68 protein-coding genes and 5 pseudogenes (1 of these 73 running past the window's edge) are annotated in these 115,343 nt (G+C 68.1%); 27 read left to right on the top strand and 46 right to left on the bottom strand.

Annotated elements, in window-relative coordinates; translation table 11 throughout:
- Positions 1 to 297: 297 nt before the first annotated feature.
- From AB0M48_RS12500 to AB0M48_RS12480, 5 genes are all read right to left on the bottom strand, one after another.
- Positions 298 to 1,320 (bottom strand): glycosyltransferase family 4 protein, encoded by a 1,023-nt coding sequence (locus AB0M48_RS12500; RefSeq protein WP_363839730.1) that lies wholly within the window; start codon positions 1,318 to 1,320, stop codon positions 298 to 300.
- Positions 1,321 to 1,917: 597 nt separating this feature from the next.
- Positions 1,918 to 2,550, bottom strand: a complete 633-nt coding sequence (locus AB0M48_RS12495) for a GAF and ANTAR domain-containing protein (protein ID WP_363839727.1) — start codon at positions 2,548 to 2,550, stop codon at positions 1,918 to 1,920.
- A gap of 421 nt (positions 2,551 to 2,971) precedes the next feature.
- The gene (locus AB0M48_RS12490) at positions 2,972 to 3,748 is read right to left on the bottom strand and encodes a GAF and ANTAR domain-containing protein (RefSeq protein ID WP_363839724.1); all 777 of its coding nucleotides are present in this window, start codon (positions 3,746 to 3,748) and stop codon (positions 2,972 to 2,974) included.
- 1,251 nt (positions 3,749 to 4,999) lie between these two features.
- Complete coding sequence (locus AB0M48_RS12485; RefSeq protein ID WP_363839721.1) at positions 5,000 to 5,563, bottom strand: ImmA/IrrE family metallo-endopeptidase; 564 nt, start codon at positions 5,561 to 5,563, stop codon at positions 5,000 to 5,002.
- A 3-nt stretch (positions 5,564 to 5,566) separates the two neighbouring features.
- Positions 5,567 to 5,953: a helix-turn-helix domain-containing protein gene (locus AB0M48_RS12480; protein ID WP_363839718.1), complete on the bottom strand. Its 387-nt coding sequence runs from the start codon at positions 5,951 to 5,953 to the stop codon at positions 5,567 to 5,569.
- Between the two features lie 163 nt (positions 5,954 to 6,116).
- Here AB0M48_RS12480 and AB0M48_RS12475 point away from each other — a divergent pair, with 163 nt between their 5' ends.
- The 4 genes and pseudogenes from AB0M48_RS12475 to AB0M48_RS12460 form a co-directional block, all read left to right on the top strand.
- Positions 6,117 to 6,392 carry a multiubiquitin domain-containing protein gene (locus AB0M48_RS12475; protein ID WP_363839715.1) on the top strand — a complete coding sequence of 92 codons (276 nt, stop codon included), beginning with the start codon at positions 6,117 to 6,119 and terminating at the stop codon, positions 6,390 to 6,392.
- Positions 6,389 to 6,772: a hypothetical protein gene (locus AB0M48_RS12470; protein WP_363839712.1), complete on the top strand. Its 384-nt coding sequence runs from the start codon at positions 6,389 to 6,391 to the stop codon at positions 6,770 to 6,772. Before AB0M48_RS12475 ends, AB0M48_RS12470 begins: the two co-directional genes overlap by 4 nt.
- A 239-nt stretch (positions 6,773 to 7,011) precedes the next feature.
- A complete protein-coding gene (locus AB0M48_RS12465) occupies positions 7,012 to 8,112 on the top strand; it encodes a ThiF family adenylyltransferase (RefSeq protein WP_363839709.1) in 1,101 nt (366 codons plus the stop codon).
- 30 nt (positions 8,113 to 8,142) lie between these two features.
- Positions 8,143 to 8,295: pseudogene (locus AB0M48_RS12460) on the top strand (catechol 1,2-dioxygenase); the annotation flags it as partial.
- A gap of 854 nt (positions 8,296 to 9,149) precedes the next feature.
- On the opposite strand, the pseudogene AB0M48_RS12455 reads toward AB0M48_RS12460, so the two are convergent.
- The 3 genes and pseudogenes from AB0M48_RS12455 to AB0M48_RS12445 all read right to left on the bottom strand — a co-directional run.
- Positions 9,150 to 9,404 (bottom strand): annotated as a pseudogene (locus AB0M48_RS12455) (cupin); the annotation flags it as partial.
- 154 nt (positions 9,405 to 9,558) lie between these two features.
- Positions 9,559 to 9,864, bottom strand: a complete 306-nt coding sequence (locus AB0M48_RS12450; RefSeq protein WP_363839707.1) for a hypothetical protein — start codon at positions 9,862 to 9,864, stop codon at positions 9,559 to 9,561.
- A 157-nt stretch (positions 9,865 to 10,021) separates the two neighbouring features.
- Positions 10,022 to 10,204: a hypothetical protein gene (locus AB0M48_RS12445; protein ID WP_363839704.1), complete on the bottom strand. Its 183-nt coding sequence runs from the start codon at positions 10,202 to 10,204 to the stop codon at positions 10,022 to 10,024.
- On the opposite strand from AB0M48_RS12445, the gene AB0M48_RS12440 reads away from it, so the two are divergent.
- The gene (locus AB0M48_RS12440) at positions 10,197 to 10,364 is read left to right on the top strand and encodes a hypothetical protein (RefSeq protein ID WP_363839701.1); all 168 of its coding nucleotides are present in this window, start codon (positions 10,197 to 10,199) and stop codon (positions 10,362 to 10,364) included. The two genes, AB0M48_RS12445 and AB0M48_RS12440, sit on opposite strands and share 8 nt — an antisense overlap.
- Here AB0M48_RS12440 and AB0M48_RS12435 read toward each other — a convergent pair.
- The 10 genes from AB0M48_RS12435 to AB0M48_RS12390 all read right to left on the bottom strand — a co-directional run bounded on the left by AB0M48_RS12435 (position 10,313) and on the right by AB0M48_RS12390 (position 22,097).
- Positions 10,313 to 11,545, bottom strand: a complete 1,233-nt coding sequence (locus AB0M48_RS12435; protein ID WP_363839698.1) for an MFS transporter — start codon at positions 11,543 to 11,545, stop codon at positions 10,313 to 10,315. The two genes, AB0M48_RS12440 and AB0M48_RS12435, sit on opposite strands and share 52 nt — an antisense overlap.
- Before the next feature lie 883 nt (positions 11,546 to 12,428).
- On the bottom strand, positions 12,429 to 13,397 hold the full coding sequence (locus AB0M48_RS12430) for a TauD/TfdA family dioxygenase (protein ID WP_363839695.1): 969 nt from the start codon (positions 13,395 to 13,397) through the stop codon (positions 12,429 to 12,431).
- Positions 13,398 to 13,688: 291 nt separating this feature from the next.
- A complete protein-coding gene (locus AB0M48_RS12425; RefSeq protein WP_363839692.1) occupies positions 13,689 to 14,885 on the bottom strand; it encodes a hypothetical protein in 1,197 nt (398 codons plus the stop codon).
- A gap of 263 nt (positions 14,886 to 15,148) precedes the next feature.
- A complete protein-coding gene (locus AB0M48_RS12420; protein ID WP_363839689.1) occupies positions 15,149 to 16,321 on the bottom strand; it encodes a pyridoxal phosphate-dependent aminotransferase in 1,173 nt (390 codons plus the stop codon).
- 31 nt (positions 16,322 to 16,352) lie between these two features.
- Positions 16,353 to 17,699 carry a 3-deoxy-7-phosphoheptulonate synthase class II gene (locus AB0M48_RS12415; protein WP_363839948.1) on the bottom strand — a complete coding sequence of 449 codons (1,347 nt, stop codon included), beginning with the start codon at positions 17,697 to 17,699 and terminating at the stop codon, positions 16,353 to 16,355.
- A gap of 386 nt (positions 17,700 to 18,085) precedes the next feature.
- Positions 18,086 to 18,934 (bottom strand): prephenate dehydratase domain-containing protein, encoded by an 849-nt coding sequence (locus AB0M48_RS12410; protein WP_363839686.1) that lies wholly within the window; start codon positions 18,932 to 18,934, stop codon positions 18,086 to 18,088.
- Positions 18,931 to 20,112 carry a hypothetical protein gene (locus AB0M48_RS12405; RefSeq protein WP_363839683.1) on the bottom strand — a complete coding sequence of 394 codons (1,182 nt, stop codon included), beginning with the start codon at positions 20,110 to 20,112 and terminating at the stop codon, positions 18,931 to 18,933. The genes AB0M48_RS12410 and AB0M48_RS12405 overlap by 4 nt, the downstream gene beginning before the upstream one ends.
- Before the next feature lie 44 nt (positions 20,113 to 20,156).
- A complete protein-coding gene (locus tag AB0M48_RS12400; RefSeq protein ID WP_363839680.1) occupies positions 20,157 to 21,161 on the bottom strand; it encodes a TauD/TfdA family dioxygenase in 1,005 nt (334 codons plus the stop codon).
- A 214-nt stretch (positions 21,162 to 21,375) separates the two neighbouring features.
- Positions 21,376 to 21,690: a hypothetical protein gene (locus tag AB0M48_RS12395; protein ID WP_363839677.1), complete on the bottom strand. Its 315-nt coding sequence runs from the start codon at positions 21,688 to 21,690 to the stop codon at positions 21,376 to 21,378.
- Positions 21,691 to 21,809: 119 nt separating this feature from the next.
- Positions 21,810 to 22,097, bottom strand: a complete 288-nt coding sequence (locus AB0M48_RS12390; protein ID WP_363839674.1) for a hypothetical protein — start codon at positions 22,095 to 22,097, stop codon at positions 21,810 to 21,812.
- 254 nt (positions 22,098 to 22,351) lie between these two features.
- Between AB0M48_RS12390 and leuC the strand changes: the two genes are divergently transcribed.
- From leuC to AB0M48_RS12370, 4 genes and pseudogenes are all read left to right on the top strand, one after another.
- Positions 22,352 to 23,761 carry a 3-isopropylmalate dehydratase large subunit gene (gene leuC / locus AB0M48_RS12385; protein WP_363839671.1) on the top strand — a complete coding sequence of 470 codons (1,410 nt, stop codon included), beginning with the start codon at positions 22,352 to 22,354 and terminating at the stop codon, positions 23,759 to 23,761.
- Positions 23,762 to 23,775: 14 nt separating this feature from the next.
- On the top strand, positions 23,776 to 24,384 hold the full coding sequence (gene leuD / locus AB0M48_RS12380) for a 3-isopropylmalate dehydratase small subunit (protein ID WP_363839668.1): 609 nt from the start codon (positions 23,776 to 23,778) through the stop codon (positions 24,382 to 24,384).
- Positions 24,381 to 24,575, top strand: coding sequence for a hypothetical protein (locus tag AB0M48_RS12375; RefSeq protein ID WP_363839665.1), 195 nt, complete (start codon positions 24,381 to 24,383; stop codon positions 24,573 to 24,575). The genes leuD and AB0M48_RS12375 overlap by 4 nt, the downstream gene beginning before the upstream one ends.
- A 31-nt stretch (positions 24,576 to 24,606) precedes the next feature.
- Positions 24,607 to 25,040 (top strand): annotated as a pseudogene (locus AB0M48_RS12370) (type I glyceraldehyde-3-phosphate dehydrogenase); the annotation flags it as partial.
- 73 nt (positions 25,041 to 25,113) lie between these two features.
- On the opposite strand, the gene AB0M48_RS12365 reads toward AB0M48_RS12370, so the two are convergent.
- The 7 genes and pseudogenes from AB0M48_RS12365 to AB0M48_RS12335 form a co-directional block, all read right to left on the bottom strand.
- The gene (locus tag AB0M48_RS12365; protein ID WP_363839662.1) at positions 25,114 to 25,770 is read right to left on the bottom strand and encodes a response regulator transcription factor; all 657 of its coding nucleotides are present in this window, start codon (positions 25,768 to 25,770) and stop codon (positions 25,114 to 25,116) included.
- Between the two features lie 501 nt (positions 25,771 to 26,271).
- Positions 26,272 to 26,706: pseudogene (locus AB0M48_RS12360) on the bottom strand (transposase family protein); the annotation flags it as partial.
- Between the two features lie 152 nt (positions 26,707 to 26,858).
- Positions 26,859 to 27,608: a TRIC cation channel family protein gene (locus AB0M48_RS12355; protein WP_363839945.1), complete on the bottom strand. Its 750-nt coding sequence runs from the start codon at positions 27,606 to 27,608 to the stop codon at positions 26,859 to 26,861.
- Between the two features lie 2 nt (positions 27,609 to 27,610).
- The gene (locus AB0M48_RS12350; RefSeq protein ID WP_363839942.1) at positions 27,611 to 27,823 is read right to left on the bottom strand and encodes a TRIC cation channel family protein; all 213 of its coding nucleotides are present in this window, start codon (positions 27,821 to 27,823) and stop codon (positions 27,611 to 27,613) included.
- Positions 27,824 to 27,970: 147 nt separating this feature from the next.
- On the bottom strand, positions 27,971 to 28,672 hold the full coding sequence (locus AB0M48_RS12345) for an alpha/beta hydrolase (RefSeq protein WP_363839659.1): 702 nt from the start codon (positions 28,670 to 28,672) through the stop codon (positions 27,971 to 27,973).
- A 1,077-nt stretch (positions 28,673 to 29,749) separates the two neighbouring features.
- Positions 29,750 to 31,450, bottom strand: a complete 1,701-nt coding sequence (locus tag AB0M48_RS12340) for a peptidase dimerization domain-containing protein (protein ID WP_363839656.1) — start codon at positions 31,448 to 31,450, stop codon at positions 29,750 to 29,752.
- 180 nt (positions 31,451 to 31,630) lie between these two features.
- Positions 31,631 to 31,768: a hypothetical protein gene (locus AB0M48_RS12335; RefSeq protein ID WP_363839653.1), complete on the bottom strand. Its 138-nt coding sequence runs from the start codon at positions 31,766 to 31,768 to the stop codon at positions 31,631 to 31,633.
- A gap of 89 nt (positions 31,769 to 31,857) precedes the next feature.
- On the opposite strand from AB0M48_RS12335, the pseudogene AB0M48_RS12330 reads away from it, so the two are divergent.
- Positions 31,858 to 33,091, top strand: a pseudogene (locus AB0M48_RS12330) (IS3 family transposase).
- Positions 33,092 to 33,367: 276 nt separating this feature from the next.
- Positions 33,368 to 33,793: a cold shock domain-containing protein gene (locus AB0M48_RS12325; RefSeq protein WP_363839650.1), complete on the top strand. Its 426-nt coding sequence runs from the start codon at positions 33,368 to 33,370 to the stop codon at positions 33,791 to 33,793.
- Positions 33,794 to 35,075: 1,282 nt separating this feature from the next.
- Here the strand turns inward: AB0M48_RS12325 and AB0M48_RS12320 are convergent.
- Positions 35,076 to 35,897, bottom strand: coding sequence for an extracellular solute-binding protein (locus tag AB0M48_RS12320; protein WP_363839647.1), 822 nt, complete (start codon positions 35,895 to 35,897; stop codon positions 35,076 to 35,078).
- Positions 35,898 to 36,272: 375 nt separating this feature from the next.
- On the opposite strand from AB0M48_RS12320, the gene AB0M48_RS12315 reads away from it, so the two are divergent.
- Both AB0M48_RS12315 and AB0M48_RS12310 read left to right on the top strand, forming a co-directional pair.
- Positions 36,273 to 36,791 carry a hypothetical protein gene (locus AB0M48_RS12315; protein ID WP_363839644.1) on the top strand — a complete coding sequence of 173 codons (519 nt, stop codon included), beginning with the start codon at positions 36,273 to 36,275 and terminating at the stop codon, positions 36,789 to 36,791.
- Positions 36,792 to 36,946: 155 nt separating this feature from the next.
- Positions 36,947 to 37,303, top strand: coding sequence for a hypothetical protein (locus tag AB0M48_RS12310; protein WP_363839641.1), 357 nt, complete (start codon positions 36,947 to 36,949; stop codon positions 37,301 to 37,303).
- A 163-nt stretch (positions 37,304 to 37,466) separates the two neighbouring features.
- Here AB0M48_RS12310 and AB0M48_RS12305 read toward each other — a convergent pair whose 3' ends face one another.
- The 4 genes from AB0M48_RS12305 to AB0M48_RS12290 all read right to left on the bottom strand — a co-directional run bounded on the left by AB0M48_RS12305 (position 37,467) and on the right by AB0M48_RS12290 (position 39,581).
- Complete coding sequence (locus tag AB0M48_RS12305) at positions 37,467 to 37,604, bottom strand: hypothetical protein (protein ID WP_363839638.1); 138 nt, start codon at positions 37,602 to 37,604, stop codon at positions 37,467 to 37,469.
- 207 nt (positions 37,605 to 37,811) lie between these two features.
- The gene (locus AB0M48_RS12300) at positions 37,812 to 38,093 is read right to left on the bottom strand and encodes a GntR family transcriptional regulator (protein ID WP_363839635.1); all 282 of its coding nucleotides are present in this window, start codon (positions 38,091 to 38,093) and stop codon (positions 37,812 to 37,814) included.
- Between the two features lie 33 nt (positions 38,094 to 38,126).
- Positions 38,127 to 38,933, bottom strand: coding sequence for a methyltransferase domain-containing protein (locus tag AB0M48_RS12295; protein ID WP_363839631.1), 807 nt, complete (start codon positions 38,931 to 38,933; stop codon positions 38,127 to 38,129).
- Positions 38,934 to 39,119: 186 nt separating this feature from the next.
- Entirely contained in the window at positions 39,120 to 39,581 is a 462-nt protein-coding gene (locus AB0M48_RS12290; protein ID WP_363839628.1) for an Lrp/AsnC family transcriptional regulator, read from the bottom strand.
- A gap of 159 nt (positions 39,582 to 39,740) precedes the next feature.
- Here AB0M48_RS12290 and AB0M48_RS12285 point away from each other — a divergent pair, with 159 nt between their 5' ends.
- Positions 39,741 to 42,083, top strand: a complete 2,343-nt coding sequence (locus tag AB0M48_RS12285) for a pyruvate dehydrogenase (RefSeq protein WP_363839625.1) — start codon at positions 39,741 to 39,743, stop codon at positions 42,081 to 42,083.
- A 105-nt stretch (positions 42,084 to 42,188) separates the two neighbouring features.
- Here the strand turns inward: AB0M48_RS12285 and AB0M48_RS12280 are convergent, their stop codons facing one another.
- On the bottom strand, positions 42,189 to 42,344 hold the full coding sequence (locus AB0M48_RS12280; protein WP_363839622.1) for a hypothetical protein: 156 nt from the start codon (positions 42,342 to 42,344) through the stop codon (positions 42,189 to 42,191).
- Between the two features lie 341 nt (positions 42,345 to 42,685).
- Between AB0M48_RS12280 and AB0M48_RS12275 the strand changes: the two genes are divergently transcribed.
- The 3 genes from AB0M48_RS12275 (at position 42,686) to AB0M48_RS12265 (ending at position 45,360) form a co-directional block, all read left to right on the top strand.
- Positions 42,686 to 42,979: a hypothetical protein gene (locus AB0M48_RS12275; protein ID WP_363839619.1), complete on the top strand. Its 294-nt coding sequence runs from the start codon at positions 42,686 to 42,688 to the stop codon at positions 42,977 to 42,979.
- A gap of 197 nt (positions 42,980 to 43,176) precedes the next feature.
- Positions 43,177 to 43,851 (top strand): LuxR C-terminal-related transcriptional regulator, encoded by a 675-nt coding sequence (locus AB0M48_RS12270; RefSeq protein WP_363839616.1) that lies wholly within the window; start codon positions 43,177 to 43,179, stop codon positions 43,849 to 43,851.
- 69 nt (positions 43,852 to 43,920) lie between these two features.
- Complete coding sequence (locus AB0M48_RS12265; protein ID WP_363839613.1) at positions 43,921 to 45,360, top strand: DUF6461 domain-containing protein; 1,440 nt, start codon at positions 43,921 to 43,923, stop codon at positions 45,358 to 45,360.
- 267 nt (positions 45,361 to 45,627) lie between these two features.
- Here AB0M48_RS12265 and AB0M48_RS12260 read toward each other — a convergent pair whose 3' ends face one another.
- The gene (locus AB0M48_RS12260) at positions 45,628 to 45,777 is read right to left on the bottom strand and encodes a hypothetical protein (RefSeq protein ID WP_363839610.1); all 150 of its coding nucleotides are present in this window, start codon (positions 45,775 to 45,777) and stop codon (positions 45,628 to 45,630) included.
- Between the two features lie 166 nt (positions 45,778 to 45,943).
- Here AB0M48_RS12260 and AB0M48_RS12255 point away from each other — a divergent pair, with 166 nt between their 5' ends.
- On the top strand, positions 45,944 to 46,567 hold the full coding sequence (locus AB0M48_RS12255; RefSeq protein WP_363839607.1) for a response regulator transcription factor: 624 nt from the start codon (positions 45,944 to 45,946) through the stop codon (positions 46,565 to 46,567).
- A 7-nt stretch (positions 46,568 to 46,574) separates the two neighbouring features.
- On the opposite strand, the gene AB0M48_RS12250 is transcribed toward AB0M48_RS12255, so the two are convergent.
- Complete coding sequence (locus tag AB0M48_RS12250) at positions 46,575 to 47,255, bottom strand: response regulator transcription factor (RefSeq protein WP_363839604.1); 681 nt, start codon at positions 47,253 to 47,255, stop codon at positions 46,575 to 46,577.
- Positions 47,256 to 47,477: 222 nt separating this feature from the next.
- Here AB0M48_RS12250 and AB0M48_RS12245 point away from each other — a divergent pair, with 222 nt between their 5' ends.
- On the top strand, positions 47,478 to 48,035 hold the full coding sequence (locus AB0M48_RS12245; RefSeq protein ID WP_363839601.1) for a LuxR C-terminal-related transcriptional regulator: 558 nt from the start codon (positions 47,478 to 47,480) through the stop codon (positions 48,033 to 48,035).
- Between the two features lie 52 nt (positions 48,036 to 48,087).
- On the opposite strand, the gene otsB is transcribed toward AB0M48_RS12245, so the two are convergent.
- Together otsB and AB0M48_RS12235 are read right to left on the bottom strand one after the other, a co-directional pair.
- Positions 48,088 to 50,655 carry a trehalose-phosphatase gene (otsB, locus tag AB0M48_RS12240; protein ID WP_363839598.1) on the bottom strand — a complete coding sequence of 856 codons (2,568 nt, stop codon included), beginning with the start codon at positions 50,653 to 50,655 and terminating at the stop codon, positions 48,088 to 48,090.
- 370 nt (positions 50,656 to 51,025) lie between these two features.
- Positions 51,026 to 52,306 (bottom strand): HAMP domain-containing sensor histidine kinase, encoded by a 1,281-nt coding sequence (locus tag AB0M48_RS12235; RefSeq protein ID WP_363839594.1) that lies wholly within the window; start codon positions 52,304 to 52,306, stop codon positions 51,026 to 51,028.
- A 210-nt stretch (positions 52,307 to 52,516) separates the two neighbouring features.
- Here AB0M48_RS12235 and ugpC point away from each other — a divergent pair, with 210 nt between their 5' ends.
- From ugpC to AB0M48_RS12215, 4 genes are read left to right on the top strand one after another with little or no spacing between them, the layout of a single operon-like run.
- Positions 52,517 to 53,725, top strand: a complete 1,209-nt coding sequence (gene ugpC / locus AB0M48_RS12230) for a sn-glycerol-3-phosphate ABC transporter ATP-binding protein UgpC (RefSeq protein WP_363839591.1) — start codon at positions 52,517 to 52,519, stop codon at positions 53,723 to 53,725.
- The gene (locus AB0M48_RS12225; RefSeq protein WP_363839588.1) at positions 53,725 to 55,014 is read left to right on the top strand and encodes an ABC transporter substrate-binding protein; all 1,290 of its coding nucleotides are present in this window, start codon (positions 53,725 to 53,727) and stop codon (positions 55,012 to 55,014) included. The genes ugpC and AB0M48_RS12225 overlap by 1 nt, the downstream gene beginning before the upstream one ends.
- Entirely contained in the window at positions 55,011 to 56,342 is a 1,332-nt protein-coding gene (locus AB0M48_RS12220; RefSeq protein WP_363839585.1) for an ABC transporter permease subunit, read from the top strand. The genes AB0M48_RS12225 and AB0M48_RS12220 overlap by 4 nt, the downstream gene beginning before the upstream one ends.
- Entirely contained in the window at positions 56,339 to 57,250 is a 912-nt protein-coding gene (locus AB0M48_RS12215) for a carbohydrate ABC transporter permease (RefSeq protein ID WP_363839582.1), read from the top strand. The genes AB0M48_RS12220 and AB0M48_RS12215 overlap by 4 nt, the downstream gene beginning before the upstream one ends.
- Positions 57,251 to 57,299: 49 nt before the next feature.
- On the opposite strand, the gene AB0M48_RS12210 is transcribed toward AB0M48_RS12215, so the two are convergent.
- The 3 genes from AB0M48_RS12210 to AB0M48_RS12200 all read right to left on the bottom strand — a co-directional run bounded on the left by AB0M48_RS12210 (position 57,300) and on the right by AB0M48_RS12200 (position 94,477).
- The gene (locus AB0M48_RS12210; protein WP_363839579.1) at positions 57,300 to 58,505 is read right to left on the bottom strand and encodes an amidohydrolase family protein; all 1,206 of its coding nucleotides are present in this window, start codon (positions 58,503 to 58,505) and stop codon (positions 57,300 to 57,302) included.
- A gap of 463 nt (positions 58,506 to 58,968) precedes the next feature.
- The gene (locus AB0M48_RS12205; protein ID WP_363839576.1) at positions 58,969 to 59,577 is read right to left on the bottom strand and encodes a type VII secretion system-associated protein; all 609 of its coding nucleotides are present in this window, start codon (positions 59,575 to 59,577) and stop codon (positions 58,969 to 58,971) included.
- A 418-nt stretch (positions 59,578 to 59,995) separates the two neighbouring features.
- Positions 59,996 to 94,477, bottom strand: a complete 34,482-nt coding sequence (locus tag AB0M48_RS12200) for a prolyl oligopeptidase family serine peptidase (protein WP_363839573.1) — start codon at positions 94,475 to 94,477, stop codon at positions 59,996 to 59,998.
- Positions 94,478 to 94,672: 195 nt separating this feature from the next.
- Between AB0M48_RS12200 and AB0M48_RS12195 the strand changes: the two genes are divergently transcribed.
- The 4 genes from AB0M48_RS12195 to AB0M48_RS12180 all read left to right on the top strand — a co-directional run bounded on the left by AB0M48_RS12195 (position 94,673) and on the right by AB0M48_RS12180 (position 100,109).
- The gene (locus AB0M48_RS12195) at positions 94,673 to 95,107 is read left to right on the top strand and encodes a hypothetical protein (RefSeq protein ID WP_363839570.1); all 435 of its coding nucleotides are present in this window, start codon (positions 94,673 to 94,675) and stop codon (positions 95,105 to 95,107) included.
- A 207-nt stretch (positions 95,108 to 95,314) separates the two neighbouring features.
- On the top strand, positions 95,315 to 97,243 hold the full coding sequence (locus tag AB0M48_RS12190; RefSeq protein ID WP_363839567.1) for a hypothetical protein: 1,929 nt from the start codon (positions 95,315 to 95,317) through the stop codon (positions 97,241 to 97,243).
- Between the two features lie 15 nt (positions 97,244 to 97,258).
- Positions 97,259 to 98,194: a hypothetical protein gene (locus tag AB0M48_RS12185; protein WP_363839564.1), complete on the top strand. Its 936-nt coding sequence runs from the start codon at positions 97,259 to 97,261 to the stop codon at positions 98,192 to 98,194.
- A gap of 34 nt (positions 98,195 to 98,228) precedes the next feature.
- Complete coding sequence (locus tag AB0M48_RS12180; RefSeq protein ID WP_363839561.1) at positions 98,229 to 100,109, top strand: hypothetical protein; 1,881 nt, start codon at positions 98,229 to 98,231, stop codon at positions 100,107 to 100,109.
- A gap of 436 nt (positions 100,110 to 100,545) precedes the next feature.
- On the opposite strand, the gene AB0M48_RS12175 is transcribed toward AB0M48_RS12180, so the two are convergent.
- From AB0M48_RS12175 to AB0M48_RS12140, 8 genes are all read right to left on the bottom strand, one after another.
- Positions 100,546 to 101,013, bottom strand: coding sequence for a hypothetical protein (locus AB0M48_RS12175; RefSeq protein ID WP_363839558.1), 468 nt, complete (start codon positions 101,011 to 101,013; stop codon positions 100,546 to 100,548).
- A 28-nt stretch (positions 101,014 to 101,041) separates the two neighbouring features.
- Complete coding sequence (locus AB0M48_RS12170; RefSeq protein WP_363839555.1) at positions 101,042 to 101,446, bottom strand: YbaB/EbfC family nucleoid-associated protein; 405 nt, start codon at positions 101,444 to 101,446, stop codon at positions 101,042 to 101,044.
- A 129-nt stretch (positions 101,447 to 101,575) separates the two neighbouring features.
- Positions 101,576 to 104,893, bottom strand: a complete 3,318-nt coding sequence (locus AB0M48_RS12165; RefSeq protein ID WP_363839552.1) for a right-handed parallel beta-helix repeat-containing protein — start codon at positions 104,891 to 104,893, stop codon at positions 101,576 to 101,578.
- Positions 104,894 to 104,907: 14 nt separating this feature from the next.
- Positions 104,908 to 107,670, bottom strand: a complete 2,763-nt coding sequence (locus AB0M48_RS12160) for a hypothetical protein (protein ID WP_363839549.1) — start codon at positions 107,668 to 107,670, stop codon at positions 104,908 to 104,910.
- 5 nt (positions 107,671 to 107,675) lie between these two features.
- Entirely contained in the window at positions 107,676 to 109,016 is a 1,341-nt protein-coding gene (eccB, locus tag AB0M48_RS12155; RefSeq protein WP_363839546.1) for a type VII secretion protein EccB, read from the bottom strand.
- 4 nt (positions 109,017 to 109,020) lie between these two features.
- Entirely contained in the window at positions 109,021 to 110,436 is a 1,416-nt protein-coding gene (eccD, locus tag AB0M48_RS12150; RefSeq protein ID WP_363839543.1) for a type VII secretion integral membrane protein EccD, read from the bottom strand.
- A 43-nt stretch (positions 110,437 to 110,479) separates the two neighbouring features.
- Positions 110,480 to 114,472: a type VII secretion protein EccCa gene (gene eccCa / locus AB0M48_RS12145; protein ID WP_363839540.1), complete on the bottom strand. Its 3,993-nt coding sequence runs from the start codon at positions 114,470 to 114,472 to the stop codon at positions 110,480 to 110,482.
- A 37-nt stretch (positions 114,473 to 114,509) separates the two neighbouring features.
- A protein-coding gene (locus tag AB0M48_RS12140) for a hypothetical protein (protein WP_363839537.1) crosses the window boundary here: on the bottom strand, positions 114,510 to 115,343 show its final stretch. 2,340 nt of this gene lie beyond the right edge of the window; only the last 834 of its 3,174 coding nucleotides appear in the window; its start codon lies beyond the right edge, outside the window — the gene reads right to left on this strand; its stop codon occupies positions 114,510 to 114,512.

The following is a 115,343-nucleotide window of genomic DNA, read 5'->3' as shown; positions in this document are numbered from 1 at the left end:
GGCTGCTCATCACGGCACTGGCCTTTGACTGGGGATACACCACCGAACCCGCTGGCAAGGTCGTGTGAACGGAGCTGGACCACGGGCGCCATCGGCCCCTGAGCGGCAGGGTCCCCCACCGCTGGCCAGGGACTGAACTGTGGCCCGCGGTTGCAGGGCAGGGCCGCGGCCGAAGTTCGAGCCGATCGGGTAGAGCGAGAAGTCGCGGTTGCGGCAACTAGTTCGCCCAGCTGCTGATGTCACCGGAATCGCGCTGGAGTTGGCGCATCAATGACATCACACGCGAGATAGAACCGGTTACTGCAATGCCGCGTCGTTGCGGCGCGAACCGATCGCCTGGTCGTATGCCTGGACCAAGTCTCTGGCGACGCGACCCCACGAGTACCGCACGCACGCCCGGTCGCGGGCGCTCATGCCGAGCAGGTCCTGTTTCGTCGAGTCAGCCACCAGCGCGCGCAGCGTGCGGAAAAACCCAGCCACGCTGCCCTGCGGCACGTGCAGACCAGTGATGCCGTGCACCACCATGTCACTCGGACCGTCAGGTACGAGCGCGATGACCGGGACACCGCACGACATCGCCTGCAACGTCAGAGCTTCTTGCTCAGCAGATGAGCCCGCGCACACCGCGACATCAGCAGACCGCAGAAGTGCCGCACGATCCTGCTCCGACAACAACCGAGCAGTGCCGCCTATGGTCGCGAACTCGGTGTTCGGAACCACGCTGGAGACGTCAACGTCGTTGAACGACAACGGTTTACCCAGCCACACCACGCGGTGTGGCAGCGAGCGGGACCTACCCGAACTGTCCGGCTGGAACAGTTCGGTGTCCACACCCGGCGGAACCACGTACACCTGCGCCCTCCGCGCACCGGCTCTGATCAACGCAGCGGCTCGGCGCTCGCTGGTGACGACGATCCGGCTTGCAGCACGGCAAAGCGCTCGCTCAACCGAACGAGACTGAACGGTCTTCCCGTCCGGTTCGTCCACAGTCTGCACCAAGGGCACCTGGGCGTAGCGTGCACTCATCGCGCTCACCAGCCCGGATGCCCACGATTGCGCATGCACGACATCAGGCCTCTCCCGCTGCCACTGCGCGGCGAGCTTGTCCGCGAACGCCGCGGCGGTCGGGGGAAGGTGCGTGACCGCGAACCCGTTCATGGTCGTGTGCTCTGGCGCGGCGAGATCCAAGTTGCCCGTGTACACGGTCACCTCGTGCTGATGCCGGGAAAGTGCGCCGGCCAACGCGGCGACATGACCTCCACGCGAGCCGATGACGGCGTTCACAGGACTGGCGTCGAGAGAAACCATCGCAATCTTCACCGGAAAGGCTCCTTCGACGAGCACAGCGAACCGATCCGAGCTGCATCCTCAACCCGTTAGTGCGATTTGTTTACCCGTTGTTGCACGGAACTAAACCTTGAGCGCATCGAAGGGGAAGAAGCTCGGCATCCGCCACCCGACGGGTAGATTCGCGTAGGCGGGATCCGCGACCTCGAAATATTGACGGCGCCAGTGCAGATGCCGAAGTGACGGGCAATGCTGAGTGTGGTCCCTCGTGATGCACGGGACCTGCCTACGCATTGTCCATGCGTTGTTGCGCATTCATGCTGCGCTTTGCTGTATTGATGTTGCCGGTGCCCGGCACTGGGCTTAGCATCGGCGACCCGCGTGCGTGACCAACACTTTGCCGATGTGTGCGTCGTATCGACCTTGTCGAGCGCTTCGATGATGTGACCCGGCGCGGTGCTGCTAGTGAGCGCCTTCTGTGCAATCAGGTCTCGCACGTGGTTGTGCATCCTGGCGACAGCTCATCGGTTGGACTTGCAACGCGGATCTTCCAGCGGAGACTCGGAGGTCTCGTCGAACAGCCGCTGGTCTCCTGCGGTGCTCATCGTGACGACCTTTCCGCAGCACGCGTCATGACCGACCCTCCTCTTGCGTGAAGCGAAGTGTGCGCGAGACGACCTGATGAGCGACTTCGGCCAGCGGCAGGTCATGGGTGAAGGCATACCCGCGCAACCGCATCAACGCCGTCTCGGCGTTCACCGCGAGCTGCACCTGCACCATGCCTGTGGCCTGGTGCACCTCGACGTGTGGGTCGAGCAGCCAGCTCACATCAGCGGTGTCGCGTCCGGCGAGTTCGTCGGCGATGCCTTGTGTGGCCATGTCGGTCAGGATCTGCGCGTCGCTCATCTCGTTGCGCGACAGCGGACCGGGCACATCGCGGTGGAACTCCAGCGACCCCAACCGCATCACACCGATCTGCAACGGGAACGAGAACACCGCCTCGACGCCCAGCGCCAACGCGCCAGGGGTGAACGCGGGCCAGTGCGCACCTTCGGCGGTCAGATCGGCCACCAGCACTGGCCCACCGGAAGCGAACGCGTCCAGGCACGGTCCTTCACCGACGGTGAGTTGGAGGTCTTCCAGCGCGGCGCTGGTCGGGTTCGTCGCGTGGACCAAGCCCCGACTCGGGTGGGTCGCGCCGTCGGAACCGTTGTGGAGGTGGCTGAGCACGGTGGCACCGGCGCCGGTGACCGACAGTTCCATCACACATCGCGCGCAGACGAGCGCCACGATGGAGCCCGAGTCACGACACCGATCGGCAATGAGCAGCTGGTGGAGCCGAGCACGCCGGTTCTGCTCCACGACACCCTCCGCGCTCGGCTCGCTACCACCAGATCAACCCTAGCGCGCTCACGACCAGCCGACGGCACCTGCGCAGGTCGGCAGAGGGGTACGGGCGTGCTCCGCCCGATCGTCACTTGAGCGGTGTATGCAGGCCACGCAACCAGGGCTCCACCGCTGTGGTCAAGGCTGCGGCATGGTTCCCCGGCGCTGAGCACCAGCCCTGGTTCGCCCCAGGGCATCGGGAGCGTGCTCGCGTGACACTTCGACGTTGAACGGGTGAGAATCAGGCGGTGTTGACCTCCGCGGCTGCTGCGCTTCGGCTACCTGAGGTGACCCGGTCCTATCGGGTCTTGGGGAGTTCGCCGCTGCGCACCAGGTATTCGGCCACCTCGACCAGTTTCGTGTTGGTGTGCTGGCTGGCCCGCGTGAGCACGGCGAAGGCTTGATTTCCGTTGATCTTGTGCCGTTCCATGAGGATGCCCTTGGCCTGACCGATCAGATCACGGGTACCTACCGCCCGCGACATTTGCGCCATCTTCTGCGCGTCGGCCATCGCCACCGCGGCGTGCGTGGCGAACAACAGCCCCACCTGCTCAGACTCCTCGGTGAAGGCATCGGCGTCTCGGGAGTACAGATTCAGGGCACCCAGGTCGTCACCGGTGACGTAGAGCTGGAACGACAACATGCTGCCCACACCCAGTTCGACGGCACGAGCGGCGAAACGCGGCCAGCGCTGCTCCGCGGCCATGTCCGGCAGCCGCGCAGTGCGGTGCTCATACAGCGCGTCGACGCACGGCCCCTCGTGGAAGTCGACCTGCGCCTGATCCACCTTGAAGACCAGATCGTCGGAGCCGGCGGGCGTGCTCATCGTCTTGCGGCCCTCGACCACTGACACCCCGGCGTACTGCGCACCCGGCACCGTGCCGACAGCCGCGTACACAATCCCGCGCAGCGTGTCCTCCACGCTGTCCTGCCCCTGCAGATAGCGTGCCAGGTCGCCCAACTGCAGCGCCAGGTCGTTCACCTCGTCGTATCCGACGGCATGACCGGACGACGTCTCCTGCCGATCCCAGCCGTCCGCGTCCTGCCCGTTGCCAGTCGTCATGCGGGAATCCACCCTGCCCAAGCTCGGCCGTCGGCGGTTTGTATCGCCTCGGGACGCTGACCAAAGCGCGCTACGCGGACCGAGCGCCGATCCGGGACCGCCATGCGCTGTGAAGCCTACCCGCCAGTTACCCCTGGACCTCGGCTACGACGCGCATAAACGCGCACTCGTACCCGCCCTGATGCGCGCTATCGGCTCGCCCGCTTCCAAGCCTCTCTCAGCCTTTGCGTCACCACCTCACCCGAAGGGATTCCGCACTGCCTGACAGTCGATCACCTACCCATCCCGGAACCATCCGCAGAGCACCCCAGCCGCTCCACTGGCCTCGAACCACCGGCCCCGCACGGCCGTCCACTGCCTCGTTGATCCTCAACTAATGGGCCGCAGCCCGAGTGGTTTCCACAAGAGCTCTCCGGTTGGGAACTTCCACCCGCAACTTCCACCTTCCTGGCTAGTTGAGGCAGTCCCGCAGTTACTTGCCTTCACAGGAACGCCGAGATGAGGACGGGTCCGAGCAACCCGTCCCCAGGCCGCTACTCAGGCACAGATAGGCCGAACGACGACTCCACCACCAGGCTGCCGCTATAAAACAGCTGGTCAGACCCGTTCCCATCCTTTGGTACTCCCGCCGAGGGCACCACAAGGATGGGAACAAGCCAGCCGCCAACTTCGGGCACGACTTCTACCTACCGCAGCGTGATGACCGAACGGCAGCGCCTCGTTCAGTCCGGAACCCGCACGACCCGACAGACGGCAGCGGTCCGGCCGCCGCCATCACGCACGCGCCAGCCCATGAACACGCGGTGCCCCGCCTGCATCGTGCGCAGCATGGTCGACATACCGGACGCCACCGCCGACACGTCAGCAGGCGAACCAAAGTCTTGTGGGCAACCACCCGACCGGATGACCGATTCTGGAGCAGCTACGTGACCCTATTTCGCCAGGTTCGGGGCCGTGCTCCAGTTTTGCTCCAGTTAGCGATACCACCGTCCACTTGGGACAGGAAAACAAGATCGCCCGCCGAACCTGTTACGCAGGTCAGCGGGCGATTCTCATGCTGTATCCAATTGTGGAGCTGAGGGGACTCGAACCCCTGACCCTCACACTGCCAGGTTGGTTCGCAGCGGTGCATCACCGGCGTTCATCAGCGGGCACCACCACTCCGCCCACCCAGATGGTGCACCACGCCGCGATATTGCGCCTTGTCTCCACGCCGCACACTGGGCAGCCCCCGCGCCACCTTCTACGCTGGCCTCGCGCCGCCTATCTGGCGCCCCGCTTGGCCCGCATGTTGCGGGCCGCCACGCGGGCGCCGGACATCCGCATCTGCGCGAACTGCTCGCTCACCCCGTACGTCTGGGCGACCTGTGCGTTGGTCATGTCGTCAAAGGCGGCCTGGATGGCACCTTTCCACGGCACGAGCAGCTCGCCGGACACGAACGTCGCCTGCTTTTCCCTGCCCGGGTCGAACCGGCGGCATCCCTTCTCGGTCAGCAGGACCTCGTCGAAGGGGTGCTCGAGTAGGAAGTGGCCGAGTTCGTGGGCGATGCTGGACCGCCGTCGGACGGGCGCGTGGGAGGTGTTCTCGATGATCAGCCGTCGCTGCCCGACCGGCACCAGGGCAGCCGACCAGGCGGATGTCCGCGTCGTGGTGAAGTGACGAACGGCGTGCTCGCAGTCCAGCAGTTCGTCGATCGCGTAGACGGGGATCCCGTGGGCCTCCGCCAGCCGGTACGGATCCAGTGGCTGGTCCCAGGTCAGGCCGAGTTCAGCCCGCTCCTCGTCGGCCACCTCCCGCATCTTCGCCTGGGTCCAGCGGCAGGTCATGTGTCAGCCCTTCTTCGCGGCCCGTTCCGTGGCGAACCTCCGCACCGCGGAGCCGATGAGGTCCTCGAGGTGCTCCACGTCTTCCTTCTTCAGATCACTTCGTGCCCGCAGCAGCGGCGCCAGCTCCGCAAGCAGTGGCGGCTCCTCGTCGGTCCTCGCGGGCCGGTCGTCCTCGTCCACCATGAACTTCTCGGCGGGTACTCCCAGCCACGTCACCATCGCGGCGAACGCGTTCACGTCGGGCTTCGCGTCCTCGTTCGCCAGCCGCGACATCGTCGAAGGGCTCACCCCGAGCTCCTTGGCCAGCTGCCGCCAGGACATGTCCTTGCTCTCCCGCGCGGCGTCCAACGCCGCGTGTAGGCGAGCCACGTCGACCGTCATTCGTGCCATGCACACCCCTCACTGGTCCGTGTCGCATTTCTACCACTGCTCGACAAGTCGAGCACTTGTGATACCGTTCGACATGAGTGTTCGACATGTCGAACACTGGAAGCAAGTCGGGACACTCGTCTGGAGCATCCCGGCTACTACGACAATCAGGAGGGGGACACCGATGTCCACCACCACCGAACACACGAATCGCGAGGCTGACGACCGTCCGGCCAAGTTCCAGGTCACCGTCAACAGGCAAGCGGTGACGCTCACCGAGCACCGGATGACCGGTCTCGAGATCAAGCAGGCCGCCAAGACCCAGGGAGCCGCGGTCGAAGTCGACTTCCAGCTCTCGGTGAAGCGGGGCCAGCGCTACGAGGTCGTCGGCGACGACGACACGATCGCTGTCCACAAGGGGCAGGAGTTCATCGCCGTCGCTCCCGACGACAACTCGTGACGGCCCTGACCCCGGCGGTCGCCGAGGCCGTCGCCGCCGTCCGCGCACACTTCGCCGATCACTCGGTCGAGGTCACCGCGGACGGCGCCGGCGGCGCGATCGTCGTCATCGACAACGTGGACTTCGGATCCAGGTACACGCCGCAGACCACCTGGCTCGGCTTCCAGATCGACGCCGCCTGCCCGCACAGCGACATCTACCCCTTCTACTGCGGCAGAGTCGCCCGCTCCGACGGCGGGGCACACGGCGAAGGCGTCCAGACCATGGAGTGGCGCAACCGTCCCGCCCTTCAGCTGTCTCGCAGATCGAACCACCGCAACGGCTTCGACAACGCCGTCCTCAAGGCAGAGAGGGTGATCACATGGTTCGCCACCAGGTAAATCCACCAGCCGAGGGCTGGGGCCTGACACTCCCCCCACGCCTCTGGGCCGAGCTCGAGCAGCACCTCTTCACAGACGGCGACGAGCACGGCGCAGTGATTTTCGCCGGCATCGCCAACGGACCGCGCGGACCCCGCCTTCTCGGCAGGGAGCTTCTCCTCGCGCGCGACGACCACGACTACGTGCCCGGCACCTACGGGTACCGGGCGTTGTCGCCCGAGTTCGTCCGCGACGCGGCGGTGCGCGCCGCCGACGAGCAGCTCGCCTACCTCGCGGTGCACAACCACTACGGAACGACCACCGTCGGGTTCTCCCCGGTAGACCTCGCCAGCCACGAACGCGGCTACCCCGCATTGCGACAGATCACGGGCCAGATCGTCGGCGCCGTCGTCTTCACCCCACAGGCGGCCGCCGGAGACCTCTGGCCGCCCGATGGCGAGCGGGTGGAGCTGGCTGAGGTCGTCATTCCAGACAACAACGTCATCCGACTGCGGCCGCGTCCTGCTCCGGCCGCAGCTGCGGACCACGGCCACGACCGACAAGCCCGGCTCTTCGGCGACCAAGGACAGCAAACCCTTCGACGCCTTCAAGTCGCTGTTGTAGGACTGGGCGGCGTCGGCAGCATGGCCGTCGAATTCCTGGCCCGCCTAGGCGTCGGGCGCCTGGTCCTCATCGAGGACGACAAGGCTGAGGAGACCAACCTGCCCCGCCTCATCGCGGCCGAGCAGTCGGACGTGGGCAAACCGAAGACCGAACTGGCCGAACGCAACGCTCGCCGGGCAAACCCGAAAATCATGATCGACGTGATCCCGCAGCGCGTCGAGCACCCGGACGCGCGCCAGGCAGTCGCAGGTTGCGACTGGATCTTCCTCGCCGCCGACACCGACTCGGCGCGACACTGGGTCAACGAGGCCGTTCACCGCTACCTCATCCCGGCCACCCAGGCCGGCGTCAAGGTCCCCGTGAACACCGACGGCACCGTCGGCCAAATTCACGCGGTCACGCGTCTTCTCGTCCCAGGCAAGACATGCCTGTGGTGCGACGGCCTGATCAACCCGACCAACCTGGCCATCGACATGCACAACGCCGAGGAACGCCGGCTCGCTCGCTACGTCGACGAGGTGCCCGTTCCCAGCGTGATCGCCCTCAACTCGCTAGCGGTCGCCGAGGCCGTCAACCACTTCACGCTCGCCGTCACCGCGCTGCACGAGAACAGCACCGACACCGCAGCCTCGCTTCACCGCCCGAGGAGCCGCGAACGTGACCTCGTCGAGTCGCGCCAAGATCCGACATGTCCGGCTTGCGGCCCTGGCGGTCAACTCGGACGCGGAGACCACTGATCACGCCGACGACGGCCCCGACCTGGCGGGGTGGGGTGGGACCTACACGTCAGCTTCACCACTGACGCGGACGGCAGGTTCGAGACCGACACCATCCAGCACGCGCCGTACCAGATCCCAACCGACGGCTCGTGCAGGAATCCAGGCGTCGCAGCGGGCTGGCACATCTGGCGCGCGCCCGCACGTGCAGATTTCCGCGCCCGCTCAGTCACCTATGCCATCAGCATGGCCACGACGAGGGTGACGGCGAGCAGCAGCGTGCCGGTTACGGCCGACGCCGGCCTCAATCGGAAGTTCCTCACCGAACTCCAGCGTCCAGGCGTCCACAGGATTCAACTCGCAGACGTCGGAGAAGAACGCGACGACATCGAACCTCTCGAACGCTGTCCGCACGGCGGTCCTTCCTCGGACGACACAAGACCCCGCCCCTACTTCGAGCACATCCTGCGCGGCGTGCGCACCGAGATCCCAACTACTTCAGGCGCTAACACATCCCGGCGCATCGGGTGCCAGCGGGCACCATCGATGAGATCGCCAAACAGAGCCGATTAGATACGCCGCTACACATGCCGATCACGGCAGGAAGAACACCCGAACGGAGGGCACGATTCGCTTTAGCCAACGCGACCCCATTTCGCCCCGCGGAAACGGATTCTCCCAAAATCCTCCCAAACACCGGGTTACCGGCCAGTACAGACCACTGTGGACAGTCATCACAAGATCGAAAAGAGCGCATGAAAAAACCCGCTGACCTGGGCTTTCACCCAGAATCAGCGGGCTGATTCAGACCGTCGGGACGACAGGATTTGAACCTGCGACCCCTTGACCCCCAGGGTAGATCGGATGATGGATTAACCTGCGGAAACACGGAACCGCCAGGTCGTGGCGGTGCAGTTGGGTGCACTTGAGTGCAGCTAGATCCTATTGCCACACCTTGCCTTCTCCCAATTTACTCCCATCATCCTCCCACGGCCAGCCCATGCAGAGCGCGGCAGGCTTCGAACACGTGTGCGGAAATCAGGGGACCGGACGCATTGGTTCGCCAGCGCGATGGCGCGTCGCTCGCCTCCGCGCCCCACTGGCACCAGCTGTCCCGCTTGGGTGGCGAGTTCGCGCAGCCGCGACCAGTGCCACAGGTGCGGCACCGCCTTCGAGCACGGGTGTGGCGGCATGAGGTCCCCGATCTCCGCCCTCAGTGGAACCAGCAGCTCGCGTTCGAAGCCGCGGTAGAGGTCCTCGATGGCAGGTGTCACGGGTGGATGATCACCCGCGGTCACGGCCCGCAGCCGCACCGGCGTCTCAGCGACTGCTGCTGAGACTCAGCACTGCTCACGCTCTCCTTGCGCTTGTGCCCCAGCCGGGCCAGCCGCACCACCCGCGGCACCTCAACCACGATCAGCCACGTCTCGTGCGTGTGCCGCAGATCGTGGAAGTGCAACTCCTGGTTCAGCGGCCTCCACCCAGCTTCGGGTTGCCGGCCTTCGCGGGCAGCCGCGCCCGCCGCCGGGAGTTCGACCGCCGCCGCAACGCATCCCGAGCACTGGGGAACACGAACCGCGACTCCCAGTTCCGCTCGCGGTGGGCGACCGGCTCGTCGGCCAGGAACGGCGGCAGGTGCACTGTGCGCGCGCTGGAAGGAGTCTTGGGCGGCCCCAGCTCACCCCATCGCATCCCGGTGTGGGCCGTGATCGTCAGCACCCCGTCGTCCGGCTCCGTCCTGCTCTCCAGCCCGGCGCGCAGTGGTACCTCCACCCCGAGTTCCGTTCGCGGCCAAGCCGACCTGGGCGCGGTGCTCAGCTTCGGGACCGGCGCGCTGGGCAAGTTCGCCGTCGACGTGCAAACCCTGTTCCGCGAGGAGATCGCCGAGGACGAACGCCCAGCGGGCGCGTGGCACGCCGAGTGGCAGGTCCTACGAGAAGCCCTGCGCCTGACCGGCGACGGCGGCTTCACCGCCGTGGAACTGGCCGAGGGGCTGGAGGTCGACACCAACCGGATGCGAGCCGACGTCGAGTTCACCTGTGGTGCCATCGTGGCCGAGCGCCTGGCCGTCGCCCCTCGTGCTCGGCAAGGCCAGGTCGAAGTACTTGCTCACCAAGGCGTCCTTCACCGCGCTGGCCGAGGGCAGGACGCTCGGAGCGGTCCCGCGCGAGCTGCCGGAACTGGTCGACGTGGACCTGGACAACCTGCTGGACCCGGCCCGCTACCCCGGCGCGGCGGGCCCGCTCGTCGACCGCAGCTGCACCGGCTTCTGAAGGGAAGCCCGCCGCAACCCCGGAGTGGTGGCCCCGACCACCGCGACCGCGACCACGCACAGCAGCCCACCGCTCACCAGCGAAATGGGACCCGACGTCGCACCGGCTACCAGGCCGCCGCGCATGTTGCCCACGTCGGGTCCGGCCTGCGCGACGATCTGCTCGGCGGCGGCCACCCGTCCCAACATCGAGTCGGGCGTGTGCATCTGCACCAACGCCCCGCGCGACACCACGGAAACGGTGTCCGCCGCCCCCGCCAGCACCAGGAAACCCAACCCCACCCAGGGATTGGTGGACATCCCGAACAACGCCACCGACACGCCCCACCCCAGCGCCCCGGCGACCATCACCACCCCCGGTCGCGCGAGCCGGGTGAACGTGCCGGAGAAGACCGACGCCACCACGCCACCCACCGCGATGGCGGTGAGGAACAACCCGAACGTCCGCGGATCCTCGCCGAACCACTCCGCGTTCACCAGCGGGAAGACGCTGACCGGCATGGACAGCACCATCGCGGCAAGATCGGTCAACAACGCCCCGCGCACCACGGGTTCCCGAACCAGGTACGCCAACCCGTCCACGACACCACGAACCCCCGGCCGCGACAACTCCCCTTCCGGCACCATCGGCGGCAACCGGAAAGCCCCGTAGAACGCCACACCGAACGTCACCACGTCAACCAGGTAGCACCCACCAACCCCCACCCACGCCACCAGGACCCCACCGAGCGCGGGTCCGAGCAACATCGCCCCCTGGACCCCGATCCGGTTCAACGCCAACCCGGCCGCGAGCTGCTCCTTGGGCAACAACCGAGGGATGAACGTCCGCGACGCGGGCCCACCACCGGCGGCGAAACAGGCTTGGAGCGCAACCAGCGCCAACACCCCACCCACGGGCAGGTGCCCCACAAACCCCTGCACGGCGAGCAGAACACCGCAGAACGCCTGCCCGGCAACCGTGATCAGGTAAAAACGCCGCCGATCAACCCGATCCACCAACGACCCGGCGAACAACCCGAACACGATGATCGGCAACGCCGTCGCCAACCCCACAGCGCCGGTCCACACCGTGCTACCGGTCATGGACCAAACCTGGAACATCACCGCGACGAGCGTCATCTGACTGCCGATACCGGAGAACACCCGCCCGACGAACAACCGCAGAAAAACCGGAGCCTTCAACGGCGCAACATCGATCAACGCCCGCCCCAACAAAACAACACCCCTTCCGCTGTCAAGTACCGGGTTCGTTGGAGACTGGATCAGCCTGGTTTCCAGGCTTGCAGTGACCGGCTGGGTCGCCGCGGGACCACGCGATCCCGACGCGGCCGATCGGTGGACCTGGCTGCTGCCGGCCGCCCATACCCAACCGCGCTCGGCACGCGGCATGGTCGTGGACTTGCGTCATCCCTGGGGAGAAAACCGTTCTGCCACAACGACTCACCCCGGCACAGGTCCGACGGGATCTCCGTACATCCGCCGATGTCCGGCTCATGCGCCGGAACCCACCAGACCCGGACCGGGTCGATCACCAGGACGGCGCTATCAACAGCCTGCCACGCGCCACGACGTGCAGATCGACTCGTTCCAGGCATCCGGCGAGTCACTGCCTCATTGCGGCTGCCCGCCGACCGAGTGCGCTTCGGCACGGACAACGACGGCTACCAGTGGATCGTCGAGGAAGGCCGTCGCCGACCCGACCGATTGCGGGCGGTCGGGTCGGCGACGGCGTGGTCAGGCACCTCGCCGTCGCTTGGTCGCCGACAGCGAACCGGTCCTCGGCATTCTCACCGAGCTCGCGATCAAGCAGGGTGTTCGACACCCGCCGCGACGAACTCGGTCGGGCCTGCGCTCGCACAGTCAACCGACTGCACAAGCTGCTCACCGAGCCAGTTCCCAGCGGCACCGAAGTTCCTGTCAGGCACCCACACACGAGCCCTGCTCCCCTGGTGAACTCACGCGATGTCATGGGCCCGTACCCGACGGCAACCCGCCGGAGTTGATCGGGGACCTGGTGACGCTCAACCGTCAACGACCATGGACGCCGAGCAGTTGGCTGACGTGGTCAGAACAACAACGGCGTCTGCCCGTAACCATGCTCAGTCTGCTCTCGGGAAGGACGCAGCCGAGGCGCTCGAACGAGGACTCGCTTCAACCAGCGATCCGTTCCGTCATAGCGAGGCTGGAAAGCTACTCGACCGTGAACCAAAACGTCGTTGTCGACGACCAGCAGATCACCCGGTCGAAGGTTCACGCTGAAACTGCAGTCTTCGAAACTCTGGGCGAGTTTGTCGTAGGCATCGAGGAACGTCGGCTCCTCCTCAAGGAAGCGCGTGTAGAAAGGATCGTAGCGCACGCACAGTCCATCGGCTCGGGACCAGACGGTCGACATCCCGACATCGGACGCACCGTCGCGCCCGTCGATCCCGTAAGAATCGTCCGGATCGATAACCGCGAGCGGCTGTTGGAGGCACTCCAACTCGGTCGAACTGAGCGCGATGTCGCGAACTGACGCAAGTCGGGTGCCCACGGAATCAGGATTTCGCAGGCACGCGAGCAGTAGTACATCCGCCCGTTCTGAATGGAACGCGTCCTCCGTGTGCCAGGCCAGGGAGACCACGCTGCTGGCGCCGACCTGCAGTTCAGCGCTCTCCGGGCTGGGCAGGATGTTGTGCACCAGTCGACCATCCTGCTGCCCCGGCCACCCGAAGGGTCGCCCCAGAGCGGAGGCGACAAGGACGAGAGCCACATCATGGGCCGCAGCCTGCGTTGCTTCGACCTCGGACCAGCGCGGTGGCGTGCGCCCAGGATCGCCAAGCCCGCTCAAGAGGCCCGGCACCACCCGAAAGCCCCGATCCTCTGGGCGCAGTGAAACGATCTCCTTCACGGCCGCGCTCAGGCCCGGATCCAACTGCCATTCGGTCTTGGACATCACTGTCTGGCCGGACGCGCCGTCCGAAACCAACCGGCCGACAGCATCGCGGAACATTGACTGGAAATCGCCAGACAGCAAATCCGACTCAATTACGGACATTCTTGTTCCTTCACCTTCACGCAGGCAAACTGATCAACGCACAAGCGGTGCCGTGCAGCGCACATCACGCGGGGCCTACGGCTCCCGAAGAAAGAAAGCGCGGAATCTTCGACACATCGACATGCGGTAAAGAACCGACATGAACGACAGCACACTCAGGACTTGGGTCCCCAGCCGCCGTCCTCGCCTTGCACGCGGACGACGAGCAGTGGCTGGACGCCGGTCACGGGCCGTCCGCGCTTGAACTGAGCCGGTGCAGCGGCGCCGTCACGACCCCGGCTTCGATCGCCGTCACCTGCACGGCTGCTCCACCCGGACGGTGACCTTCTCGCGTATCCAGTCGATTCGAGCCCGGACCTCTTCCTCGTCGGAGCCGGCCACGACGTACTGCGCGATGCTGCCGCCGACCCGCCCGAGCGGTTGAACGCTATCGCCGACGTCGGCGAAGACCTGCCTGGAAAGCACCCATTCGGGTGGCACCATGGCGTCGTCCATGCCCTCGAACACCCCTGGGCGGGCGTAGAACATCACGTCGCCGATTGCCGGCGGGCCCGGCTGCCAGTCGGGGTCCGGCTTGCTCGGCTCACCCACGGCCATGTCGATCATGGACCCCATCAGGTTGTAACCGCTCAGCCGGTAGACCATCTCGTTGATCGTCCCGCCGCCGACGCGACAGGCGACCTCGTTGAAGACGAGCCCGTCCGGGCTGATGAACGCCTCCAGGTGCAGCACGGAGTCCCTCACCGAGAACGCTTCCAGCACCTGGCTGGTCAGTGCGTCGGCTGCCCGCTGGAGCGCGAGGTCGTCGATGGTGGCCGTAGCGGTCGGCTGGCCTGTGGTGTGCTCCAGCTGCGAGTTGACGTAGCGGAACACCGTCCGGTGCAGCACGCTCCCGTCGCGGACCAGGCAGTCGACGTGGAGCATCTCGCCTTCCACGAACTGTTCCACCTGGTGGTAGCGCAGCTGCGGCGGGAGCAGGTCGAGGTCGGCCGGGCTCGTCAGGACGTGCACGCCGACCGAGCCGGCACCGTCCCTCGGCTTCACCACGACCTTGCCGTAGCGGGCCAAGAACGGCGCCACGTCGGCGGGCGCGTCCACCGGGGCGTGCGGGGCGCAACGCAGCCCACCGGCCCGCGCGACCTGCTTCATGAGGTCCTTGTCGCGGAACGGCGCCACCCAGCTGGTGTGCGGGCCCGGCAAGCCGTGCTCGGTGCGGAACTGGGCCACCGGCAGCTGGAGGTTCTCCGGAAAGACCACGACCGCGTCCAGGCCCAGCCCCGCGTGCAGGGCTGTGAGCACCCCGATCAGGGTCGGCTCGGAGTTGATCGGGAAGCCGAGCACCGCGGACCAGTCGCTCAGCCGGCACTTCGACACCTTGTCGAGGTCGGTGAGCAACACCGCGTCGGTGCCGGATCGGTGCAGCCAGGCGTCACCGTTGGCCCGTGCGAACCGGTCCGCCCCTCCTCGGTCGATGATCGCTATGCGCATGCCCCTGCCTTTCGTGTCCGGTCGTACATGTGCTGCCGCTCGTCGGCGACAGCGGCGCCGTCATGGCGCGGCCATCAGGCTGAGCAGGACTTGGTCGAGCTCTACTGGTGCAGGCGCGGTAACGGCACCATCGAATGCGCGCCGAACGGACGCCAGGTCCTGTCCGTCTGCTCATGCGCGGTTTCTGATTCGGAGGTTGTGGCCGAGCCTGGACCAGGTGGTCTTCTGCTGAGCCGGGACATGGCGCTTGTCGTGCTCGTCGTTCAGATGCGGCTCTGAGCCTTCTCGATCCGCGCCAATGCTTCCTCCAGTTCCTCCTCGGACGCCGCGAACGACAGCCGCAGGTGGCCCTGTCCCCCAGGACCGAATGCGGAACCGGGCGTCGTCACCACACCTGCCTCGCGCAGCAGCCAGTCCGCGAACTCGGCCGCGTCCGGCAGGTGGGTCGCACGGATGTCCGGGAACGCGTAGAACGAGCCTTCCGGCGCGGCACAGGTGATTCCCGGCAACGCGTTGAGCCCGCGCACCAGGAGGTCACGTCGCCGGGTGTACGCGGCCAGCATGGCGACGACGGCCCCGGTGCCTCCGGTCAGTGCGGCCTGGCCCGCGATCTGGGCGAAGGTCGCGGCGCAACTCACGCTGTGCTCGTGCACCTTGAGGGTGGCGGAGATCAGGTCTTCCGGTCCGGCCAGGTAGCCGAGACGCCACCCCGTCATGGCGTAGCCCTTGGAGAAGCCGTTGACGGTGAGCGTGTTCTCGGGCAGATGAGCGGCCGGGCTGAGGTGCGAGCGGCCATCGTAGCGCAGGTGTTCGTAGATCTCGTCGGAGATGACGATGAGATCGTGGGCTCGTGCCACGGACACCACCGCCTCCAGTTCGGCTGGGTCGAGCACCCGGCCGGTGGGGTTGTTGGGGCTGTTGACCAGCAGCACGCGGGTGTTCGGGGTGATCGCCGCTGCCAAGTCGTCACGGGAGATGCGAAAGCCCGAGGACGGGTCCAGCGGCAGGGGCACCGGTGTCGCGCCCGCCAGCGACACCATGGCCGCGTAGCTGACCCAGCCCGGAGACGGGATCACGACCTCGTCACCGGGGTCGAGTAACGCGGTCAGCGCCGCGTAGAGGGCGTGCTTGGCCGATGGGGTGATGATCACCCCATCAGCCGGGTTGACCAGGATGCCGTTGTCCTTCGCCAACTTCGCCGCCACCGCCGCGCGCAGTCCGGGCAACCCGCGGCTGGGCGAGTAGTGGGTCTGGCCCGAGCGCAACGCGTGGATCGCCGCTTCCGTGATCCCGGACGGGGTGGTGAAGTCGGGCTCGCCCCTGGACAGGTCCACCAGGGACGCACCAGACGCCCGCAGGTGCTGCACCGTCTCCAGCATGGCCACGGTCGCCGACCGCTCGACGCCCGCCACCCTTCGCGCCGCACGCTTGGTCATCGCCATCTCCTCGTTCTGCTTCGGCATCCGGTCAGGACCGGAGCATCTCCGCGATCAGGAACGCCAGTTCCACCGACTGCTGGGAGTTCAACCGCGGATCGCACGCGGTCTCGTAGCGGCGCGTGCTGTCCGCCTCCGAGATCTGCTGTGCGCCACCCCGGCGCTCGGTCACGTCGTCGCCAGCCAGTTCCAGGTGAACGCCACCGGGATGGGTGCCGAGCTTGCGGTGTACCTCGAAGAAGCCCTGCACCTCGTCGACGATTCGGTCGAAGTGCTGGATCTCGTGGCCACTGCCGGAGTTCTGGTTGTTGCCGTGCATCGGGTCGCACTGCCACACGACCTCGTGCCCGGACGCCGCCACCCTTTCCACAATCGGCGGCAACGCCTCGCGGACGCGGCCGTTGCCCATCCTGGCGATCAGGGTGACCCTGCCCGGCTCATGCCGCGGGTCGAGCCGCTCGACGTAGTCGAGCGCCTGCTCTGGCGATGTCGCCGGCCCCAGCTCCACGCCGATCGGGTTCGACAGGTGCTCGGCGAACGCGATGTGCGCGCCGTCGAGGTGGCGGGTCCGTTCGCCGATCCACAGGAAGTGCCCGGACGTGCCATAAGCGCGCCCTGATTCGTCGGCGCGGACCAGAGCCGCCTCGTAATCCAGCAGCAGTGCCTCGTGCCCCTCGAAGAACTCCGGCGCCCGCGCCAGGTCGCCGGAGAAACCGAAGGCGTTCATGAACGCGAGACCGCGGTCCATCTCGGTGACCATCGCGTTGTACCGGCCGCCCGCGCGGGCCGAGGCGAGGAACTCCTCGTAGCCCTGGTGCGCGCCGCGCATGCTGGTCGTGCCCACCACCGCCCGCACAATGTTCATGGTGACGCAGGCGTTGGCGTGGGCGCGGACCATGCGGTCGGGGTCGGGCACCCGGCCGTCCGACGTGGGTTCGACCGCGTTGACGGCGTCACCGCGGTAGCCGGGCAGACCGAGCGCGTCGGTGTCGCCGGAGCGGGGTGTGGCGTACTGGCCCGCGATCCGGCCGAGGTGCACCACGGGAATGCCCCCGTGGTAGCCCAGCACGGCGCTCATCCGCAGCATCGTCTGGATGTTCCTACGCAGGCGCGTCTCGGTGTTGCCGTCGAACGTCTCCGCCCAGTCACCACCCTGCAGCAAGAACGCTGAGCCCGTCGCGACATCGGCCAGGCGGGAGGTGAGGGTGCCGATCTCGGCAGAGGTGACCACGGGCAGGGCTTCGGCGAGTTCGGCCGACGCCGCCCGCAGCACACCCTGGTCGGGCCACGACGGCTGCTGGGCGGCGGGCAGGTCGAGCGCGCCGACCAATCCGGCCCGGACGTCCGGGCGGAGCAGGTCGAAGTGAGGACGGGGGATGGCGGTGGACTGGCCGATCCGGGCGGGGGCGGGTGCCAGCGTCGGGACGGTGGCGGTCACTGGGCTTCTCCTTGTCGGTGGAGCACGTCACGCACCGCGCGACCACTTCGCCGGGCACGCGGACGGGGGCGAGCCTGCTCGTCGTCCGGCAAGCCCGAGAACGCCGAGATCTGGCCGAGGACCGTGTTCATGAGGAGCCAATCGGGATGGTCGGTGCTGTGCACGCGGCCGGCGCCCACCTCCACCGCGTCGACGGCAAGGGGCTTCGACCGCTCGGTCGCGGGGCTCCGCGGCCAGCCGGGCTGCGATCCGCTCCAGCACCACCGTTCCGCGCGGACCCGTCCCGATCACCGCCTCGTGGTACGGCATGGCAGTGTGCGTCCCGGTCACCTGACCACCTCCTCCACCACTGCACGGGGTGCGCGGGCATAGCTGCCCAAGACCACGACGTCGGCGGATTTCCGCAGTGCCGCAACGGCATCCGCGAGGGGCGGGTCGTCCAGGTGACCCTCCACGTCGACGAAGAACCGGAAGCGGCGCAGGCTCGACCCGTCCGGCCACGAGTGCAGCCAGACCACGTTCACACCACGCGCGCCGAACTCGGCTAACGACCCGGCGAGCACGCCAGGCCGGTTGACCCGGTGTGTGATCAGCAACGATGTCCGGTCGCACCCGGTCGGAAGGACGGGCTCACCCGCCGGGCGGACTGACACGAACCTCGTCCACGCGCCGGTTCGGTCACCCACGCTGTCGACGAGCACGCTCAAGCCGTAGTGGGCGGCGGCCTCGGGTGAGGCGATGGCGGTCTCCGCGGTTGAACCGCCCGCGGCGACCTCCCTCGCCGCAGCGGCGGTGGAGTCCGACAGAACGACCTCGACACCAGGCAGCGACTCGCTGATCCAGCGGGCGCACTGGCTGTGCGCGTGTGGATGGCTGCGCACACGGCTGACGCCGGACAGGCTCGCTCCGGACGCACCGAGCAGCGCGAGTCGCACTGGCACCTCGACCTCGCCGTCGACCCACAGGTCCTCGCCGATCCTGGCGAGTTCGCCCAACGTCGCGGGCACCACGCCGCTCGTGCTGTTCTCCAACGGGATGACGGCCGCGTCGCACTCGCCACCGCGCACGGCGGCGAGCGCGGCGGAGACCGAGGTGTAGGGACGGACCCGCGTGCCGAACGAGCGCGCCGCCGTCTCGCTGAAGGTCCCTTGCGGCCCGAGGTAGGCGCGGATCATGGCGCTTCGACCGGGACTGGTGCGACGGACAGTTCCGCGGCCATCCTGGCCTGCACTACCGAGAGGTCCTCGCAGTCGCCACCGGGGCGTTCGGCGACGTGCCTGCGGTAGAGGTTCTCCAGCTCGGCGTCGGTCACCCGCGCACCGAGGTTGTCCAGGATGTGGCGCAGCACGGCCCGGCCGGAGTGGCGGGCGATGAGCAGCGAACGCTCGCGGCCGAAACGGGACGGCTCGACGAACTCGTAGGTCGCCGGGTTGTTCAGGATGCCCTGCTGGTGGATGCCCGCCGCGGTGCCGAACGCGTACGTGCCGAAGATCGCCTTGTTCCTCGGCTCCTCGAGGCCGATGATCTCGCGCAACCGGTTGTAGGCCGCGTACATGGCCTCCAGCTTGATGTCGGCCCGCATCCCGAGCTCGGCGGACTTGTAGGCCAGCACCGCGGCCAGTTCCTCCAGCGGGGTGTTGCCCGCGCGCTCACCGATGCCACCGAGCGTCACCTGCACCTCGTCAGCGCCCGCTTCCAGACCGGCGATGGCGTTGGCCAGCGACAGCCCGAAGTCGTTGTGGCAGTGGGTGGACACTCGGACCGGGCGGGGCGCCCACGAGCGGATCTTGCCGATCAGCTCGGCGTACTCGGCCGGCAGGTGGCACCCGGTGGTATCGGCCAGGATGATGCATGTCGCGCCTGCCTCCAGCGCGCTTTCGGTGAGTGCGCGCAGCAGGTCGTCGTCGCTGCGGCTCGCGTCCTCGATGCCGACCGAGATGTGTTCCACGCCAAGCGATCGGGCGAAAGCGACGGTGTCGGTGACCTCGGCGACAGCAGCGGCTGCGGTGATGCCGCGCTTGTGCTCCAGGTGGATGCGGCTGCCGGTGGCCACCATCTGCACCTCGTGGTTGTCCACGCCTCCCGCTTCGACGGCGCGCGCGACATCGAAGCGGGACGTGCGGGAGAAGGTGGCGAACCGGGTTCCGCGAAGGTTCCGCGAGATCAGGCGGGTCGCCTCGAAGTCACTCGGCGACGACGCGGGGAAGCCTGCCTCGACGCAGTCCACGCCCAGCTCCGCGATGCGCAGGGCCAGGTCGAGCTTCTCCTCGGGGCGCATGGCGTTGCCGGGAGCCTGCTCGCCGTCGCGCAAAGTGGTGTCGAACAAAGCGATGCGCCGCGTGCTCTGGTCCATGACTTCCTCCCCGGTGGGTGTGTGGTCCGTGGTCACCGGTTCCCTCAGTCCCCAACCAGTCCGGGGATGCCGTCGATCCAGCGATCGGCGTGCCGGTCGGCGGCCGCCTGGTCGCGGAAGGCGTAGGTCTTGAGCAGCCAGCGCGAACGGGATCGTTCAACGTCGACGACCTCGATCAGCTCGCGGTTGTGCAGACCGTCTTGGTTGGCGAAGGTGAAGAGGTCGCCTTCGAGGATCCGGTGTCGCTTGCGCTCCGCACGGGAGAGCGCGCTCTTGAGCGCCAGCAACGCGTCCTTGGCTTCCGGTGGTGCGGTCCGCGACACCGTGGTGTGCGAGTCCAGGTACCGGATGCTGTGATCGTTCTCGAAGATGACGTGCGGCGCCGACTCGGTGAGCGAGTTGTTGTTGTCCTTGGACACCACGTCGAACGGTGTCACGAAGTACGGCAGGCGCAGCACCGCTTCCTCGTCGGCGCTGAGGTTCGCTAGCAGCGAGCGTCCGTCTATGAACGCGGTGTAGGTCATCTCTTCCGCCGGGCACCGCATGCCGAGCAGGGTGATGAAGTCGGCGCGGACCGGGTGCGCGGTGCGGTCGTTGTGGAACACGAGCTCGCCGTCGCTGTAACCGGTCTGCTTGCCGAAGTACTTGTCGATGGCGAACACGTCGGTGAAGAAGTCGCCGTTGAACCGCGTGGCGTAGGCCAGCAGCGGAGTTTTGGTCAGCAGGCCGAAGGCCGCGAGGAACGCCTCACCGACGTACGTCTTCTTCCGCGCGTACTTGTCGGCCTGCGGGTTGCTGTGCGACAGAGTCGGCAGTTCGGTGTCGACAGGACAGTTGCGCAGCGCGTGCACGTCGGAGTGGCCGCTCTCGCGCTCGCCCCGGATCTGGTCGGCGACTTTCACCAGCGGGGCGGGCAGGCCGTCCCGTACCAGGGCCGCGACTGCGGCCGTGAAGCCGAGGTAGTCGCGGTAGGGGTCGACGGTGATCGCTTCCAACGCCGCGCGGATGTCGTCCCGTTCGGTATCGGAGAACGTGTGGATCGGTTGCATGAAGTCCCCCTCTGGCGATCGGATCGACTTCGATTCTCACGACCTCGCCATGCCGGCGAATCGTCCGAGGGAGGAGACCGAGGAGCTGGAGGTGGAGGTGGGCGACGTGCGTTCGGAGCAACGACGCCATCGGTGCAGCCGTGGACGCCGACAGCGAATGTCTGTTGTGGACAGTCGTTCGCAGCGGACATCCGCCGTTCCCGCTTGACCGGGGTCAGGCTGTCCCGGTGGCCCGTGCCGCCTTGAGCGCCGCTGGGCCAGGGGTCCCCCCGAGGCGATGCCGACGAGCAGCCACACCAGCGGCCACGACTCCGGCCAGCGGGATCAGCAGCGGGGTGAGGAAGGCCATCGCGGACACGGTGGTGTTCTCCAGTCCCGGTGCGGTGCCCGCTTTGGCCGCGCCCACCATAGAGGCGATCTCGATGTAGGCGACGCCGTGCCCGGCGTTGGTGAACACACCGCCGATCGCCGGCGTGGCGGCGACCAGGACTGTCCGGGCGTCGACGAGGCGACGGCGGTGATGAAGCACAGCGCGGCGAGGAACAGGTAGACCACGTGGAAGCCCTGCTCCGCGGCCAGTCCGGGTAGCGACGCGATGCCGATGGCACCACCGAGTGCGCCCACGAGGAACATCGCGACGGCCAGCTGTCACGTCGGCGGCACGCCACCTCCACCGGGCACCAGCCCGATCGCCATCAGCGCGAGCGCGAGCCCGTCGTGAGCAGGCCGACCAGCGGCACCTGTACTCGCCGAGCGGTCGGGCCAGATGCACCAGGCGATCTCGGAGACGGCGGTGCCCAGGTAGGTGGCGCCGATCACGACTCCGAGGATGAACGTCGTCAGCAGGTAGCCGCCCCGCATCGACGTGCCGGTCACCGGCAGACCCGAGATGGCCGCGGAGAAACCGGCCTGCGCGGCGACACCGATCCCCAGCACCGTCCGGCGGTGGTCAGGCCCGAGGCGGTGGGGTCTCCCTGCGTTCCTGGCCTGCGATAGCCGAGGCGGACGTACTGTCTCCCCGACCAGGTAACCGCACAAACAGGTCATGTCAGCGGTAGCAGCCCGGCGGCCCACGCGAAAGCGTGACTCCACCGGGTGGACACGGGTGGACATCGCCCTAGCCGAGGGACGAGCACGTCTCATCCGTCGGCCGTTGCCCGCCCACCGCCCCAGCGGATGAGCTTGGGGACATGCGAGCAACCCAAGGCCGGACCCTGGCTAGGAAGGTGTGGGACGAGCACGTCGTGCGTTCCGGCGACGGCGGGCTCGACGACCTCCTCTACGTGGACCTCCACCTGCTGCACGAGGTCAACACGCAGTACGCCTTCGACGACCTGAGGGCAGCTGGACGTGCGGTCCGCAGACCCGACCTCACGCTGGCGGTCGAGGACCACAACACCCCGACCAGGTCGCTCGACGAAGTCATCCGCGAACCCGCGGGCCGCCGCCAATCGGCTTTGCTGCGCCGCAACTGCGCCGAGTTCGGCATTCCGATGCGCAAGCTCGGCGACCGGAAACAAGGCATCGTGCACGTCATCGCGCCTGAACAGGGCCTGGTTCGGCCGGGCATGACCATCGTCTGCTGCGACTCGCACACCACCACACTCGGCGCGTTCGGAGCGGTGGCGTTCGGCATCGGTACCGGCCAGGTCGAGCACGTGCTGGCCACCCAGACCCTGCCCGCGCGCAGGTTGAAGGACATGGCGGCGACCGTGCGGGGCGACCTGCCCGCCGGCGTCGAGGCGAAGGACCTGGCGCTGGCGCTGGTCGCGCGGATCGGCACGGGAGGCGCGCAGGGACACGCCCTGGAGTACCGCGGGCCCGCGATCACGGCGATGTCGATGGAAGCGCGCATGACCCTGTGCAACATGGCGGTCGAGGCCGGTTCGAAGGCCGGAGTGATCGGTCCGGACGAGACGACCGTGCGCTACCTGCGCGACCGCCCTGGCATGCCTGCCGACTTCGCCGCCGAGGTCGAGCGCTGGCTGGCCTTCCGCACCGACGACGACGCCGAGTTCGACACCGAGTTCGTGATCGACGCGAGCGAGCTGACCCCGTTCGTGTCGTGGGGCACCAATCCCGCGCAGAGCCTGCCGCTGGCAGAGGTGGTCCCCGACCCGGACGCCTTCACCGACGAACGCGAGCGCTCAGCCGCGCGGCGGGCGCTCGACTACATGGACCTGCGACCCGGCACAGCCATGCGCGACATCAAGGTGGACTCGGTGTTCGTCGGCTCGTGCACCAACGGGCGGATCGAGGACCTGCGTGCCGCCGCGGCAGTGCTGTCAGGCCGCAAAGTGGCTGACGGGGTGCACCTGATGATCGTGCCGGGGTCCGCCGACGTGCGCGCGCAAGCCGTCACCGAGGGGCTGGACCACGTCTTCGCTGAGGCGGGCGCCGACTTCCGCGTGGCGGCCGGGTGCTCGATGTGCTGCGGCCTCAACGACGACCGGCTGCTTCAGGGCCAGCGCGCGGCGTCCACGTCGAACCGCAACTTCGAGGGCAGGCAGGGCAAGGGCTCCCGCACCCACCTCGTCTCCCCGGCGGTGGCCGCCGCCACCGCCGTCGCGGGCCACTTGGCCGCGCCGTCCGACCTCTGACCCACCGAGGACGTATGTTCCCCATCACCGCACACACCGGTACGGCGATGCCGCTGCGCCGCAGCGACGTCGACACCGACCAGATCTCCCCCGCGCGGTTCGTGCCCTACTACGCCAGGGGCGGCTACACCAACATCCTGTTCGCGGACTGGCGCGACGACCCGGGGTTCGTGCTCAACAAGCCGGAGCACCAGGGTGCCACCGTGCTGGTGGCGGGCGCGGACTTCGGCACCGGTTCGTCACGCGAGTCGGCGGTGTGGGCGCTGCAGTCGAGCGGGTTCCGCGCGGTGCTGGCCCCGCGCTTCGGCGACATCTTCTTCGGCAACGCCCTGACCAGGGGCCTGCTCGCGGTCGCGTTGCCGGACGACGAGATCCGCACGCTGTGGGACCTCGTCGAAGTCGATCCTTGGCTGGAGATCACCGTCGACCTGGTAGCGCGCGAAGTGCGCCACTCGGACCGTGTGGTGCCGTTCGACATCGACCCCGCGGCGCGGGCACGGCTGCTGCACGGGGTCGACCTGATCACCGAGACGTTGCGCCACGAGGCCGACATCGCCGGTTTCGAGCGGTCCCGCCCTCCGGGCCCGTCGCTGACGACCGAACCCGTGGAGCCCCCCGAATGAGAGCACTGCTGGTGCTCGATCCGATCAACGAGATCACCCACCCCGACGACCGCTATCCCGAGGTGTGCCTCGACCAGGTGCGCGAGCGCGGGGTGCTGGAGAACGCCGCACGCGCGGCGGCCGCCACACGCGCTCAAGGCGTGCCGGCGGTGCACGTCGTCGTCGGCTTCTCCGCTGGTTACGCGGACTGACCCCGGTCGGCCACGGCCTCATGACGACGGTCACGCCTGCACGCAAGACCAGAACCTTCAGGACGGCCCTCGCAAGGACCTGCGCAGAGCCAGGGCGGCCGCGCTCAGCCTGATCCCGACGACCACCCATGCGGCCCAAGCGATCGGACTGGTGCTGCCCGAGTCGTCGGGAAGACTCGGGCAGCTACTCGATCCGCGTACCGGTGCCGGTGGGCTTGCTGACCGACCTGACCGCGCAGATGAGCAGGGACACCGCGGTCGAGGAGATCAACGCGGCCTTCGCCGCTGCCAGGCGTCCACCAGCCGGTGTTCTGGAGTACACCGACGAGCGGCCGGTATCCGCGGACGTCGTCGGAAATCCGGCATCCTGCGTGTGCGGGCCTGACCGAGGTCGTCGGTGGCCGCACCGTCAAGGTGGCCGGCTGGTACGACAACGAGACCGGGTTCTCCCACCGCCTGCCGGACACGTGCTGCTCCTGGCAGACTGAGGACCGCCTGATCCGCGCGGACCCGGCACCGCTGTCCGTTCGGCGACTCGTCACCGGCGGACGACCGAGCAGACCATCAGCACGGCCTCCACGCGGTTGCGCACCCCGAGCTTGGTGAGCGAGTGTGAAACGTGGCTCTTCACCGTCGCGGCGGAGACGTGCAGCGCCGCGGCCACCTCGGCGGTGGTGTTGCCTGCCGACAGCAGGGTCAGCACCTCCAACTCGCGTTCGGTGAGCGAACGGACGAGTTGCTCCGGTGTCAACGCCCCCGGCCTGGTGATGCCCTGCTCGGCCTCGGCAGGCCGGTAGAACCGGTGCAACTCGGGCGAGAGGACCAGGTGGCCGGATCCGGCAGCGGCAGCGGCCGCGGCGATGGTGTCGATCCGGGTGTTCTTCACCAGGCACCCTCTGGCTCCAGCCGCGAGCGCCTCACCCACGGACTCGCCGGTCCACCCGGTCCCGACGAGCAGCACGGGCAGTCCTCTGCCCGCGATCTCGCGGACGTGAGCGATCGCCTGGCTGTCCGGCGGGGCGCAGAAGACCACCACGTCAGCCTGGTCAGGTCCCCAGGCCCGGATCTGGTCCGGCCCCTCGACGGTCGCCACGAGCACCACCACCTCCTCCTGTCCGAGGACGGCGCCGACGACGTGCCGGGAGATCGGATCGTGGTCGACGAGCAACACCCGTACCGGGGATTTCTTCTTCATCTCCAGCCGAATGTCATTTAATGCGGCGGACATCCCATCTCCCACGGTCGGCCGGCTGTTCGCACGGCTGAATGACTGATGCCGTGCCCACGCTGAAAACGGCCACACCCCACCGGCGCCAATACAGGAGCGGTCAGCGAAAACCGCATCGCGATAACCGGCCTGCCCAACACTGAAAGCATCCCCGGGTCGGTTCACGAAGATCGATGGACCTTCCGTCACAACCATCTGGCTGAATGTCCTCACCGCAACCCTAGGACGCCGTTCCGTCAGCTGGTTTACCGCCCGCGAACTCATGACCTTAAGTACACGTTTAGATGCATACAAGTTCACCCCTGCTACCAGTTTTCGACAACGGCGTCAACAGTGACCTGATCTCAACGAGTCTCAGGTGAGCCGGACGTGTTCGAAATGGGTGAGTACAAGTGCGGCTTTGACGATGTGGCCGATCTTTCGGGGGATGGTGGTGAAGTGACGCAGAGCGCGCCGGCGTTCGGCGAAGACCCACAGGATCGTGCCGTTCGGGGAGGCGGTCACTTGCAGGTTCACCCCGTGGATATTGTGCTTGCCGGAGTAGAGCGGCCGGTCGGCGGCGATCCGGTCGATCGGGATCAGCGTCCCGTCCAGGACCACGTAGGCCCAGCCCTGGCGCTTCGCCGTGCACAGCGCCTGCCGCAGCTTCGGCGACGCGGACGCGAGGAGCTCGACGGTCTCGTGGACATACCGCCAGCACGTGGAGGCCGAGACCCCGAACCCGGCGCCGACCTCGGCGAACGGCTCTCCTTCCCGCAGGTGAACCAGCACTAGGAGAGCCTGCTGGGCGGGATCGAGACGGCGCCACCGCGATCCCATTTTCCTGCGGTGCGCGCGGATCAGGCCGGACACGTATCTCAGGGTCCGAGGTGACAACGGCAGCGCGGCACGATAGAACAGCATGTGAGCCCCTGGTGCTGCGGAGCGGTCTTGGTCGATGGCTCTGTTACCAGAGGCCTTCGCCAAGCCCAGGGTCCGACACGCCGTGACCGCATCAACCCGTCCCGACCGCAAACCCTTGCCCACCAACACATCCAGACCAGGATGAAAAGGGCTCACTCTGCTCGCCTGGCACCGCAGTTTTGTGGCTCGTAAGTGGGACTACTCCGCGCGTCGATGCACGGGACCGCCCACCGACACGAGCCGCGACCAAGTCGCTCGTACTGCGGCTCGCCAAGGAGAACAACCGATGGGGTCACCGGCGGATTCATGGCGAGCTGACCCGCCTCGACCACCACATCGCGCCCTCGACGGTCTGGCGGATCCTGCATAACGCGGGCATCGATCCGGCACCACGCCGTGATGGCCCGACCTGGCGGGAGTTCCTCACCGCCCAAGCCCAGGGCATCATCGCGGCGGACTTCCTCCACCTCGACACCGTGCTCGGTCGAAGGCTCTACGCACTGGTCTTCCTCGAACACAACACCCGCCGCCTGCACGCCACCGGCGTCACTTCTCGCCCAACCCAGCAATGGACAACACCCCGCCGCAGCACACGACCCCGACACCCACAGAGTGCTCCGCACCCGCATCCTCGGCGGACTCATCAATGAGTACAGACAAGCCGCCTGACCAGCAGCGATGACTTTTCGAGCGGCACAGCCGACTCCGGCCGCGACCGCGTACAGAGTGCCTACCTGGAGGAAGGAGATCGGCAGGCTCAGGATGACGTCGCGCAGCATTCCGCCGCCGATCGCCCCGATGACGCCCGCGACCACCGCCCCGGCCTCACCGGCACCGAGCGCCAGCGCCTTCGAGGCCCCAATGGCACCGAACAGTCCCATGACGAGCGCGTCGAGCTCGATGATCAGCCAGTTGACCCGCGCCAGGGGGCTTGCAGCGCCATGCCGAGGATCGCGGAGGCGCCGACAACCAGCATGTACCAGTTTGTCCAGAGAACGACGGGCGGCTGGTTCAGCACGATGTCGCGCAACAGGCTACCCCCGAGCGACACGGCGAGCCCGATCACGACGACACCCAGCACGTCGATGCGGCGATGCCGTTCCCCCGCCGCGAACAGGGCGCCCTGGAGGCCACCCAGAGCCCGCAGCGAGGAGCTCGATCCACAGCGCCACCTGGAACGGCATGACGGACATGCGGCTCACGCTCCGATAAATCAGGGCCAGCTCGCGAGAAGCGAGCCGGCCCGGAATGATGCGGTCGTCCGTCAGCCGATTGCGTTCCGCGCGGCGGTGACGATGACGTCGGCGACGGTGCCGGCCTGCGTGGCGTACAGGGCGTGGCTAGCCGGGACCTCGGTGATCTCCGCACCGATGCGCTTGGCCATGTGCTGCAGCATCGCCTGGTCGAACGCCTTGTCCTCGGTCGCGATGACGGCCCAGCTCGGCTTGTCGCGCCAGGCGGCGTTCTTCACCGGCTCCGCGAAGACCGACATGTTGATCGGCACCTGCGAGTCGCGGAGGAACGCGGCGTCCTCATCGCTGGTGTCGGCAGCGAAGCCGGCCTTGAACTTGTCGCGGTTGATGAAGCCGTAGCCGTCGTCCCCGACGTCGATGACGAAGTCCGGCGTGGCGGCGAACCCGTCGTACTGCTGGGCGGTCGTCTCACCGGCGTCGGGCGCCAGCGCCGACACGTAGACCAGGCCGGCCACCTTCGGGTGGACTCCGGCCTCGGTGATGACCGTGCCACCCCAGGAGTGACCGACGAGGATCGCCGGGCCGTCCTGCAGCTCGAGCACGCGCATGGTCGCCGCGACGTCGTCCTCCAGCGAGGTGAGGGGGTTCTGCACGATCGAGACCCGGAAGCCCTGGGCGGTCAGCTTGTCGTACACACCCCGCCATCCCGAGCCGTCTGCGAACGCGCCGTGCACCAGCACGACGTTCTTGACCTCTTGACCAGTGCTGGTCATGGGCTTGTCCTTTCGTGTGCCGCGGCCGGTGTCGCCGGAGCGGGTCGAATGGGTCGGTGGTTTCGACGACCAGGCGACCGCCGAAACCACCAGGAACAGTAATATATTGGATATTACACGTCTACGCTAGTGTAAGTCGTCACATGTGGTCACAGGTGCGGACGCCTTCGACGGTCGAGCACGCCGCTGACCTGGTATTCGACGAGCAGATGCAGCAGAACACACCCAGGAGCACCCGGCGCCCAGCCTCGCCCCAGGCACTTAGGTGCATTACTTCATGCACTACCGTGCATCAGCGGACGGCCGCGCTTGCTCTCTGCTCACGTTCGGCTACTGAAGAGAACGAACCGGCACCAGCTCGATCGGCCTTCGTCGCGGACGGGCCGCGGCTGTGCACCGACAGCACGCGAGCCCCGGTGCGGGTCCGCTCGGGGCTCGCGGAACGGCTTTCCGGCACGGCCCGCGGGTCGTGCCGACGAAATCCGCTACGAAATGGGAATCGCGGCGATCTTGAAGGTGGCGTTGGATTGCCGACGTTGGGCAGGTTTTCGTCCAAGTTGGCGTCGACCACGTAAAGGTGGTCACCGAGCACCGGCTGTGGTCACGAACCCCGGCACCACGGTGATGGTCACGACCTGGCGTTGATGGGACCCCCAGGCACCCACCCGCCCCCCAAAGCCGGCCGAACCGGTTGACATCCATTCCGACCGAGACCTTGCCAAGCCCCAGTGACGGGGCGAACCGCATGACCACACCGGTCCGCAGGTCGACGCGCTGGATCGCGCCGTCGGCCAACGAGCCGGTATAGGCGGTCTTCCTCTCGATGGCGATGCCTTCGGGTGAGAAGCCTTTCGGCCGGTTCAACACCGCGGGAACGGCTTCACCGCGACCGGCGCCGCCGCAGCCGGCGCGGCGGGCGCACCTACCGCCACCAGCGGGACCAAAGCCCGCTCACAGACTTGGACGGTTGATTTCCCCTCATTGCGGACTTCGCACCCCACCGCGGTGGAGGACCCGCCGTCGGCCCCGGTACGGCGTGGTGGCGGAAGCTCTACTCCCGCCACCACGCCGGGCGGATCACGTCACGGGCGGCATGGGCGGGCCGGTGGTGCCGAGCTGCTCCGAGGACACGATCTGCGGCACGGGCCAGGTGACTCCCGCGGGAGGCCACTTCTGCCCCGTCCTTGCGAGGAAGTCGGCGGGCGGCTGGTACAGGGGCGGCTGGAGGCCGTCCGGGATCAGGCTCGTCCAGCTCACCCCTGCCTTGCGCTCCTGGAACTCCTGCTTCATCCCGTCGAGCAGCGCTGGCTGGGTGATCAGGTCGACCGCTCCCGCCGCCAGGTAGCGGGCCGCGGAGAGCAGCCCCTGATGGGCGATGTTCGTGGCCGCCGTCGCCGTGACGCTCCAGTTGTGGTTCGGGAGGTTCGGCGGGAACGTCGTCGCCAGCAGCACCGCAGTGGGCGCCTGCCAGCTCACGTCGGCAGTGTCGGTGGAAAGACCGCCGGTGTAACCGGCGGCGGGCGGCGTCAGCGGCGCGATCGTCGTCGGCAGCCCCGTCTCCGGCCTACCCAGGGACTTCTGCAACGCCTTGGCCAACGCCTGGTCCTCGGCGGTGAACGCGGGCGGGCCGATCGTGAGCATGTTGTCGTACAGCAGTTCGGCACCCCTCCTGTTGGCGAGGAGGTTCCAGGTGCCGGCGTGGAACCTGTGCACCAGGCGGGTCTGGCTGGCCTGCGCAGCGGCCTTCGCACACTCCACGATCTTGTCGTACAGCACCTTCGCCCGCTCGGGACTGCCCTCCCGGACGAAGTACCAGATGGAGCACATGTCCGGCGTGACGTTGGGCGCGCCTCCGCCGTTGATGACCGAGTAGTGGAACCTACCCGAGGGGGCGACGTTCTTCTCCCGCAGGTACTCCGACATGGTCGCCATCAGCAACGCGCCGTCGAGTCCGCTGCGATTGCCCAACGGCACGCCGCCGTGGCCTGAAGATCCGAGGAAGGTGAAGGTGGCCGACATCAGCGCACTGGTCGTGTTCCAGAAGGGCACTGTCGTGTTGAAGGGGTGCCAGTCGAGGAAGGCGTCCAGACCGTTGTAGACACCGGCTTTCACCGCGTACGCCTTGCCGACGAGCTGCTCTTCCCCCGTCGAACCGAACACCTTGACGGTCGCCTTCAGCCCGTGCGCCCGGATCGCCTGCGCCACCGCGATCGCCGCCGCGGTGGACCCCGCTCCCAGAGCGTTGTGGGCGTCACCGTGACCTGGGCCGTAGGTCGGACCGTAAGCGTCGTAGTTGTAAACCAGCGGATCGTGGCTGGCGACACCCGACTTCTGGGACAGGTTCGGCAAGGCGTCGTACTCCGCGTTGAACCCGATCACCGGGCCGCCGGACCCGTACGTGGCCACGAACGCCGCGGGGAACTTCGCCGATCCCCACTCCACGGTGAACCCGTTGGTCCGCAGCAGCTCCGTGGTGGCCAGAGCGGAGTCCCACTCGCGCAGCGACAGCTCCGCCAGCTGCCAGATCCTGTCGCTCAGGCCGGTGATCTCGGAGCGGTTGGCGTTGATCCACGCCAGTGCCGTGTCCTTGGCCGGACTGGTCTTCGCAAGGCCGCGCGGCGGCCGGTAGGACGCGGCCGAGACGCCGGTGCTCTCGTCGTACCCCAGAGTCGCCGCCAGGACGGGGTCCGCCGCCAGCACTTGCGCCGTGGTGGCCGTGGCACCCAGGCCGAACATCTTGAGCAGGCGCCTGCGACCGATTCCTTGTTCGTTCGTCACAGACGACAACTACCGCTCGGCTGTATCCGTCCACCACGATTCCACGAGCTGTCGACCCCTTTCGACCAGATACTCTGCACCGTCGCTCACAGGGAGCGTTGCCCCGGCGGTACGTCATCGCGGACTTATGTCCACGGTAGACAAGGTATCGGAGATCCCGATGAGAACCGAAACCCGTCGTCACTCATCTTTCGACGACCGGTTCTCGTCAAAGGTCACCATGCCGTTCAACACGTCATGGATGGTCAACTCGGGAACATCTTCCACCGGCGCGACAGGAGTCGTTGCACATTGCTTCACGGCGTACGCGTGTTCCATCAGATCCTCCTATGAAGGCATTCCGCCAACACACGTACTGTTCCGTACCGGGTTTGATGGAGACCATCAAGCCTGGATGATGAGGACTGATGGCCACACCGAAGAAGTACCCAGACGAGCTGCGTGAGCGGGCGAGCCGGATGGCTGTGGAGGCCCGTCGGGATCCGGCAGCGGCGACCGGGGCGATCAAGCGGATCGCCGAGCAGCTCGGGATCCATCCTGAGGCGCTGCGCGCCTGGGTCAAGCGCGCGGAGACCGATGCCGGGGACCGGCCGGGCACCACGACCAGCGATGCGGAGCGGCTCGCGCAGCTGGAGCGGGAGAACCGTAAGCTGCGGCGGGCGAACCAGATCTTGAGGTCAGCGGCGAGTTTCTTCGCGGCGGAGCTGGACCGTCCGTCGCGATGAAGGTCGCGTTCGTCGACTCCCAGAGTGAGGAACACGGTGTCCAGCCGGTCCTGGAGGCGCTCGCGCAGAAGCCTGCCGGGATCGCACCGTCGACGTACTACGCGACCCGCTCCCGCCCGGAACCTGCTCGTGCGGCACGCCAACGGGAGCTGACCGCGACGATCAAGCGGGTGCACGAGGACAGCTACGGCGTCTACGGGGCGAGGAAGGTCTGGCGGCAGCTGAACCGCGAGGGTGTCGACGTGGCCCGGTGCACCGTCGAGCGGCTCATGCGCGAGAACGGGCTGCGTGGCCTGCTGCGCGACAAGTCGCCGCGCACGACACGACCGGCAGCGGAGACCAGCAGGCCCGCTGACCTGGTAAACGTAACTTCACCGCGACTCGTGTTAACGAGTTGTGGGTCGCGGACATCACCTACGTGCGCACCGCCGCCGGCTGGGTCTACGCGGCGTTCGTGCTCGATGTCTACTCCCGCCTGATCGTGGGCTGGCAGGTCGCCACCAGCCTCTACACCGACCTGGCACTGGACGCGCTGCAGATGGCGCTCTGGCGCCGCTGAGCCGGCGGCGCGGACCTAGCCGGGCTCGTCCACCACAGCGACCGCGGCGTGCAGTACCGGGCGGTGCGCCACACCCAGCGTCTCGCCGAGGCCGACGCGGTCGTATCCGTTGGCAGCACAGGAGATTCCTACGACAACGCGATGGCCGAGGCGTTCAACTCGTTGCACAAAGCCGAACTCGTCCGAAACAAGGGCCCGTGGCGCGGCATCGACGACCTCGAGATCGCCACCGTCGAGTACATCGACTGGTACAACAACCGACGCCTGCACGGCGAACTCGGACACGTGCCGCCCGCCGAGTACGAAGCACTACACGCGACGACCCACCTGGTCACCACGACCCTGGAAACCAACTAATCCAGTCTCCACCAAACCCGGTACTTGACATACTTCTCCGCCCACCGGTTCGACGACCAGCCGAAGCGACCCGGCCGGTGTCCGGAAGTGCCCGGCGTCCTGCCTTCGCGGTCATTTCTCGACGAGGCCTGGTCTGCGGGCATTCGACGAGCAGCGAACTTGCTACGTTGGCTCATCATCGCCTCCAGCACGAGACCGGACCGGTCGACGCCGAGTCGTGTTGCGAGGCCGTTCGAGCGTCTTCAACGGGTTCGTTGTGGTGGAGGTATCGGTCAGGTGCTCACGGGCAGGGTCATCAGGTTCGACGAAACGCGGAGATTCGGGTTCATCACGCAGGAGAACGCGACCGGCCTGCAGGACGTCTTCCTCCACGCGAATGGTCTAGTGGACGGATCCACCTCCGTCGCCGCCGGAGCGCGTGTCGCCTTCCAGGTAATGCAGGGACAGCGCGGACCCAAGGCCTACGACGTCAGGGTGATCGCCGACGACGAGTCACTCCCGGCAAGCCACGCGGACGAGCAGCGCCCGGTTCCGGCGCTGCCGGAAGGGGACATGTGCGACGTGCTCACCAGGGCCGAGCTGACGGCGGAACTAACGGAGCTTCTGCTGGTCGAGACTCCGTCGTTGACCGGCTCACAGATCGTCGAGCTGCGCACCGCGCTGCTGGGGCTGGCCAAATCGCACGACTGGGTGATCGACTGAGCCCCGGCGTGCCCGGCTGAACGGGCCCTTTTCCCGCTGTGGCACGGAGTCAGGTCACCCGCCTGCCGGGGACGCGCCGGTAGACGGACTTGGCGCCGTCTTGCGGTCCCAGGAAGGGGTGCCGCGGGCGACGACGGACTGAGCCGCTTCAGGACGTCGTCGGGCGCGGCGGCGAAGGGGACGACCCGACCGGTCTTCGGGCACGTCGTCCCGTCCTTCACAGGACGGCTCCTGCACCGGGCGGGTCGCCGGTGCAGCGAACGGAGAACGCGCCGGAGGCGGGGCGGGGACGGGACGTCCCGGTGGCGGCTTCGGGAGCGGGCAGTGATTCGGGTTTGGGGGCGCCGGCACCGGTCGTTCCGGCCCGTCCTCTCCAACAGCCTTCAGAGCAACGGCCTCGAGCGTGGCACGCGGGTCGGACACGCACGGACCAGCCAGCAGGTCCTCCACTGGCGTCGCTCGCCTCTTCATCTTCCGTTCGGGCAGCACAAGTCGCCGCGGCGTGCAACGTCTCCCACCGCGCGCACGGTCAACTTGGGCCGGTGGTAGCTCGTCTGCTGGTAGTGCGCGGCCTGCCGGTGGAACTTGCGGCCACCGTTGAGCGGACGCTGTCTCACCAAGTGGGCGATGAGCGGATCGACCTCCTGCGGCAAGTCGTGCTCGGGACACGGACCGCGCCAAGCACATCCCCGTACACCGCACTGCGGCAGGCCGTCCTCGGACGCCGCCTGGTGGCCGACCGCGGACGTGTGTGCTTCGGTTACGGTGTCACCAACGCCGACCATCCGAGCCGGATCCGTCCTCCGCTGTCAACACCGCCACCCGTGGTGACCCGAATTCTGACATCAAGGTGCACTCGTTCCGTCGCCGCTGCCGCTCACCTCGATACCGCAACGCCGAATCAGCGCACATATGCCGTGCTCGCATCCGATTCCAGTCGTCACATCGTCTCGTCGATGGACGCGGGGTTCGCGAGAAACTCCCGCAAGGCATTCCCCATGCCGGTATCCCTGGTGCCGCCGAACGCGGACGGCGTGAGGTCCGAGAGGTCGAACCGCTGTCGCCCGCACTGACGACCTGTGCGGCCAACTCTCTGGTGACGTCGTCGGGATAGGCACCCGCGGGGATGTTCCGGTTCGCGGACAGAAATCCGCCTTCCGCCGCCCAGATCGCCCCGGCTTCGGGAGACGCGAGGAACTTCATCAGCGCCGTGGTCGCAGCGTCCTCTTTGAACTGGACGGCCGTGTCACCCCCGACGAGAGCGCGGGAGCGCTGCCGTTGATCAACGGGAACGGGAAGAAATCCGCGTCGCCGCGACAACCGCGCTGGTGCTGGAGTTGATCATACCGCCGACGAAGTCCCCTTCGCGCACCATGGCGGCCGCGTGGGCTCGCCGAACACGTCGATCACCGACTGGGCGAAGTCGGTCCGCAACGCGCCCGCCGCCCCGTCGCGGATCAACCGCTGATCGCAGAAGAGCCTCGCCAGCTCCTCCAGCGCCACGCGCACCTCGGTCCGTCCAAGGGATCTCGTGGCGGGCGAGCTTGTCGTAGTCCTCGCCGCCAGCGGTGCACAGGTAGACATTCTCGAACCAGTCGGTGAGCGTCCACGCGTCCGCGCCGGCGATCGACAACGCGGGCTTGCCCGCGTTCGCCAGTGCACGGGCGGTCCGCAGGAACGCATCCCAGGAAAGCGGCGGCCCCACAGGCGTCGACGCCGACTCGAAAGCCCTTCTGCTATACCAGACCGTCGATTTGTTGGCGACCTTGAACGAGATGCCGTAGAGCTTGCCGCCCGCACTGCCGAGCGTGCGCCAGACCGGCGCGTAGTGCTCGACGACGGCCTTCTCGACCTCATCGCTCACCGGCTTGATCGCGCCCGACTTCGCGAGACCGGCTACGAGGCCGGGTTGTGAGAGCAGGGCGACGCCGGGTGGTGTCCCGCCCGATACCCTGGTCCGCACAACGGTGGTCAGGTCTACCTCGGAGCCGGTGTACCCGACCTGGACACCAGTCCTCTCAGAGAAGGCCGCGAGCACCTTCTCGAAGCGCACCTGCTCCTCGCCCGTCCAGGGGCCGACGACGTCGACGCGGGCGCCCTTCACCGTGCCACCGGCACGCGAGGCGGATCCGCCACATGCCGTCGTGGCCCACACCAGCAAGAGCAACCCGGCGATGATGGTTCTGGGTCTCACGGATTCTCCTTGTCCTCGACGGTAGAGCTGCATGGAGCTCATCAGGAGCGCTCTGCGCGCGACGCGTCGAGAACCTAGGTCCTGCCACCTCAAGGCAGTCTTAAAGTACGGGAACGAAGTGATCATCCTCTCCGGACAGTACTGTTCCGGTTCACCGGCAGGGGTCTCCTGGTGGCCGCACGGGCACAAATTCGAGCCTCTTCCCCGCGAGTAGGCCGCCGCCCCACTCGACGGGGTTTTACTGGGCCGGGAACGACTCGGTTGGCTCTTCTGGAAGGCCGCTCGATGATTCACTGGGACCGGTGCGGTCGATCCGGTTACGTCGGTGTGTTCGGCAGGTACGAGATCACCGTCCTCCGGAGCTACGTCACCGGGTTGCTCGAACTGATCGAGCACCGCGCCGCGTCGTACGTACCGGTCGCGGCCGGGGCTGACCGCGTGGTGCGCGTGCCGACTTCGGCGACCGAAGACCTGCGGCTCCTCGCGATCCTCAAGGACGAGGTGGGCGCCGACGAGCCGGACTGGGTACTCGCGATCAGCGAGGCACCGTGCCTCCTGCGGGCGCACGGCCTGCTGGATCTCGTGTGGGCGACGATCCCCGAGGCCGACTGCGTGGTGCACCTCCAGTCGCGGGACGGAGCGGATGCCTGGCTGCAGTGCATCCGGTACTTCCTCGTGTCGATCGCCGGTGTGGCCGACGCGGAGGGGATGGTGAAGGGAATGGACACCATCCCGACCATCACCTGGTTGTCCGAGGTGTCCGAGTCGTTGCGCCTGGCCGTGGAACGCACGGTCATGGCGTAAGACGGCCGCGCGGCCGGGAACTCCACCGCGCCGGTCAGGAACCCGTCACATCCGAAGAACAGCGAGAAGTAGATGATCAGCAGGGCTCCGCCACAATCGCGAGCGCGCACACGCCGACGATCTCCGCCTCGTGCGTCGACAAGGCGGTGGTCGCCGTGCAACTCGCGGACTACAACGCCGAGAAGCAGAACGAACTGATCGTCACGGACAACGGCGCCGAGCTCGTGTCCGTGAACTTCGCGTCCAGCCACCGGTTCCAGCGCAACCTCGACGGCGCGGTCCGCCACGAGCTGGTGGTGGAGGCGAAGGCGTGGAACGGCCTTGACTCGAAGCAGGGCTGGTCCTTCAAGAAGACCCTCAACGTGCCTCGGTGCGTCAAGACCACCACGACCGTGCCGCCGGTCCAGACGACCACGCCTGTGCCGACGACGACCCCGTCCACTCCGACGCCGAGCCAGGTGGTCACCTGGCCGACCTCGTCGAAGGCGGTGTCTCAGCTGGTCCGGCCGTGAGGCCCCCGCGGAACCCCTCGCCGCGACGGGCGCCACACCGGCGTGGTGGCTGGCAGGTGGTGTGGCGCTGCTCGGTGCGGGGTAGCGCGGCCCTGCTCGTGGCACGCCGCCGCAAGGCCTGAACTCGGCCGGACTCGCCGAAAGCCTGACCGGAGCGGCTCGGCTACAGCGCCTCGAACGAGGTGCGCCAGTTCTCGTCCACCAGGCAGGCCGCCAACTGGCCGTCGTGCTGTTCACAGGCCTCGATGATCCGCTGGTGCTCCACCCTACGCACGACGGCGGTGAAGCGGTCGATCGTCACCTCGACGACCTGGTTGCCGCAACGAAGAACTGCCGCGGCGTGGAACTGGTCTGGTCGTCGGCCGCCAACGCCGCGACGGTGTCGTTCGCGTCGAGCGCGCCGATGAACGCGTCGCTCGCCGCCAGGTCGTCGCCGGCGCGACCAGGCGTGCGGCGAGCGAGTGCATCGCCTGCACGACGACGAGGGCGTCGCGGACCGGTTGCAGGGTCAGCGCGGTGACCCTGGTGTAGCTATGGGGTTTGCTCTCGACGAGACCCTCATCAGCCAGCTGGCCAAGGCCTCTCTGACCGGAGTCCGGGACAGGCCCAGCTCGGCCGCCAGCTCCGCGTCCTTGATCGCGGCGCCCGGCTCCGGCTCACCACTCACGATCGCAGCCCAGATCTCTGCGGCCGCGCGCTCGCCGAGCGACCCATATCCAGTATTTTGAACGTGGTCGAGCTTAAGATGTGTCAATATCGCCCCGAAACAGGAACTCCTGCACCCGGCCATTCGCCGCCGACCACTGTGGCCCCGTTCGGCGGTTCAACAAAGACGACCGCTGCCGATCAGAGTCGTGGCGTCGAGTTCCGCCATGCCTTCATCGCGCAACGACGCGAGGTAGAGCTCGCGAACGGTGTCCAATGCGTGCGCGGGCACCTTGGCCAGCGCAGCGCGGAACCCGGACCCGGCGATCACCAACCACGCCACTTCGGGAGTCATCGTCAGCGTCAGCCGGTTCACCGCGACCTCGACATCGGCGAGTCCCCGTCCGCGCAGCCAGGCCGCGTACTTGTCCACCTCGTTGATCCGCTCGACCGGCCGGGGTTGGCGGGGCCGCGGCGGCGGAGTGCCCGTGGCCTCGGTGATCGCGCGGCGGAGGTGGCGGTCGGCCGCCAGCATCGCCCCGTCCCGCCAGATGGTGAAGACCGCCCGGCCACCGGGGCGTGCCAGGCTGATCAGGTGCTCGGTTCCGGCGGCCATGTCGGGGAAGCAGGAGATGCCGAGCGCCGACTGCACTACGTCGTAGCCACCGGCGCTCCAGGTGGTCACGTCGGCGCGGTGGGCACGAAGCTGGGGCAGGTCCTTCGACAACCACCACAACTCGCCGATCATGGGCTCCGACAGGTCGACGGCGTCGACGAGGCCGCGGCGGCCGACGAGCCGGGCAGCGGGGATCGCCGAGGCGCCGGTCCCGCAGCAGGCGTCGAGAACGCGCTCACCCGGCTGGAGGCGGGCCACCGAGACCGCCACGGCCGCGATCGGTTCCCACAGGTGCCGTCCCAGAGCCGTGAAGTCCGCAGCCGCGGCGTCGAACGCTCCACGGAACTCGGTCCGCCCGGCACCTCTCACGCTGTCCTCGCTGTTCAACTACGTCGTTCCCGTGTAGACGACGGACGCCGAGCGCTGCCACCGGCAACGCGAAGCCGAACTGCCACAAGCCCCTTGAACGGCGTTCTCCGCAGACATCCACATGCTCAGCGGCAGGTGCGGGATGTACAAGCGCGCTGCACCTACGTGCCGCGATATTGGGGCCGCTCAGTGCATCGAACGGGCTCCGCGGCGCTTCCTGCCCACTACGATCAAGGTCTTCGTGCCGATGACCCCGCCGCCGTGCCGCATCCGGTCGATCACGTCCCGCAGGTGAGCGATGTCGTTCAACCGCACGCGCGCCAAGGCGTCAGGATCACCCGCGACGGTGAGGATCTCCTGGATCTCCGGGATCCTCATCAACGCGTCCGTCGCTTCCTCGACGATGACGTCACCGGCGAACCGCAGCTCCACGAAGGCTTCCAGTCCAGCACCGAGCTTGCCGTGGTCGACGAGCGCCGCATAACCGGTGATCACACCGAGCCTCTCCAGCCGGTCGATGCGCCGCTTCACCGGAGCCGCCGACAGGCTGACCCGCTCGGCGATGTCCACAAGGGATCGACGCCCGTCCTCGACCAGCAACGCGAGAATGGCACGATCGAGGTCGTCGAGTGCGCCGGAGTCCGCCACGCGGGAATGGTAACCAGTCGCGCAGTTTTCCAGCAGCACAACAGCTGTCAGGGGAACGAAAAATGCGTCGTCCGCGCAAAGCACGCGTAATGCTTGCGGCGCCCGAAGTCCGTTGGTCCACTTCGTCCGAGGAACCCCGACCCACCACCAGGACGGCAGATGACCACGTTCAGCCCCGCCTCGCACATCGGTGACAACGCGACTACCGACCTGGACGTGCTCCGTGCCGTGGAGCAGCGGGTGCTGTGGCTGTCGACCGCGATCGTGGATCACGCCAACAGGGTTCGCCCCAACGCCTCCGGCATGAAGGTCGGCGGCCACCAGGCGTCCAGCGCCTCCATCACGAGCATCATGACCGCCCTGTGGTTCGAGCACCTGCGACCGGAGGACAGGGTCTCGGTCAAGCCGCACGCCTCCCCCGTGCTGCACGCCATCGAGTACCTGCTCGGACAGCTCGACGAGGAGCACCTCACCACGCTACGCTCCTTCGGAGGCCTGCAGAGCTACCCGTCGCGCACCAAGAACCCTGTCCCCGCCGACTACTCCACTGGCTCCGTCGGCATCGGGGCGACCGCGCCGATCTGGGGTGCGCTCTCACGGCGCTACATCGGCAGCCACTTCGCGGAGCAGCCGAGGGGACGCCAGTACTCGCTGGTCGGCGACGCCGAGTTGGACGAGGGCGCGGTCTGGGAGGCGATTCTCGACCCGATGGTCTCGGACCTCGGTGAGGTCGTGTGGATCGTCGACTTCAACCGACAGTCGCTCGACCGCGTCCTGCCGGTGGCCGGTGCCGGCCGTGTGCAGGCGCTCTTCACCGCCGCCGGTTGGCAGGTCATCACCGTCAAGTACGGCGCCGCACTGGAGGAGCTCTTCACGCTCCCCGGCGGAGCCGCCCTGCGCGACCGCATCGACACGATGAGCAACCCGGAGTACCAGCGCCTGCTGCGCCACACGCCGGACCGGCTGCGCGCCCTGCTGCCCGGCCCCGGACCGGACGCCGGCCTGATCGCCTCACTGCTGGACGGGATCGACGACGCCCGCCTCACCGAGGCGGTCCGAGGCCTCGGCGGTCACGACCACGCCGCCCTGCGCACCGCGTTCCAGGAGATCGACGACTCGCGGCCCACGGTGATCATCGCCTACACCGTCAAGGGCAACGGCCTGCCCACCGCCGGCCACCCGCAGAACCACTCCGCGCTGCTCAACGCCGCTCAGATGGAGGAACTGGCCGCCCGCTGCGGGGTCTTCCCCGACCAGCCGTGGCAACGCTTCGCCGCCGGCACCGCGGCCGCCGACCTGTGCGCCCGCGCCGCGCGGCGCTTGCGCCGCGAACCCGTCCAGACCACTCCTCCGCCCACAGTGCCCGCCGACCTCGGCCGCACACCGGCCGGAACCGCCACGACGCAGTCCGCGCTCGGCAGGACCCTGCTCGACCTGAACCGCGCCGCGCCCGAGGCCGGAGCCCGCGTCGTGACGGTCTCTCCCGACGTCAGCTCCAGCACGAACCTCGGCGGCTGGGTCAACAAGGCGGGCGTGTGGGCGACGAGCGAGCGCGTCAACTGGTTCCACGACGACGGCGAGACGGTCCTGCACTGGCGCGAACGCCCGTCCGGGCGGCACGTCGAGCTCGGGATCGCCGAGACGAACCTGGTCGGGCTGCTCGGTGAGCTCGGCGCCACCTGGAGCCGCTGGGGACAGCCGCTCCTGCCCGTCGGCGTGCTGTACGACCCGTTCGTCACGCGCGCGCTCGAACCGTGGTCGTTCGGCATCTACGCGGGCGGGCAGTCGATCCTGGTGGGCACCCCCTCCGGGGTCACGCTCGCTCCCGAGGGCGGCGCGCACCAGTCCATCACCACGCCGTCGATCGGTGTCGAGCAGCCGGGCTGCACCACGTGGGAACCGGCTTTCGCCCTCGACACCGAGTGGTGCCTGCTCTCCGCGCTGGGACAGCTCGGGCGGCCCGGCGGGACGTCGGCCTACCTGCGCCTGTCAACGCGCCCCGTCGACCAGTCGCTCGCGGCGGTCCCGGCGGACCCGGCGGCGCGAGAACGCCGGCGCCGCCACGTGGTCGCGGGCGGGTACGCGCTGCGCCGTGCGGCGGGCGCTCCGGACGTCGTCATCGTGGCCGTGGGCGCACTCGTCCCCGAGGCCCTCCAGTCGGCAGACCGCCTCGGCGATCTCGGCGTGGCGGCGGACGTCCTCTGCCTCACGAGTCCCGATCTGCTGTTCCGGGCCGTGCTGGCGCGCGGCGGGCGGGGTGACGCGCCGACGTGGATCCTGGACGCGCTGTTCCCCGCCGACCGTGCGGCACCCCTCGTGACCGTCCTCGACGGACACCCCCACACGCTCGCGTTCCTCTCCGGACTGACCCGGCGTGGCGCGGTCCACCTCGGCGTCACCGAGTTCGGGCAGTCCGGTGATCTCGAGAGCGTGCACCGCGCCCACGGCCTGGATACCGACAGCATCATCGCCGCGGCGCTCGACGTGACCCAGGTGGTGTGACCTCGCGGGATGCTCCGACCTCCACGCTCCGCCACGGCACGGATGACAACGCAAAAGCGCTCTCCCGGCACACGGACGAGGTGCCAGGAGAGCGCTTCGGCGGATCTAGAGGCAGTACATCCGCCGGCAGAATGCGAGGTTCGTGGTCGACGAGTCGTCCGCCACGAAGCTGGTGGCACCGACGGCTGCGGCGCCCAGCAGCGCGGCGGCGACCACCGACATGACGATGGACCGGCGGACCCGGTTCGCTGACTTGATCATGTTCGCTCCAATTCTTGCCGGGCGGAAGCCCGGCGCAGCGACCTGCTTCGACCTGGAACGGCACCAGGTCGAAGCGAGTGTTGGAGTGCGGCGACCACAGATCAAGAAGGCCTTCTCCAGACGACCCGAAAGTGCACGTTCAAGGGGTCGACCCGCCCCGCAGGGGCGATCACCACACTCGGCGGCCGGCCCGAGGAGGATCGGGCGGACACGGAACAGGGCGCGGAAAGGGCTGATCCCCCGCGAACCGGCGCCCGGCCGTTGAAGTCGGGAAACGTTCACCCCAGCATGATCACCAACTGTCGTGGGGGGATCGCGCGAACAATGACGAGGACACTGACGTGAGCGAGTTCGAAGACATGTTGCTCGGTCTCGAGAGGATTCTGGCGAGGTCCGGGGAGACGATGGCCCTGCCCGAGCTGTTCGAGCTCAGGATGGCGACTGCCACGGCCCACGAGCTGATGGCCGCGGTCGAACGCGGCGACGCCCCGGCTGTCGAGTTCCACACCGAACTCCTCGAACACCACGTGCACAACGCGCACGCACTGAAGTTCGGCGTACGCGAGGACACGCCCTCATCAACGCCCCCAGCTCCCCCGCGAGCGTCGGCGTGCACCGAGAGGGACGCGCACTGAGCGCTCCAGGACACGCACGGGCCCGCGAGTTACAGTCCCGATGGCGGGCAGCTCTGACCTGCGCCTTCCGCGCGTCAACGCGCGCGTCAACGCGCACGTCAACGCGCACGTTGACGCGTCGTTGACACGATGTCGACAGGCGATTGGTTGTCTGGCATCGCGGCGAGGCGCCGCAGCTGGACGAGAGGCCCCCAACCGTGAGCATTTGCACCCTCCCCGAAACTGCCGTATCCCAGACGTCCGACCGCGTCCAGGTCGCGGTGCACGTCCACGACCACGTGGTCGCGAGCGAACTGGTGCCGCAGCTGGCCCTGTCGCCGGAGCTCAAGATTGCGGCCGGCGCCGACCGCGAGATGGCGGACGTCGCACTCGTGTTCGCCGAGAACGTCACGGACACGCTGGTTGACGAGCTCGCGATGATCTCCCACCGAACCCTCAACCCGTCGCAGCGCACGGTGCTGGTGGCCGGGCCGCTGCGCGAGCGCCACCTGGCGCAGATCTTCGCCGCGGGCGTCGTGGCCATTCTGCCGAGGAAGGACATCACCCCGCGCCAGATCGCCCACGCGCTGATCGCGACATCGCACGGCCGGGCCGTCCTACCGGAGAAGCTCACCCGGTGGCTCGCGGACGAGATCCGTTTCCTGCAGACCAACCTCCTCGTGACTCAGGGGCTCGCCGCCGGCGGGCTCACCACCCGGGAGGTCGACGTGCTCAAGCTGATCGCGCAGGGCGACGACACCGCCCAGATCGCGCAGCAGCTCAACTACTCGGAGCGCACGATCAAGAAGATCATGCAGGAGGTCATGAGCCGCCTGAAGCTCCGCAACCGGGCGCACGCCGTCTCCTACGCCCTCAGGGTGGGCGCCATCTGACGGCTGGTGCCGCACGGCGGTGATCCGCCGTGAACCAGATCGGCGACGCAACCGCGACGAACCGTCGTGATGAGACAGACGAGGAACGAGATGGAAGCCCGCAAGACCGTGCTCAACGCCGGGGACCACCTGTTCGGCCAGTCCCTGGTCTCCCCTAACGGGGCGTATGCCCTGGAACACCGCACCGACGGAACGCTGGTGTTCCGGGACAACCTCGCCTCCGAGGACCTCTGGCAGGTCAGCGTGCCCGGCTCGGAGCAGGCGTGGCTGTACCTCTTGACCGAAGGACTCCTGGTGCTTCGCACGGCCACCGGGGTTCCCGTGTGGTCGTCGGGACGGATCGACCGCCAGGTGGTCGCGGCGCTGGTGCAGGACGACGGACGCCTGGTCCTCGTCGACGCCGACGGCAACCAGCGCTGGAGCAGGGACCCGGTGGACGCGGCGCTCACGGCCTGTTCCACGCCTGCGCGCGGTGACCGCCTGGGCGTGGGGGAGGTGCTGGTGGGTCCGATCGTGTCGCCGAACGGGCAGTACGCGCTGTCCCAGAACCCCGACGGGAGGTGCGAGCTGCACACGACCCCCGAGGCGCCCGGCGGGTACCGCACGGTGTGGTCCGCCTGGATCGGTGCCCCTGGAGCAGTGCTCTCGCTCGGACAGGACGGTGTGCTGCGCGCCGGTACCGACTCCACCGTCCTGCAGAGGTGGACGGGTCGCATGCGGCTGGACGCGTCCACCGTCGTGGTGTCCGAAGTGGTCGTCCGCGATGTCGGCGACGTGGTGCTGGTGGGCGAGGACGGCAGCGAGATCGACATCACCAGGACCGCCGCGGAGGAGACCCGGCTGGCCGGGGTGGAACGCGAGTTCGCGGCGAGGGAGTTGGAGGAGAGCGCCAAGCCTGCACGCCCCGCAGGCAGCGGGATGGCGAAGGACTGGTTCGACTCCTTGGATCTCTCCGACTTCTTCACGATCACGTGGGTCGAGGGGGTCGACGGGCGCGAGGCGTTGTCGCGGCTGGGCGCCGAGGCGGACGCGATCACGTCGATGACCTACGACGACGCCGTCTCCGCCGCCTACCCCGAACATGACGAGAATGGGAGCAGTGCTCTGGCGGTACCCGTGGGCGGATGGGTCGCGGTGATCGAGCCGAACGGCTACCAGGGCGTGTACCGGGGAACCGAGATGTCAGCGGGCACACAAGCCATCGTCTTCCACGAGGGCATGGACGGCACTCACCTCGCATGGCACCGCGACGGCAAGGCACTCGCCGTCTACTCCGATGACGACCACGACGAACTGGCCGGCGGAGAGCCTGCTCCCGAGGGTGTGGACCCGAGCGCGTTCGTGGCCTTCATGGCGCGGATCGGGCTGGGCGAGTACCGCGAGGACGAGGACGAAGGCGACTTCCTTCCTCCTGCCCTGGAGATCGCCTGCCTCGCGGCCGGGATCGTGCCCGAGCCGGAGGACTTCGCGGGGGAGCACCTGGGCGCCGTTTCCTCTGAATGGGGCTGAGCGCGCCGTGCGCCGACCAAGCCCTCCCCTGGCGTCCACTGTGGCGGAAGTCCGAAGTGGACACGGAGGCAGCGCGAAGATGTACGCCGTCGACTACCAGCTCCTGATGGCATGGCCCGCGCGTCAGGCAGGATCTGCGGTCGTCCTGCCTCTGCCCGCCGGGTGGATCGGGATCACGACCACGGCGGAGATCGGCCGTGCGGCGTGCTCTCACCCGGTGCTGGGTGACTCGTGTGGACCTGTCCTGGCGATACCCGGCGAAACGGTTCAGTGGATCTTCCTGGCCGAGGCCGGTTCCGCCCCCTTGGCGGCGTCGGTCGCACCGCCGGGGGTGGGCTTCTTGCGCCCGCCGCACGAGGTGCCGCTACCGCCGACCGAGACCGGGTACGGCCGGGTCCGGTGGGCGAACCCACCCATAACCGACCAACGTTGGCTGCCGACCTCCGCCAGTGTGCTCGTGGCGATCGGCGAGGTGCTGAAACCTCTGCGGTACGCCGGTTCACGGGCAATCGTGAACTTCTCATAAGGAACCGTTAAGCGTGCCTGCTCCATCATGGATGTGAGCTGAAGAGGAGATCGTCTGGTGAAGCCGACCGTCGTGGGGGTGCTCTCCCACGATCCCATCCTTCACGCCGGTGTGACCGCACTCCTCCACGAGTGCCCGGCGGTCGAGGTGCTCCCGGACGAGTTGCTGCACGACGCCGATGTGCTGGTGGTGGCGCAGGAACGCGTCTCCACCAGTCACCTGCGCGCCCTTCTGCACGACGAGCCCGGCTCGACCGCGCCGATCGTCCTCGTGGTCCGCGAGATGCGCGAGTCGCAGCTGCTGGCCGCCGTCGAGTGCGGGGTGATGGCCATCGTGCAGATGACCGAGTCCATAGAGGAGGGACTCGCCGCCGCGATCCGTGCTGTCGCTTCAGAATCGGTCGTCCTCCCCGAGCACCTCCTCGCGCCCCTGCTGGCCGAGGTGCGGCGGCTGAACGAGAAGGTGCTGCGCCCCATCGGTCTCACCAGCTCCGGCCTGACGCTACGCGAGATCGACGTGCTGGTCATGCTCGCGGAAGGCAAGGACACCGCCGACATCGCCGACACGCTGTGGTTCTCCCAGCGCACGGTGAAGAACATCATTCAAAGCATGCTCACCCGGTTGGACCTCCGCAACCGTGCGCACGCCATCGCCTACGCGACGAAGATGGGCGTGATCTGAACGATGATCACACTGACACCACGAGTTTCACCCCGATGCCACGAACCGTGTGCAGGTGACGCGGCTTCGCAGCCGTCTCGCCCAGCTTGCGGCGCAGCCACGACATGTGCACGTCGATCGTCTGGTCGCTGGCGTTGCCGCCCCAGACGCTTTCGCACAGCTCACGCCTGCTCACCACGCGATTCGGCCGCTCCGCGAGGTAGACCAGCAGGTCGAACTCGCGGCGGGTGAGTTCGAGCCGTTCTCCCCGGAACCACGCCCTCCGCTCGGACTGGTCGATCCGCAACGCCCCCGCGTTGACGACACCGTTCGCGGGTGTGGCCGATGTGGACGTTCGCCGCAGCAACGCGTTCATGCGCGCGACCAGGTTCTCCGCGGAGAAGGGCTTGACCACGTAGTCGTCGGCGCCGGCGTTCAGCAGCTGCACCATGGAGGCTTCGCCTCGACGGGCCGTCACGACGATCACCGGGACCTCGCTGACACCGCGGATCATGCGCAGCGCGGCGCTGCCGTCCAGATCGGGGAGTCCGAGGTCGAGCAGCACGATGTCGACCGGGCGGGCGGCGGTCTCCCGCAACGCCTCCGCCGCGGTGCCCACGGCCACGACGGAGTACTGCCGCTCGGTCAGCGCCCTGTGCAGGGCGGCTCTGATGGCCTCGTCGTCTTCGACGAGCAGAACGGAGTGCATAGGAGCCTCACATGCCGTGGTCGATGCCGATCGGCATCCGCCGCAGACGGTGCCTGGCGTGATAGTGCCTGGCGCGGGGGCGGGAGACCGACCTGGCCGGGAACCTGTGCAACAAGGTGACGGAATCGGTGTCCGCAGGGGGAAGACGCATGAACGGAAGACGGTCCCGAAGTGATTCGTGTGCGAGTGGTGCAAGCCGATCCGGTGGTGAGCGCTGGAATCGTGAGCTGGTTGGCCTCCGAACCGGGCATCACGACCACCTCCGATGCGGATTGTCCTGCTGCGGAGGTGCACGTCGCCGTCGCAAGTCTGGTGGACCAGACCTTCCTGGCTCAGCTCGGAGCCGGCGCGCGGCGTGAGGGCGCGGTCGTGGTGCTGGTCCTCGACAACATGCCCGACACCGCGGTGTCGAAAGCGGTGCGAGCACGGGTGGTGAGCCTGGTACCTCGTGCAGCGATGAACCGCGATCGCCTGGTCGACGAGGTCATCAATACGGCCGAAGCTCGTGAACGGGGTGAACGCGTGAACGCGGAGATGCTGGCGGACGCGTTGTGCCTGGCGCGCTCGGCCGTCCCCGACCGCCCTCTGCCCGCCCTGGACGACCAGGACGGCGAACTTCTCCGCCTGCTTTCGCTGGGTTGGAACTCCGAGGAGATCGCGCGGCAGATCTCCGTGTCACCTCGGACGGTCACCGCGCGCGTGGACCAGGTGCTCAGGAAATGCGGCGCACGCAACCGATGCGAGGCGATCGCCCGCGCGGCACTGGCCGGAGTCCCCTGATCCTCCCGACGCGCCGCCGCGGCCCTGAGTGGACCGCGGCGGCCAGGTGCTACTACTGGGAGAGCAGCTGGGCGCAGCGGATCAGGCCCAGGTGCGAGTACGCCTGCGGGTGGTTGCCCAGCGAGCGCTCGGCGACCGGGTCGTACTCCTCGGGCAGCAGGCCGGTGGGGCCCGCGGCCGCGATGATCTGGCCGAACAGCTCCTCGGCCTCGGTGCGACGGCCGGTGAGCAGGTAGGCCTCGATCATCCAGGCGGCGCAGAGGTGGAAACCGCCCTCGTCGCCCGGCAGGCCGTCGTCGCGCCGGTACCGGTACACCGTGCAGCCCGAGCGCAGCTCGGCCTCGATGGCGGTCACGGTGGATTGGAAGCGCTCGTCGGCCGGGTCGATCAGGCCGGACAGGCCGACGAACAGCGACGCGGCGTCGAGGTCGTCGCCGTCGTAGGCCGTGGTGAAGGACTGGACTTCGTCGTTCCAGCCGTTTTTCAGCACGTCGGTGGCGATCGTGTCGCGCAGTGGCACCCAGGACGGGTCGAGCGGGCGGCCGAACTGCTCGCCGAGCTTGATGGCACGGTCGATGGTCAGCCAGCACATGACCTTCGAGTACACGTGGTGGCGCGGCGCGTGCCGCTCCTCCCAGATGCCGTGGTCGGGTTCATGCCAGCGCCGTGCGACGGCCTCGGCCATCGCCTGGACCATGGCCCAGTCGGCGTCCGACAGCGCGCCGCGGGCGGTGGCGAGCTGCACGACCAGGTCGACGACCGGGCCGAACACGTCGAGCTGCACCTGCTGGTTGGCGAGGTTGCCGACGCGCACCGGGCGCGAGCCCGCGTAGCCCGGCAGCGTGTCGATGACGGCCTCCGCACCGAGCTGGGTGCCGTGCAGCGTGTACAGCGGGTGCAGCCGCTCCGGACCCGGAATGGTCTCCAGGACGCCGTGCAGCCACGCCAGAAACCCCTCCGCTTCGGAGAAGGAGCCGAGGGAGACCAATGCGGCGGCGGTCATGGCGGCGTCGCGCAGCCAGCAGTAGCGGTAGTCCCAGTTGCGGACGCCGCCGAGCTCCTCGGGCAACGACGTGGTGGCCGCCGCCATGATCGAGCCGGACGGGACGTGGACGAGGCCGCGCAACGTCAAGGCGGAGCGGAGGACCAGTTCGCGCTCGAGGGTCGGCGGTGTCAGCGTGGCCAGCCAGTCCGTCCAGTAGGACGTCGCACGCAGGTGCCGGAAAGGTTCGTCCACATCGGACTTCGAGAGTTCGTCGGTGCCGCAGCGCAGCTCCAGCAGCACCGGCGCACCCTCACGCGGCCGGACCACGGCACGCGCGGTCTCCTGCTGGCCGTCGGAGGTGATCTCCCAGTCGACGCCGGGCGAGCGCAGCACCATCGGGTCCGACGTGCCGACGACGCGCAGGCCGTCGCGCTTGCGGATGAACCGCACCGGCACCTGGCCGAACTCGGGCCGCGGCGCGAACGTGATCACCGCGTTGGTCGAGCCGGAGATCCGCCGCACCAGGTCCGTGCGGTGCGACGCGAGGTCGTGCTCCAGGTAGTCGGTCACCAGCAGTCGCGACCAGCGGGTCTCGACGATCATCGTGCCGGGCAGGTAGCGCTGGCCCAGCGGCAGCGACCCGTGTTCCGGCTTGATCGAGAAGTGGCCCGCGGCCGGCCCGCCCAGCAGGTCCGCGAAGATCGCCGCGGAGTCCGGTTCCGGGTGGCACAGCCAGTTGACCTTGGCGTCCGGCGTGACCAGCGCGACCGACCGCTCGTTCGCGAGCATCGTCAGCCGCTCGATCGGCACCGCCTGGTCGCCGTGCAGCCACGCCCGCCGTTCCTCCAGCAGGAACGCCAGCACGGTCGCGACGTCGGACGGGTCGGACACGTAGTGCTCGGCCAGCGACTCGCCCGCGCCCACGCGGATGCCGACGTCCGGGCCGGACAGGCGCGCGAACGCCTTCTCGTCCGTCACGTCGTCGCCCAGGAAGATCGCCGCGGTGGCGCCGACCTGGCGGCGCAGGATGTCGAGCGCCTGACCCTTGTCCGTCTCCACCACCGAGAACTCGACCACCGCCTTGCCCGTGGTGACCTGCACCCCCTCGCGCCCGGCGAAGTCGGAATGCAGCACGTTCACCAGCCGGTGTCCGACGAACTCGGAGCACCTGCGGTAGTGCACCGCCACGCTCGCGGGCTTGACCTCGAGTGCGGCGCCGGGTGACACCTTGACCAGCGCGTCGAGCTCGCGCGTCAGCCCGGCGAGCGTCCTGCGAGCCTGTTCGGGCAGCGCGTGCACGAAGCCGATGTCGAACTCCGACCCGTGCGAGCCGACCAGGTGCACCTCGCCGGGCAGGCGGGACAGCACCGCGAGATCACGCAGGGCCCGGCCGGAGATCACCGCGCAGGTCGTCTCGTGCAACGTGGCGAGGGACCGCAGGGCGGCGACCGAACGCGAGTCGGGCACGGCCTCCTCGGGCACGTCGATGATCGGCGCGAGGGTTCCGTCGTAGTCGGTCGCCACCAGCAGGTGCGGCGTCCGGGCCAGCGACGCCAGGGCTTGCCTGAGTCCGGCCGGCAAGGACGCGACAGGAGTGGGGTCGAACCCGGACGCGGCCGTGGTGGCAGCGGTCATCATGCTCTCCTCCAGGAACAAGGCAGAATTTCACGCCTTCCGGAATTCACGGTCGGCACAAGCGCGGAACGCCCCCGAACTGAACATCCTTGCTCTCAACACGCGGACTCTTCCCAATCACCGCGCACACCTCAACACCCACAAGGGTTTCGTTACTACCTTTTGAAGGTCCCCTAAGGTTGCGCGCGTTTTCTTGACAGAAGTCGGCAACATGCATTTTCTTGATCACGCAGCGACGGCGGAGGAGAGATCCGCAGCGGCCGATGTTCAAGGCGCGGAAGGAGCGCTGCACGGGCACCTCGCGCGGTCGACCCCGATCGCGCGCCGGCTGCGGCCTGCCGCCCGAAGGCTGGGGCGGCAGGCACCGTGTTCAGCGAGCACCCTGCCAGAGCCGCCACGCCCGCGGCTCCGAGCCTCGCCACGTCCGGCCCGCCTCGCCGAACCGCATCCGGACACGGGCGCCGTTCAACCTTCCCCGCTCCACGTGCAGCGACCCACCCGTAGTCTCCGCCGCGGCACGGGCGATGGCGAGCCCCAGACCGGTCGATCCGCCACCGCTGCTCCGCCGCAGCACCGCTTCGGCGGGCGCGGACACCCCAGGGCCCCCGTCGTCCACCACCAGCGTGATCCACCCCGCGTGCGCGGAGACCTCCACCGCCAGCGGCGTGCCCGAAGGGGTGTGCTGGAAGACGTTGTCCAGCACCGTGTCGACAGCGGCGCCGAGAACGTCCGCCGCGATCTCGACCGACATGGGGCGGTCCGGCACGTTCACGTCGCACCACCGGTGCTGGTCGGCCGCGAGCTGCGCCCAGAAGCCCATACGCGCCCGGACCACCGCTCCCAGGTCGCAGGGCACGAGCCGAGGCTCGGCCGGCTGGAGCGACTCGATGATCCGGTCCACGTCGCGATCCAGCGCGGCGACCGCGCCGCGGATCCTCCTCGCGAGCACACCGTCGCCCAGGGCCTCCACGTCGAGCCGCAACGCGGTCAGCGGAGTGCGCAGGCGGTGCGACACGTCAGCGATCATCTCCCGCTCCCCCGCACGCGCCCGCTCGACCCGGTCAGCCGCCTCGTTCAGGGCGGCCACGAGGTCGGCGAGCTCACCGGAGCCGGTGGCACGCACGCGGATCCTGCCGTCCCGTGCGGTGTCGGCGAGCGAGCACAGGTCCTGCACCAGCGGAGCGCACCGCCGCCTGCCCGCCACGACCGCGACGACGGTCGCCAGAAAGCCCATCAGAGCGAGAACCACCAGCTCAGGCAACACCCAGGTGTCGACGATGGAAGCGGGCTCGGACAACTCGACGACCGCCCGGCCGGGAAGCACCCGCCACGACGCCGGCACCGGCCCGCCGGCGGCCGCGACCGACACCTCGGCTCGAGCGGCCTTGCCCGACCCGATCGTCCCTCCGCTCGCGAGGTGCACGGCGATCCTGCCCTCGCGTCCAGCCCTGGTGCGGGCCACCGCGGAACGGACCTGGTCGGGCTCGGCGGTCACGGCGACGACGGCGCTGATCGTCGCGACGTCCTGGCTGTCCGACATCTCGGCCGCACAGGCCCTCGTCCGCACCAGGAGCACCGCGGCGGCGACCAGGAGCGCCACCCCGACGGTGCTCGCCGCGAACATCAGCGACCTCGTCATCTCCCGCTTCATCGCGGCACCACACATTCCCCGTCGGCGGTTCCGGTCGGCAGGTACGGCATGACGGCAGGGTAAACGCCGTTGCGGCCGGATCAACGCCAGGTTCCGCACGATTTGAACCGTGTCCTGCCTTTAAGGGGCGCTTAAGGGAAGCCACCTTACGGTCCTGCCCACAGTTCGATCCGGACAGCGAGAAGCATGGGCAGAAGGCGAGGAGAAGGTGTGGCTGAAGTAGTCCTCACCGGGCTCGGCAAGGCGTACGCGGACGGCACGCGCGCGGTGGAGGAGCTGAACCTCGACATCCGCGACGGTGAGTTCCTCGTGCTCGTCGGTCCGTCCGGCTGCGGGAAGACGACCGCGCTGCGGATGATCGCCGGCCTGGAGAACATCACCGAGGGGTTCGTGCGGATCGGCGACCGGGTCGTCAACGACATCCCGTCCAGGGACCGCGACGTGGCGATGGTCTTCCAGTCCTACGCCCTGTACCCCCATCTCAACGTGTACGACAACATCGCGTTCGGGCTGACGTTGCGCAAGCTGCCGAAGCAGGAGATCGACGAACGGGTGCGCGACGTCGCGACGATGCTGGAGCTGTCCGAGCACCTGGACCGCAAGCCCCGCAACCTGTCGGGCGGACAGCGACAGCGCGTCGCGATGGGCCGGGCCATCGTCCGTGCACCCCAGGCGTTCCTGATGGACGAGCCTCTGTCCAACCTGGACGCGAAGCTGCGTGTGCAGATGCGCGCCCAGATCGCCCGAGTCCAGCGCGAACTCGGTGTCACGACGGTGTACGTGACGCACGACCAGACCGAGGCCATGACGCTGGGAGACCGGGTGGCGGTGATGAAACGTGGTGTGCTCCAGCAGGTCGGTCCGCCCCAGGAGCTCTACGACCGCCCGGTGAACCTGTTCGTCGCCGGGTTCATCGGTTCTCCCGGCATGAACCTGGTCACCGCCAGGCTGGAGCACGTCAACGGCAGGTACTGGGCGTCGCTCGGCTCCGACACCCTGCTGTTGCCGGAATCCGTGCTGCACACGCGCCCCGCGCTCACCGCTCACGTCGACCGCGAGGTGATCCTGGGCATCCGGCCGGAGGACATGGAGGACGCCGCCCTCGCTGAAGCGCAGGACGGTCAGATCCTGCACTCCGTGGCGGACCTGGTCGAAGCGATGGGATCGGACGTGCTGGTTCACTTCCCGGTCGACGCCCCGCCCGCCAGCACCGAGGACACCCGCCTGCTCGCCGAGGACGCGGGCACCGCCGACCTGCCGTCCCACGGCGGGAGCACCGTCCTGGTAGGACGGTTCTCCCCGCGAACCCGTGCCTACGAGGGCGAACGGATCGCCGTCTGGGTCGACACGTCCCGGCTGCACTTCTTCGATCCGGTCACCGGATCTTCCGTCTGGACGACGACGTCAGGAGAACACTGATGAGATCCCTTGCGCTCACAGGGCTCGCGGCCGCACTCACGATCACGACAGGGTGCTCCGCCAGCACACCCGCCACCGGCGAGCTGAGCGGGCAGACCGTCGAGGTGGTCGGCACCTGGTCCGGCGACGAGCAGTCGCGGTTCGAAGAAGTCCTGCAGCAGTTCGAGAAGAGGACCGGCGCCGAGGTGGAGTACACAGCGGCGGGTGACGAGCTGCCGACCGTCCTCGAGACGCGGCTGCAGGGCGGGACGGCACCCAGCATCGCGCTGGTCGCCCAACCTGGCCTGGTCGCCCGCTACGCCACCGACGGGAAGCTGAAGCCCGTCACCGGGAATGTGGCCTCGGCCGTGGACGCGAACTTCGCCGGTGCCTGGAAGCAACTCGGCAGCGTCAACGGAAAGCTCTACGGCGTGTACTTCAAGGCGGCCAACAAGTCGACGGTCTGGTACAACAGCAACACCTTCGCCACGACGGGTGTCGGAGTGCCGCGCACATGGGAGGAGTTCCTGCAGGGTGGACGCACCCTGAGCGAGGCCGGCCAGGCCGCCGTGTCGATCGCGGGTGCCGACGGCTGGACGCTGACCGACTGGTTCGAGAACGTCTACCTGCGCACCGCGGGGGCGGAGAACTACGACAAGCTCAGCAGGCACGAGATCCCGTGGACCGACCCGACGGTGCGGACGGCCCTGCAGACGCTCGCCCAGCTCTTCGGCAACGCTCAGCTGATCGCGGGTGGAGCCGCAGGAGCGCTGCAGACGGACTTCCCGAAGTCGGTCACGAACGTGTTCGGCACCCCGCCGAAGGCCGCGATGGTCTTCGAAGGGGACTTCGTGTCCGGCGTCATCTCCACCAACACCAGCTCCGAGGTGGGAACCGAAGCCCGGTTCTTCCCGTTCCCGTCCATCTCGGGCAGCAAGGACGCCGTGGTCGCCGGTGGTGACCTGGCCGTGCAGTTCAAGGACGACACCGCCACGACCGCGCTGATGGAGTACTTCGCTTCCGCTGAGGCCGCGACGGTGTGGGCGAAGCTCGGCGGGTTCCTGTCCCCCAACAAGAACGTGTCGTCCGACGTCTACCCCGACGACGTCACGCGTGAACTCGCCAAGCAGCTCGTGCAGGCGGGCGACAACGTGCGCTTCGACATGTCCGACCTCGCGCCCGCCGCGTTCGGCGGGACCAAGGGCGCCGGTGAGTGGAAGGCGCTGCAGGACTTCCTGGCCGATCCCTCCACCGTCGACGCCACGATGCAGCGGCTCGAGGCAGAAGCAGCGAAGGCGTTCAAGAGATGACCTCAGCGACCAAGCCGCCGCCGGACTGGCTCAGGCGAGCGCGGCCGGAGCCGACCCCCGGCCGTTCGCCGCGCCACGCCGTTCCCTTCCTGCTGCCGGCCCTGCTCGTGCTCGGCGCGCTCGTCGTGTACCCGCTGCTGTACTCGCTCGTGCGGAGCTTCTTCGACCGCTCGGGCGAGGAGTTCGTCGGCCTCGGCAACTACGTCGACCTGTTCACCGACGCGAGGACGCTGACGGCGTTCAGGAACAACGTCATCTGGGTGGTCGTCGCTCCGGCGGCGGTCACCGGCCTCGGACTGGTGCTGGCCGTGCTGACGGAACGGATCCGCTGGGCCACGGCGTTCCGGCTCGTGCTGTTCGTGCCGATGGCCATCTCCCTGTTCGCGTCCGGAATCATCTTCCGGCTCGTCTACGAGGAGGACCCCGACCAGGGCATCGTGAACGCCGTCGCCGTCGGGATGCACGACGTGTTCAGCACGCCCTCGTCCTATCCCGGTGCGAGGCCGCGTGAGGGTGCACAGCTCACCCCGACAGCGGACGGCTACGTCACGGCGTCGAAGCACCGCGCCGGCGAGATGGTCACCGTTCCGCTGGTCGGGTTCCCGCCCCAGCAGGCGCCGGAGCAGGCCGAGCCCGTCGGCTCCCCCGCCGCGGTGGCCGGAGAACTGCGAGGCGTCGTGTGGCTGGACGTCTCCGCGGCGGGTACCTCCGGGAAGGCGGACCCGGGAGAGCGCGGGATGCCGGGCGTGACGGTCGAGGCGGTGGCCGACGGCGCCGTCGTCGCACGCACGATGACGGGGTCGGACGGCGTGTTCACGTTCCCCGACCTCGTCGGCCGCGACATCACGCTGCGACTTCCCGCAGACAACTTCTCCCTGCCCTTCCGCGGCCTCACGTGGCTGGGGCCGTCGCTGATCACGCCGGTGATCATCTCGTCGTGGATCTGGATCATGACCGGCTTCGCGATCACGTTCATCGCCGCCGGGCTGTCCGCGATCCCGAGGGACGCGCTCGAGGCGGCCAGAGTGGACGGTGCGACGGAGTGGCAGGTCTTCCGGCGGGTCACCGTGCCGTTGCTGGCGCCTGTCCTGCTGGTGGTGTTCGTGACACTGGTGATCAACGTTTTGAAGATCTTCGAGCTGGTGTTCGTGATCGCGCCCGGTTCAGTCCAGGAGGAGGCGAACGTGCTCGCGCTGCAGATGTGGCAGGTCTCCTTCGGATCCGGCGGCGACCAGGGCGCGGGCAGCGCGCTGGCCGTGCTGCTGTTCCTGCTCGTGGCGCCCGCGATGCTGTTCAACATCCGCCGATTCCGCCGGGAGCAGACGTGACCGCCCTCCTCGAAGAACCTCCGCGCGTCGTCGAGCTGCGCACGTCGGGAACGCCCCGGCGCGGTGTGCTGTCGCGTGCGGTGGCCAAGCTCGGCAACGGCACGGTCCAAGTCGTGCTCGCCCTGGTCGCGCTGTTCTGGATGATGCCGGTGTTCGGCCTGTTCGTCGCGTCGTTGCGCGACGAACGGGCGAACAGCGCGTCGGGCTGGTGGACGATCTTCACCAAGCCGGCCGAGCTGACCATGGACAATTACGCCGCGCTCCTGAGCGACTCGACGGTGCTGCAGTCGTTGCTGAACACGGTCTACATCGCGGTGCCGTCGACGGTCCTGGTCGTCGTGCTGGCTGCGCTCGCGGCGTACGGGCTCTCGTGGATCGAGTTCCCCGGACGCGTATGGCTCACCACCGCGGTCGTGGCCCTGCTGGTGATGCCCGTTCAGGTCGCGCTCATCCCGGTGGCCAAGCTGTTCGGCGCGCTCGGCCTGTTCGGCACCATCGCCGGCGTCGTGACCTTCCACGTCGCGTTCGGTCTGCCGTTCGCGGTGTTCCTGCTGCGCAACTTCTTCACCGGCATCCCGCGCGACCTCATCGAGGCCGCGCGCATGGACGGCGCCACGGAGTGGGTGATCTTCCGCAGGGTGATCCTGCCTGTGGCCAAACCGGCGATCGCGTCGCTGGCGATCTTCCAGTTCCTGTGGGTGTGGAACGACCTGCTGGTGGCACTGGTGTTCGCCGACCAGGACTCGGCACCGATCACCGTGGCGCTGCGCGGTCAGCTGCGCCAGTTCGGCACCAACATCGACCTGTTGGCGAGCGGCGCGTTCCTGTCGATGATCGTGCCGCTGGCGGTTTTCCTGGCGTTCCAGCGGTACTTCGTGCAGGGAGTGCTGGCCGGCTCCACGAAGTGAGCCTCGTCCACGCACACGTGAGGGCCCGTGCCCGGCACGGGCCCTCACGTCATCGAACTCGCTGCCCCACCCGGAACACGGCACGGATGTCAAGAAGCCGCTGCAGGTCCACGCTCGGGTTGCCCCGCACCACCAGTATGTCCGCGTCAGCGCCGACGAGCAGCTCACCCTTCCTGCCGGCCACACCGCACAGCTCCGCCGCGTCCCTGGTCGCCGCGGTCAGCACCTCACTCGCCGACCACCCGTACCGAGTCATCTCCACGAGCCCGTGAGGTAGCACGTCGTGCGGCTTCAGGGGAGCGATACCCGCGTCAGAACCGATGGTGACCTTCACCCCGTGCTCGAAGAGCCCGCGCAGCGCCGCTTCCTGAGCCGCCCTCACGGCCTCAAGCTGTACCTTTTGTTCCGGGCTCATGACCTTGAACATCGCGGCCATGCCGGCCGGGTCGAACCCTAGAGTGGCACTGACGGCGACGTTGCGAGCCGCCATGGCCTCCATCAGCCGCGGCTGCGGATCACTGCCCTGCTCGCCGACGAACGACGCGTGCTCGATCGAGTCCACTCCGGACGCGATCGCGTCCTCGATCGACTGCACACCGTGCGCGTGCGCCGCCACGGGAAGGCCCAGCCGGTGCGCCTCGTCGACGACGACCTTCAACAGCTGACTGCTGAACTGCGACTCGAACGGCAGCGATCCCGGTGTCATGTTGCCGCCGCTGGCCATGACCTTGATGACCGAGCAGCCGCGCGCGTGCCGCTCGCGAACGGCCGAGATCAGCGACTCCGCGTCCGGAGAGGTCTCCCCGCCGAGGAAGAAGCAGTGACCGCCGGGAGTGGTGATGGGCGGTCCCGCCGCGAGGATCTCCGGCCCCGACAGAACGTCCTTCGCCAACTCGTCCCGCAGGTCGAGGGACAGGTACTCGCGGTCTCCCAGATCGCGAATCGTCGTCACACCCGCGTACACGGCCTTGCGAGCGGCTCGCCGCATCGACTCGTACAGTTCCGAGTCGGTGGCTTCGCGGGCCGACTTCACCGGGTCCAGGCTCGCGTCGAAGGCCAGGTGCATGTGCGTGTCGATCAGTCCGGGCAGCAGGCAAGCGTCCTCACCAAGGTCCGTCACGGGGACGTTTTCGGGCGGTGTGGAGCTGATCTCCTCGATCACGCCGTGGCGCACCACGATGCTGACGGGACCTCCACGGAACGCATTGCCGTCGAACAGCATTCCACCGACCAATGCGAAAGCACCAACGCTCACGCGACAGCCTCTCTTCCCCTATACGCTCGCCGAAGGCGTCGACAGTCCAGAATGGACGCTCGCAGACCGCGAAAGGCTCTCGGCGCCACTCCGTCTGGTTCAGGATGCTTCGCACGGAACGTCGCGGCGCACTCACGCGCGGTTCATTCACCGGCGGACACGAATCACGGTCCCACCGAGCCGAAACCAAGTCGCCGTCATCACACACCGGGGCAGACGAGGGGACCGCTCCGCGATCGGAACGCGACGGGAGAACCCGGGCCCACGCCAAGCTCCCGATGCGCGGCAACGAACTCGCGGACATACCGGAGATCCCGGAAGGCTGCGCCGACGGACTGCGCCTTCAGCAGCGCGTGAGTGACTCTGTCCGCCCTGTCGTCGAAGCCGCCGACGACTCGGCCTTCGCCACGTGCAGGCCTGCGGGCGCAGGGTGTTCCGCTCGCGGGCGTGAAGGACCGGCGAGTCACTTCTCCTGTGCGGTCACACTCTTGGCGAACACGTCGCCGATCAACCGGATCGACGCCGGCCCGCCGGGGTTGAACAGCACGTCGACCCCGTACTCCAGCAACAGCTCCGCCAGCTCCTCAGCGGTGACCCCGGTGCGCCAGCGGTCGGTGTGCACGCGGAACCTCTGCACGGGAGCGGTCGACACCAGCAGCGAGGGGACGTCGTCCGGCGATGGCGCGATGATCGGCCGGTCCTCCTGGTCCAGCGCCACGTCGAACACACATTCCCTCATCACGGCGAACAGCGCGTCGGCATCCACCTCTCCGCGCGTCAAGAGCTGCAACGTCGCGTCGACGGGGTCGGTCGGTGACCCTGGCCGGGACGGCACGTACCCAGGGTTCGCGTCGAACCGCCCGACGGTGCCGTCCGCAGCGACCAGCCAGCCTCCGACGACGGCCTCGATCGGCGGCGCCTCGACCTCAGCCGGTTGCGGCCCCTCGTCCGGCGAGGTCTCGGCGGTCGCCTTCGGCCGCCAGGCCGGATCGATCAGGAACACCCACTGGTCCTCGTCGGCGGGCTGGTCCGCTCGCCGATCACCGGACCGGTCATCGCCCGCCGTGCTCATGTCGCTCCCTGTCGTCGGACCTGGCTCAGCGGGTGGAGATCCTGTTCTGCGAGGATGTCGCAGTGCTGTGAAGAGCCAGCGAACACTTTTCGCTGCAACAGTAGTCGCAGATCTCGGCCACGAGATGGCTGAAGACCTCGGGCAAGGTGCACCGCCGAACACGATTCCTCGCCCTTGCCGGCACCGGAAACGACCTTTGGCGTTGAACGAGCGGCACCGGCGGCGACGGAGCCGCACACCGACATCCTCAACGGCACCGCGTCCCGATCGGACGGCGTCGTCCAGGAGTGTGGTCCAGGACGGCCACCAGCCGGGTCCGCGGTCAGCGAAACCCGGCACCGCACATGCCTTCACCCCGGACGGGGCACCGCGGCGGTGCGTCCGATCGAGCGTGTGCACCTGAGGTCCTCAGTCCGCGTCAATCCCGCCAGACCACAGCGAGCGCGGCCTTGGCTGCCTCGTTGTCGTCGACCGCGAGCTGGAACAACGCCTTGCGGGCGGACCGGACGCCGGCTCGGCCCAGCGCCACGAGAACCGCCACGTCCTGCAGCGCCACGAGCACTGTGGTGGCTTCGTCGTTCCCGGCGACCGCCAACCGGATCAACGCCGCACGCGCCTCGGGCACCTCCACCAGCTCCGCCAACGTCGCGACGTCCTCACGCCCGACGAGCATCTGGGCCACTTCCGCGTCCCCACCCTTCGCGAGCTGCACCAAAGTCTGGTGCACCGCGCCGTCGTCGTTCCCGGCGACCGCCAGCCCGATCAACGCCGCACGCGCCTCGGGCACCTCCACCAGCTCCGCCAGCGCCGCGACGTCCTCACGCCCGACGAGCATCTGGACCGCCTCGGTGTTCCCGGCCTTCGCGAGCTGCACCAAGGATCTGGTCCCGGTCTCGCTCGGGACTGCGGCCAAGCCTTCGACGTCGGCGAGGTCCCCCAATGCGCTGACGGCGCCACGACTGCCCTGCGCCGCCCATTCGCGCAAGGTGGCCAAGGCCTCGGTGACGCCCGAACGGGCGAAATCGGCCAGAGCGGAGGTGTCCTCGGTGTCCACGAACACCTGCACCGCCTCGGGGTGACCTTGGGACGCGATCTCGCGCAATGAGGCGCGGGCCCCTACCACTCCTCTTTCGTACAGTTCGACGACAGCGCGCACGTCCCCCTTCTCGCGATAGATGTCGATGAGCGTCTGGGCGAAGTCGACCACAATTTCCACGCGGGCGGCGTCGCCGTCGTCGAAGAACGAGGCCTTGGTGGCCACTCCCTTCGTCGGGGACGTGGCGAGCGAACCAAGGAGCACTGAGCTCTGCACGATCGCACCTCCGCCAGCGAACCTGAGCAGCCCGACCTCGTGGTGGATCTGCTCGATCAGCGCATCCAACGCCTGGTCGGCACGATGCTTGCCCAGTGCTTCCGCGAGCTTCTCGGCCTTGACGTGGTCGCGCGTGAACAGGTCGGGGCGACCGTACGCGGTGACGCTGACCAGCGGAACCTCGGCGCCGCTGAGCGTTCGTTCCGCCAACGCTTCCGCGATCCAACGCGCCAGTTCTTCGAAGTCCTCGTTGTTCTGGAGCTCTCCCCGGGCGAACGGCTTGCCGCCGACGCGTTTCGGGTCGAGCTGGATGACCTTCGTCAGCGAGCGGAAACCGCCTGCGGACGACCGGCGGGGAGCATCCGGCGTTTTCATGATGGCGGGTTGTCGCACGACGCCCTCGCGGTAGTCCCATGTCGCTTTACCGGTGGCGGTGAACAGCGGCCTCAGGTCGAGCACCTGGAACCAGGCAGCCTGCTTGCGCCCGTGCTGCTGCTGATAAAGGTTGATGACCGATGTGATCTGCGTCCGAATGTCCTGGTGGTGCCTCGCGATGTGGTTGAGAGCCAGCTCCACGACGAGGACGCCGTCCTCGTGCAGGGCCGTTTCCTGCCGCAGCACGCGCAGGTCGAGGAGCCCGCGGTGGTCGGCAACGGACTCCCGCACCACGTCCACCACGTTTTCGATCAACTCGACGGTCGCGGCACGATCGTCGAACGACAAGCGCCCACGCTGCGCTCCGCGCGGTGCGTACTGCCAGCCCAGTCCCAGCGCCCGGCCGATCTCCCGAGCATCTCTGACGGGGTTCGGTGCTCCGGTCAGATGGCCACCACCGCCGACTTCCAGCGCGACCGAGCCGGACGGGTCGACCGAGATCGAGACGTCGTGGGTGGCCGCGACCACGTCTCTGCCGTGGGATGCCTGCTGGAGGTCGTGGGCGAACCCACCTTCCGCTCTGACGAGCCCGGCGTGAGGGGCGATCAGCAACAGGCGCTGACCTTCGTCCAACCGCGGCAGTTGCGGGCGGACCACGGACGCGAAACGGCGTCCGTCCATCCGCACCTCGCCGATCGACTCGACCGACACGACCGCGGTGTGCGCGTCCGCACCGACGACGACAACAGCGGCGTAACCGCCTGGCGGCGGTTCCAGTGGGAGCTCACGACGTTCCCCGGTCGACGACGGCGCCGTGAGCAGAGCTCGGCCGACTCCGGACGTGCTCAACGCGGCCAGCACCTCCGGTGAATAGCGCTCGATCTCCGACGACGGGAACACCGCCCCTCGACGAGCATCCTCGGCGCCCAGGGGCAGAAGCCTGACCTCGTCGACCGGGAAACGGCGTTCCCTGCCCGCCACGTCCGTGCCGGTGACCATGACCCGTTTCCAGTCGTTGCGCACAAGCACCTGCGAGTGGGGCACGCCGGCGACGGCGTGGAGAGGCACCAGGCGGTCGAGCAAGGCCAGTTGATCGTCGGCACCCAGATGGGACTTGATGTGACCGACCAGCACCTCTGGCGAGTCGTCGAATCTCCACGCACCGCGTTCCTGCTCCGCGGGAGAGCCCTTCGGGCTGACGGTGGCGGTCAGGTGGACGTTCTCCTCCTCCTGGGAGTCGACGAGGACCAGCTGCACCCTGAAGTGATCGCCGCTCTTCGGTAGCCTGGTCCCCGGGCTGAACGCCCGATCCACTCCGATGACGAGTTTGCGCCAGAACGCCGCACGCTGCCGCGGTGACGTGCCGGCGGGGAAGATCAGCCGGATGTTCAGCTGGGCTTCCCGCATCCAAATGCCGGGGTAGACCTCGACACGGATGATGTCGAGCGCAACGTTATGGCCCTGCTCGTCCTTGCGTTCGAGGGTGGTCTTCAAGGCGACACGCCTCACCATGTCGAGGTCGGCCACGTGCACAGGGGCGGTGGCCAGGAGCGACCACAACGCCTCGAAGGTCGTCACGTCCTCGTACCTGCTGCGCACCCAGGCCAAGAACAACAAGTTCCCGGCAGCCGCACGCGCTCCTCCGAGAGGCATGTTCTCGCGAATGAGCTGCGCCGCTCGCAACACGGTCCCGGCGCGCATGGAACCCTGTCCCGGCACCGTCGCCCCACCAGGAGGAATCTCTCTGTCGAGCTGCTGCATCTGGAACAACAGGGCTTTCCGGTCATGCACTGACAACGGGACAGAACTTCTCGTGCCGGCATACTCCCATTGGCGGTGGTGGTCGCGGACGAGCTGCTCCGCCAACGCCTCGTCGTCCGAGTCACCGGCGATCCGCACGTGTCCACCCGAAGGCACGCCGAGCCGGCGGGCGCCGGGGTTCATGCGTTTCGTGCCGAAAGCCACGCGGCGCTCGTACCCGAGTTCCACCAGGTTCTCGTGCAGAGATTCGGCCAGATCCTCATGACCTGCATCTCCGCGGGCGTCAACGGCCGCCAGGAAGACCCAGGCCCCGTCCGGGTGCCCGTCGACCGCCCCGAAATCGATCAGCATCTTCGCGAGCGCGAAACCGTTCACCAGGGCGTCGCCCGTGCCCGGCAGGGTCACCAGCGCCTTGTCCCCGCTCGTGCGAACACCGACCACCAGAACGTCCTCCGGTCGCGTCACCGGGGGGTTCCAGTCATAGCTGCGCCGATCCGAGGCGTCCGCGACTCGCACCAGGACGGGGCCGGCGTTCATGAGCCAGTCGGACGACTCCACCATCCCGGACGGCGTCAACAGGTCCAGTCGGACGACCAGCTCACCGTGCCGCTGAAGCCGGTGTGGAACCTGCCCGGTGAACATGGCGCGTTCCTCGAACACTTCCCTGGAACGAGGATCGCCGCCAGGTTCCGTCCTGCTGACCTCCGTCGTGCGGACGAGGTGGGGGATGACAGTGCCGGTCCACTGTCCACCGAGGACCTCCTCCGTGGTCCAGGCGTCGTCAGGAGACTCGTCGGTCGGCTGGCGCTGCACCAGCTCGCCGAAGACCGGGCCGGCGGCGGCGGTGGTGTCCGAAGTGGTCGACGACATCTCGGGCGTGCCATGGTCCGACCCGCTCAAAGAGGTTGCGGGCACTGACTCAACGGCTTCCGACGTGCTGCCCGTGATCTCGCTGTCGCCGAGGGCCGGATCGTCATGAAGGCTCGGCCCGACGTCCAGCGGCGCGAACTCGGCGGCGCCCGCCGCCCTGGTCACCACGGGTTGGACGACCGAGCGGCCTGCCGCTGACGTTCGCATCGGATTCGCCAGCGTCACGGTGACCCGCGCGGCGTCCGCACGTGCGGTCGAGTTCGGCAGGTCGACACCTGTCACCTCGTCCGTCACGATTCGGTCCGCGGAGATGGCTTTCGTTCCACGGGGGGCAAGCGACGCTAGGTGTTCCTCCACCAGCCGATGCATCAACATCACGACCCGTTCCGCACGGTCGGAGGCTTTTTCGCGCACTGGAGCAGGATCGCCGCCCCATGCACTCCTCCGCGCGTAGCCAACGACCTCAACGGCCGGAAGCGCGACTTCGTCCGCGGCGTTCTCGACAGCCATCTCGGCGATCGTGCGTGCCCAGTCGTCGAGCGGCTGTCTGTCCTTGATCAGTTTGGTGGACAGGTCGAAGTGGACGTCCAGGTGGACCGGCACCGCGGGCTCGTCCTGTCGCAACGGCGCCGACACGCCCAGCCGCACCAACCTGACCGGCCGGCGGGCCTCCCCTGCCGCGTAGTCCCACGCCGACTTGCCGGTGACGGTGAAGCGTGACCGGGCGAGGTCGTGCAGCGGCACGGCTTTCCACGGTTCATACGCACCTGTCACCTGCTTGCGGTCGGTCACCGTCCGAACGCCGGCGAACCTGCTGTCGGCCGCGACGACGGACAGCGCCACGGCCAGCACCAGGTCAGGCCGCTCGTGCGTCGCGCCCGCTGCCCGGTTGGCCGCGAACAGGTCGAGGTCACCACCTCGGCTGGTCATCGAGGTGTGGAGCTGTTCGACGACCCTCCCGACCAGGGCCAGCGTCGCGAAGCGGTCGGACAACGGGATCTTGGCGCCGCCAGCTCGGGGGGAGGTGCGGGCGTACTGCCAGTCCGACTGGTGGGCCGTCACGAGCTCGGCCACGACCGCGTCGTCGTCCGCGGCAGTGGTCGGACCGGCGACGTTGACGTGCCCGCCGTCGATCACTTCGAGGAAGGTCGACCCTCGACCGGGCTCTGCGACGGAGGGCTGGTTCACCATGACTGTCTGAGAACTGCCGGCGACACGCAGCTGTCTGCCCCTGCTCGCGAAGAGCCGCTGTGCGGCGTGCGCGAACCCTCGTTCATCCGCGAGACCGGCGATGGAACAGGACGCGAACAGAACGAGGCCACCGTCCGGGATCCCGTCGAGTACAGCGGTGAGGTCCTCGACGACCTCGAAGAAGTCCTGTGCCTGCAGGCGTACCCTTCCGACGGACGTCACGTAGAGCGTGCCGGCGGTGCTCGATCCGTGGAACACCAGCACCCTGGTGTCAGGGGCGTCGAGGCCGGCCAGCGGTACCGGCATCCGGCGGGTGCGGGTGGCGTCCACCATGAAAAACGCCGTGGCCCGGCTTCTCGAGAGCCAGTCGTGCACGCCGGCGATGTTGGTGAAGAGCGCCCCGATCACATCACCGTTCCGCCTGACCTCGCCGAAGTCCACCTGCTCCTTCAAGAAGCGGCGGCGCCGTCCGAGGCTGTCTTCAGCGGCCAGCCACCGGAGGCGGCTCGAATCCGGCAAATGGTCGTGATCCAGCCCTCGCAACTTGTCGAGGCCAGGCGCGTTCTCCAGGATTTCGAGCTGCCGTGCCGTCACCGTGGTCGTAGCGTCCTGGTCGAACGCACCGAGCAGATCAGCGACGAGGTGGCCGAGAGCAGCGGAGCCGAGGCCGGTATTCCACCCGGTCCGCGTCACCGGCTCGTTCACCGAGGGGTCGTCGACGACGACCTCGACGTCGGACGTCCAGGGGTCATCGGCCTCGACCACATGCACTCGCAGGTGATCACCGGACGGCAGCACGCTTCCGCTGAAGGTGGTGTCGACGGCCTGGAGCAAAGAGACCCAGAAGTTGTAACGCGTCTCGGGACCCTGTCCTTGCCTGAACTCCGCGCGAATGACGACTGTGAACTCTCGAACCCACACCCCTGGCCGCACCTCGATGCGGCGTACGCGGTAGACGACGGGCCCACGCTCCGTGTTCTCGTGCACGTTGTTCACCGGTGCCTCGGCCCGGTACACGTCGAGTTCCTCCATGGACAGTGACAGAACCGACGCTGCCCCAGGTGGTGCGGCCAGCGTTTCCGCCACAGCATCGTCGAGCTCGGCCAACGAGGTCGTGGACGCGAGATCGATGATTTCCGAAGCGCCCCGCGAACGCGATCCGTCCGACACGCTGGAAGGTTCGTCAGTGGACGCCGAGTCCTTGGACAACGCTGGGAGCTCGGCCTCGTCAGCGGATTGCTCGCCGTTGCCCGTGGCCTGCGCCGACGTTGCGACAGTCCCCGCTCCGGCGACCGAATCCACATCTCGGCTCGTTCCCGGAGCCGTCGGTTCCAGAGCGAGGTCGCCGCGCAGCGCGGACAGGCCACCGCCGGGGACCGCGGAGCTGGCCCCCGCCGCCAGTTCACGCGCCACGTCGTCCACGACGTCAGCGACGACGCGACGCACCTTCGCCGGATCGGCGATGCGACTCCGGACCTGGTCGACGACGCGGGTGAGCGAGCCGTACGCCTCGTCTTCCGCCGACGTCTCGTCCTTGGGCCGTAACTGCTCGTCTTCCCGTCTTTCCTCCGTCAGGGCTCCACGGGACGGTGCAGGACCGCGCGGTTGTCCACCCGCGGGCTCGTCGTCGCGGGCATCGTCGCCCAGGACCTCGGAGTCCTGACCGGGCACGGACTCCCGGCCAGAGGCGGGAAGCTCGTCCTCCGCCCCACCGGTCGGACCTCCGGCCGGCGGACCGGCCTCGACCACGTCACCGGTGAGCGTCCGCCACAAGAACTCGTACTGCAGAGCGAGCTCGTACGCGGCCTGCTCGTTGTCTGCCTTGTCGTGCCCGCCGACGCCGAACTCGTAGAACCACGCCTCGTGGCCCTGCGCCAGCATCTTGTCGGTCATCTTCCGCGCATGGCCTGGGTGCACCCGATCGTCACTGGACGACGTGACGAACAAGGCAGGCGGGTAGGAGAGGTTGCTCTGAACATGCCGGTAAGGCGAATACTCCATGAGCGCGGGCAGTTCCTCGCGATCTGCGGGATCACCGTATTCCGCGGTCCACGACGCACCAGCATCGAGGAGGGTGTACCTCTCCATGTCCAGCAACGGCACGCGGGAGACGACCGCACCGATGTGGTCGGGGTAGTGGGTGAGCATGACACCAGCCACCAGGCCGCCGTTGCTCGCGCCGGAGAACCCGAGCCGTGACGGCGTCGTGATGCCCCGGCGCACCAGGTCCTCGGCCACCGCCGCGAAGTCCTCGTACACCAGATGACGGCCGGACTTGACCGCTTGCGAATGCCAACCTGGATATTCTCCGCCGCCGCGCGCGTTGACCACCACGTACGTGCCGCCACGTGACAGCCAGCCGATGCCCACCTGACTGCGGTACTGGGGAGTTTCCGCATCCCCGAACCCGCCGTACCCGTACAGCAAGGTCGGGCCACCGGGCCCAGCGGGCGGCGACACGACGAAGTACGGGACCCGGGTACCGTCGTCAGACGTCGCGAAGTGCTGCTCGACGCGCATCCCGCTCGCGTCGAAGAAGTCCAGCTCCCTTTTGAGCTCCTGTTCGTCCCCGCCGACAGTGCCGAGCCTCAACTCCTGCGGAGACAGGAAACTCTCCGACACCACGAGGTAGGTGTCGTCACGCGACGGATCGGTGTTGGTGATCCGAGTTGAGGAGAAGTCCGGCAACTTGGGGAGTTCGCTCTTCTTCCACGGCCCCTCCGCCGTCGGTGTCAACACCTCGATGGTGTCGGAGACATCGGTCATGGTCACCAGCAGCAAGTGGTTGCGGGTCCACTTGGCCTGTTTGAGGGAAGTGCGCTCGTCCGGGGTGAACAGCGGGATGAACTCCCGATCACCCGCCAGGAACGAGTTGACTCGAATGGCCAACAGTGCACCAGCTGGATGCTCCGCGCCGCCGATGACCCACGGCGTTTCGAGCTGCACGGTCATCCACTCGCCGAAGAACTCGTTGACCGAGTCATCCGGTGTCTCGACCTCGACAAGTCCGCCGTCGGAGGTGCGAACGAACGTGACGGCGTTGTCGGAGTCCTTCAGCAGCACGATGAACTCGCGTCCGTCGACGCCGGTCAAGTCACGATAGGCATAAGCGAGCTCGTGTTCCGGTTCTCCCCGGAAGATTTCGGTGGCGGCGGACAAGGGCTCACCCCTGCGCCATTCCTTGACGACGAGCGGGGAGCCGGACTCGCTCAGCGTGCCGGGGCCGAAGTCCGTACCCACGTAGACCCGGTCGGCGTCGATCCAGAAGATGGAGTGCTCACCGGGATCGGGAAGAACGAACCCGTCCGGCACGAATTCACGCGTGCCGAGGTCGAACTCGTGCACCACCACGTCGTCGCCGCCGCCATCCGACCGGAGGACGAGCGCCCGGCCGGTATCCGGCATGATCTGCGGCTGACCTCCCCAGTACCAGTCCTTCCCCTCCTCCTCGCTGAGGGCGTCCAGGTCGAGCAGGTTCTCCCAGGGCGGCGTGTCTTGGCGGTACATCTCCAAGGTGACTCTGCGCCACACGCCCTTCGGATTCTTTTCGTCCTGCCAGAAGTCGTAGAGGTAGCCGTCCTGCAAAGCCAGTTCGGACAGGCGGCTTTCCACGTCGAACGCGCTGCGCAGCCGGTCGCGCAGATCGCGGAACTGAGCCGTGGAGGCGAACGCCGAATCCGTCTCCGCGTTCCGCGTCTCGATCCACTCCTGCACCGGAGCTTCATCGTGCGCCCCCTCGAGCCACTGGTGCGGGTCCTCGAAAGCAGCGTCATCCGCGTCGTGGTAGTCGACGGAGACCTCGACCTCCGTACCCCGGCCACCGCCGACGGGCAGAGGCCAGGTGACCAGGTCCTCGACATCGATCCCAAGAGCTTCGGACCCCAGCTGCCGCAGTTGTTCCGCGACCCGTGCGAGCAACGCCGGACGTGCGGCGTCCACAGCGGCGACGAGCCTGGGAGCGTCGCCTCGCACCGCGATCCTCAGCCTCGGCGGCGTCGTCCCGTCCGAAACCCGCTCGATCGCGACCTCCGCGAACAGTCGGATGTCGTCGTCTCCCAGGAGATCCGCCTCGGAGTCGAAGTCGACGACCCTCGACTCCCACGGGACGTCAGCGTCGTCCGAACGAACTGGTGCGTCCTCCTCTGGAGCAACGAACTCGAACGGGCGCAGGGAAATGCCGGTCTCTTCGTCCCACTCGGCCTTGCTGGTGGTCGCCGCCTCCGCAAGCTCGCGGGCCACGGATTCGTCGATCGCGGAGGAAGGGCGCTCAGCTTCGTCAACGGAGTTGCCCTCACCGGTTCCGATGAGATCGAGATCACCGCCGAGCCGTTGCGCTGTCGTCTCACCAGCCGGGACGGTGCCGTCGTCGGGAACACGGGGCGGCAGCAGGACGTCGGAGCTGTCGGCGACCCGGGAGCCTCCGCCTTCGCCCGGCTCAGGAGACGGGAGTCGCCCCCAGTCCTCCTCCTCATCGTCAGAACCATCCCCGCGCTCATGTTCGCCCCCCGCGGGGGCTCTCTCGGCCGTCCCGCTGACATCCCCGAGACGGGCCAGTGCCTCGAACGCGTCCCTGTTGTCTGCGGCTGCCAACCTTTCCAGCTCGGTACGAGCTGCTTCGACGCCTGTCTCGGCCAACCCGGCCAACGTCGGGACATCAGCGAGTTCGGCCACATACGCGAGCGCAACCGCATCACCGCGACCTGCGAACGCCTTCACCGCATCGTAGGCAGGACCTTCGTGTGTGGACGCCAACACGAGTCCCTCAACGTGATTCAGGCCGATCAACGCATCGACCGCGCCGACATCCCCTCGCCCTGCGAGATACGCAAGTCCCAACCAGCCATCGCGGACACCTGCCCGCGCAGCGCTGGCCAGCCCCGGGATGTCACCGAGCTCGGCCATCAACACCGGTGCGAAGCGATTCCCCGCTGCAGCCAGACCGCGCAACGCAGCGATGGGGACTTTTCCTTCGCCGACCAAAGAACTCAGCTTGGACTGAGCTTCGTCGTTGCCATTGGTGAGGTCAGCAAGCTTTCGCAACGCGGGGAGGCCACCCAGCTCCACGTATGCGGTGTTGTCGCCCGCACGGACGAGGTCGACGAGCGCATCGAGATCACCCTCACCCGCCCGCCCGACCAACAGACGATGCTCCGGCCTGCCGCCCTCCTCCTCGGAGAACGTGCCGAGGCGAGCCAACGCCTCAACAGCATCCTTGGCGCCCGCGGCCGCCAGCTCCCTCAGCTTCCCCAGAGCAGTCTGGTCACCCCCCGCGGCGAACTCCACCAAGGGACCAACACCCTCGACAGCAGCCACCTTGTCCAGCGCGAGGACATCGCCCTGCCCGGCGAAGAACTTCACCGCGAAATAGGCAGGGCCATACCGCGTGGCCGCTGCGACAAGCCCTCGGACGTCGCCATTGTCGAACAACGCAGCAACCGCGTCAACGTGTCCAAAGCTTGCTAGCTCGACAATTTCTTCATGCGCAGCGTCGACGCCCAACTTCACAGAGTCGACCAGCCGCGCGACATCACTGCGCTCGATCAACAAAGACAACGACGCAGAATTGCCGGCCACAGCCAGCTCACGCAGCATGGCAGTGGAAACATGCCGTTCCCGCGCCAAGGTGCTCAGTTCAGACCTTGCCTCGCTGCTCAGCGACGTCAGATCTGCGAGCTTTTGCACAGGGGTGCGACCGCCCAGCTCCGCGTACGCGGTGTCGTCACCAGAGCGGATGAGATCGGCGAGCGCTCCGAGATCGTTCCTTCTGGCCCGTTCGACCAGCTTGGCAGTGGTCACCTTGGCCAACGCAACGACATCACCCTGATGGGCGAACGTCTCCACCGCACGATAGGCAGGATCACCGTGTGTTGTGGCTGCGTTGACAAGTCCCCGGACGTCTCCCATGCGGACCAGGAACGCAACCGCGGCGGCATTTCCTCGGCCCGCGAGAGATACAAGCCCATTGTACGCCTGGATTTCGGCGTGATCACTGCTCTTGTTCTGCACGAGAGCAAGCAGACCTTCGACGTCACCGCGATCGACCATCAGGTCGTTCGCGAGACCGCTGCCGGACTCGGCCAGGTCGCGCAGCGTGGAGACGGAGACGGCCTCCGTCTCCACGAGGTACCTCAAGAAAGATTCAGCGAGCGGATTCGACCGGGCCAGGTCGTCCAGCGCCTGCACCGGGGTGCGGCCGCCCAGCTCCGCATGCGCAGCTTCGTCACCTGCGCGGACGAGACCGGCAAGCGCGTCGAGGTCGTCCTCGACCGGCCACTCGCCAATGGAGTGAGCCCGCGAGCCACCCTCCCGCTCAGCAGCCGCACCGGCAGCGTCGATCAGCGCCCTGATCGCGCCCCGGTGACCCGCAGCCGCCAACCCTCTCAACTCAGCACGGGCAGCCTCGTTCTTCTCCTCGAGGAACTCCACCAACGCCTCGACGTCCCCGACCGCCGCCACCTTGGCGAGCGCAACCGCATCACCCCGGCTCGCGAACTCCTTGACCGCCGCATACGCAGGCTTGTCCGGCGTGGTGACCACGTCGACAAGTCCTTGAACGTCTCCGACGTCGACCAGCGCTGAGATCGCCCTGGTGTCTCCAAGCCTCGCAAGCTCCAAAAGTGCGTGATACGCGTTCTCGTGCTTTCTCGCGATGATGAGCAGACCTTCAACGTCACGGTGCTCGACCAGCAGATCCATCGCGAGCGGGCTGTCTCCTGCGGCGAGATCACGAAGCGAGGCGAGGGAGACATGTCCAGTCGTCGCCAAGTTCCAGAACATCTTTTGCGCCAGTCGATTTTGATCGAACCTGGCGAGCTCTTGGACGGGGGTGCGGCCGCCCAGTTCCGCGTACTCGGTGTCGCCACCGGTGCGGATGAGACCGGCAAGCGCGTGGATGTCTCCGTCACCGGCCAGCTCGGCCAGCGACGACCGCGCCAGCGCGCTTCCCTCTTCCACGGCGAGCCTGACGAGTTGCTCCACAGCCGACTGGTTCCCCTGCCCGGCGAGAGCACGGATGGCATCCAGATCCCCGGAACCAGCCCGCGCGAACAACGAGTCCCCAGGGCCCGGAACACCATCAGGCCCCGCCCTGTGCCGCGTCTCAGCGATGATTTTCGTGGTATCGGCCAAGTTCCGCGCGATCTGCCACAGGTCGCTCGGTCCCAGCACCACGTCGTGCCTGGCGGAACCCCTGGACATGAGCCCGCCACCGTCCCCCTCCCGCACCACCCTGCCGGAGACCTCTGCAACCTCCGTCCCACTGCTGCTGAGATGTTTCGCCTCTCGAGGCTTGTTCTGAAGCGCAAGTTTTTCATTCAGGTATCCGTCATACAATGCGAAACCTGCGTGTCCGATTTCATGCGCAATATCGACATAGTCGATGTTGAAGCCCAAGTTTGAAGCATTGTGCCGATCGAGGTAGGAGTGTAGATAAAAACGCTGATATGCATCACCCGGACCGTCGACGAACTCGACCCGAACATGGAACTGATCCCCATCCGGCATCCGGTAACCCTGGTTGTAAATAGTGTCCACACCACGCAGGATGTCGCGCTTGACACTAGGGAGTTCAGCCCGGTCCACATCGGGCAAAGCCTTGAGGTAGATTTTGAGTGTGAACTCCTTCACCCACCGGCCCGGCTCCACCTCCATACGTCGGACATCATTTTTGACCGGGAGGATGTCGGTGACCATGTGCCGTCGACTGCGCCCGTCGACATCGATCAAGAACACGGAGTCGTTTATAACGAGAGCGCTCTCGTATTCAACATGCGTGAATGTGCCGGGATCCTCGCTACGCAGGTGCTCCCACTGGTCGCGGTGCAACGGTCGGCGCTCCGGCGCCATCCAGTTCGCCGCCTTGTCGGGCGAATGACGCCAACTCTCGTCGTCGAGCACCGTCTTCTTCGGCACCGCAGAAGACCCTCTCGACGACGGCTTCTGCGCCTCGCCGGCGGACTTCCCGCCGATCCGCTCCACATCCTCCACGCCCGACTCATCCGACACGGGAGCGCCATCACCGCTGCGCTCTGCGCCCGTCTGGTCTCGCTCTTCTTCACCTTCTTCGTGGGCGGAGGAAGGGCTTCCCGTCTCGTCTCCGAAGTCGCTCTCATCGGCACCGACCGAACCGAGATCACCGTCGAGCTGCGGCACCGTCGTCTCGCCCACCGGGCCGGTACCGTCGCCGGGCCTCTCATCGCTGCCGGCGTCCACCTCGGACCCGCGGTCGGGCCGGGTGAGCTCCGGCACGACCTCCACGCCGCCCTCCACGTCGAGCTCCTGGTCCAAGCTCCAGCGCAGCGCAGCGGTGATCTGGTCGATCGTGAAGCCCCCGGAGAACAGCATCGAGGCGGAGGGAAGGACGACGGGGCGGAAGCCGTTGGCCATCAACAGCCTGGGCAGCAGCAGGTACACGTTCAACCGGCCGTTGCCATCACCGAACACGTGCAACACGTGCAGGGTGCGGACGACCCGCGCGACGGCCCGCAACCGGTCGTGGTCGGTGGCCGCCCCGTCCAGTTCCGCGTAGTAGGCCTCGAACGCAGCCTCGACCAGGGCGGGCGCCTCGTTCGCCTCGTAGGAACGCAGGAACTCCCAAGTCGAGCCGGAGCGTCCACCGCTGAGGAACACGTGGCCGCGTTCCTCGTCGCCCGCCAACGCCGGATCGATGGTGTTCACCAAGGGCCGGTCGAGCAGCTCGTCGTCGTACAAGTCCGCAGCGGGGTTCTCAGCACCGACGTAGAAGTCGCGGAACACGTTCGCACCAACGACTTCGAAGTAGCTCTTGTCCTCCGCGTGCGCCTTCGCCTGCGCGGTCGCCACCCCGTACATCCGCTCGTACTCGGACCAGCCGATCCGCTCGGCTATCCGCGCAGGGTCCTCCAGCACCGAGATGAACGCCGCCACCATGCCGTGCTGGAAACCAGGTGAAGACTCGGCGTCGTAGAGAGCACCTGGGTTGGACGGATCGAGATCGAGCGCTCCGGCGTGGTCGCGCGGGTCGAGGTAGAGGCGCCACCACTTGCGCTCCGGCACGACATCGCTCAGCTTCTTCGCGTCGGTGCGACGGGCGTCCGGGACCGTGCCTCCCCAGTTGTGCAGCAGGGTGTCGAGCCAGGCCGCGACAGTACGAGTGTGCTCGATTACGGACTCGTTCCGAGGCATCTCGGGATGTTCTTGAGACGGCGACTTCCGGAAACCCGGCTCGCCGATCTTCCGCGTAGTCCCGGGCCCGGGTACCTCGACCTCGGCCGTCGTGATGACACCGTCAGCCGCGCGGTCGAGCCGCTTGAACCTGCCGCCATCGGTAACAGCGATGACCTTGGTGCCGTGCAAGATGTCAGTGGTCGTCCCGTAGAGCCGCTGGACGCTCATCTTGCCGAGAGCGTCGAAGGACGCCGAGCCCGGACCGGTGATCGCGGCGCTCGAACACGCCACGAGGACCACCTCGCCGAACGCGTCGCCGAACGTTCTGCCGGTCTTGTCGACGAACCAGTCCTCGACGATCTGCCCGTACACGGCCCCGGTGACGAACATGGCACCTCTACGGGCGACGTTGAGCTGGAACAACTGCGGAGTCGCGTGCGCGAACAGCATGAAGGCGGTCTTGTTCCACGGCTCCGGGTGGACCTGCCGCTCGCCGTTGTCGGAGTCGTTGCCCGAATCGGAATCAGGTTCGGAATCGTAGTCGGAGTCTTCGGACTCCTCATAGACGATCTCGCGGTTGGCGGCACGCGCCAAGGCGCGGTCCACGTTGTACACCGCGCGCGCCTCTTCTTTCGAAGCTTCGGAGGGGAAACTAACCCCGATCAGGGCTCCGTTCCCGCGTTCGCGAATCTCCAACGCGTTGACGTCCGACAAGCCCATCCGGTGGGGCCAGCCCCTCCGGTCGTACGCGATGTACGGCAGCGTCTTCTCGGGCCTGGCACCGGAAGGATCCACATCCCCTGGGGACCCCGGCGTGAAAGTGCCCCACAGGTAGGGCGTGTAGTGGAGGAACCTGGGGTTGTCCGGGTCCGCGTCCGGCATTCCGTTGTCGAGGTCGAAGTCGTCCATCGGGGCGTGCACATCGACCGGGCCGATCTTCGCGGCAAGCGCGCGCTGGAAGTCGAAGGCCGCGCCGCCGGTGCCCTGGAGTTTGGCTGACCCGGAGCTGGTCAGGATGACCGAGTTCACGCGCTCCTCACCCAGCACGCCGCTTTCCACCACGAAGTCGGCGAGCGCCTGCGGGGTGACCCTCAGCACGCGGCCGTCCTTCAACGGCAGCTTGAACAGCAACGCGTTACCGTCGAGATCGATCAAGACCGCCTCGTCGTTCGCGACGTCCACCGCGAACGGGTTGCGCGATCGGAGCATGCGGACGGCATTGCGAGGCAGATAGTGGGAATACGGAGCCATGGCAGCCGTCGCGACTGCCTCGGCTCGGTCTTCCTCTGGCAGGACGGTCAGCGAGAACCCGCGCAGGCCCCCCTCCTCGGCCGAGGGCAGTGGTGCGACCAGCACGTCTTCGGCTGAGAACTCGTGGACCACACCAGAGTCGTCCAAGCCGGTGAAGGCAGCTCCCGCAGTGGCCGCACCGGGAGTGGCGGAGGTGCCGGACTCGTCGCCACCCGCGTTTTCGGACAACGACTGGCTCTGCGCACCCGACGACTCCCCGCCGCCACCGATCTCGAACTGGTCGACCGGAGGGCGGAACGTGCCGGGAGGCATGTACCCGATCCTGCGCCGCGTCCCCAGCAGAGTGCCGGTCTCCTTCGCGTAGCGGATTGCGCTCGACCGGGAGCCTGGGTGCGCCGAGCGGCCGTCGAGAAGCCGCGCAGCGGTGCTGAAGACGAGAGCGTTGTACACAACTCGGTACGCTTCGTCCTCGGCCGAATCCGCGGTCTGGTCCACCCTCGGCGCCTCGTTGTCCGCCGCGACGATCTGCGACGCCTCGTTCAGCAGCGCCTCCGAGGCCGGTGCTTGCCGCACCCTGATCTCGTCCGCCTCTGCCCTCACCAGAACTGTCGCGACCGCCTCAGGCGGCAGCGCGACGCCGCTCGGGGTTCGTGCGATTCGCTGTGCGGTGCCGGCGACATCGCTCTGGAGCCCGGCCGGCTGCCTCTCCGACGGTGGAGACTGGCTGACCGGACCGAAGTTTCCGTCCTCGGCCGGAGCCGAGGAGCTCTCGTCGGTCGCGGTGGACGCCTCCTCGACCAGCTGGCTGGCACCTTCCTGACCGACGACAACCGGAACACCATCTTCGGTAGGCGCGGGCAACCTACCCACCCGGCCATCGGACTCGCCCTCAGCAGTCACACCCGACTCGTCCAGCATCGAGGCCTGTCGCCCCCGGCGATCATCGGCCGGCACCTTCAACGATCCCGAACCCGACTCGAGATCGAGGTCGGAAGGCCCGTCAGGGCCCTGGTCGGAGTGGTCGGCGGTGTCCGTCCGCGCAGCCTGAGGGGTCGCGACCTTCTCGAGCGTCTCGGTCTCGGCCTGGTTGAACTTCGCGATCTCCCGCTCCAGCGCGAGCTTCGCGTTCCACCACCCGGTCCGCGCCGAGTCCGCGACGGCGCGGGCCTTCTCGACCTTCGCCGACGCGGCGTCCAAGGGCTCTTGCAGCTCCGCGAGAGCGGTGGCGGCGTTGTTCGCGGCCGTCAGCGCGCTTTCCAGCACTTCCTCGGCCTTCACCACCGCTTCGTGCAGTTCCGGAAGCGCGGCCTGCTCCTTCTTCACCTCTTCGAGCCGGCGTTCCAGCCGGCGGGCCTCGTCCTTGATCTCCGTGTCGGACGATCCGGACTCGAGATCCGCGAGTGCGACGACCAGCAGGCCGAAGCGGTGGTCGAGGTCGATCTCCTCCGCCTCCAGCCTGCGCCTCTCGTCGTCGAGGTGTGAGTACGCCTCTGCGGCGGCGGCGAGCTGGACCCGTGCCTCGCGGACCTGCTGGTCCGCGAGGTCCACTGCGGCTTTCGCGGCCTCGACGTCCTTTTCCTTCGCGATGAACAGGTCGTCGAACGCCCTCTGGGCCAGGTCGCCCTCCCGCTCCTTTCCGCGCCAGGCTTCGTTCTGCTCCTTCAGCTCGTTCTGAGCGGTGCTCATGTCGGCCGGAACCCGGCGTCCGCCCAGAGCCTGCGCGAGGTCGACCTGTGCGACGCGGATCTGGGCCGCGCGGCTCAGCCGCACGTCGGCGATGACGGTGCGCTCTTCGACCGCGGCGATGATCTGGTACTCGACGTCGTAGGTGACGAGGCCGGTCCGGCCACTGTCGACCGTGCCCTCCTGCCGGGCGGAGCCACCCTCGGAGCCGGACGACTCGGACTCGGTGAGCGCGGCTTTCGCGTCGAAGTCGCCGAACCTCGCACTAGGATTACGGACCGGTTCGGTCTTGTCGTTGCCGGTGGCCAGTTCTCCGTTGATCGCGATCGTAGTCGCCGCGCTGGCACCCGCCAGGACCTCGCTGCCGGTGCCAGGGATCGCCGAGCGCTGGTTCATCATGGTGACGTCGTCGCTCAGGCCGGTCAGCCGCGGCCGGACGAGTCGCGAGTGGACCTGGAGAGTGGCGCGCTTGCCCGACAGCAGCGCGGTTTCGTGCAGGTCCGGCATCACGATGCCGTCGAGGGAAGCGTCGACCAAGCCGAGGCGGACGTTCTCCGCACCGAACATCGACAGGGCGGCGTTGGTGAGTCCCTTGGCCGGCGCGGTGGCGTCGGCGGTCAGACCGGCAGCCTCGAGCGCCCGGAGAGCGACCGGCCGCAGCACCGCGGCCCCGACCATCGTCTGCGGGTGGACGGTGCGGGGAAGCCGTACGCCCTCGTTCTTCCACTCGGCGAGAGCGTCCCGGGCAGCGGAGTCGCCCTGGTTCCACACGCCGATCACGGGCGCTTTCAGCGCCGGAGCGGGCTCGGTCTGAGACGACAGGTCGTCGGCGAGCACCCTCATGGTCAGGCCCGCGTCCATCGTGACCGACCGGGTGGTGCCGTCCGGCCTGTGGATCTCGAGCTCCCACGTCACAGGCAGGGAGTACCTCGCGGCCGGGCCGTTCGTGTCGAGGATGTGCACGTCGAGCGATGTGAGCGCTGTCGTGTTCGACACGGACCTAGACTCGCTGACCTCGTGCGCCGCGGCGGCGGTCGTGTTTCCCGAGCGGGCTGGGTCGGCCGCGTGCGGCGCGATGCCGAACAGTGCCCGGACACCGGCAGTCCACGACCTGGCGCGGCTCGCCGTCTCAGCCTCCCTGCCGAAGTGGACGAGGATGTTGTTCATCTTCACGCCGTCGTTGACGACGTCCTTGAACTCCGCCCTGCCGGGTTTGGCCTTCAACACGATCTGGTAGGAGTCGCGCCCGATGATTCTCGGATGATGCGTGACCAGAGGGACGCCGCCGTCGAGTGCGCTGTCCATCATCGCCCGGACCGTTTCCTTGTCCGCGAGCTCCAGCATTCGCTGCATGTTGTTCATGGCGTCGTCGAGCACAGCGGCGGGGATCAAATCCTCGCCTTCTTCACCGAGACTCGTCCTGAGGTCCGACACCATCGGTGTGAGGTCCGGCAGCTCTTCGAACACCCCGTAACCGAGAGAGCTCGGCTTGCTCTCACGCATCGTCGAAGGCGGTGCGAGAACGCCCTGCTCCGTCCATTGCCTGTCCGGCACCGGAGGCAGCAAGCCGAGCTCACGGGCCTGGTTCTCGCTCACCCGGAGATAGACGGCGCCCGGCAGCTGGACGGTCACGCCCTCGCGCCCCTGCCCCCGGCTGTACAACAGGTGGCTGAGGCGGCTTTCGGCGACGATGTCGACTCTCGCGTCGACCTGGACGAGCAAGGTGCGGCTGGTGATGGGGAGGTTCCGCTTGCGCTCGTTGAGCCCGGTGATCTCCTTGGCCGTCGTCGTGGTCTTGCGGCGTGACCAGAACTTGGTCGAGAGCGCGGCTCCGCCCCGTCCGATCGTCGGCCGTTCCTCACCGCTCTCCGGCGCCGCGACCAGGACCAGCCCCATGTTGAAGTCCAGTCCCTTGCTCTCGCTCGTCGCCGCACGCGCTTTGGTGCCACCGACGGACGAGTACTCCATCGCGGTGTTGTCCGAGATGGACACCACCTTCGGGTTCGTCAGCACCATCTTCGTGCCGATGGCACCGGCACGGTTCTCCAGCCAGCGGGTGTAGGTGAGCGCGTTCTCCTGCAACCCGGTGTTCACCGCGTGGTTCAGGTTCGCCTTGATGTGCTCGGGCGCGAATTGCTGGTCGACCGCTCGCCTCGACGCCGAGCCCGGCAGGGGCAGGACGTCGTCGCCGCCGGCGGCTCGTACCAACGCGTCGAGAGCGGCTTGCTCGAGGTGCTCGGCACCGGTGAAGGCCTCGACGTGAAGCCACTCGGTGACCACCTTCTCCCCCGGCGCCGTGTCGGGAGGACTCAGCAACAGGTCAGTGATCGACGGCGGATCCGCCATCGGTGCCGGCTCGACCGGTTCACCGGGGACGAACTCGGTGACCTTCGGGTCCTCGGTCAGCACCGAGCTGTCCGGCAGGTACAGCCGCACCTCGCCCTTGATCGGTTCCAGCGGAATGGGACCGCCATCGGCACGAGCCTGTTCTTCCTGCCCCGCAACGGTTTTCGCGATCGTCTTCACCACCGGCGTGTCCCGGCCCGGCGAACCCGGCCACACCCGGCGCATCCACGCCCTCGGGCGCGAGAACGTCTCGATCGTGACTTCGTACTCGACCTCACCGGAGAAGCGGTGGCTCGTGGTGCTTCCCGCGTTCACCATGAAGTTGACCGTCATCGGGCCGGAGGCGTTCTGACGCGTGATCGACGAGTTGTACCTGAAGGAGGCGTTGGGCACCACGGCCATCGTGGAGTCGCCGGGCGCGGTCGGAACGCCCAGACGGCCGTCCAGGCCGACCGAGTAGGAGACCTCCCGGTTGCTGCTCGCGGCCATCTTCGACTCGCGCGTGTCCGAACTGCGGATGACGTGGTCGGCGACCTCACCGTCGTACCGGGTGCCGGCCAGCTTCGCCTTGACGGTGACGCGAACGTAGTCGTTGGAGAAGAACCCCCGGCGTTTGAAGGTGATCGGGAGGCTCTTGCCGAACAGGCTGTCCATCTGGGACTTGACCGCGACCGGCGACAGGGTGACGTCCAGCATCCGCTGGTTCGTCATCGACTCCGCGAACTGCGCGTAGTCGTCACCGACGCGGTGGTTCTCCTCGATGGTCTTCCGCGAGGCCGTTTCGAGGTCGCCCATCCCCTTGGTCCCCGCCAGCACCTCGGCGATCCTGGCTCTCACCTCGGTCAGGTCGACGTGGTACCACGACCGGCGCTCCGGGCGGGCCTCCCACGAGGGCAGGAAGTCCTCGAAGCCCTCGACCTGAGCGAGAGTTCGCTCGATCTGCTGCTTGACCTCGTCCATCTTGTCGAGCCGGGCGGCCTTCGCGTTGCCGGTCGCGAGGCCGGCCGCCAGGTACGGCGGCAGGAACCGCGTCTTGCCGTCGGCAGGCGGGGTGGCTTCCGGTTCGTCGAAGCCCGCGGGCACCGCGAACCCGTGCTTCTGGGCCTCGGCGAGGCTGAGCCGAATTATCGCGTCGACTTCCACGTCGACCGTTTCGCCGTTCTCGGGCGATTGCACGGTCACGACCGTCTTCACCGCGTAGACACCGGAACGGCTCTTCATGTCCGTACCGATCTCATGCTTTCCCTGCGCGCCCGCGGGAGTGGACTCGCTGTTCGACACACCCGCGCTGCCGCCGAGCAGCACCGCACCACCGAGGAACTCGGCGCCCGCGCCACCTCCGAAGCTGGCTGAGACCCCGACACCCCGCTTCGAGGTCGGGATGTTGGTGATCCCCCTGGTGGACGCGTCGTGCAGAGCGAGCGTCGTGTCGTCGGAATCGTCGAGGAGCGTGGCCTCCTTGATGACCGCCTTCATGCGCACCGCGGAGCCGCGTTTGCCGTGAGGGCTCAGGAGGTCCGGCGAGGTGACCCAGCTCTCGAGCATGTTGGGGAGCTCTGCGCGGATGTTCACCGCGCTGAGGAACGTCTTCAGAGCCGTGCGGCCCGGCGCGCCGATCTTGGTGATCGACGGGTGCAACAGTGCCGCGACTTCGGGGAACGCGCCGCCGACGTGGGTCACGGCCTCGCTGAGCACCGTGGTGAGCTGCCGGACACCTTCGTCGAACTTCTTCGGCGAGGTGTCGGCGCCCTCGGGCAGAGAGTTCTCCTTCTCGGGCACGCCCAGGGTGACCGGGTGGGTCAGCTCCGCGTCCCCGACCGGGTTGGACTCGGCGTCGACCACCGTGACCGACCAGCTCACCGGTACGTCGGTCTGCTGGGCGACCTCGCCGGGGAACAGGCCTCGGAAGGTCTGCACACCGGTCGAGTGCGACTGGGAGACCGCCGGGACGCCCAGCGGCACTCGCGCGCCGAACGTTCCGACCGGGCCCATGAACGAGTTGAGCACGAGGGTCGCACCGATGTCGCCGGCGACGGCGACGGTGCTGCTGGCGGACACCGATTTCGGGTCAAGTCCGCTCAGGTCCACCTTGTGTTCGGGGCTGACCCCGCTCTTGCCCACCGGTTCGTCCGGAACCTCGAGCCTCGCCACCACCGTCGCCGCGTACCACTTCTTGCCGACCTTGACCTGGAACTCACGGCCGTCACCGAGGAAGGACTCGAACTCACCATCGGCGTCGACCGCCGTCTGGACCGCCTTGAGGCCCTCGACCACCTGACCGTCCAGTGCTGTGGTGATCAGGGCCGCGACCTCCGCGCCCACCTTCGTCTCGTGGGTCGCTTTGACCAGACCGAGCGCCCGGCTCTCCCAGACGTGCGTCGGCAGGTCGACCGGCTTCGCCTCGTCTTCCACTTCCGTCGGTGACTCGTGCCCGTCGGGGTCGATGACGACGATCGAGGGCTCCGGGACAACGCCCGTCGCATCGCCGTCATGTGCCTTGTTCGGCAGCGGGTTCGTGAGCAGCGCGGAGGCTGAAGGGCCTTCCGTGCTCCGCGTCTGCGTCCGAACCCCGTCGCCGCCTTCCCTGGGGACGGGCTTGTCCCGCGGCGCGGACCGAGGTGTAGCGGCGTCAGTCCTCGTGAACGCGCCGCCCTCGGTGCCGACGTATCCGTCCGCGTGGAGGTGGACCACACCTCCGGAGGAGTAGACGCGCACCGGAGTTCCCCGTGCGACCAGTTCGCGGTCGAGCGCTTGCGCCGTACCCGCCAGCGCATCGCAAACGAGCAGGACCACCGGCGAGTCCGGGTTGTGCCGCGCCGCCTGCGTGATCGGTGCGGTCCGCGCGACGAGCTCGGCGAAGGCGCTGGGGCGCATCGAGACTTCTTCGCCGCTCTTCAGCCGCACGGTCACCTTGCCGTCGGCTCCGTGAGCGTCGATGAGCAGCGGCGGGTGCTGCTCATCCGCCCACGGCGCCTTCTCGGATTGGCCCCTCTCGACCGATTCGGCCATCGAGGTGCCGTCGCCCACGGTGAAGACACGAGAAAGCTTTCCGGTGTCCGTGCGCTTGCCGAACTCGCTCGCGAACACCGCGTGCTGAGTGGCCGGCACGCCTGCACGGCTCGATGGGAACACCGCGCCCAGGATTCGGCCGTTGCCGGCCAGCGGCACGACCTCCACGTCCTCGGCGGTGAAGTAGCGGGTCTTCCCGCCCGCGCCCACGCCGCGGATGCCGTTGCGGTGGAACACCGCGTCGAACGCGGTCCTGAACCGGTCGCCCGCGGACCGCGACGCCGGCCGCGACCTGTCCACCTGAGCGGTGACCGGCCCGTCACCCGCCTCCTCGGTGATGGTGACGGCACCTCGCCTGCTCGCGAATCGGTCGAACACCGCGCTGAGAGCGCTGATCACGGTCGTGCGCAGCGACCCGCCCCGGTCCCCTCCGCCCCGCACGACAACACGCGGTGTGCTGCCCGCGCGTGCCACGTCCTGGAAGAAGCGGACGAGAGCCGGCTGGTTCACGACATCGCCGTTGTCGTCGAACTCGACGACCGCGGGTGGTTCGGACGACGAAGGCTCCGGCGCGGTGACGACCACGAAGTCCTCCGCGGTCGCTTCAGCGACCGGCGCGGGCACCGTGCCGTCCACGACGACTCGCACGTGATCCGTCGGATGGCTGTCGGCGGGGGCCCTGCTGATCACGAGGGGTACGTCGTCACGCGCGATGCGTGCGCTCGCGGGCACGCCCAGCTGCGCCTGCTGCAACTGCCGGTCGAGCGCCACCTTCAGCAACGCCTCGACGTTCTGCCGGCGCCGCTCGCCGAGGTCCGTTCCTCCGCCCTCGACCACCACCTCCGGCGGGGCCAGCCCGAGCCGGTGGCGCGCGACGATCGCCTCGGCCAGTTGCTCGGCCTGCACCTCCAGAGAAGCAAGAGCGTCCGCGCCGAGCTGCCCGGAGTCCTCGAACCCGTACGACTTGAGGGTCACCGAGCCCGGCAGCTGCGGCACGACCGCCGGTGCCGCTGTGAGCGTGACCGGCTTCGCGCCCCGTGCGGGCTCGTCGAGGTCCGTGTCACCGAAGTGGAGCAGGTCGAGGACGTCGACGAGGCCCTCGAAGGGGGAGGACGGCATGGCGACGAGGCGCACGCGGCCGGCGCGGACGGGGTCGGCGGCGATGTCGGACAGGGCGGCCCTGAGCACGAGACCAGGGCGCTCGTGCAGATTCGCGAGTTCGACCGCGGCGTCCAGGGCGAGCAGGCCGTCCTGTGCGACGTTCTCCCCCAACGCGTCGCGGACCCGAAGTGCCAGGTCCAGAGTGCCCGCGTCGTCGTCGTTGGTGACGAGGCCGGCCGGAGGCGGGCCTGCGACGCGCTCCACTCCGTGCTGCTGGATTCTCGTGGTGAGCACCGCGGCTTCCTCGGCCCTTGACGGCTCGGGCTCCGGCGCGGGGAAGGAGTCCAGGCCCAGGGGGAAGTTCGCCGAGCTGGTGATGCCGCGGGCGGTGGGACGCGAGTCCGGGTAGATGTCGAGCAGTTGTTCGGCCCGGGCTGACAGGTTCGGCTCACCGGGGGCGCGGTCGGGCACCGTGACGGTGCGGACCATGTCCCGCCACGTCTGCTGACGGGCGATCGTGAGCACCGCGGCCTCGAGCACGACCGCACCGTGCGGGTGACGGTCGCGCAGCACCTTCTCCACTGCGGCGAAGTCCAGATCGCCTCGGGCCCGCAAGCCCCTGGCGAGGGTCTCGACGACGCTGCCGACGAGATCGTCCAGGTCTTCTCGGTCAGTCGCTCCCGGCCTCTCCTCGTCCCTTCCCCGGAACACGACCTCCTGGGAGGACTGGACAGGGCCGAGACCGGTGGCCGCATCCACCGCTGCCACACCGGTGTTCGCCGAACTCGCCGTCCGGACACCCTCTTGTAGGTTCTTCGCGTACAGGTCGGCGAACCGGTGCCCGCGCGGGACGGCCAGCACCGGGGGCGCGCCGGTGTCCGGGGCGGCGCCGAGCGCGAAGCCCTGCTCCGTGGAGACCACGCCCGCGAAGTTCGCCAAGCCCCTCAGCTCGTACTCCACCGGCACCACCACACCGCCGAAGCGACGCGCCAACTCGGCTCCGAGAACGGCACGGGCGACGTCGCGGTCCTCGTCTGTCGTGTTGTCCTGAGCGGCGGAGAACAGCTCCTGGTGCGCCATCGGCGCCTCGGCGTTGAACACCTCGTCGACGTTCACGACCAGGAACCCGTTGATCCTCGCCAGGTGGCTCATCCTCGTGAGGTGGAGCAGATGCGGATCTCCCGCCAGCGCCGCAACGAACATCTCGCGCGGTACGTCGGTCACCAGGACGGGTGTCCAGCCCTCCCGTCGCGCGGTCTCGGCGGTGACCGCCAGGGAGTCCCAGGTCGCGTCGTCGAGGACGGGGCCTCCCAGCGCCGGCACGTGCACGATCTTCGGCATGTCCCGGCCGTTGGCGCTGACCACCGATCCCTCCGTCGAGGACGGCGTGACGACGCGGGTGGGTGCGGGACCGAGCAGGTCGAGCGCTTCGAAGAACTCGGTCTGCGCGTCCGGGGGCAGCGCTTCCTGGTCGAAGCCCGTGAGGAACGCCGGCGCCGCCGCCGGCCGGATCGCACCGGCGACGGGCTGGACGGCCTGTGCGTCGGCCAGATCCTCCGCGCTGACCCGTTCGAGTCGCTGTGCCAGTCCCAGCTGCGCGTGGTACTCCGCCATCGCGGGCCACCAGGCGGCCTCGGCGTCACGGACGTTCTGCCGGAGGGTCGTGACATCGGTGCCGGCCGAGAGCGCACCCTCGAGCTCGCCGACGGCATCCGTCCACTTCTTGCTGGCCGCGGTGAAGTCCGCGACCGCCTTGGCCAACGGCTCCGGCAGGGCGCCCCGGAGTCGCTCGGCGGCGGACTCGCGCATCCGGATGAGGTAGGCGTTGTCGACGCGGACCTCGGTGACCCCGACCTTCGAGGCGGAGTCCGGCTTCCTGGCCACCACCTTGAACTCGACGTCCGCGAGGAGCCCGCGGGAGGTCAGGCCGGGGTGGGTGGTGCGGTGGTTCGACCTGGGGTTGCGGCCAGAAGTGCTCTCGGTGTGCGCGTGAAGGTCGAGGAGCCAGTCCTCTCTGGTGGCCGGGCCTTGCCGCTCCACGACGCCGATCGGCTGGGCGGAGCCGTAGTTCTGCCCGGCCTCCGCGGTACCGCCGCCGCCGCGCACGACCGCACCGGTGGAGTGCACGCTGCCGGAGACGAAGTTGACGTGGTCGGTCGCGCTCTCGCCGCGGAAGCTGTCCATCTCCACCCGGCCGCTCGCCGACGCCAGCTTCGGAGCGGGCTTGATCCGGGCGTGGAACTCGATGTCGCGATCGGTCCCGGCCACGGGAAACCGGAACAGTCCGTCGTTCATGGCGGGCATGCCCGCCTTCACCGTGGCGGGGGTGATGGCGGTCTCCACGGCCAGCACGGCCTGGGTGTTTGCCCTGAGGTCGACGCCTGATTCCGCAAGTGCCACCTTCGCCGCGGTGCGCAGCGTGCTGACGAGACCGAGGTAGTGCTCGACCTCGTAGTCACCGGGTCCGGGTAGCGCCAGGCTCTCGCCGAGGTCCTTCCTCCACCTGGCGAGGTCCCCGGCGTCCGCGGCGGGCAGGACGGTGATGCCGCTGTCGGCTCCGAGCGGCTCCGCACTACCCAGCGGGCGCAGCGTCTCCTCGGGCATCTTCCTGATCTTGACCGGCCGCTCGGTGACGGCCTCGACGAGCACGGCGGGTTCGGTGTCCCGCTGGTTCTCCGCGTCGAACCCGAGCTTCCGCTCGATCTTCGCCGTCAGCCGCACCGTTCCCTCGTAGGTGCCGACCGGGCCACGAATCGCTCCGTAGGAGCCTGCGGTCCGCGAGTGCGCGAACGTCTCGGTGTTCGTCTGCGCCAGTGCGGTGTAGCTGCCTTGCAGGCCCGACCCGAGATTTCCGGCTGACGGGGTCGAGGTGTCCGGGTTTTGCACGACGCCGTGGGCGCGCGCGACAGCACCCACGTCGAGGACGTTCTGCCCGAAGACCTTCTGGTCCGTGTCGCCGGTCAGCACGATCGTGCGAGCGGCGAGCTTCCGGACGATCTCGACCTCGCCTTCACCCGGCGGCTCGGCCCACTCGCCCGCGACGGTGAACACGTAGGTCCGGCCGGACCACCTGAACTCCACGCGCAGCGGTGTCCCAACACCGCCGTTCATCACCGCGCTGAACATCCGATCCACATTGGACAGGAGTTCGGTGACCACCCGCGTGTTGTCCTGCGAGCTGACGAGCGGGGAGACCGGCAGCAGCTCCTCCGCCGCTTCGGGACCCAGCTCCGGGTGCTCCCTGATCGCCTCGCGCAAGGTCGTGACCATGGCGCTGACGTCGACGGGCCCCTCGACCGCGCCGATCCCCAGCGACGTGACGAGCGGGTTCTGCAACGACTCCGGCGGAGCGAGCTTCGGCGACTCGGAGGACTCCTCGGCCACTCGCGGCGCGTCCGCGTCGTTCCCGCCGTCCGGATGGACTTCCCGGCCCTGGTGCTCGAGTTGCGCCAGCTGGTCCTCGGTCACCCACATCAGCACCGCGTCGTTCAACGTGAACTTCTCGCCCGCCGAGTGGAGCGGACGGCTCGGCAGGACGCGTGCGAAGTCGAAGTTGCCGATCTCGTGGGTCTCGGCGACGACGGACACCTCGACGTCCACCGACACCAGGACCCGCTTGACCGGGTTAGGGGTGAAGTGCGTCTTCTCGACGCCCTGGATGCGCTGTGCGCGTGTGCGGCCGAAGCGAGGAGCCCACAGCGCCAGCCGGTTGATGAAGACCCCCTCAGGGCTGGCCGTGGCACCATCCGCGGGTGCGCTGACGTCGCTGACGACAGGCACGTTCGTCAGGTCGAGGTCCACCGAGGTCTGCGCGCTCTCCGACCTGCTGACGGCGGTGCCGCTGACAACCGTGTTCTTGGTGCGCTGGTACTCCACCGGGCCCACGCGCCTGGGGTTTACCGGCTTGAGGACGACTCCTGCCCTGGCCCGCACGTTGGCGAGGCGGCGACCGTGGTTGAGGCTCTCGACCACGTGCACCCTGCCGAAGATCCGGGGATCCTTGCGGAACGCCTCCGGTGAGAACTGGTCGACGATCAGCTCGGCGTTGGTGCCGACACGCTGGCCGAGTGCCTCGTCGTCCGAGGAGTCCCCTAGCACCTTGTACACCTGGTCGACGATGTGCTGGGTGCCCGCAACGGACAAGACGTCCGCCCCCTCCACCGCACGTCCGCCGCTGCGCTCGGCGAGGTCCTCGATCGACGTGCCGGTCGGCAGGGCTTCCGCGTTCGTCGGCTCGACCTCGAGCCTGGCCGGAGCCTGTCCCTCGACGACCAGGTGTTCCGGGACCAGCAGCTCGGCCGTGACGTGCTGGAAGGGCTCCGGTCCTCCGTCGAGCCCGGAGGACGCCAGGGACACCGGCCTCACGTCCAGTCCGTGCCTGCCTCGCGAGCCGAAGCTGAAAGCGCGGGTCGACTTGTTCGTGCGGGTGTATGCGGTGACAGTCGGATTCAGCTTCAGGTCTGCCGCGAAGTGGCGGAACTTCGTTTCCCCCAGGGCACCGTTCTCTTGCAGGGTGGTGCCGCCGTGCTTGTGCTCCGTGACCTTTCCGGCGTCGTTGGCGAGGGAGACAGCCGATGATTGCGAACGTGTCAACCGAAGGGTTGTCAGGAACACGTTGGCGCCCTTGGCGATCGCCGAGGTGATCCGGAGCTGCGCCCCGATGCCCGCGGTGGTGGACCTGGTGGCGATGGCGGTGCGGGTCTCGTACTCCTTCGTCCTGGTCTCCAGCGTGCCGCCGATCACGTCCGTCTGGAGCTCACCGTCGGCAAGCCCCTCCAGCGTGGCAGTGATCCGGACCGTCACGACGGAGTCGGTGAACCAGCCCTGCTTCACCAGCGGGATCACCAGGCCCGGGCCCAGCATCAGGTCGATCAGCTGCATCAGCTGCTTGTCCGACATCCGCTGCTTCGCCGTGCGCTGCCGCCGCGTGATGTCGTTGACCAACGACTTGAGACCTGCGGCGAATTCGGGGTCGTCGAAGTACTTGAGGAACTCCGACGAGCTGAAGTGGTACCACCGGTGGTCCGGCACCTTGCGGAGGGTGTCGACGATCGCGGCGAAGATCCTGTCCCTGCCCCGGAACGAGTGGACCTTGGCGCCCGCCGTCGTCAGTCCGGACTCCAGGTGCGCCGGCGCGAAGTGCCTGCGGTCGTCACCCCTGCGGTAGACGAGGTCGCTCCGTCCGGTGATCCCGGCAGCGAGCGCGCGCTCCCGCGTCACCACCTGGGTTCCCAGGAGGTCTCCCTCGAGGAACACGGGAGGCCGGCCCAGCACCCGGACCTGCAGCTGGTACACCGTCTTATAGCGGACGAACTCGCCGCCATAGTCGTGTTCGAACCGGATTCCGGTCTCCCGCTTGAACTTGCTGCTCCATGACCTCTTGTGGTTGAAGTCAAGCAACCCGCCGAGGGTCAGTACGAACGCACCCGCCTCGAAGACGTAGCCGGCGAGGACGCCCAGGGCGCCGTGCCGCTTGGCCGTCCACGCGTCGGTGCGAGCCGCCTTCGAGTTGTCCCAGTCGAGCAGGACCACCGTGTGCTTGTTCTCCTCGGAGAACTCGAGCTCCTCGATGACCTCCACCTGACGTGCCACGGCCCGCATCTCGACCGCCGACCCGTACCGGAAGAGGCCCGCCGGGCTGCCGGCCGGTCCCGCGACGAGCGGATCCGACCGGCGCCAGGCGGAATCCGGGTAGTCGATCGGATCGGCCGTCACCATGCTGGTCAGCCCGGCCTTGAGGTTCGTCCGGTGCAGGAACTCCTGCAGCACCTCCCTGCCGGGGGCACCGACCTCGGTGAGGTGCTCCGGCAGCATCCGGGCGACCTGGTCGAAGAACGACGAGCCCTCCGGCGTGTTGACCTGGAGCTCCTCCAGGCCGAAGTCCTTCGGCGGCGACTGCGTCACCGGTCGCAGGCCTCGCCCGCCGTTCGAACGAGGCGCCTTCGGATGGCCGAAGCGGAGCGTGCCACCCAGGCCCGGCTGCGCTCCGTGCCCGATCCGGCCGACGACCTGCTCGCTCTCGTCCCGCAGCTCGAACTCGTAGGAGACGTGCACCTCGGTCACCCGGACGTCGGTGTCGAGCAGCAACGTCGCGCGCTTGTACTCCTCGGAGACGTCCCGGCGCATCTCCTGGCTCGCGTTGCCGGTGGCCGACAGCGAGACGACGACGAGCACCGGCGCCGCGGGCACCACGACGGGCAGCGCGAGCGAGGGGTCGGTCGAGTGTCCGCTGAAGAGCTTCCTGTACCGCCGGTAGAGGGTGTCCGGCGGCATGGTCCAGCGGGGTCTGCCGGGCACCTCGACCGCGGTCGACCAGTCGAACTTCGCCTTCACGACGAGCGTGTGGGGCTTGCCGTCGATCTCCACGGCGAACTCGCGGCCGTCACCGAGCACGCTCGGAACGTCGTTCTTCATGACCCGCTCGACGTGGTGCAGTCCCTTGATCTTCTGCCTGCGCCTGCCGGTCGGCATCGTGTCCGGGCGGGTGCGGTCGCCGATCGACTTCTTCACCAGCACCCGTGACGTCTTGGGCAACATGGTGCGGAAGGCGCGTTCGATGCTGATGCCCTCGACCTGCTTGTGCGGCATGGCTTCGCCGAAACCCTCGCTGTCCACGAGGTAGTCGGGCAAGCCCTTGAGGAACTCGGGCGACCTGGCGGGGCCGGGGCGGAACGTGCTCTCGCCGCCGGGGTTTTCCTCGTCCTCCTCGGCGATCGTCTCCAAGCCGCCGGGGGTGTGCGTGGCGCGCGCGCCCGTCGTCTCCACGGTGGCGAGGCCCAGATCCCTGAGTCCCTGCCCGTCCACCACGAGGTCGACGGGCGTGTCCGGGGCGCTAAGCAACGAGCCGGACCAGGTGTCGCTGATCGATTTGCCGCGGTAGGTGGCCGTCACCTCCCACGTCGGTGTGGCGCGCACGTGGTACCTCGGGTCGTCCGGTGTGCCGGACTCCTCCACCAGCTTCCGGTCAAGAAGGTCCAGTTTGATCGCCAGCGCGGACAACGGGCCGCCGGCGAACTCGATCACACGCCCCTGCTCCGACATCGCCGCGCGGAGGTTGTCCCTGTCCCACAACATCGCCGGCGTGGTGGCGGCGACGAGTCGCCGGGCAGTGCCCGGAGGAGGAACCGGCCGCTCGGTGCCGCGCCGAGGCGGGTCTGCGGGGAAGAGCACCCTGGTCAACGTCCGGTGCAACTCGACCGCGGGTGCGGGCGTCGCGTCGACCTGGGCGTCCGGGCTGAGCCCGATGTGGCCTTCGCGCTTCTGCTGCTTGCGCAACGGCCTGCGTTCCTCGCGGATCGGTTCGCCGGTGAGTTCCTCCCTCTCGGGCAACGCGTCGGCGACGGCGATCGTCGACTCGACCGCACCACTGATGGCCACGGCGCGGTTGAACTCGCCCTCGCGCGCGTCCATGGTGATCCGCAGGTCGTGTGTGAAGTGCGCCTGCTCCTCGATCGGCACCTCGACGTCCGGCACGTTGTTGAGCGCGTTCGGAGCCACGTCGGGATCGATGACCGACCCGAACTGGCCGTGGTCGAGCGGTTCGGGTGCGGTGCGCGGCAGCCCTGGCCTGGTGCCGACGAAGTCGCCGGGACCGAGGGTCGCCCGCACGACGACGTCCTGGTCGACCTGTCCCAGCGGCGTGTCGGTCTTGACCCGCACGTTCAAGCCGCCGTTGAGCATCGTCTCCAGCACGGCCTTCGGCTCCAGTCCAGCGCCAGGGCCCATCAGCTCCTCGACGACCCGCTGGTTGAAGTCCGCGGTGTCGATGGGTGCCGGGCTCGGCCGGCGGGTGACCACGCGAACCGCACTGCCGAGAGCCGACTTGACCTCGGTCCAGAACGACGCGCGAGGCTGCAGCGCCCGCTCCCGGCTGTTGACAGCGTTGGTGACGGCTTGGGCGATCCGCTGCATCACGGCCGTCTCCTCCCGGAGTCTGACCGATCCTCGCGCCTGCCCGATGCCGTGCGGAGCCTGGTACCGCCTGGTCTCGTCCGGTTCCGAACTTGAACCGGGATCGACATCGTCCTCGACCGGATCCTCGAAAACCCCGTTCTCGTGGGCAGCTGAACCGTCCTGTTCTGGTTCCGCGCTGAGCCCGTCCCCGATCACGGAGTCCCACGCCTCCGCGGAATCGAGGTCGGCTCTTCCGAAATCGATCAACCGGCGGTTCTCGTCACCGTTCTCTTCTTCGCTGACAACGTCAGATCCCGCCATCGGCGAACCGTCGTCGCCGACATCACTCCCGTCATCGGGGCCACGGAGCTCGTCCTGCAGCTTCGGCGTCGGCGGCCGCCGCGACCGGAACGGGAACCCGTGCCCGGTGTCGAGGTCGAGGCCGAGGTCGGTCAACGCGGGCGACGAAGGCTCCGGATCGACCTCGGCCTCCCGGTCTCCGAACGTGAGCCCCAAACCGACACCGGCCACGTCCGCATCGTCGAGCGAACCAAGCCCCGGCCCGTCGAACGTGAGAGGTTCCACGCCCCCCTCGAAGTCCAGATCCGACAACGCCGGTGACAGAGGCTCCGAAACGGAGTCGGGCTCCGGTGAACCACCGTCGATCCTCGGCAGCGGGTCGAACCCCACGCCGTCGAACGCGACGGGCTCCGATCCGCCGTCGACGTCCGAGTCCGACGGGTCACGGTGACCGGCCACTTCGAGGCGCACTACCTCCAGGTCGTCGGCCAGCTCGGAGTAGTCGAACAGAGCCGGCCAGTTCTGCGGTGCGTCCGGTAGGTCGACCTTCGGATCGCCGGTGAGCAGCGGTCCTGGATCAGCGTTGTGACCGCGGTAACCACTGGACGCAGGCTCGGGCATCGACCCGAGCGCGTCAGCGGTCTTCTCGATCAGGAACAGGTGGCGGGGCTTGATCACCGCCATCGGCGGCTCTGTTTCGCGTCCCACCGTCATGAGGCCGTCGCGGTGAACGGCGGTCGATCTGGCGCTTGCGCGCAACGCCGAGGTTTTGTCCTGGTACTCGTCAGGAAGTCCGAGCAGGTGCCCGATCTCGTGGGCCAAGACGATCTCACCCTCGTGCAGCCACCACGCCCCGCTGTCGGAGTAGTAGTTGCCGTCCATGATCTCCACGAGTTGGTGCGCGTCGTCCGCGGAGTCCAGGAACTGGACGGTGAGGTGGAACTGATCGCCGGAAGGCAACCGGTGGCCCTGGTTGAAGAACCGGTTGACACCCGCCAACGCGCGCCGCTTCAGCTCGACGACCTGCTGTGGTGTGACCCCACTGGGAACATCGAGGTGCAGGCGTAGCGTGAAATCCTGGACCGTCTTGTCGCCCACGTTGAAACGTCGGCGGTCGAAACGGGTCCCGGACTGGAACATGTCCAGCGAGCCCGTGGCCCGGCGGATCGCGTTGCTCTCCTCCCTCTCCCTGATCGCTTTGCGTCGGTCCGGAGGCAATGCGTCGAACTCGCGCTTGCGTCGCAGGTCTTCCCGCTCCTGCTCCGTGAGGGGCTCGGTCTTGTTCTCCAGTTCCTGGTGGTAGGCGTCCGTCGGCACGTCCGGCGCGTAGATGTCGCCTTCCGGTCGTTTCGTGGGCTTTCGATGCACGTCGACCATGCGACCGTCGATGACCGAGACCGCCGCGTTCTGCCGGCTTGCGCGGATGGCCGCATTGCTCACGGGGTCCTTCGGCTCGAACCAGTCCGCGGTGTGCGCCGTGCTGGTGAACCAGGAGTCGTCACCGAGCACGGTCGGCTTCACCGGCCCGATCAGACGAGGCGCGGGAGCCGACCTCGCCACGAGTTCTCTGGACGCCTTCGTCAGTTCGGCTCGCGCACGGTCATGCGCAGCACGGGTCGACTCGATCCGGGTCCGCAGGTCGGCGTCGTCGGCCAGCACCCGATCCCGGTCGTCCTTCGTCGGCATCGGCAACGGTGTCACGCCGAGGTGCTCGATCCGCACCCGCTCGTCGACGCGCCGGTCGAGCTCGCCCCGCGCGGCCAGCATCTCCGCCCTGGCGACCTCGACCGCGCTCCGTGCCTCGCGCAGCTTCCGCTCCGCTTCGAGCTCTCCCTCGTCACCGTCGTAGGACGAATCGATCTGCCCGTAGTCCGCCTCGGCCCGGGGCGCAGCTGTGGACAGCGCGTCGTCGACCGGGGACTTGTGCGCCATCAAGGCGGTCGCCCCGGGTCCGGATGCCGTCTCCTCATAGGAGCCGGCGGTCGGCTCGGAACCGGCTTCTTCGGGATCGGTGTCCTCCCGGACCCTGGGCATGCTCCCGGTGGCGGCCGCGGAGCTCTTGGGCGCGGTTTGGGGGACAGAGCCGTTCTGGTCGTCGGCGACGACCACCGCCATCTCGCTCTCGGCACCGGTGAACTTCGGAGCGCCGGCCAGATCGACGTCTCCGAGCGCCAACGGTGCTGGAGCCGGCCTCACCGTCTCGTCGTCCGCGACGTCCTCAACGGTCGTCCACGCCCCGGACGCGGTCTTCGCGTACACCTTGGGCGGGCCGTCGATGCCGGCCAACGCCTCCCAGATGTCCGCGGCGGGCGACACGCCGTTCTCATCAGGCTCCCCCGCACCGGCGATCAGCACGGTGACCGAGTCGAGGTCACGGCCACCGGCGAGCTCGAAGGCGGCGGACCCGATCACCACCTGCCCGAACGAGGAAGCGTCGACCGAGACGACCGTGCCATCGGCCAGCGCGACGGCGCCGGCACGCGCGGCGCTGACGAAGAACGTGTCGTCCTCGAAAGGTTTGTCAGCGGGCACCTCGGGTGGGACATCGGTACCGGTGACGGGGAAGAACACACCACTGACCGCGCCTGCCGAGTCGAGCTGCGGAATCGTCCTGACGTCATCCGGGGAGAACCGGCGCAGGGATCCGTCGGCCGCCGAGCCCACCAGAGGTCCTTCGCCGACTGGTGGTCCCGCCGCCTGGAGTGCGGACCCTTGCCCCAGATCCGGTTCCGGCATGGTGGACGATGCGAGTTGCCTGTCTGACGCCGATGCAGGCAGGCCTCCCTGGCCGGCCGCTTCCGGACGCACCTCGACGGGCGCCTCAGTGGCCGCGAGTTCTCTCGGCAACGCGTCCGCAAGGTGCTGAGACGCCATCGCAGCGTCATCGTCGAACAAACCACCCCCCACATCCAGATCAGAATCCTCCTCGTCATCACCGAACAAACCACCGCTGACATCGAGATCAGAATCCCCCTCGTCCTCGCCTACCGCACCACCACCAACCACCGAACCAGCAACATCCACCCCCACCCGCACATCATCGTCAAACAAACCACCCCCCACATCCAGATCAGAATCCTCCTCGTCATCACCGAACAAACCACCGCTGACATCGAGGTCAGGATCTTCCTCGTCACCGAACAAACCACCGCCGATATCCAGATCAGAATCTTCATGATCGCCATCATCCGCAGAAGAAGTCGCGGTAGCGCTGGTTTTCGCGCCTGGAGGGGTGACGCTCGCTTCCGAAATCCGTTCGGTTCGCTCGGCAACGATCGAACCGGCCTGCCGTGACGTGTCCGGCTCTTCGAGATTCGATGCAGCGCCGCCGGCAGTCGGGGCCTCATTCTCCGCGACAGCAACCGAGTCCTCACCCGGCGCGTCGGAAACCCCGGCCGATGAGGAATCGAGCAGACCGGCTTGCCGCCAGTAAAGAAGCGCTTGCAGAACCTGATCGTTCTCCGGCGAGCGAGCCGAGGCGTGCACCCGCGAGAAGTACGCATGCATGTCCGATCGCCCGTCGGCGATCTCCCGCAACACATCCGCGATGACCCGCACATTCTCGGCCCGCGGCGCGTTCTCGACTCCCATGTTGAGCAAAGCGTTGATCGCCTGCACACGGCGCGACTGGACGAGCTCGATCAACCCACCCAACTCGTCTTCGGTGAGGAAGATGTCCGCCCGGTGTGCCAACGCACCGACATACTGATTACGCAGGTCAGGGGCATCCACCACGCGCGCAACGTCGCCCGCTCTGTCATTTCCTTCCAAGGCCGCGGCGACAACATCACCCTCACCCCGGAACAGCTTACCCATCAAATCCGCGATCTGAACGACCTCACTGGTCGGCTCAGCAGGATCGATGCCCGGTGTCCGCACGTAGTCGAGCAGCGCGGTCAAAGTCTCCAACGCGGAATCAGCATCCGAAGCGCGCAGCAAGTCCACACCCGCCGGCGTGATATCCGCCCCGTTTTCCTCTCCTGTCGCCTGGATGCTCCACGGTGTCCCACTGCTCAAGGTCGTAGTCACCAGGTGCAGACGGTCGCGCATCCTCTCGTCCTGGTCAGGCGGATACGGCGTGTGGTTGTCCAACACAGACAGGTTCGGACGGCCGACAAGATGCGCGAGATTCGTCGAGTTCGCTCCCTCGGTGATCGCGGGCAGCGTTCCGAGCTGGAACATCTGCTCGAACACCGCCCGCGGCAGAGACCCCGTTCGCACGACGAGCACATCGCCGTCCTCAAGACCAGCGATCTGCGAGGCGAGGTCAGGAGAGGAAACATCCGTCCGCTTCAACCAGTCAGCCTCAAAAGGCGGCGCGTAAGGCACCGACGAATCACTGATCTCCAACATGATCGCTGGCTTGCCGCCCAGATCATGCACAGCCGCAGCCAGGTGGGCCGCCACCCCAGGACGCTTGAACCCCTCGATCTGCCTCAAACCGTAAATCGGCATCAACTCAACCTGCCGATCACCCAGAACCGCTTCGGCGACAACCTTCAGACCGGCAGTTTTCGAATCAGCGGGCATTTGCTGGTCGATGAACCGCCCCAGCGAGTTCGGATCATTGAACTCAGGAACGTCGTAAACGAATCTAACCTGGTCACTCAAGTGTCGATCAAGGTCGACCATCCGCACGCCACCGTCAGCGGCCGGATCACGCCGCAGATGAAGCCGCTGACTGCCATCCCACGCGTACGGCTTCAACACAATCGCTTCGTCGACACCGATCCGGTCCAAGAACGCCAACGCCGTGTCCACATCCGCACTGCTGAGTGTGTCTTCCCCGGCCGACAAAGCCAAGGTACGACCAGTGTCGGGAACGAACTGCCCTGGGCTGAGCACCTCCACGGGCTGCAAATCAGCAGTGATCAGCAACTCCAGCTTCCGCGCGGACTCCTCATCCGCCACGAACGTGATCGACTCCCGGAAACCACCATCCCGCAACGATTTGACCAATGTCGTCGCAGCAGCCTGATGCCCGAAGTTCCTCGCATTCCCGACCGCTACGACAACACTGTCCACATCAGACAAAAGATCCGCAACCGACGGACCGACCACAGAGTCTACCGAATCTCGATGACCACTGTTCGACGACGAATCGACAAACGATGCGGTACCACCGTCCGCAGAATTCACCACAGAACTCGGAATGGCTCCGTCCGGCATGGCGAAAGAGGCGAGCTGCTCGTCCGACACCGACGGGCCTACCTGGCCGCCCACTTCCTGCGGTGCGTGCGCCGGTGCGTTGGTCTCTGTGCGAATGCCCGCACGCGCCTTGCCCTTGCCCTGCACAGGCCTCGGATCCGGCAACAGCGTCCCGCGCTCGGCCTGGAAGTCGGCGATCTCGCTCGCATCGGGCGCCGGGGGCATCAAGGAGTTGAGCAGTGTGCCGTCCGCGGCGCCCGGCCGCACGGCCGCGGCCGGTGAGCCCATGGTGAACACGTGCTCGTCGGCACCGAGGACGGGCCCACCGACCAGAACCGTGTTGCCGTCGACGAGAATTACCGGTGTGCCACCACCGGCCGACAGCGTCGTGGTGACGACCATGCCGACCGGGAAGTCCAGGTCGCGAGGGTCGTACCCCTCGACGAACCGGAGGTGATCGACGATGTCTGGTCCCTCGAGGGGAACGGCCTGGACCGTCGCGGTGTCGGGATCCGTCGTGAACGGGATGTAACCGTCCTCGTAGGAGGTGACGTCCGCGTTGAAACTGCCGTCGGGCGACGGGACGACGCCTCCGCGAACGTCGTGCCAGCTCGGGTCCCAGCCCTGCACACCCCGGTGCACCCTCAGCCGGCCGTCGAGGAAACTCCGCATCTGCTCGGTCAGGGCGAGCCGCGTGCCTGGGTCGCTGCGCCGCGCCGCGTCGACTCCGATGTACAGGTCCAGTTCGCCGAACCGGTAGAGGTCCCCCACGTGAACGCCGCGCAACGTGCTGTCACCCAGATCCACGACCAGCACGCCGACGGTCGGGTCGTCGTCGTCCTGTGTGAAGGTGAAGAGCTCGCCGGTGCCACCGACCCCACGGGCGATCGTCCCCGACACGACCGCTTCCGCCACCTGCCGCCCGGCTCCCCTGGAGTCCTTGGACAGAGTCACCTGTTGCTCCGCCAAGCCGGCCAGCGGCCTGGCGAGCTCGCCGGCATCGACCTCACCGCCGGGCCAGTTCCAACGGCCGAGCTCCGAGTTCACCGCACCGAGCAGCGCTTCCTGGGAACTGATTTCCCTTCGGGTCTGCCCAAACTCGGATTTCCCGCCCACCTCCTCGTCCACATCAGACTCGACATCGGTGTCCGAGTCCGAGTCGGACTCTGCGCTGAGCCGCTCATCCTCATCGACCAGGGTGTCGGTGTCGGAGTCGGCGTCCGGCGGATTTGACACGAAATCGCTGGCGAGAAGGACGTTCTCCTCGATGGCGGCGGGCACCTGTATCGGAGCGTTGGACCCGAACTCGATGTCGGTGCTCAGGACCGGGGCGATGTCCGGCGTGACCACCGGCCCGGCGGTCTCCGTGGAAACCGGGATCCCCCCGGTCTCCTTGCTGTCGGCCTTCGCCGTAGAGGAGACCGACGGCGTGGACGTACTCGGCGTGGTCGACGCACTCGACGTTGTTGTCGTACCCGTTGTGGTGGCCGTGGTCGCAGCAGACGTGGTCGACGCACCCGGCGGCGTGGCGGTCGGAGCAGACGGAGTCGAGGTGTTCGAAGCCGCGAGCGGGGTCGTGGCCGGAATGCCCGGCGACGCCTGGGTTGGCGTGTCAGCCGGCTTGCCCGCTGTTGTCACGCCGTGTGCGTTGCCCGCCTGGGACTCGTTCGAGCTGTCCGTGGCCGGCACAGCAGGCTCGATCACGCTGTTCCCCGACGACCTCGAAACACCTGTCATGGCGTCAGCCGACGCCCGAGGCGCAGGAGACTCCACGGTGGAATACGGCCCCTCCGCGCGAATCGGAGCGCTCGTGGACTGCGGCACATCCGCTGCCGATGACGGCGGGGTGACCGACGTGCTCGGCGCATCCGTCGCCAGCACGGTCGACATCGGCGCATCCGTCGCCAGCGCGGTCGACATCGGCGCGGTCGACATCGGCGCGGTCGACATCGGCGCGGTCGACATCGGCGCGGTCGACGCCGGTGCATCCGCCGGTGCACGCGTCGTCAACGTGCTCTCGCCGGTCGAGGTGTCGCCAACGCTCCTGTTTCCGGCGCCAGGCCTCACACCGGCGGGCTCACCATCCGAGGGGTCACCGGTTCCGCCACCAGTTCCAGATCCGCCGCCAACACCATCGGGATCGCCCACGGCGTTCCCCACTCCGGCGTCACCCGTGCCGGTACTCACACCACCGCTGCCACCCGCACCCGCCTTGCCGGCGACACCCGGACCGTCCGCCTGCACGTCCCCGCCACCGGGGTTCTCCTGCCCGCCGGTCCCGCCACCACTCGCACCGGTCCCGGCGTTCCCACCGCCGGTGTTGTCCGTCCCCACAGCCCCGGCCCCAGAGCCACCACCGACATCCCCACCACCGGACTGGACAGGGCTGTACGGCGGGGGCGCGTCGCCGGTCTCGATCCGGTGTGGCGGCCCGGAGACGCCTCCGCGGTCGGTGTCCGGACCGCTGCCCCCGTCGAGCGCGTCGAGCGCCGCTTCGGCGCGCTTGCCGCCGAACTCCTTGCGCGCTTCTTCCCTGCGTTCGTCCCGTTCCTGCTTCCATTTGCCGAGCGCGGTCACACCCGCGCCCATCACGACGCCGTTGAGCACACCCTTCCAGATGTCGCCGGGGTCTCCGCCCTCCGGGATGGTGATGACGCCGACGAACACCTCCGTCAGGCCCTCGATCACGCCGCTGGCCCCCCAGTGGCCGGCCCACTCGGGCTTGAACTCCTTCAGGTTGCCGCCCAGGAAGCCCGCGAACGCACCGGCCGCCGCGCCGTACCCGAATGACTTGAGGGTGTCTTCCCAGTCCCAGCTCTTGTTGCTCTCGATCGCCTGCCAGACCTGCACGATCGAGCTCTCGAGAACCTCCTCGGCCCCTTCGTCCAAGGCCTGCTCGACCATCTCGGTGAAGACATCACCGATGGACTTCGTGACGCCGGCGACCGCGACCTGGTCGAGGGTCTTGCCGAGGAATCCCGAAGCGGACGTGGTCGCGACCTGCAACGCCCTGGCCACCCACGCCGAGAACCGCGCGAAGATGATCTGCATGACCTGGCGCATCAACCCGATGAACGGCCCGATCAACGGCCATTCGAACGGATCGAACCACATCCGGAGGATCTCGCTGGCAGCGAAGACCAGCTGAACGATGATGGAGATCTTCGCCGCCTGGACGGCCAGTGCGTACTGCCTCGCCATCTCCGAAAGTTCATGGGCGCTCTGCGCATAAGCCGCAGGCTGCTCCGCCAACTGCTCGCCATAGCGCCAGAACGCGCGACCGACAGTCGAGTCAACGCTGTCCATCACGTCGCGCAAGGACTCCGTCAGGTTCCCGACCACACCGTCGAGGTCGCCTTTGATTTCGTCCAGCGCTACGTGGAGGTCCCATATCTCCTTTTCCGTGCCGGTGGGCACACTGCTACCGATGAGAAGGATGAAAACCCACTCGAGCTCCTCGGGATACTCGATGTTGTAGGTGATCGCCATCAGTCAGCCCCACCACAAAAGCGGGAACCCGAACGCGACACCAGTCTCCGATCGGATTCCCGCTCGTTCACCTCAGCACCACTTCCACCTGATGTTTACCGTCGACCGTCCGTACCACCGCTGTTACCCGTACCGCCGCCGGTTCCTCCACTGTCGCCACCGGTGTTCGGCGAAACCTGCGAAGCACCGCCCACGTTCAAGTCACCGACCCGGCCGGCAGAGGAGTAGGAATTGCTGGCGATGCTGCCGTGGAGGTTCTCTGCCTCGAGCCTGTTCACCTCATCGGTGCGTAACGCGACCTTGCTCATGTTGTTCACACCGCGCGCAGCGTCTCCGACCTGCCCCGGAAGCTCTTGGATGTTCTCGGTCAAGCCCTGGAGGCGTGGCAGGAAGATGCTGGCGAACTGCTCGGCGTTGTTGTCGTTCCCATACGTGCTCTTGTCGTAGACGTAACTCGGAATCGCACTCAAAGCCGAGTTGGAGACGAGTTTGCGAAGCCTTCTCTCCAGCGCGGAGATCCTGTCCGCGGCCCTCGCGAGGCCCTCGCCGTCCAACCAGTTCACATCACCGGATGGCATCTTCTTCCCCCTGTCACTGGTTGAGACCGCGGAAGATGGAGCCTTCTTCGGGATTCTCCGGGAAAAGCCGATCAATATCGATCTTGCCCGGCTCCTTCCCTCTCATCGACATGCCTGGGGGCATCATCGGTTCCATCAACTCGGTCAGCTGTTCGCGCGCCATCGCCTGCGCCTTGCGCACGGTGTCGCAGATGATGCCGCCGAGTTCCGCGGGCGCCATGTTCTTGTACGCGTTGGACGGAAACGAGACACCGGTGATCTGCCCGTGGGTGTCGACGGTCACGGCCACGACGTTGCGCGGCGCGGTCGCGGTCGACGACATCTCCGCCATTCGCGCTTGCAGGTCCTTCAGGTCCGCGCGTTTTTTCCGGTAATCGGCGAGGGTCTTCTCGAATTGGTCTTGCAATGGCGATGACACGAGAACTCCTCACCGAACGGCATGAGCGGATGACAGCATTTCAACGGCTGGACCGGCGGCCGTGCAAGCCGGATGGCCCCGAGTGCACCGCGCGGCACGAGCTCGGACACTTTGGGGCACAGGTTCCGATCAACCGACCGCGGTGAGCCCCTGCCCGACCGGCGCGCTGCTCACCGCGGGAGGCGGCAGGTCCGCCACCGCGAGTGTGCGGGACGCGGCCGTGCGGGCGAGCCTGCGGGCCAGCCGGTGCGCCGGGTGGACGGTCTCCCGGTCCGAGACGTCGGCCAGCCTCTCCGCGACGGCGTCACGCACCTCGTCCGGAACCTCGTGGCCACGCCGCACCAACTCGCGCACCGCCAGCTCCGCCAGCTCGTCGACGGAATACGGAGCCAGGTCCCACCCCGCCAGGAAGCAGTCCGACAGCGTCGGCACCTGTTGGAACAGCGGAACCAGCCGGGTGTGCTCGCCGATCATGACGACGACCGGGTCCGCGGCCCCGCGCAACATCAGGCCCGCCATCGTCTCGACCACCTCGAGCCCGTGGTCGGGATCGAGGTCGCCGTCGAGGTCCACCACGAGCACACCGCCGGTGGCGTCCTCGAAAGCGGTTCGCACCAGGCTTTCCGCCTGCCCCGGCCACTGGGACGTCAGGTCTGTCGCGACGGATCTGCGGACGACGTGGCCCACCCGCACCAGCCGGAGTTCGGACAGCGCCTGGGCGTACAGCCGGGCGATCTCGCTGCGGCCACTGCCGCGTGTGCCTCCGATGACCACGTTGGCGGTGCTGCCGAGAGGCTGGTTGTTTCGCTTGGCCGTGGTCAGGCGGACGAGCGCCGCGCCCGCGGCGTCGCGGAGCGCGGCCTGCCCGACCATCGAGTGGAAGCGCTTCCAGCTGGTGCTGGCCTGGACGGCGGCGGCGGGATCGAGCTCGTCCCGGCGGTGCGCGGGTTCGCTTCCCACGGCCGCTTGGAGCACTTCGATCTCGGACTGCAGGTCGGCCGCCGTGAGGCGGTTCATCTCCACGTCCCTGGTCGGCGGCGCCACCGCCAGGCGGGACGCCTGGTTGTTGACCATCGCCTCGAACAGCTTGCGCGCCACACGGCCGTTGCCGAAGGTCGCGTTCTTCGGCACGCGTTCGAAGTACTCGGTGAGCGCCTGCAGGCCGTCCTCGGTCAGCTCGTAGTAGTGCTTGCGGCACAGGTTGGTCGTGATGGTGACGAGCTCGTCGACGCTGTAGTTCGGGAACTCGATCGTGCGGGTGAACCGGGAGGCGAGGCCGGGGTTCGACTCCAGGAACTGCTCCATCAGCTCGGAGTAGCCGGCGACGATCACGACGATGGACTCGCGCTGGTCTTCCATGATCTTCATGAGCGCGTCGATCGCCTCCTGACCGAAGTCCGGTCCGGAACCACCCGTCTGCGCCGACAAGGTGTAGGCCTCGTCGATGAAGAGCACGCCGCCGATCGCCTTCGTGACCACCTCGGTGGTCTTGATGGCGGTGGAGCCGATGTACTGGCCGACCAGGTCCGCACGCGCGACCTCGACCATGTGGCCCTTCTCCAGCACTCCCAGTTCCGCGAGAACCGTGCCGTAGAGCCTCGCGACCGTCGTCTTACCGGTACCGGGTGGCCCCGCGAACACGAGGTGCCTCGACATCGGAGGCATCGGCAGGCCCATCTGCTTGCGCACCTCGGACATCTTGATCAGGTTTATCAGCGCGGTGACCTCGCGCTTCACCCCGCTCAGACCGACGAGGCCCTCCAGCTCGGCCAGCGGTCCCGACAGCGGGGTCTCCGGATCGGTCGCCTGCAGGGACGCCGGAGCGGCGGCCTCGCGGTCCATGCGCGTTCCCACGGCCGACGCCACCGACACCGGCCGCTGCTGTTCGGCCCTCGCCGTCGAGGCCTCTTCGATCGTCACTCGGTCCTCGCCGAAGCGGCGCACGTCGACACCACGGCTTTCCCGCACCACGCAACGGCTGAGCAGCACCGGCTCCGCCGTGTCGAGGCTGATTCCGTCCTCCGCGCTGCCGACCACCTCGCATTCGGTCAGAGTGCCACCGGCACCGGACGAGAAGTTCACGCCCGTGCCCTTCGACGACAGCACACGGCACCGCGTCAGCGTCGACGCCGCACCGGCCCCCAGGTCGATCCCGTGTCCCCGAGCGCCCACGAACTCGCTGTCCTGCAAGGTGAGCTGGGTGTCCGAGGCGCGCAACCCGCTACCGCGCACGAGGAACGACGTCAGTGAGGCGCGAACGCCTTCGCCGAAGACGATCGCCGCCTCGGCGGTCGACTCGACCCTCACGTCCGAGCCTTCCACAGTGGATCCGCCGGAGGCGTCCAGCGCCGTCTCGCCCGCCACGTCCAGCACGACGTCGGACAGCCTGATCACGCTCTTGCCCACGACCACCAGACCGCGCCCCGAGCCCGATCCCACGCGCAGCCCGGAGAACGTCGGCTTGGACTCCGTGCCCACGTGCACCGCGACCTGAGCGATCCCCTTGAGGTCGATGCCGTCGAAGCGGGGAGAGCTGACCTCGTCCACCGCGATGCCGACCGGGGAGTCACCGATCCGGCAGTCGGTGAAGGTGGGTGAGGAGCCACCGTTGACCTGGATCGCGGTGCGACCGACACCCGTGAACTTGCACCCGGTGAACACCGGCTGCGCCGCCCCCGCGATGTGCGCGGACTGCACGGCGGCACCGTCGAACGTCGAGTCCGCGATCGAGATCCTGCCCTTGCTCATCAGGTACAGGTCGACGTTCTGGCTCCCGGTCACGGTGAGCTGGACGACCTTCAGGCTTCCCTGCTGCTCGGCCACGACTGCGGGTTTGGCCGCATCGGTGACCTCGCACTGCTCGGCTTGGACCACACCTTCGCCGTTGACGCACAGCCCGTTGCCCTGCGGACGGGTGATCACGCAGCGGCGCAACGACAGGGACCCGCGTTCCGTCGCCACCACCGCGGACGAACCCGGGTCGATGATCTGCGTGTCCTCGACGGTGCTGAGGGAGGGGGACGTCGTGACGATGCCCGCTCCCGTCGTGTTCCTCACCTTGCAGCCACGCAATGCGACCGCGCCGGTGCCGCGCGCGTAGATCGCCGCCCACGACGCGGCGGAGAGGTCGCAGTCGTCGAAGGCGACCTCTCCGCGAACCACGTCGATCCCGGCGAGCTGCGTGTCCTCGCAGCGCAGCACCAGACCGTTGAGCCGCACGGCTTCCGCGTTCGCGACGAGGACGCTCCCCTGCTTCGCGACCACCTCCACGGTGCCGGCGCCATTCTCGGCGCTGAGCGTCACGAGCTTGCTGACGACGAGGTTCTCCTCGTACCGGCCGGGCGCGATCGAGATCATGGCGCCGGGCAGGGCGCTGCCGAGCGCGGCGCCGATGGACGGGAACGCGCCTGGCCGGTCCCCCGCTACGACGAGCATCTGTCGGTTCATCGGTCCACCACTCCTCAGGCCAAGCCGGGCAATGCGCCGAAACGGTCCGCGAAGGCGCGGTTCAGCTGGACTGCCGGAGTACCGCTCCGCCACCGCTCCACCTGCCTGTGCAACGAGCTCAGCGCGAGTTCGTCGAGTGAGATCCGGTTCGGATCGACGCGTCCCTCGGCGTCGATCTCGACCGCCGTCAGTTCGCGCAGGAGGATCTGGCCGCGACCGCCGTCGTCCTGCGGTTCGGTCATCTCCAGCACCTTGAAGTTTGTGCCCGGCACGAACAGCACGCGCTCCTGCACACCGTTCTCGGGTTCGAGGAGCTTGGTGCGGCGGGCGGTCATCGACCACACGAGCACGTCGACCTCGCCGTCACCGTCCGCGGGCGGCCCGGTGAGCGCGTGCAGGAATCCCCATTCGGTGAACAGCTTGTGGTCGCGGTAGAGGTCCCATTGACCGGACGTGGGTGACGCGGTGAACATGACGGGACCGCGGTGGGAAGGCAACCGGCTCAGGCCGGCGACGACACAGCGCGCGAACGGGACGTGCGGACCGACCGCCGCGGTACGCAGCGCGCTGTCCACCGCTTTGCCGCGATTGGTCAGGAAGAGCTGCACGGCGACCGCGTCGGTGAGCACCTCGGCGGACGAGCTCGACAGAGCTCCCTGGAAGCCGGGGTGCTGGGACAGAATCCTGGCGACCGAGTTCGACAACACGCCGTACTCGGCGCCCAGCGTGCGCCGCAACCACGCGCGCTCGTCCTCGATGCCGTTGCCCGGGAGCAGGCCTGCCGCCTCGGGTGAGGGGACGGGCTGGCGCCGGGCGATCGCCGGGGCGGCCTCGGGTTCCTCGACGGGCGCGGGACGGTCGGGCTCGGCCGCGCGCTCAGCCCCGTCGCCGCCGTCCTCGGCCGAAGCTTCGCTCGCCGTCTCCTCTGCACCGCCAGGCGCCGGCTTCCCGGCCGGGCCGGTGACCTCGGGCACGATCGGGCTCGGCTGAACTGAGGGCGGAGCCACCTCGGGCCGGAGTGTTTGCGGCGCCCCGGAACCAGTGGTCTCGGGCACGATCGGCCCCGGCTCGACAACCGGGGGAGCCACCGCGGGCTGGACCACGTCCGGCACGGCCGGACCGGTTCCCCCGGCCTGCCGAGGCGCGACGGCGCCGAACACGTCCGCGGCCGACTCGATCACCGGTGGAACCACGTGGGAAGAACGCGCTTCCGGTGCCGGACTCCCAGGTGCCGGACCCACGGGTGGTGGACCGGTGGGGGCGATCCCCAGCGACCCGTTCAGGGCGGCCGGCCGCACGGCGTCGACGGCGCCTTCCGACGGGTTGAGGCGACTCCAGCGCGGAACGGGATACTCGTCGGTGGGATGGGCGGCGGGTGCGGCCACGGCGCCGATTGCCGCGGGCATACCGGCGGGTGCCGGCGGCACGGCGGACGGAACCGGCGTGCCGGGCCTGAAGACCTCGGCTGAGCTTCCCGCGTCCGCCACACCTCCCGCGACGTGGGAGAAGGTGGGCCGGATCTGCGCGTCCAGCAGTGACCGGGCGTGGAGGACACGGCTCATGGGACGCACCGAGTTGCCCAGCTTCTGGGACAGATCAGCCGCGAGGTACTCCATGCGGGCGAGGTCGGCGTCGTTCTCCGCCTCGTACATCAGGTTGTGGGTCGCCGGGTCGGCCGGGACCAACCGGATGGCGTCGACGTTCGCCGTCGCGGCCGGTGGACGTACGAGAAGTCCGGACTGGACGACCTCCACGACGGCGTCGACCGAGTAGTGATAGACGCCGGGCGAGATCTGCACGCCTCCCGGCACCGGGGCGCGATGCGTCACCACGGTGGGCACCCTGGGCGGCTCGACGTTCGAGAACCGCGGCTGGTACTTGATCTCCCTGGCGTAGGCGTGCCAGCCGAGGCTGCCGTCGTGGCGCACGGTGAAGATCTCCGGCGCGACGGCGGGACCGACCGGCATTCCCGCGTAGAACACGACTTCGTGGCCGAGGGCGTCGGCGATCGTCTGCCCGAGATGGCTTCTCGGTACGGACATCGGCCCGTACTGGATGAACCTCACGCGCTGGCGCAGCTCCTCGGTCAGTTGGCGCCACAGCAGAGCGACGTCGTCCTGGCTGAGCGGGACACCTCCCGGGCTGCCCAGCACCACGCTGAGGTACTCCGTCTGACACGGCATGACCTCGATCAGGCGCTGCCGGTTCACCCGCAGCTGCGGGTCGTCGCCCATCGGCCGGATCCAGACGCCGCTGGGCATCGGCTCGGCGATCCCGCGAGCGCTGGTCGGGAAGTTCTCCGCCACCAGGTCCGCGTCCCAGACCGGCCGCGGGAACCTCTTCGCCTCGAACTTCGGCGGCTTCCCCGGGGTGCAGCGCACCCACCCGCTGTTCGGTCCCGAGTGGACGAACAGCGAGCCTCCCGCGCCGCGCAGCACCGGGCCGTCCGGGACGAGCACGGTGCGCTTGAGGCGTTCCGCCATCCAATGGCCGGCGAGTGCCGTGGTCTCCCGCGAACGCCCGCCGATCACCAGGCGCACGCCGCGCCTGCGCTTCGGCAGCACCTGTGCGACCGACTCCCACCACGAAAGCGGCGAGCTGGCGGGCAGGTCGACCACGACGAGGTCGTTCTCGGTGTCCTGCGCGACGTTGAGCGCGAGGTCCTGTGCCGCCTTCGTCATGTTGCCCATCGGGTACACCACGAGGGCGTTGCCGATGGTGTGCTTGGTCAGGCCGAACTCGCCACCGGCCTCCCGGTCGCGGGTCATGATCGCCATCGCCGTCATCCTCCCTGCTCGACGACCACAGCGCTGCGAGACAGAACAGGGCCCGCCGGGATCGTGGAAAGCACTTCGGTGGGCATCGGAACAGGCTGCACACCGCCCAGGCCGAGTGCCTGGATCGAGTTGTCGTCGGGAATCAGGTAGCGCTTCCCGCGGTCGGTGATCAGGTGACGTTCCGGGGTCTTCTGACCGTCGGAGATCGGCATTTTGGCCACCAAGAGCCCGCGACTGGGCGGGACTCGCACACCGGCGGACCACCTGTCGGCGCCGGGCACGGTCACCACCCTGCTCACGACCTCGGCGCCTCTGCCCTCCTGGTGCAGGCACGGGTGGCCCGTCGCGCCGTCCAGCGGCTTCTTGCCCACGACATCGGGCAACCTGGTGAGCATCGACTCGTCCTGGGAGAACGGCGCGGTGAGGATCGACTGGGCGTCGATCTCCACGGGGGTCCTGCCGGGCTGGGCCTTCATCAGCTCGAACTCGGTCGCGGAGAGCGGCGCGAGTCCCCTCTCCAGCAGGACGTAGCGCTGTTCGGTCCCGTTGCCGGGATCGTGGGTGAACACGTCCCCGATCCGCCGTCTCTCACCCGCGACGGTCAGACCGGGGGCCCCCGCGTTCGGCACGGGGGCCGGGGTGAGGGCCGGGCCGTCCAGGAGGAGGTCGAGCCACGCGGCCGGCACGCGTGGCGCCCTCGTCGCCGTCAGGCCGAAGACCACGAGCGCCTTGTCGTCCGGCACCTGGTACTTGACACCCTTCCAGATCAGGAAGAGCTTGCCGTCGACCGACTGGACCGGCGTGTACCGATCGTCCGGAAGCGACTCGTGCTCCACGTCCAGCGCGAAGTTCGTGACGAGGCCGGGCCTGCCGCCCTCGGTGGGCGTCGTCGGGCACAGCAACCACGACGGCGGCAGGATTTCCTTGGTGGTCGGCACGGAGTCCGGTGCGCCCTGGATGCCCATCTGAGGGCCGCGGGCCAGGCCTTCCAGTGATCTCCGCGAGATGACCTCGACGTGGTTGCCGCTGCCCTGCAGCAACATGGCGGACGCGAGGTTCGGCGTCGATACGAGCTTGTTGTCCAGGAACACGTACCGCGTGCCGGACTCCTTCTCGACGAGGATGGCACCCTTCTTCTTCCACGCCGTGCTGCCGCCGGGCACGATCAGGCCGTAGACGCCGAACCCGATCATGATCAGTACTGCCAGGAAGGCACCGGTGATCAGTCCCGCCCGGCCACGCCGGGTCGGTGGCTCCATGTTGGACGGATCGCCGACCGTCAGCGCGGTCGTCATCCGCTCCATCAGGAACTGGTAGGCGTGCACGTGGTCCTTCTGCGTCTGCACCTGCTCACCCGGCCAATCCGCGTGCCCACGCGTAGACGCCCAGGACCTGGAGCAGCACCGGGATGGTGGCCGCCGCCACGAGCGACTCGAGCCACTGCGCGCGCTGCACCCAGATCGGCACCAGGCGACGGGTCGGCGGACGCAGCACGGCGAGCACGAACGCGATCAGCGCGGCTCCCACGACCCCGAGCACGACCACGCGCCAAGTGAGGCTCAGCGACCCGCTGAAGCCGGACAGGAACTCGACGCAGCCCGCGGCGCCGGCGGCGACGAGAGCGATCCGCTGCCAGGCGTTGAGGAAGCCGCCCGAGCGGACGAGCACGGAGAGGGTGATCAGCACCGCGAGCGTCGTCGGCGCCCATCCGGGCGCCTCGTAGAGCACCGGGTAGCTGAACGCGAAGACGAGAGCCGCGGTGACCATGAACGTGGTCAGGTACCGGTCGGCGTTCTTGGTGCGCTCGATGATCTGCTCCGCATCGAGCGGATGGATGTCGGTCTGCAGCTCCTCGGCCGTGCGGGGCAGTTGCGGCCCGCGCAGCTTCGCCATCCGGATCACCAGTCTCGGCACGCCCACCAGCACGGCCAACGCGATCACGGAGTAGATCCCGGCAGCGCTCGCAGGCTCGAGCTCCATGCCGAGGTAGGCCCGCATCGCGGCGAACGCCACCAGTCCCGCGCCCATGAGCACCGCCAGAGGCGTCACCGGCAGCTCTGGCGCCCACAGCACCGCGGCACCCAGCAGCGCGGCCGCCGCGATCAGCAGGCTGAGCCCGCCCAGCGCGACCGAGACCGGGTCGAGGTCCAGCGCGGCCTCGGCCCCGTTCGCCACGACAGCGCCCGTGAGCCCGAGATGCACCAGACCGGGCACGGCGAGCACGAGTGCCAGCGGCTGGTCCCCCAGCTTGCGGGACAACGGCACCGACGCACCGGCCAGCAGCACACCGATGACTGCCGTCGTGACCGCCGCGGCCGCCGTCGAGCCCGCCCGCATCGCGAGCGAGGCCGTGACCGCCGTCGCCACCACGATCAGCGTCAGGAACAGCCACCGGCTGAACTCGGGCTTCCAGCGGTCCTTCTGCCTGCTGAGCGCGGTCGCCATGCCGTCGGAGATGTCGTCGAACGCCAGCTCGGGCAACGGGTTCGCCGCCGGACGGAGGTAGAACGTCTCCCCCTCCACCCATTCGAGACTCTCCGGGGTCCCCTCCGGGTCGAGGGGCGCCTGACCCAGCCGCTGGATCACCCAGGACCGTTCGCCGGTGACCTCGATGCCCCCGACGACGTGTTCGTTCGGGTCTGTCGTGTGCTTGAGCAGCACCGGCAGAAGACTCGCCACGGGGATCGAGACGGGTACGGCGAGATCGGCCCGGCCGGCAGGGCCGAACACCGTGATGCGGCATAGCTCCGCCTGCGCACTCGTCATGACAGCTTCCTCTTGATCTTGCTCATGTTCGTCCCGGCCACGATCACGACCGCCATTGCCCGCCACCGGCGGGAGACGCGACCGGTGCGGACACGAATCCCGTCTGCACGAGCCTGACGCCCTTGCGGTTCACGAGCTGCGCTCTGCCCGGCACCAGCTTGCGGGGCATGGCCTCACCGAGGAACTTGCCTTCTTCCTTGGGGTAGGAGAAGACGATTCCCGGCGTGCCGAGCTCCCACATCCGGCGAATCACCGGATCGCTGAGCGCCCGCATGGCACCCGAGGTGCTTCGCGCGATGATGACGTGCATTCCGATGTAGACACCCTGGGCGAGCGTGGGCAGCAGAGCCTCGAGCGGAGAACCCATGCCCATGCCGAACAGCTCGTAGTCGTCGACGACGAGGAAGAACTGCGGTCCTTCCCACCAATCGCGCCGTCGGAGGCGGTCGGAGCTGACGTCCTCACCGGGAACGCGCCGAGACATCGAGACCGCGGCCTTGCCGACGAGGTCCTTGAGCGTGTCGCCGGTGATGGCGTACCCCACCCGGTAGGCCTCGGGAACGTCGACGTCGAGCTGCCGGTTCGGATCGCCGAGGAGGAACTTCGCCTCGTCCGGACCGTAGTGCGACATGATCGACTGCACCACCATGCGCAGCATGTTGGTCTTGCCGGTCTCGCTGTCGCCGAACACCAGCATGTGCGCGTTCTGCTCGAAGTCGTGCCAGACCGGTTCGAGCCTCTGCTCGTCCAGGCCGATGGCGATTCGGAGGTCTCCCACCGCCTTCGGCAGTTCGGCGGAGGGAAGCACCGGCGGGAGCATCCGCACGGGCGGGGCCGGCTGGCCCGGCCAGAACGTCATGACCTCCTCGGCGAGTTCCTTGGTCGCCGAGGCGAGGGTCTCCGTGTCCGAACTCCCGTCCATCCTGGGCAACGCGGACAGGAAGTGCATCCCTGCCGACGTGAGACCGCGGCCCGGCTGGGAGGGAACGGTCTGCGCCTTGCGGGAACCGACCTCGGACTCCATCGGGTCACCAAGGCGCAGCTCGAACTTGCTCCCGATCACGTCGCGCAGCGCGGGGCGGATCTCCGACCAGCGGGTGGCTCCGATCATCACGTGGATGCCGAACGACAGCCCTCGCACCGCCAGTTCGTTGATGCGGGGCTCGAGGTCGGCGTAGTCCTGCTTGATCGTGTACCAGCCGTCGACGATCAGGAAGACGTCGCCGTACGGGTCGTCGATCTCTCCGCTGCGCCGCAGTTCCCGGTACGCCGCCATGGATTCCAGGCCGCGGTTGGTGAACTCGGTCTCGCGGGTCTCGATCAGCAGCAGCAGCTGCGCGATGGTGCGGACGACCCGGTCGTGTTCCAGACGGGTCGCGATGGAGCCGACGTGGGGCAGCCCGGCGATCGACATGATGCCGCCGCCCGCGAAGTCGAGGCCGTAGAACTGGACCTCCGACGGGGTGTGGGTCATCGCCAGTGAAAGCACCAGCGTGCGCAACAGGGTCGACTTGCCCGTCTGCGGGGCGCCGACCACGGCGACGTGGCCGTCGGCACCGGAGAGGTCGGCGACCATCAGCTCCCGCACCTGCTCGTACGGGCGGTCGATCATGCCGAGCGGAGCGCGCAACCTGCCCTGCATCGACCGGTCCTCGACGTTCATGCCGCGGAACGGGTCGGGCAGCACGCTCGGCAGCAGCGAGTCGAGGCTCGGCGACTCGGCGAGCGGCGGCAACCACACCTGGCGAGCGGCGGGACCGGCTCCCTGCAGCCTGCCGATGAATGCCTCGGCGAGGCTGGTCGTGACGGCCTGGGCGGCGTTGTCGGTGTCGGCCTCGTCGGCTCTCTCGTGCTCGTCGGCTTTCTCCACGAGGAGCTGGCGCAGCGGCCTGGCGTGCGTGGTGAAGGGAACGATCTCCTGGGCGGCCTTCTCCTCGGCGGCGGTCTCCGTCTTCGGCACCGGAGCCGAACCGGAGACGTAGGCGCCCTTGAACCGCACGAGGTTCGTCTGGTCGATCTTGAGATAGCCGTTGCCCGGTTCGGATGGCAGCTCGTAGGCGCTGGCGACACCGATGACGCTGCGCGACTCCATCGAGGAGAAGGTGCGCAACGCGATCCGGTACGACAGGTGGCCTTCGACGCGGTGAATCTTGCCCTCGTCGAGTCGCTGGGAAGCCAGGAGGAGGTGCACGCCGAGGCTCCGGCCCAACCGTCCTACCGAGACGAACAGGTCCATGAACTCCGGTTTGCTCGCCAGCAGCTCGGAGAACTCGTCCACGACGAGCAGCAGCGTGGGGAACGGCGCGAGGGGTTCTCCCGCGGCCCTCGCCTTCTCGTACTCGAACAGCGACGGATAACCGCTCACCCGCAGCAGCTCCTGGCGGCGGATCATCTCACCGTTCAGCGAGTCCTGCATGCGGTCGACCAGGGGCAGCTCGTCCGCCAGGTTGGTGATCACCGCGGAGGTGTGTGGGAGCCGGTCCATCCCGAGGAACGTCGCGCCGCCCTTGAAGTCGACCAGGACCAGGTTCAGGATCTCCGACGAGTGCGTCGCCGCGAGACCCAGCACGAGGGTCCGCAACAGCTCGCTCTTGCCGGAACCGGTGGCGCCGATGACCAGCCCGTGCGGCCCCATGCCGCCCTGTGCCGACTCCTTGAGGTCGAGCTCGACGACCTCGCCTTCCTCCGTCACGCCGATGGGCACCGACATGCGGACGCGCTGCGGATTGCGGCCCCTCCACTGCAGGTTCACGTCGAACGTGTTGACGTCGCGGATGCCGAGCAGGGTGGTGAGCTCGAAGTCGGACTCCAAAGAACGCTCGACGAGTTCCACGGCGCCACTGATGCGCTTCGGAGCGAGCGTTCTCGCGAGCACCTCGCACTCGGCCAGGCTCAGCTCGTCGCGCAACGCCATGCCGGTGCCCTCCCCGGAGGGGAACTCGGTCCGGTCCTCGACGGAGGTCAGCCGGATCACCTTCGCACCACCGGGAAGCATGCCGGTGATGTCCAGCAGCACCACGTTGCGCAGTCCCACGTCGAACAACCGCGAGGACTCGGGAATGACCGCCAGGTGGGCGACCACCACGACGAACGGTTCGACGTTGCTCGGCGCGGCGGACTTGTCGTGCGGACTGCGGTCGGTGACGTCCCTGCCGAGCAGGTCCATCAGTTCGTCGTGGTCGCAGGCGAGCATCCGGACCGGGCCCGCGCCGTCACGGGCGGTCGGGTGCGCGTTGTGCGGCAACCACTTCACCCAGTCCCACTCGGAGCGGGTCTCTTCCGAGGTGAGCACCGCGATGCGCAGTTCGTCGGGTGCGTGGAACGTGACGAGCTGCGCGATCATTGCCCGTGCCAGGCGCAGCGCCCTGTCCACGTCTCCCGCGAACTCGACGCTGGTGAAGCTGCGCAGTCCGACCGCGATCGGGATGCCCGACACGGTCCGGTAGGCCTCGCTGAACCGCCGCAGCGAGATCGCCGACAGCGGTTCGAGGTCCTCGATGGGCTTCGTGGTCGGCGGCACGAGCTCCAGCGCGGCCTGCTGGGCGCCGAGACCGATCCGGACCCGGCCGAAGTCGTCGTGGTTCGCGCGCCTCTCCCACACCCGAGTGCCCGACGCGATGTGCCAGAGCCATCGGGGATCGGGGTTGTTCCAGAGCACAGCCGCACGCTGCTCGTCGGCCGTGGCGCGGGTGCGGGTGCGCATCTGGCCGATGTAGCGCAGGTAGTCGCGCCGCTCGGCGGCCATCTTCTTCTTGCGCTCGCCCGTGGTCCGCCCCACCTGGCCGAGGCCCATGCAGATCATCGCGATGCCCATGCCCCCGCCCATGACGTAGGTCATCGGCGAGCCACCGCCGGCCCCGGAGAAGGCGAGGATCATGACCATCATGCCCAGGCCCATGGGCAGGACCATCAGCAGGGACGTCAGGTCCCGCTCGGCGGGCTCCGCGAGCACAGGGGGTTCCTGCAACTCGATCTGGCCCGTCGGCAACTCGGGGCCCGCGGCCCTGGGGGGACGCTTGACCGTCACGGTCGTCATCGGGCGGACTCCATCGGATACGTCTTGGTCTTGGTGGTCATTCGAGAACTCCCGACGGGCTCGCGGCCGTCGAACCCCACGCCGCGCTGCTCTTGCTGAGCAGGTCGGCCGCGGAACGCTCCTCCGGTTCCTCCTCCTCGCCGTCCTCGCCGGCCTCCTCCCTCCGCAGCAGCTCGCGCCTCTCCGCTTCGCGGGCCAGGAAGGCCTCTCGTTCCTCCTCGGGGAACGAGTACTCGTCGCCGCACCACACCTCGTCGTCCTCGTCGTCGACGATCACCGGGGCCTCGCCGTGCTTACGACGCCGATAGGTGGCGTGCGTGACCGAAGGCTCCGGCTCCCACGGCTGCGAGGAGGTCGGCGTGACGCCGGTGGTCGGCTGTTCGATCTCCCAGCCCGACCGGTCGCTCTTGGCGGCGACAGCGGCCAACGGTGCGCCCGCCAGCAGGAAGCCCGCGCCGCCGCTGTCCCACGCGGTGACGTCCTTCACCGCGTCGTCCAGCCGGACGACCGCCACGGAGTCCACTCCCGGCAGAGGACCGCCGCTCCCTCCCTGGAGCACGAGTCCACCGCCTTCGTCCTCGTCGTGGCCGTCCTGAACGGCGCCTTCCTGGTCGACGTGGGGGAACTCCGACAGGTGCGCCTGGGTGGAACCGGCCAGGCCGCCCACGCCTAGAGACGTGCTCCCGGACGCGGGTGCCGCACTTGGCGGCGTCGGGCCGCTCGGAGGTGCTCCCGGAACCTGACCGGTCACCGCTCCGAACGCGGCGGCCGTCGTGGCGGCGCCGGCGGCGCCGAACAACGCGGCGACGGCGTGAGATCCCTCCTGTCCTCCTGCGACCAGGCCGGAACTCGCCGCCCACCCGGCCGGTGC

Origin of the sequence: Lentzea sp. NPDC051208, from assembly GCF_040682435.1 — a bacterium.
Taxonomy (GTDB): Bacteria; Actinomycetota; Actinomycetes; order Mycobacteriales; family Pseudonocardiaceae; genus Lentzea; species Lentzea kristufekii.
This window is presented reverse-complemented; position numbering and strand designations above follow the sequence as displayed.

What these genes read in the sequence shown, in the direction of transcription:
- AB0M48_RS12480 (WP_363839718.1), bottom strand. Translation starts at nt 5,953, where the DNA reads ATGGCACGAATGACGGTCGACGTGGCTCGCCTACACGCGGCGTTGGAC.
- AB0M48_RS12420 (WP_363839689.1), bottom strand. Translation starts at nt 16,321, where the DNA reads ATGACCAAGCGTGCGGCGCGAAGGGTGGCGGGCGTCGAGCGGTCGGCG.
- AB0M48_RS12485 (WP_363839721.1), bottom strand. Translation starts at nt 5,563, where the DNA reads ATGACCTGCCGCTGGACCCAGGCGAAGATGCGGGAGGTGGCCGACGAG.
- AB0M48_RS12300 (WP_363839635.1), bottom strand. Translation starts at nt 38,093, where the DNA reads ATGGCCGGGTGCAGGAGTTCCTGTTTCGGGGCGATATTGACACATCTT.
- AB0M48_RS12425 (WP_363839692.1), bottom strand. Translation starts at nt 14,885, where the DNA reads ATGCGCATAGCGATCATCGACCGAGGAGGGGCGGACCGGTTCGCACGG.
- AB0M48_RS12430 (WP_363839695.1), bottom strand. Translation starts at nt 13,397, where the DNA reads ATGTCCGTAATTGAGTCGGATTTGCTGTCTGGCGATTTCCAGTCAATG.
- AB0M48_RS12335 (WP_363839653.1), bottom strand. Translation starts at nt 31,768, where the DNA reads ATGGAACACGCGTACGCCGTGAAGCAATGTGCAACGACTCCTGTCGCG.
- AB0M48_RS12220 (WP_363839585.1), top strand. Translation starts at nt 55,011, where the DNA reads ATGACCTCAGCGACCAAGCCGCCGCCGGACTGGCTCAGGCGAGCGCGG.
- AB0M48_RS12475 (WP_363839715.1), top strand. Translation starts at nt 6,117, where the DNA reads ATGTCCACCACCACCGAACACACGAATCGCGAGGCTGACGACCGTCCG.
- AB0M48_RS12160 (WP_363839549.1), bottom strand. Translation starts at nt 107,670, where the DNA reads ATGGCGATCATGACCCGCGACCGGGAGGCCGGTGGCGAGTTCGGCCTG.
- AB0M48_RS12250 (WP_363839604.1), bottom strand. Translation starts at nt 47,255, where the DNA reads ATGCACTCCGTTCTGCTCGTCGAAGACGACGAGGCCATCAGAGCCGCC.
- AB0M48_RS12285 (WP_363839625.1), top strand. Translation starts at nt 39,741, where the DNA reads ATGACCACGTTCAGCCCCGCCTCGCACATCGGTGACAACGCGACTACC.
- AB0M48_RS12410 (WP_363839686.1), bottom strand. Translation starts at nt 18,934, where the DNA reads ATGATCCGCGCCTACCTCGGGCCGCAAGGGACCTTCAGCGAGACGGCG.
- AB0M48_RS12345 (WP_363839659.1), bottom strand. Translation starts at nt 28,672, where the DNA reads ATGACCAGCACTGGTCAAGAGGTCAAGAACGTCGTGCTGGTGCACGGC.
- AB0M48_RS12315 (WP_363839644.1), top strand. Translation starts at nt 36,273, where the DNA reads ATGATTCACTGGGACCGGTGCGGTCGATCCGGTTACGTCGGTGTGTTC.
- AB0M48_RS12180 (WP_363839561.1), top strand. Translation starts at nt 98,229, where the DNA reads ATGGCGGCGGGCACCTGTATCGGAGCGTTGGACCCGAACTCGATGTCG.
- AB0M48_RS12265 (WP_363839613.1), top strand. Translation starts at nt 43,921, where the DNA reads ATGAGACAGACGAGGAACGAGATGGAAGCCCGCAAGACCGTGCTCAAC.
- AB0M48_RS12280 (WP_363839622.1), bottom strand. Translation starts at nt 42,344, where the DNA reads ATGATCAAGTCAGCGAACCGGGTCCGCCGGTCCATCGTCATGTCGGTG.
- AB0M48_RS12365 (WP_363839662.1), bottom strand. Translation starts at nt 25,770, where the DNA reads ATGAAGAAGAAATCCCCGGTACGGGTGTTGCTCGTCGACCACGATCCG.
- AB0M48_RS12235 (WP_363839594.1), bottom strand. Translation starts at nt 52,306, where the DNA reads ATGAAGCGGGAGATGACGAGGTCGCTGATGTTCGCGGCGAGCACCGTC.
- eccCa (WP_363839540.1), bottom strand. Translation starts at nt 114,472, where the DNA reads ATGACGACCGTGACGGTCAAGCGTCCCCCCAGGGCCGCGGGCCCCGAG.
- AB0M48_RS12190 (WP_363839567.1), top strand. Translation starts at nt 95,315, where the DNA reads ATGCATGTCCGATCGCCCGTCGGCGATCTCCCGCAACACATCCGCGAT.
- AB0M48_RS12400 (WP_363839680.1), bottom strand. Translation starts at nt 21,161, where the DNA reads ATGCAACCGATCCACACGTTCTCCGATACCGAACGGGACGACATCCGC.
- AB0M48_RS12260 (WP_363839610.1), bottom strand. Translation starts at nt 45,777, where the DNA reads ATGGGTGGGTTCGCCCACCGGACCCGGCCGTACCCGGTCTCGGTCGGC.
- otsB (WP_363839598.1), bottom strand. Translation starts at nt 50,655, where the DNA reads ATGACCGCTGCCACCACGGCCGCGTCCGGGTTCGACCCCACTCCTGTC.
- AB0M48_RS12205 (WP_363839576.1), bottom strand. Translation starts at nt 59,577, where the DNA reads ATGAGCACGGCGGGCGATGACCGGTCCGGTGATCGGCGAGCGGACCAG.
- leuD (WP_363839668.1), top strand. Translation starts at nt 23,776, where the DNA reads ATGTTCCCCATCACCGCACACACCGGTACGGCGATGCCGCTGCGCCGC.
- AB0M48_RS12405 (WP_363839683.1), bottom strand. Translation starts at nt 20,112, where the DNA reads ATGGACCAGAGCACGCGGCGCATCGCTTTGTTCGACACCACTTTGCGC.
- AB0M48_RS12375 (WP_363839665.1), top strand. Translation starts at nt 24,381, where the DNA reads ATGAGAGCACTGCTGGTGCTCGATCCGATCAACGAGATCACCCACCCC.
- AB0M48_RS12165 (WP_363839552.1), bottom strand. Translation starts at nt 104,893, where the DNA reads ATGAACCGACAGATGCTCGTCGTAGCGGGGGACCGGCCAGGCGCGTTC.
- eccD (WP_363839543.1), bottom strand. Translation starts at nt 110,436, where the DNA reads ATGACGAGTGCGCAGGCGGAGCTATGCCGCATCACGGTGTTCGGCCCT.
- AB0M48_RS12225 (WP_363839588.1), top strand. Translation starts at nt 53,725, where the DNA reads ATGAGATCCCTTGCGCTCACAGGGCTCGCGGCCGCACTCACGATCACG.
- AB0M48_RS12495 (WP_363839727.1), bottom strand. Translation starts at nt 2,550, where the DNA reads ATGGAACTGTCGGTCACCGGCGCCGGTGCCACCGTGCTCAGCCACCTC.
- leuC (WP_363839671.1), top strand. Translation starts at nt 22,352, where the DNA reads ATGCGAGCAACCCAAGGCCGGACCCTGGCTAGGAAGGTGTGGGACGAG.